97 protein-coding genes, 2 tRNA genes and 1 pseudogene (1 of these 100 only partly in view) are annotated in these 115,343 nt (G+C 43.0%); 37 read left to right on the plus strand and 63 right to left on the minus strand.

Annotated elements, in window-relative coordinates:
* Window positions 1-979, minus strand: partial view of a flexirubin biosynthesis tyrosine ammonia-lyase FlxA gene (gene flxA, locus F597_RS0105805; RefSeq protein WP_019538782.1) — the 5' portion only. Its footprint begins 566 nt before the window's first position; 979 of the gene's 1,545 nt are visible here — the first part of the coding sequence; the start codon lies at window positions 977-979; the stop codon falls past the left edge of the window.
* A gap of 139 nt (window positions 980-1,118) precedes the next feature.
* On the opposite strand from flxA, the gene F597_RS0105810 reads away from it, so the two are divergent.
* Window positions 1,119-3,662 carry a DUF5686 and carboxypeptidase-like regulatory domain-containing protein gene (locus tag F597_RS0105810; protein ID WP_019538783.1) on the plus strand — a complete coding sequence of 848 codons (2,544 nt, stop codon included), beginning with the start codon at window positions 1,119-1,121 and terminating at the stop codon, window positions 3,660-3,662.
* Between the two features lie 39 nt (window positions 3,663-3,701).
* Here F597_RS0105810 and F597_RS0105815 read toward each other — a convergent pair whose 3' ends face one another.
* The 9 genes from F597_RS0105815 to dnaB form a co-directional block, all read right to left on the minus strand.
* A complete protein-coding gene (locus F597_RS0105815) occupies window positions 3,702-4,283 on the minus strand; it encodes a hypothetical protein (RefSeq protein WP_026327167.1) in 582 nt (193 codons plus the stop codon).
* A 120-nt stretch (window positions 4,284-4,403) separates the two neighbouring features.
* A complete protein-coding gene (locus F597_RS0105820; protein ID WP_026327168.1) occupies window positions 4,404-5,672 on the minus strand; it encodes a peptidase U32 family protein in 1,269 nt (422 codons plus the stop codon).
* A gap of 194 nt (window positions 5,673-5,866) precedes the next feature.
* Entirely contained in the window at window positions 5,867-6,265 is a 399-nt protein-coding gene (locus F597_RS0105825) for a DUF302 domain-containing protein (protein WP_139224032.1), read from the minus strand.
* Window positions 6,266-6,276: 11 nt separating this feature from the next.
* A complete protein-coding gene (trxA, locus tag F597_RS0105830) occupies window positions 6,277-6,789 on the minus strand; it encodes a thioredoxin (RefSeq protein ID WP_026327169.1) in 513 nt (170 codons plus the stop codon).
* A gap of 12 nt (window positions 6,790-6,801) precedes the next feature.
* Complete coding sequence (locus tag F597_RS0105835; RefSeq protein WP_221406094.1) at window positions 6,802-7,050, minus strand: DUF6132 family protein; 249 nt, start codon at window positions 7,048-7,050, stop codon at window positions 6,802-6,804.
* Between the two features lie 120 nt (window positions 7,051-7,170).
* Window positions 7,171-7,503: an ArsR/SmtB family transcription factor gene (locus F597_RS0105840; protein ID WP_139224031.1), complete on the minus strand. Its 333-nt coding sequence runs from the start codon at window positions 7,501-7,503 to the stop codon at window positions 7,171-7,173.
* A 286-nt stretch (window positions 7,504-7,789) separates the two neighbouring features.
* Window positions 7,790-8,497, minus strand: a complete 708-nt coding sequence (locus F597_RS0105850) for a porin family protein (RefSeq protein ID WP_019538791.1) — start codon at window positions 8,495-8,497, stop codon at window positions 7,790-7,792.
* Window positions 8,498-8,558: 61 nt separating this feature from the next.
* Entirely contained in the window at window positions 8,559-10,595 is a 2,037-nt protein-coding gene (locus tag F597_RS20240) for a LysM peptidoglycan-binding domain-containing protein (RefSeq protein WP_019538792.1), read from the minus strand.
* Between the two features lie 216 nt (window positions 10,596-10,811).
* On the minus strand, window positions 10,812-12,347 hold the full coding sequence (gene dnaB / locus F597_RS0105860; RefSeq protein ID WP_019538793.1) for a replicative DNA helicase: 1,536 nt from the start codon (window positions 12,345-12,347) through the stop codon (window positions 10,812-10,814).
* Window positions 12,348-12,702: 355 nt separating this feature from the next.
* On the opposite strand from dnaB, the gene F597_RS0105870 reads away from it, so the two are divergent.
* The 4 genes from F597_RS0105870 to mazG all read left to right on the plus strand — a co-directional run bounded on the left by F597_RS0105870 (window position 12,703) and on the right by mazG (window position 18,174).
* Window positions 12,703-14,211: a catalase gene (locus F597_RS0105870; protein WP_019538794.1), complete on the plus strand. Its 1,509-nt coding sequence runs from the start codon at window positions 12,703-12,705 to the stop codon at window positions 14,209-14,211.
* A gap of 177 nt (window positions 14,212-14,388) precedes the next feature.
* On the plus strand, window positions 14,389-15,102 hold the full coding sequence (locus F597_RS20245) for a DUF2461 domain-containing protein (RefSeq protein WP_019538795.1): 714 nt from the start codon (window positions 14,389-14,391) through the stop codon (window positions 15,100-15,102).
* 94 nt (window positions 15,103-15,196) lie between these two features.
* Entirely contained in the window at window positions 15,197-17,227 is a 2,031-nt protein-coding gene (locus F597_RS0105880; RefSeq protein ID WP_019538796.1) for a protein-disulfide reductase DsbD family protein, read from the plus strand.
* 152 nt (window positions 17,228-17,379) lie between these two features.
* Entirely contained in the window at window positions 17,380-18,174 is a 795-nt protein-coding gene (gene mazG / locus F597_RS0105885) for a nucleoside triphosphate pyrophosphohydrolase (protein ID WP_019538797.1), read from the plus strand.
* 18 nt (window positions 18,175-18,192) lie between these two features.
* Here mazG and F597_RS0105890 read toward each other — a convergent pair whose 3' ends face one another.
* From F597_RS0105890 to F597_RS0105930, 9 genes are all read right to left on the minus strand, one after another.
* Window positions 18,193-18,756, minus strand: a complete 564-nt coding sequence (locus F597_RS0105890; RefSeq protein WP_019538798.1) for a DUF2179 domain-containing protein — start codon at window positions 18,754-18,756, stop codon at window positions 18,193-18,195.
* Window positions 18,757-18,862: 106 nt separating this feature from the next.
* Window positions 18,863-19,888: a threonine aldolase family protein gene (locus F597_RS0105895; protein ID WP_019538799.1), complete on the minus strand. Its 1,026-nt coding sequence runs from the start codon at window positions 19,886-19,888 to the stop codon at window positions 18,863-18,865.
* A 46-nt stretch (window positions 19,889-19,934) separates the two neighbouring features.
* A complete protein-coding gene (gene metH, locus F597_RS0105900; protein ID WP_019538800.1) occupies window positions 19,935-23,633 on the minus strand; it encodes a methionine synthase in 3,699 nt (1,232 codons plus the stop codon).
* 64 nt (window positions 23,634-23,697) lie between these two features.
* Entirely contained in the window at window positions 23,698-24,645 is a 948-nt protein-coding gene (locus F597_RS0105905) for a nucleoside recognition domain-containing protein (protein ID WP_019538801.1), read from the minus strand.
* A gap of 50 nt (window positions 24,646-24,695) precedes the next feature.
* The gene (gene smpB / locus F597_RS0105910) at window positions 24,696-25,148 is read right to left on the minus strand and encodes an SsrA-binding protein (RefSeq protein ID WP_019538802.1); all 453 of its coding nucleotides are present in this window, start codon (window positions 25,146-25,148) and stop codon (window positions 24,696-24,698) included.
* The gene (locus F597_RS0105915) at window positions 25,148-25,699 is read right to left on the minus strand and encodes a YIP1 family protein (protein ID WP_019538803.1); all 552 of its coding nucleotides are present in this window, start codon (window positions 25,697-25,699) and stop codon (window positions 25,148-25,150) included. The genes smpB and F597_RS0105915 overlap by 1 nt, the downstream gene beginning before the upstream one ends.
* A gap of 271 nt (window positions 25,700-25,970) precedes the next feature.
* A complete protein-coding gene (locus F597_RS0105920; RefSeq protein WP_019538804.1) occupies window positions 25,971-26,732 on the minus strand; it encodes a hypothetical protein in 762 nt (253 codons plus the stop codon).
* A gap of 24 nt (window positions 26,733-26,756) precedes the next feature.
* Window positions 26,757-28,109 (minus strand): outer membrane beta-barrel protein, encoded by a 1,353-nt coding sequence (locus F597_RS21520; protein WP_139224030.1) that lies wholly within the window; start codon window positions 28,107-28,109, stop codon window positions 26,757-26,759.
* Window positions 28,106-28,672, minus strand: a complete 567-nt coding sequence (locus F597_RS0105930; protein WP_019538806.1) for an RNA polymerase sigma factor — start codon at window positions 28,670-28,672, stop codon at window positions 28,106-28,108. The genes F597_RS21520 and F597_RS0105930 overlap by 4 nt, the downstream gene beginning before the upstream one ends.
* Window positions 28,673-28,922: 250 nt before the next feature.
* Between F597_RS0105930 and sppA the strand changes: the two genes are divergently transcribed.
* From sppA to F597_RS0105960, 6 genes are all read left to right on the plus strand, one after another.
* Entirely contained in the window at window positions 28,923-30,701 is a 1,779-nt protein-coding gene (gene sppA / locus F597_RS0105935; protein ID WP_019538807.1) for a signal peptide peptidase SppA, read from the plus strand.
* A gap of 133 nt (window positions 30,702-30,834) precedes the next feature.
* Window positions 30,835-31,953, plus strand: coding sequence for a tetraacyldisaccharide 4'-kinase (lpxK, locus tag F597_RS0105940; RefSeq protein WP_019538808.1), 1,119 nt, complete (start codon window positions 30,835-30,837; stop codon window positions 31,951-31,953).
* Window positions 31,910-32,722, plus strand: a complete 813-nt coding sequence (locus tag F597_RS0105945; protein ID WP_019538809.1) for a purine-nucleoside phosphorylase — start codon at window positions 31,910-31,912, stop codon at window positions 32,720-32,722. Before lpxK ends, F597_RS0105945 begins: the two co-directional genes overlap by 44 nt.
* Window positions 32,719-33,750, plus strand: a complete 1,032-nt coding sequence (thiL, locus tag F597_RS0105950) for a thiamine-phosphate kinase (RefSeq protein ID WP_019538810.1) — start codon at window positions 32,719-32,721, stop codon at window positions 33,748-33,750. The genes F597_RS0105945 and thiL overlap by 4 nt, the downstream gene beginning before the upstream one ends.
* 80 nt (window positions 33,751-33,830) lie before the next feature.
* Window positions 33,831-33,903: transfer RNA gene (locus F597_RS0105955), tRNA-Phe, on the plus strand.
* A gap of 331 nt (window positions 33,904-34,234) precedes the next feature.
* Window positions 34,235-34,852: a type IV toxin-antitoxin system AbiEi family antitoxin domain-containing protein gene (locus F597_RS0105960; protein WP_019538811.1), complete on the plus strand. Its 618-nt coding sequence runs from the start codon at window positions 34,235-34,237 to the stop codon at window positions 34,850-34,852.
* A gap of 331 nt (window positions 34,853-35,183) precedes the next feature.
* On the opposite strand, the gene F597_RS0105970 is transcribed toward F597_RS0105960, so the two are convergent.
* The 3 genes from F597_RS0105970 to F597_RS0105980 all read right to left on the minus strand — a co-directional run bounded on the left by F597_RS0105970 (window position 35,184) and on the right by F597_RS0105980 (window position 37,712).
* A complete protein-coding gene (locus tag F597_RS0105970) occupies window positions 35,184-35,708 on the minus strand; it encodes a DNA-3-methyladenine glycosylase I (RefSeq protein WP_019538812.1) in 525 nt (174 codons plus the stop codon).
* 31 nt (window positions 35,709-35,739) lie between these two features.
* Window positions 35,740-36,687, minus strand: coding sequence for a helix-turn-helix domain-containing protein (locus F597_RS0105975; RefSeq protein ID WP_221406095.1), 948 nt, complete (start codon window positions 36,685-36,687; stop codon window positions 35,740-35,742).
* Window positions 36,688-36,959: 272 nt separating this feature from the next.
* On the minus strand, window positions 36,960-37,712 hold the full coding sequence (locus tag F597_RS0105980; RefSeq protein WP_019538815.1) for an SDR family oxidoreductase: 753 nt from the start codon (window positions 37,710-37,712) through the stop codon (window positions 36,960-36,962).
* 372 nt (window positions 37,713-38,084) lie between these two features.
* Here F597_RS0105980 and F597_RS0105985 point away from each other — a divergent pair, with 372 nt between their 5' ends.
* Both F597_RS0105985 and F597_RS0105990 read left to right on the plus strand, forming a co-directional pair.
* The gene (locus tag F597_RS0105985) at window positions 38,085-39,311 is read left to right on the plus strand and encodes a sugar transporter (RefSeq protein WP_019538816.1); all 1,227 of its coding nucleotides are present in this window, start codon (window positions 38,085-38,087) and stop codon (window positions 39,309-39,311) included.
* A 149-nt stretch (window positions 39,312-39,460) separates the two neighbouring features.
* The gene (locus tag F597_RS0105990; protein WP_019538817.1) at window positions 39,461-40,198 is read left to right on the plus strand and encodes a lysophospholipid acyltransferase family protein; all 738 of its coding nucleotides are present in this window, start codon (window positions 39,461-39,463) and stop codon (window positions 40,196-40,198) included.
* Window positions 40,199-40,216: 18 nt separating this feature from the next.
* Here the strand turns inward: F597_RS0105990 and F597_RS20255 are convergent, their stop codons facing one another.
* The 7 genes from F597_RS20255 to F597_RS0106025 form a co-directional block, all read right to left on the minus strand.
* Complete coding sequence (locus F597_RS20255; protein WP_019538818.1) at window positions 40,217-40,669, minus strand: sugar phosphate isomerase/epimerase family protein; 453 nt, start codon at window positions 40,667-40,669, stop codon at window positions 40,217-40,219.
* A 20-nt stretch (window positions 40,670-40,689) separates the two neighbouring features.
* On the minus strand, window positions 40,690-42,546 hold the full coding sequence (locus F597_RS0106000; RefSeq protein ID WP_019538819.1) for an endonuclease/exonuclease/phosphatase family protein: 1,857 nt from the start codon (window positions 42,544-42,546) through the stop codon (window positions 40,690-40,692).
* A gap of 44 nt (window positions 42,547-42,590) precedes the next feature.
* Window positions 42,591-43,412 (minus strand): endonuclease/exonuclease/phosphatase family protein, encoded by an 822-nt coding sequence (locus F597_RS0106005; protein WP_026327172.1) that lies wholly within the window; start codon window positions 43,410-43,412, stop codon window positions 42,591-42,593.
* Between the two features lie 62 nt (window positions 43,413-43,474).
* Window positions 43,475-44,446 (minus strand): discoidin domain-containing protein, encoded by a 972-nt coding sequence (locus F597_RS0106010; RefSeq protein WP_157278978.1) that lies wholly within the window; start codon window positions 44,444-44,446, stop codon window positions 43,475-43,477.
* A gap of 20 nt (window positions 44,447-44,466) precedes the next feature.
* Window positions 44,467-46,332 (minus strand): RagB/SusD family nutrient uptake outer membrane protein, encoded by a 1,866-nt coding sequence (locus tag F597_RS0106015; RefSeq protein WP_245541995.1) that lies wholly within the window; start codon window positions 46,330-46,332, stop codon window positions 44,467-44,469.
* A gap of 58 nt (window positions 46,333-46,390) precedes the next feature.
* Window positions 46,391-49,516, minus strand: a complete 3,126-nt coding sequence (locus F597_RS0106020; protein WP_019538823.1) for a SusC/RagA family TonB-linked outer membrane protein — start codon at window positions 49,514-49,516, stop codon at window positions 46,391-46,393.
* A 40-nt stretch (window positions 49,517-49,556) separates the two neighbouring features.
* Entirely contained in the window at window positions 49,557-49,778 is a 222-nt protein-coding gene (locus tag F597_RS0106025) for a hypothetical protein (protein WP_019538824.1), read from the minus strand.
* Between the two features lie 157 nt (window positions 49,779-49,935).
* On the opposite strand from F597_RS0106025, the gene F597_RS21525 reads away from it, so the two are divergent.
* A complete protein-coding gene (locus F597_RS21525) occupies window positions 49,936-50,310 on the plus strand; it encodes a helix-turn-helix domain-containing protein (protein ID WP_019538825.1) in 375 nt (124 codons plus the stop codon).
* Between the two features lie 71 nt (window positions 50,311-50,381).
* Here the strand turns inward: F597_RS21525 and arsB are convergent, their stop codons facing one another.
* The 4 genes and pseudogenes from arsB to F597_RS0106045 all read right to left on the minus strand — a co-directional run bounded on the left by arsB (window position 50,382) and on the right by F597_RS0106045 (window position 52,801).
* Window positions 50,382-51,404, minus strand: a complete 1,023-nt coding sequence (arsB, locus tag F597_RS0106035; protein WP_026327174.1) for an ACR3 family arsenite efflux transporter — start codon at window positions 51,402-51,404, stop codon at window positions 50,382-50,384.
* Window positions 51,405-51,483: 79 nt separating this feature from the next.
* Window positions 51,484-51,915, minus strand: coding sequence for an arsenate reductase ArsC (locus tag F597_RS22840; protein ID WP_281167174.1), 432 nt, complete (start codon window positions 51,913-51,915; stop codon window positions 51,484-51,486).
* A 42-nt stretch (window positions 51,916-51,957) separates the two neighbouring features.
* A pseudogene (locus F597_RS22845) lies at window positions 51,958-52,407 on the minus strand (N-acetyltransferase family protein); the annotation flags it as partial.
* Between the two features lie 67 nt (window positions 52,408-52,474).
* Entirely contained in the window at window positions 52,475-52,801 is a 327-nt protein-coding gene (locus F597_RS0106045; protein WP_019538828.1) for an ArsR/SmtB family transcription factor, read from the minus strand.
* 396 nt (window positions 52,802-53,197) lie between these two features.
* On the opposite strand from F597_RS0106045, the gene F597_RS0106050 reads away from it, so the two are divergent.
* Window positions 53,198-53,521, plus strand: a complete 324-nt coding sequence (locus tag F597_RS0106050) for a nucleoside triphosphate pyrophosphohydrolase family protein (protein WP_026327176.1) — start codon at window positions 53,198-53,200, stop codon at window positions 53,519-53,521.
* 10 nt (window positions 53,522-53,531) lie between these two features.
* Window positions 53,532-54,089 (plus strand): DNA-3-methyladenine glycosylase I, encoded by a 558-nt coding sequence (locus F597_RS0106055; RefSeq protein ID WP_026327177.1) that lies wholly within the window; start codon window positions 53,532-53,534, stop codon window positions 54,087-54,089.
* A 2-nt stretch (window positions 54,090-54,091) separates the two neighbouring features.
* Here F597_RS0106055 and F597_RS0106060 read toward each other — a convergent pair whose 3' ends face one another.
* Entirely contained in the window at window positions 54,092-55,165 is a 1,074-nt protein-coding gene (locus tag F597_RS0106060; RefSeq protein WP_019538831.1) for an NAD(P)H-dependent flavin oxidoreductase, read from the minus strand.
* Between the two features lie 310 nt (window positions 55,166-55,475).
* Here F597_RS0106060 and F597_RS0106065 point away from each other — a divergent pair, with 310 nt between their 5' ends.
* The 11 genes from F597_RS0106065 to F597_RS0106125 all read left to right on the plus strand — a co-directional run bounded on the left by F597_RS0106065 (window position 55,476) and on the right by F597_RS0106125 (window position 64,363).
* Complete coding sequence (locus tag F597_RS0106065) at window positions 55,476-55,994, plus strand: helix-turn-helix domain-containing protein (RefSeq protein ID WP_245541996.1); 519 nt, start codon at window positions 55,476-55,478, stop codon at window positions 55,992-55,994.
* A gap of 387 nt (window positions 55,995-56,381) precedes the next feature.
* Complete coding sequence (locus F597_RS0106080) at window positions 56,382-57,764, plus strand: NAD-dependent succinate-semialdehyde dehydrogenase (RefSeq protein WP_026327179.1); 1,383 nt, start codon at window positions 56,382-56,384, stop codon at window positions 57,762-57,764.
* A gap of 426 nt (window positions 57,765-58,190) precedes the next feature.
* A complete protein-coding gene (locus F597_RS0106085; RefSeq protein WP_019538837.1) occupies window positions 58,191-58,466 on the plus strand; it encodes a GlsB/YeaQ/YmgE family stress response membrane protein in 276 nt (91 codons plus the stop codon).
* Window positions 58,459-58,599: a hypothetical protein gene (locus F597_RS22550; RefSeq protein WP_019538838.1), complete on the plus strand. Its 141-nt coding sequence runs from the start codon at window positions 58,459-58,461 to the stop codon at window positions 58,597-58,599. Before F597_RS0106085 ends, F597_RS22550 begins: the two co-directional genes overlap by 8 nt.
* 69 nt (window positions 58,600-58,668) lie before the next feature.
* Window positions 58,669-59,070, plus strand: coding sequence for a hypothetical protein (locus F597_RS0106095; RefSeq protein WP_019538839.1), 402 nt, complete (start codon window positions 58,669-58,671; stop codon window positions 59,068-59,070).
* A gap of 14 nt (window positions 59,071-59,084) precedes the next feature.
* The gene (locus tag F597_RS0106100; protein WP_019538840.1) at window positions 59,085-60,065 is read left to right on the plus strand and encodes an alpha/beta hydrolase; all 981 of its coding nucleotides are present in this window, start codon (window positions 59,085-59,087) and stop codon (window positions 60,063-60,065) included.
* Between the two features lie 17 nt (window positions 60,066-60,082).
* Window positions 60,083-60,247: a hypothetical protein gene (locus tag F597_RS22555; RefSeq protein WP_019538841.1), complete on the plus strand. Its 165-nt coding sequence runs from the start codon at window positions 60,083-60,085 to the stop codon at window positions 60,245-60,247.
* A 40-nt stretch (window positions 60,248-60,287) separates the two neighbouring features.
* Window positions 60,288-60,437 (plus strand): hypothetical protein, encoded by a 150-nt coding sequence (locus F597_RS22560; protein WP_019538842.1) that lies wholly within the window; start codon window positions 60,288-60,290, stop codon window positions 60,435-60,437.
* Window positions 60,410-61,441 (plus strand): glycoside hydrolase family 130 protein, encoded by a 1,032-nt coding sequence (locus F597_RS0106115; RefSeq protein ID WP_019538843.1) that lies wholly within the window; start codon window positions 60,410-60,412, stop codon window positions 61,439-61,441. Before F597_RS22560 ends, F597_RS0106115 begins: the two co-directional genes overlap by 28 nt.
* 65 nt (window positions 61,442-61,506) lie before the next feature.
* Window positions 61,507-63,744, plus strand: coding sequence for a glycosyltransferase (locus F597_RS20265; RefSeq protein WP_019538844.1), 2,238 nt, complete (start codon window positions 61,507-61,509; stop codon window positions 63,742-63,744).
* A 310-nt stretch (window positions 63,745-64,054) separates the two neighbouring features.
* Window positions 64,055-64,363, plus strand: a complete 309-nt coding sequence (locus F597_RS0106125) for an RNA recognition motif domain-containing protein (protein WP_019538845.1) — start codon at window positions 64,055-64,057, stop codon at window positions 64,361-64,363.
* A gap of 181 nt (window positions 64,364-64,544) precedes the next feature.
* On the opposite strand, the gene F597_RS0106130 is transcribed toward F597_RS0106125, so the two are convergent.
* The gene (locus F597_RS0106130) at window positions 64,545-69,362 is read right to left on the minus strand and encodes a RecQ family ATP-dependent DNA helicase (protein ID WP_019538846.1); all 4,818 of its coding nucleotides are present in this window, start codon (window positions 69,360-69,362) and stop codon (window positions 64,545-64,547) included.
* Window positions 69,363-69,501: 139 nt separating this feature from the next.
* Here F597_RS0106130 and F597_RS0106135 point away from each other — a divergent pair, with 139 nt between their 5' ends.
* Complete coding sequence (locus F597_RS0106135) at window positions 69,502-70,197, plus strand: DNA alkylation repair protein (protein ID WP_026327180.1); 696 nt, start codon at window positions 69,502-69,504, stop codon at window positions 70,195-70,197.
* A gap of 20 nt (window positions 70,198-70,217) precedes the next feature.
* Here F597_RS0106135 and F597_RS0106140 read toward each other — a convergent pair whose 3' ends face one another.
* The 5 genes from F597_RS0106140 to F597_RS0106165 form a co-directional block, all read right to left on the minus strand.
* The gene (locus F597_RS0106140; RefSeq protein ID WP_019538848.1) at window positions 70,218-70,739 is read right to left on the minus strand and encodes an IbrB-like domain-containing protein; all 522 of its coding nucleotides are present in this window, start codon (window positions 70,737-70,739) and stop codon (window positions 70,218-70,220) included.
* Window positions 70,736-72,022 carry a DUF3440 domain-containing protein gene (locus F597_RS0106145; RefSeq protein ID WP_019538849.1) on the minus strand — a complete coding sequence of 429 codons (1,287 nt, stop codon included), beginning with the start codon at window positions 72,020-72,022 and terminating at the stop codon, window positions 70,736-70,738. Before F597_RS0106145 ends, F597_RS0106140 begins: the two co-directional genes overlap by 4 nt.
* Window positions 72,003-72,413 carry a hypothetical protein gene (locus tag F597_RS0106150; protein ID WP_019538850.1) on the minus strand — a complete coding sequence of 137 codons (411 nt, stop codon included), beginning with the start codon at window positions 72,411-72,413 and terminating at the stop codon, window positions 72,003-72,005. The genes F597_RS0106145 and F597_RS0106150 overlap by 20 nt, the downstream gene beginning before the upstream one ends.
* A 189-nt stretch (window positions 72,414-72,602) precedes the next feature.
* Complete coding sequence (locus tag F597_RS0106160; RefSeq protein ID WP_026327181.1) at window positions 72,603-73,253, minus strand: HAD family hydrolase; 651 nt, start codon at window positions 73,251-73,253, stop codon at window positions 72,603-72,605.
* 113 nt (window positions 73,254-73,366) lie between these two features.
* Complete coding sequence (locus F597_RS0106165; protein ID WP_019538852.1) at window positions 73,367-74,053, minus strand: Crp/Fnr family transcriptional regulator; 687 nt, start codon at window positions 74,051-74,053, stop codon at window positions 73,367-73,369.
* A gap of 204 nt (window positions 74,054-74,257) precedes the next feature.
* Between F597_RS0106165 and nrfH the strand changes: the two genes are divergently transcribed.
* The 8 genes from nrfH to asnB all read left to right on the plus strand — a co-directional run bounded on the left by nrfH (window position 74,258) and on the right by asnB (window position 89,335).
* Entirely contained in the window at window positions 74,258-74,854 is a 597-nt protein-coding gene (gene nrfH / locus F597_RS0106170) for a cytochrome c nitrite reductase small subunit (RefSeq protein ID WP_019538853.1), read from the plus strand.
* A 131-nt stretch (window positions 74,855-74,985) separates the two neighbouring features.
* The gene (gene nrfA, locus F597_RS0106175) at window positions 74,986-76,482 is read left to right on the plus strand and encodes an ammonia-forming cytochrome c nitrite reductase (RefSeq protein ID WP_026327182.1); all 1,497 of its coding nucleotides are present in this window, start codon (window positions 74,986-74,988) and stop codon (window positions 76,480-76,482) included.
* A gap of 182 nt (window positions 76,483-76,664) precedes the next feature.
* The gene (locus F597_RS0106180; RefSeq protein WP_019538855.1) at window positions 76,665-77,939 is read left to right on the plus strand and encodes a cytochrome c biogenesis ResB family protein; all 1,275 of its coding nucleotides are present in this window, start codon (window positions 76,665-76,667) and stop codon (window positions 77,937-77,939) included.
* Entirely contained in the window at window positions 77,936-78,724 is a 789-nt protein-coding gene (ccsA, locus tag F597_RS0106185; RefSeq protein ID WP_019538856.1) for a cytochrome c biogenesis protein CcsA, read from the plus strand. Before F597_RS0106180 ends, ccsA begins: the two co-directional genes overlap by 4 nt.
* Before the next feature lie 383 nt (window positions 78,725-79,107).
* Window positions 79,108-81,303 carry a glutamine synthetase III family protein gene (locus F597_RS0106200; RefSeq protein WP_019538860.1) on the plus strand — a complete coding sequence of 732 codons (2,196 nt, stop codon included), beginning with the start codon at window positions 79,108-79,110 and terminating at the stop codon, window positions 81,301-81,303.
* A gap of 108 nt (window positions 81,304-81,411) precedes the next feature.
* A complete protein-coding gene (gltB, locus tag F597_RS0106205) occupies window positions 81,412-85,944 on the plus strand; it encodes a glutamate synthase large subunit (protein WP_019538861.1) in 4,533 nt (1,510 codons plus the stop codon).
* 200 nt (window positions 85,945-86,144) lie between these two features.
* On the plus strand, window positions 86,145-87,617 hold the full coding sequence (locus F597_RS0106210; protein WP_019538862.1) for a glutamate synthase subunit beta: 1,473 nt from the start codon (window positions 86,145-86,147) through the stop codon (window positions 87,615-87,617).
* Window positions 87,618-87,652: 35 nt separating this feature from the next.
* Window positions 87,653-89,335 carry an asparagine synthase B gene (asnB, locus tag F597_RS0106215; RefSeq protein ID WP_019538863.1) on the plus strand — a complete coding sequence of 561 codons (1,683 nt, stop codon included), beginning with the start codon at window positions 87,653-87,655 and terminating at the stop codon, window positions 89,333-89,335.
* A gap of 35 nt (window positions 89,336-89,370) precedes the next feature.
* On the opposite strand, the gene F597_RS0106220 is transcribed toward asnB, so the two are convergent.
* Window positions 89,371-90,453, minus strand: coding sequence for a mannose-1-phosphate guanylyltransferase (locus F597_RS0106220; protein WP_026327184.1), 1,083 nt, complete (start codon window positions 90,451-90,453; stop codon window positions 89,371-89,373).
* Window positions 90,454-90,807: 354 nt separating this feature from the next.
* On the opposite strand from F597_RS0106220, the gene F597_RS0106230 reads away from it, so the two are divergent.
* Window positions 90,808-90,891: transfer RNA gene (locus F597_RS0106230), tRNA-Leu, on the plus strand.
* Between the two features lie 178 nt (window positions 90,892-91,069).
* Here F597_RS0106230 and F597_RS22290 read toward each other — a convergent pair.
* The 22 genes from F597_RS22290 to eno form a co-directional block, all read right to left on the minus strand.
* The gene (locus F597_RS22290; protein ID WP_157278981.1) at window positions 91,070-91,267 is read right to left on the minus strand and encodes a hypothetical protein; all 198 of its coding nucleotides are present in this window, start codon (window positions 91,265-91,267) and stop codon (window positions 91,070-91,072) included.
* 187 nt (window positions 91,268-91,454) lie between these two features.
* Window positions 91,455-93,248 (minus strand): GmrSD restriction endonuclease domain-containing protein, encoded by a 1,794-nt coding sequence (locus F597_RS0106235; RefSeq protein ID WP_019538866.1) that lies wholly within the window; start codon window positions 93,246-93,248, stop codon window positions 91,455-91,457.
* Window positions 93,249-93,253: 5 nt separating this feature from the next.
* Window positions 93,254-95,908: a restriction endonuclease gene (locus tag F597_RS0106240; protein ID WP_019538867.1), complete on the minus strand. Its 2,655-nt coding sequence runs from the start codon at window positions 95,906-95,908 to the stop codon at window positions 93,254-93,256.
* Window positions 95,909-95,924: 16 nt separating this feature from the next.
* A complete protein-coding gene (locus tag F597_RS0106245; protein WP_019538868.1) occupies window positions 95,925-96,596 on the minus strand; it encodes a DUF4276 family protein in 672 nt (223 codons plus the stop codon).
* A 2-nt stretch (window positions 96,597-96,598) separates the two neighbouring features.
* Complete coding sequence (locus F597_RS0106250) at window positions 96,599-97,984, minus strand: AAA family ATPase (protein ID WP_019538869.1); 1,386 nt, start codon at window positions 97,982-97,984, stop codon at window positions 96,599-96,601.
* A gap of 12 nt (window positions 97,985-97,996) precedes the next feature.
* Entirely contained in the window at window positions 97,997-99,883 is a 1,887-nt protein-coding gene (locus F597_RS0106255) for a site-specific DNA-methyltransferase (RefSeq protein WP_019538870.1), read from the minus strand.
* Between the two features lie 140 nt (window positions 99,884-100,023).
* Window positions 100,024-100,584, minus strand: coding sequence for a hypothetical protein (locus F597_RS0106260; protein ID WP_019538871.1), 561 nt, complete (start codon window positions 100,582-100,584; stop codon window positions 100,024-100,026).
* A gap of 102 nt (window positions 100,585-100,686) precedes the next feature.
* Window positions 100,687-101,604, minus strand: coding sequence for a relaxase/mobilization nuclease domain-containing protein (locus F597_RS0106265; RefSeq protein WP_019538872.1), 918 nt, complete (start codon window positions 101,602-101,604; stop codon window positions 100,687-100,689).
* Window positions 101,594-101,947, minus strand: a complete 354-nt coding sequence (locus F597_RS0106270) for a MobC family plasmid mobilization relaxosome protein (RefSeq protein ID WP_019538873.1) — start codon at window positions 101,945-101,947, stop codon at window positions 101,594-101,596. The genes F597_RS0106265 and F597_RS0106270 overlap by 11 nt, the downstream gene beginning before the upstream one ends.
* Window positions 101,948-102,086: 139 nt before the next feature.
* The gene (locus F597_RS0106275; protein ID WP_019538874.1) at window positions 102,087-103,028 is read right to left on the minus strand and encodes a toprim domain-containing protein; all 942 of its coding nucleotides are present in this window, start codon (window positions 103,026-103,028) and stop codon (window positions 102,087-102,089) included.
* 201 nt (window positions 103,029-103,229) lie between these two features.
* Window positions 103,230-104,420, minus strand: coding sequence for a primase-helicase family protein (locus tag F597_RS0106280; protein WP_019538875.1), 1,191 nt, complete (start codon window positions 104,418-104,420; stop codon window positions 103,230-103,232).
* Entirely contained in the window at window positions 104,410-104,715 is a 306-nt protein-coding gene (locus F597_RS0106285) for a helix-turn-helix transcriptional regulator (protein ID WP_052319804.1), read from the minus strand. Before F597_RS0106285 ends, F597_RS0106280 begins: the two co-directional genes overlap by 11 nt.
* A 141-nt stretch (window positions 104,716-104,856) precedes the next feature.
* The gene (locus F597_RS0106290) at window positions 104,857-105,609 is read right to left on the minus strand and encodes a magnesium transporter (protein WP_019538877.1); all 753 of its coding nucleotides are present in this window, start codon (window positions 105,607-105,609) and stop codon (window positions 104,857-104,859) included.
* Between the two features lie 10 nt (window positions 105,610-105,619).
* Window positions 105,620-107,122 (minus strand): RNA-binding domain-containing protein, encoded by a 1,503-nt coding sequence (locus F597_RS20270; RefSeq protein ID WP_281167175.1) that lies wholly within the window; start codon window positions 107,120-107,122, stop codon window positions 105,620-105,622.
* A gap of 447 nt (window positions 107,123-107,569) precedes the next feature.
* Window positions 107,570-108,178 carry a hypothetical protein gene (locus tag F597_RS0106300; RefSeq protein ID WP_019538880.1) on the minus strand — a complete coding sequence of 203 codons (609 nt, stop codon included), beginning with the start codon at window positions 108,176-108,178 and terminating at the stop codon, window positions 107,570-107,572.
* On the minus strand, window positions 108,165-108,650 hold the full coding sequence (locus F597_RS0106305) for an RNA polymerase sigma factor (RefSeq protein WP_019538881.1): 486 nt from the start codon (window positions 108,648-108,650) through the stop codon (window positions 108,165-108,167). The genes F597_RS0106300 and F597_RS0106305 overlap by 14 nt, the downstream gene beginning before the upstream one ends.
* A 266-nt stretch (window positions 108,651-108,916) precedes the next feature.
* Window positions 108,917-109,690, minus strand: a complete 774-nt coding sequence (locus F597_RS0106310; RefSeq protein WP_019538882.1) for a sulfite exporter TauE/SafE family protein — start codon at window positions 109,688-109,690, stop codon at window positions 108,917-108,919.
* 4 nt (window positions 109,691-109,694) lie between these two features.
* The gene (locus tag F597_RS0106315) at window positions 109,695-110,744 is read right to left on the minus strand and encodes a bifunctional transcriptional activator/DNA repair enzyme AdaA (RefSeq protein ID WP_019538883.1); all 1,050 of its coding nucleotides are present in this window, start codon (window positions 110,742-110,744) and stop codon (window positions 109,695-109,697) included.
* A 97-nt stretch (window positions 110,745-110,841) separates the two neighbouring features.
* Window positions 110,842-111,486, minus strand: coding sequence for a DNA-3-methyladenine glycosylase family protein (locus F597_RS0106320; RefSeq protein ID WP_245541999.1), 645 nt, complete (start codon window positions 111,484-111,486; stop codon window positions 110,842-110,844).
* A 231-nt stretch (window positions 111,487-111,717) separates the two neighbouring features.
* Window positions 111,718-111,891 carry a hypothetical protein gene (locus tag F597_RS0106325; RefSeq protein WP_019538885.1) on the minus strand — a complete coding sequence of 58 codons (174 nt, stop codon included), beginning with the start codon at window positions 111,889-111,891 and terminating at the stop codon, window positions 111,718-111,720.
* 296 nt (window positions 111,892-112,187) lie between these two features.
* Entirely contained in the window at window positions 112,188-113,753 is a 1,566-nt protein-coding gene (locus F597_RS0106330; RefSeq protein ID WP_019538886.1) for a sulfatase family protein, read from the minus strand.
* A gap of 271 nt (window positions 113,754-114,024) precedes the next feature.
* Window positions 114,025-115,308, minus strand: coding sequence for a phosphopyruvate hydratase (gene eno / locus F597_RS0106335; protein WP_019538888.1), 1,284 nt, complete (start codon window positions 115,306-115,308; stop codon window positions 114,025-114,027).
* Between the last annotated feature and the right edge of the window lie 35 nt (window positions 115,309-115,343).

Raw genomic sequence — 115,343 nt, forward strand, 5'->3', positions numbered from 1 at the left:
TTGGATTGTCACTCACCGAATTAAGTTCATCTATAATCACTTTCCGGGCAATTTTCACTGTATCCCACACAGGTCCGAGCACTTGCGGCACACACCTGAGCGAATAATAGGGTTGCACTTTCTGTTTGAAATGCGAAGCTTTTGTACCGTTATAGAGTTCTTTCTTACGGTTTCGGAGCAATTTGCTATCCTTAAGCCACTCGCGCATAAACGCTGCCGTCTCGACCTGGCCGTTATGCTGCTTAACACCATTGAGTTCAGGTGCCAGAAAATCGTCGTATGATTGGGCAATTTCATTCATCATGGCTGATGCCACGAGTGCGTGGTGGAGCAGTTTCCTGGCAAGAATGAGATTGACCAGCCCTACACCGGTCATCATAGATGTACCGTTTGTGAGCGCCAATCCTTCACGAATATGCAGTTTGAACGGCTCGATGCCGGTTTGCTTCATCACATCAGCCGTGGATTGCAGTGTACCATTGAAAAATACTTCCCCTTCACCGATCAGTGCAAGTGCAATGTGTGCTAATTGGACCAGATCACCGCTGGCTCCTACACTTCCGTGTGAGGGCACATAAGGGCAGATATCGAAGTTGATAAAATCAATCAGCGTCTGGATCAGTGCGGGATGAATGCCGGAGTAACCCTGGGCAAATGTACACAGTCGGTCTATCATTGCCGATTTCACGTAAATGGGCTCAATGGGTGACCCCACCCCTACAGAATGACTCCGGATGATATTATACTGAAGTTGATTAATTTCCTCATCCTTAATGTGATATTGCGCCATTGGACCAAAACCGGTATTGACACCATAAATCACTTTATCGATGGAAAACTCTTGTAAGAAATGAAAACTTTTTGTAACCTTGTCTTTTAACTTTGATGACACTTCTACTTTTGCACCACCAAAGAGCAATTGCTCAATTTCATCTATATCAACACTTTTCTCACTTATTTCTACAATTTTTAACGGCATACATGAAGAAGTTCTAATTGTCCACAAAAGTACTCAATTTTTTCGGGATGTCAAATAACGATTCCACAAAGGAAATTTGTATTTTTGCACTCAACCGTTTCATACACCGACATCACCTATTTGTAAAACTGATTCAATTTTGAAACTACTTCCTACATATATTTTCTATTTTCTCACTCTTATTTTCTGCTTTTCAGCAGCACCCTTCCTGTCTCAGGCACAGCAATCTGGCTTCATTCACGGGGTTGTGGTGGACAGCATAACCGGGGAGCCGGTCTCGTTTGCCTCGGTACAATTGGAAAACACCACCATCGGTACCGCCACAGATATCGACGGGTATTTTAGCATAAGATACTTACCTGGAAACCGGAAGATTATAATCTCATCGATTGGCTTTGAAACAAAAACCGAGACATTACCGGAGCGAATCGGCACAGGAGAGATTATCCGGATCCGCCTCAATCCGTCTACCATCGGACTGGCCGAGGTAGTGGTAAGACCCGATAAACCGCGTTATTCGCGTAAAAACAATCCGGCGGTGGAACTCATGAAGCAGGTGATTGCAAACAAAGAACAAAACCGGATAAAAAACATCCCTGGGATAGAGTATGAACAATACGAAAAGTTGACGCTTTACTGGGATAATTTCAAACTGGAAAACCGTTTACTGAAGAAGAACTTCGGATTTATCGAGAATCATCTGGATACTTCTATTTTCACCGGTAAACAGGTATTGACCCTCTCAATGCGTGAGATGCTTACAAATGTACGTACCGATAACATCTCCGGCGGTCTGAAAAAAAATATTATTGCCAGACGAAGCGAAGGAGTGGAAGAAACATTTAACGACGGATCGATGGATGTTTTTCTGGAGCAGGTGTTCCGGGAAGTGGACATCTACGATGATAATATCGATGTGCTGCTCAATCAATTCGTCAGCCCTACCTCATCGGCATTGGCTACGCTTTATTACAAATTTTTTATCCAGGACACGTTGACGATTGACAATATCCGGTGTGTGAACGTAGCATTTTTCCCGTTCAATCCTGAGAGTTACAGCTTCAACGGAAATCTCTACATCGCCATCGACAACAATTTTGCCATCAAGCGGGCCGACCTGTCCATACCCCGAAATATGAATATCAATTTCCTCGAAAATTTACGGGTCATACAGCATTTCAACCTGCAGGAAAACGGATTATGGACAAAAGAAAAAGAAAATGTATATACCAATTTCGCCATGAGTGATTTTCTCACCAAAGTGTATGCACATCAGGTTCGTTCGTACCGCTATATTGAAAACGGAAAGATGGATTATCCGGAAAAAACAGATGAAGCGTTCTGGCAAGACCATCGGCATGTAGCGCTGAAAAGGGTCGAATCCGATTTACCCAAACTAATGGATGAACTGCAGGACGTTCCTATGTACAGGAGATTTGAGAAATTCCTTGAAATAATCATTACAGGCTACATCAAAACATCAAACGAACGGCAGTCGAAAAGTAAAATAGACATTGGGCAGGTGTGGACATTTTATGGTAATAACCCCATCGAAGGACAACGCCTTCGGCTCGGTGCCATGACCACAGCACATTTTCATTCCCGCATTTTTCTTTCGGGATATGGTGCCTACGGGTTCAAAGACCAAAAATGGAAATATTCGGCTACCGCCGGCTATTCTTTTGTAAAAAAACAAAACTACTGGCAGGAGTTTCCACGCAACGATTTATCGTTCACAACCGAATACGACCTTTATTCATTGGGTATGCAAATGAACGACGCCCTGAAAGACAACCTGTTCGTGGCGCTTGGCACAGCCGGAATCTCCAACCGGAGTTATCAGAACCGGTATAAACTGGCATACACCGTCGACTGGATGTCGGGACTGGGCGTTTCGGCATGGTGGAAACACACCAAAGACACACCTGCCGGCGCATTGGAATATCGTTTACAGGTTAATGAAAATGAACTGATAGATATTTCCGGTTTCACATTATCGAAAGTGGGAGGCGAGATTTCATTCGCACCAGGGATGCAGGATTATGGTGCAAACAGGGGCGGGCGCAACGCCAAAATAAATTTCATCAACGACAACATCCAATTGAAACTGATGCACGAATATGCCTATCGCGGATTTTCAGGTGGCGATTATGCCTATCATCAATCACAGGCAACTGTTTCAGACAGGTTTTGGCTGTCGTCGTTCGGCCATATCGACGGCTATGTCTCCGCAGGGAAAGTATGGAATCAGGTGCCGTTCCCAATGCTTGCCAGTCCGGAAGTGAACCCATCCGTCTTTATGGAAAAAAACCGGTTTCACTTGATACAACCGTTCGAATTCGTATCGGATGAATATATTGCCTTGCACACAAGTTATTTCCTGAAGGGATGGATCCTGAATCGGATTCCGCTGATCAAAAAGTTGCAGTTGCGTGAAGTGGTGACCTTCAGTGGTTACTACGGTAACCTGACCGATAAAAATAACCCGGCGAAAACTTATGGACTGTTTCTCTTTCCCCGGTCGGCACACCCGATGAATGGCGATATATATATGGAGGGAAGTGTGGGAATAGAGAATATATTCAAAGTCTTCCGGGTGGATTATTACCGGCGGTTCACTCATCTTGACCTGCCCGGAGCAAAAAAACAGGGTATAAAAATAGGCTTTCGGTTTGCCTTTTAGCGTGCCGAAAGCCTCTCTTCTATATTTTTACGATAAAAACTATCTCACATTTTTCATCGCTCCCCGAAGCGCGCCTGCCCAAAAATTGCGAAGGCCGAAGCCACGTGCCTTACCGGTCGCTTCCTGCTGAAAGATAACCTCTTTGGTATCCTGGTCAAAAACCACGAAAGTGAATGTACCGTGATTGCCCGTTTTGTTGAGCAACCCGGCAACAATTACGGCGCCATATTGGCTGTCACCTTGTTTCTCAATCTTTGCTACTACCTGATCAATATCGGCATCAGTTACAGCATACTTGTTATCGTCTGTAAATAATTCACTTCGCGGGATATTGTCCACATCCTGTTTCACCTGCCTGTTAAAAAGTTCGTCGCTTCTGACGCCGAACGCTTTACTCGCACTATATGTTTTAGGTTCCGACTCAAACAGATCATTGATCCTTATAAATGCGTCCAGGAACTGGTGGGCAGTCTCATCTGCGCCGTAAACTTTGGCATAGGTAAAATCAACACCGTAGAAACTCAAATGGTCGATATCTTTTAAATCTCCCTTCTGGGCGCTCGCATTCTGTGATGCTCCCATACAAACCAATACGATTGCGACTAATAGATTTTTTTTCATGATGAATGATGTTTTGTTAGTTACATGAGATACAATATTTATAGGACAAAGGTAAATAAATAATAACTGAATTTTTACAAAAATCAGATAGAACTTATTTATTATGAAAGCCGGAATTCCCTATCTCTCATGAGCCGTCCCTTGCCGGTTGGCAGCTACCATTTTATAAAGTTGATCGTTAGGGCGGATCTTTTCATTGGTTCTGATAGAAAAGTGGTCTCCTTTCACCGCTTCGGGAACGGTGGTAAGATCTACCCTGATATCATCGGCAGTAATAAAGATGGCACCGGTGGTAGGTCCTGTGATTAATAGTTCGTCTCCCGGTTTTACCGATTGGGTTTCCACCAGGAACTCTGTTACGCCGAGTTTTCCGAAATGCTTGACGGCTTTCCCAACGTACACTTTTCGTTTGGTGGCACCCGATCCGTAGCGGTGTGTCCACTCTCCTAACCGCTGCCCGAGGTAATAGCCGTCCCAGAACCCACGATTGAATACGGTGGAGAGACGCTCGTTCCAGTTATTTATCTTCTCTTCCGTATATGTGTCGTTACAGTAAGCCTGTACCGCCTCCTTGTAGCATGAAGTAACCACCCTTACATATTCCGGGCCTCGTGCACGTCCTTCAATTTTGAATACCCGTACGCCGGCATCCATCATTTTGTTCATAAAGTGGATAGTCTTGAGATCTTTAGGCGACATAATATATTCATTATCGATCTCCAGTTCTATCTCGCTGGTTTTATCCTTGACAATATATCCTCGTCGACAAATCTGGTTACAGGCTCCCCGGTTGGCCGAGAGATCCTTTTCATGCAGGCTGAGATAACACTTCCCTGAAACCGCCATACACAGGGCTCCGTGACAAAACATCTCGATACGGATCAACTCACCCGACGGTCCCTTGATTTGCTGGTCGACTATATCCCGATAAATAGAAGCCACCTGATCCATATTCAACTCACGTGCCAGCACCACCACATCGGCAAACTGCGCGTAGAACTTCAACGACTCGGTATTACTAATATTCAATTGGGTGGATAAGTGTACCTCCACTCCAATACTCCGCGCATACATCAACACCGCCACATCGGCGGCAATAACAGCCGACAGATTTGCCTCCTTCGCTGCATCCACCACCTTTCGCATCAGTTCCATGTCGTTGTCGTAGATGATGGTGTTAACTGTAAGATAGCTTCTTATATTATGATCGTAACAAATAGCCGCGATGTTGTGCAAATCGGCAATGGTGAAATTATTGGAAGATTTTGCGCGCATATTCAACCCTTCGATGCCGAAGTAGATGGAATCCGCACCGCCCTGTATAGCCGCCGTCAGCGATTCATAAGATCCTGCCGGTGCCATTATTTCATAATCCTGAATATTCTTCATTCGTAAGCTGTAAACTGAGAGTACAAAGGTACAAAAAATCAGCCAATCAGATAAAACATAAAACGGATGCAACTCATACGAGTACATCCGTTTACCATTATTACTATTGGATCATTTCCCTGAGAACCTTAACCACAAGAAGGAAACATCCGTTCTGTATCCGTCGAGGAGATCTATTAATACCATTATTAGAATTAATTATCCTCTGTTTTCACTATAAAACTCTCTGCATCGCGATATGCCTGAGACATTACATCCTCTACCACACCTCCTATCATCGAACTAAGCATGGCTGAATTCAACCGTGATACGTAGATCTTACCATCCTTTTTTTCATAGACCGAGATACGACAGGGCATCATGTTGGAATAAATGCGAAGAGTATCTTCCGACAAAAGCCGGTAAGCATAATCGGGCTTGCATAGTTCGATCACTTTTACTCGATTCACATCTTTACCGTTCTTTCTCATCGTTTCCTGCAGATCGTGAATGTAAATCACTTTCCATCCACTTTCCGAAATTATTTCGGAGAGCTTGCTTACGGTTTCTTCGAATTCGTATTTACTTTTACTCTCAAAAAACATCTGATCCATCTCTCCCAAATTTATGACTTTTTCAACAGTACCTCTTCGATAGCCTGTTTGAAAGCATCTTTCGGAAGTGCGCCCTGTGCCATCTGCGGGGCTTCATCCATCGGGACAAAGAGTAAGGAGGGAATACTCCGGATACCGAATTCGGCAGCCAACTGCTGTTCAGCTTCGGTATCCACTTTGTAGATATAGATTTCACCATCATATTCACTGGCTAATTCTTCCAAAATGGGAGAGATCATTTTACACGGGCCGCACCAGTCAGCATAAAAATCGATAATACAGGGTTTATCTCCAAGATAAACCCACTTGTCGGGATTTTCTTCGAAATTGGCCACTTTCGTCAAAAATTCGGCTCTTGTTAACTGGATTGTCTTTTTTGTTGTTGTCATACTATTTTCTGTTTTTGTTATATTCGTGTCCAAATTTGTTTCCGCACTCTCCGAAGAGTTTTTCTGCGCGGTGTTGCCGCATGACGACAAGACAAATACCAGGGTTGCTGCCGCCATTAAAAAATTCGTTCTCATTGCTTGATATTTTTAGTCATTTTTTTTGAAGTCATTCTCTGATATTTCCTTTACTCCCCCCAGTTTCTTATCTTTTGAGAAGAGGTCGAAAAGAAGGTAACCAACCAGCGCCCCGTAAATCATCATCCTATAGGGATTGGAAGTGATAGGGCAGGTTCCGCTCAGACATCCCACGTAATGGTAATAAATATAACCAACCATTGCCCCGACTAATATTCCGGCTATCCTCAACCAGTGTTTCTTAAAAAAATCTTTCATCATATTTATATTATTTCCTGCTAAAATCTCCAATCTCTTACTATTTCTTACTTCCGACTCGCACTTCTTCACTTCTCAACTTCTATCCTTTATTGCGCAAAACACACTATCCTACCCATTTTTTCAACATTCCACCTTATTCTCGCCACAGTGCATAATACATTTCAATACATTCGAGAATCGCTTATCGCTAAGCGAATAGAAACTGTTCTTTCCACTTTTACGACACCGGAGTATCCCTTTTGCCCTCATATCTGTCAGATGGTGAGACAGCAGCGATTGCTCACAGTCCATTTGCTCCATCAATTCAGTCACCGACTTTTCATCGGCTTGAGTAAGCTGCATAATCACACACAGGCGGGTTTCATTAGCCAGTGCCTTCAGAATATATGCCGCCTCCTCAAATTGGGAACGATCTATTTTATTTCTTTCCAATACAACTGTTTCTTTTTCCATTTTTATCATACTGAAAATTTAAACAAATATATGAACATATATTCATTCATTTTTGTTCACCAAAAGTACAATACTTTTTCTCATTCACAAAATTTTATCTGATTATTTTATTGAAGGAATAATTACTAATGAAGAGTGAAGAACTAAAAATTAAAAGTGAAACGATTAAACAATTAAATGCTACAAAAGACTTCTCAACTTTTGATTTCCCAGTTCTAAGTTCTCAACTTCTTATTTGACTACGTCGATTTTCAATTTTAACTTCTTTATTAGTCCCACTGGCTCATTAAAACACTTTAATATAGTAGGTCAGTTTCGCCTCGATCACACGGGAGGCCGAACGGGAAAAATAGGCTTCCTCGCTACGACGACTGGTAAAAATATCACCCAGTCCGAAATAGTAGCGTCCCTCCAGGTCAAAATCACCAATACCGGTTTTCAACTCCATCCCTATTCCTCCGACTAAGCCATAATCTATCCGTTTCAGTTCATATATTCCCTCGTACTGCATCCCGATTCTCAGTTCGGGATCTTCAGCTCTCCTTGCCTCCAGATCCTCCGCCAATGCCTGGCTCATTTTCTGGCTATCGCCAACCAGCAGAGATATCTGCGGACCGAGATTCAGGATAAAGCGTGTTTTTTCTCCAGCATAGATGTGCGTCATAAATGGTATTTCAACATAGTTCAGTGTCCTGCTGTAAGAAAAATCAGAAGCCGGATCAAATTCCTCTTTCCACCCCCGTTGTGCATAGTTGACCTCCACAACAAGTCCCAGATTTTTTTCAGAAATATATTTCGCCGAGATACCTCCAAAGACTCCCTGCTTGAAAGCCAATGGTACAGCCGGTACAAAATCCACTTTCGAGAAAAGGGGACCTCCTCCGGCTCCAATATACAATTCGCCTTTGAATGTTTCCTTCTTCTGGGCATACGATGAGGAAACACCGAGAAAGAGTAAAAAACATACAACAACAGGTTTAAGAAAGGATTTCATCGGTTTTGTCTGTTTTGATGATTTGGGAATGTTCCCGGTTTATTACTCAGGCTTCAATATTCTATCGGCTTTTATCTGTCTTGATGATTCGGCCGTCTGTACCATAATTAATCAGATACAATCCGGTATTAATGAAACCGCCCCAATTATTGGGTCGCTCGAAATAGAACGGGAATTGTAATGAATTTACATTCACCCGTTCGATATTTTGCTCGAAATTATTGCCATATCTATGCAGTGCCGTCAGAAAAAACAGCCCCGTATCGTATCCCCACATACCGTAGCTCGGGAATGTTTCCAGAAGATCTCTGCCGTACCATTTGCGGAAATTGGTTTTGAATGCTTCCACATCACGACTTTGCTCATTGGCAAAGAAAGGTGCAAAGATATAAGTATCAAACAGGCTGTAATCCTCTTTCAGGTTAGAATAGGCCTGCCAGTCAGGATAACCGAACAGGCGTATGGCAAAACCGGAATCAGATTCCATAGTCTTCTTTAACTCATCCGTTATCTGACGCAGCAACCCGGAGTCACCGCTGGTAGGCACAATTACATTCTCCTTACTCCTGCTCAGCAACGCAAGGATTGTGCTACCAAGTGTAGTTGTGGCGTTCAGCGTCTCATATCTGACGTTATTCTTGCGAAGATCATTTTGCAACAAGGAAACGAACTCATTCTTATCATTTCCTCCTCCCTGCACAAATATGATATTGGCATTGCGGAACGTCTGTAGGAAAACAGAAGAGGCTTTCGTATAGGTCAGATGCTGCATCGGATTCACCTGGAATATATTCCCGTTGTTTAACACCTCTCCGTTACTCTGCGAGAACGGTACCACATATTTCATATTGTGGGATATTGAAAAATCTGAAAGGATCTTGATTTGTGCATCATTTACACCTCCGATAATCAGATTGAGCGATTGCATCTCCATTGTACCGAGCAAACTCTGCAACTTCTTCGTATCATCCCCCTTACCGATCTCAAAAACATACAACTCTATATTGGCTCCGTCGTTTTTCATTTTTTCCACCGCCAGCAAAAAGCCCTCGTAATACTCCTGGAGTCGCAGGTGCGATCCCCTTGTCTCATCGAGGAATGGCAACAGTAATCCCACTTTCATCACATTGACCCTCTCCGACGGAATAGGTTGGCTAAGTAATCGGTTCGCTTCATTTGCATTCGATCTGGAATCATCTTCGACAAGACTCCTTTTCACAGGAACAAACAACTCCATATTGGTCTTCAGTCCTCCCGAGAGCATTGGATTCAACCGTTGGATCTCCTGAACTTCCACATTATACCGTCTTGCAATACTATAGAGGGTTTCGCCTCTGTTGACTGTATGGATAATATTGGTGGTCTGCTCTTCATAGGGTAAGATCACCTCATACGATTCGAAAAAAGGAATGCGAATGGTCTTCCCAATCTGGAATGTCTCTACCGACAGTCCGGGGTTTGCCCTCATCACATCCTCCGGCTTCAGGGAATAGGTTCTCGATACAGAATAAAGCGTCTCTTTAGGGAGTATGGTATGGTAGCGATAGTTTTCTTCCTTTTCCTGACTGATAACACGGCGTTGCGGGATAATAAGCACCTGGCCTTCGGCAATTCCTTCCCTGGCTCCCGGATTAAGACGGAATATCTCATCTACTGTAGTATGATACATCTTGGCAATACCATACACTGTTTCTCCAATGACTACGGTATGTTGAAATGCCGTATTCTGGTCTGCCGGCGGCGACTGGGGAGAACGGAAAGCCTGGGGGGACGAGGGGGACTGGGGTGAGTTTGAACGCGGGGAAACGGACGTACCCTGGCTTCTGCCCTCTCGGGCGACCGGGATTAATAGTTTCTGACCGTTTTGCAGACCTCTCTCCGCTCCGGGGTTATGACGCAGAATATCGGCTACTGATACCGAAAATGTACGTGAAATAGCATAGAGCCCTTCTCCCGATTGAACGTTGTATTCATAATAAGTCTGCCCGTTCACTTCTACTGTCTTGTACTTTAGATCCTGTGCCTGAAGTGAAAAAAGTGATATGCTTAAGAAAAGAACAACCGAAAATATTTTACTCAGATTAAACCTGTTATGCATCTTTAGTTTCAATTTATATGAGTTGTTATATACAACTTTTAACGCACAAAAATAGAAATATTATTTGGATTTATACTTTATGGTGATGAAATGCAATGAACAGTTTGACAGTAATTATAACAATTTAAACACAATTAGGTTTGTTGTTAGACTTTCGCGAATATAACAAGAAAAATGTATTTCAACTAAAGCGTCGCCTTTTAGATGAATTTGTCATTAAAAAGGCAATGGGTCATTTCCCTGCGGTACAAGACCCGGGGAGGAGAAAGATGAATCCACGGATGAGTCGGCCGGTTTAGACTGTGCATTCATCCTCGAAGGACGTTCTACATAATTCCTGCCTACAGCATAATCATCCAGATTCTGGAAACGGGCATACTCATTATCGAAACGCATACTGGCAATACCGGTAGGTCCGTTACGATGCTTTGCCACAATGATCTCGGCGATACCTACCAACGAATTGCCCCGCTCATCTTCAGTAATCCTGTAATATTCGGGACGGTGAATGAAACATACAATGTCGGCATCCTGCTCAATCGCACCCGACTCACGCAGGTCAGCTAACTGCGGCCTTTTGCCTTCATGCCCCTGGCGTGATTCTACTCCACGGTTCAACTGCGACAGGGCGATAATGGGGATATTCAGCTCTTTGGCTAACCCTTTCAATGACCGGGAGATCATACTTACCTCCTGCTCACGGCTACCAAAACTCATTCCACTTGCATTCATCAACTGCAGGTAGTCGATGATCAGTATTTGCACACCATGTTCGCGGACTAACCGTCGCGCTTTGGTACGCAACTCAAACACCGACAAACTGGGTGTATCGTCGATATAAATAGGCGCATTATAAAGAAACTTATGGTTCTTGTCGAGCCGTTCCCATTCATCTTCCGAAAGGCGACCGCTTTTGATACTCTCTCCCTTTATCTGGCATACATTCACGATTAACCTGTTGACCAACTGCACGTTCGACATCTCAAGCGAAAAAACACCGACTGGCTGCTCGAAATCGAGCGCCATATTTTTCGCCATCGACAATACAAAGGCAGTCTTCCCCATGGCAGGACGTGCAGCAATAATCACCAAATCGGATCTCTGCCATCCCGACGTAAGTTTATCCAATTCCTTGAAACCGGTGGGCAAACCGCTCATCCCGTCTTTCCGGTTAGCCGCCAGCTGAATATTATTCATCGCTTCACGGATAACCGGATTGATCTGGATCACATCCTTTTTCACATTCCGCTGCGAAATTTCAAACAGGCGCCCTTCGGTCTCCTGCATGAGATCATCCACATCCACCGTCTCATCAAAAGCCTGCTGCGACACATCCGAAGAGAAAGCAATCAATTCTCTCGCCATGGATTTCTGCGCAATAATACGGGCATGATATTCTATATGTGCGGCAGAGGCTACTTTTTCCGACAGTTCGGCAATATAGACCGCCCCTCCGGCAGTCTCCAACTCACCCCGACGCTTCAGTTCCTCTACAACCGTCAGCACATCCACCGGCTTTTGTTGCATAGCAAGCCCCTGAATGGAATCATAGATCAACTGGTGAGAAGGGTCATAAAAGCTTTCCGGCTTCAATATCTCACTGACAACTGAATAGGCATCTTTTTCGAGCATCAGCGCCCCCAGCACTGCTTCCTCCAATTCTCTCGCCTGAGGGGGTAACTTGCCGATATCAGGTGCAGCAACCGCTTTTTCAACTACTTTTACCGCGGATTTTCTTTTTTGTCTTTCCATCTCTATAGGTTTTTGCTAAAAGGACTGTAAAGGTAGGGAGTAATTTGTTCCTGCGGGAATTTTTAATCTCTATTCTTTCCTAAAAGTTATAAACACGGTGTTGAAAACTTGTTGAACTATCAAAAGATGGAAAGGTGGAAAGGTGGAATGGGAAAGGTGGGAAGATTGACTTGCCTGTTGATGAAAGACAAGGGGGTTGTAAAGGAGTAAGAAGCAAGGAGAGTAAGAGGTATAAGGAAGAAAATAAATAAAAAATGAAGAATTTTCCAAGGATAATTTTGTATCTTTACGCATCATCATCTGTTCATTCAGGATTATACAATATAGAGGACTACAACACTTTAAAATTAAATTTATGGATGCAGAAGAATTGAAAAAACAGAAAGACAAGACGGATCAACGGAAAATGACCACCGTTGCAGGTGCGCCGGTCGGCAACAACCAGGATTCAATGACGGCAGGCCCGCGGGGGCCAATGATGCTGCAGGATGTATGGTTTTTGGAAAAAATGGCACACTTCGACCGGGAGGTAATTCCCGAAAGGCGTATGCATGCGAAAGGATCGGGTGCATTCGGCACGTTTACCGTAACCCATGACATTACTCAGTACACGAAAGCCAGGATCTTTTCGGAAATAGGCAAAAAGACGGAAATGTTCGTTCGGTTTTCTACTGTTGCTGGTGAGCGTGGCGCGGCAGATGCCGAGAGAGACATCCGCGGTTTCGCAATGAAATTCTATACGGAAGAAGGCAACTGGGATTTGGTAGGCAACAACACACCGGTCTTCTTTTTCCGGGATCCGTTGAAATTTATCGACCTGAACCATGCGGTAAAACGTGATCCGCACACCAATCTGCGCAGTCCCAACAACAACTGGGACTTCTGGACGAACCTCCCCGAAGCGCTCCATCAGGTAACCATCACCATGAGCGACAGGGGCATTCCCCGCAGCTATCGTCACATGCACGGATTCGGAAGCCATACGTTCAGCTTTATCAACGCCGAAAACGTACGCCATTGGGTAAAATTCCATTTTGTCTCGCAGCAGGGAATAGAGAACCTTACTGACGCGGAAGCTGAAATGGTGGTGGGAAAAGACCGGGAAAGTCATCAGCGGGATCTGTTCGAAGCCATCGGCAACGGCAATTTCCCGAAATGGAAACTCTATGTGCAGATCATGACCGAAGAACAGGCTGAAAATATGCCATACAACCCGTTCGATCTTACCAAGGTATGGTATAAAGGAGACTTTCCACTTATTCCGGTAGGGGAATTTGAATTGAACCGTAATCCCGATAATTATTTCCAAGATGTGGAACAGGCTGCCTTTAACCCGGCCAATGTGGTACCGGGTATAGGCTTCTCTCCCGACAGGATGCTGCAGGGACGCCTTTTCTCTTACGGTGACGCTCATCGCTACCGTCTCGGGGTGAACCATCACCAGATTCCGGTAAACTATCCCAAAGGCGTCGATAAAGCAAACTACCATCCCTTCCACCGCGACGGACAAATGCGCGTAGATGGAAACCAGGGCGCTACCCTGCATTATGAGCCGAACAGCTACAATGTATGGCAGGAGCAACCCGAATATGATGAACCAATACAAAAGGTAGACGGTGACATCAAACGGTGGAATTTCCGCGAAGACGATGATAACTACTACGAACAGCCGGGCAAACTGTTCCGACTGATGACGCCCGATGCACAGCAACGTCTTTTTGAAAACACGGCACGGAACATGGGTTCCAGTGACGAGATTATCAAGATCCGGCATATCGGCAACTGCTATAAGGCCGATCCGGCCTACGGAAGAGGGGTGGCAGACGCGCTGGGTATCCCGTACGGAAAAGCAGGTATCGAATAGAAGTAACGTTGACATACCGGGTAAAAGAGGATATATCACTATGTGATTTTATCCTCTTTTTTATTACTAATTTCGATAGACGACATGAATAAAATACAAACGAATTTCAATTCGACATTGGGCAGATACATCCTATGATTTATTTTGCTAATTTTACAAGTAAAAAAGATCACACTCATGAAAGAGATTCCATCCTTTACGGGATTTAAGCCCGAAACCGTACGGTTTTTACAGGAGCTGAAAGAAAACAATTATAAACAATGGTTCGACGAACACAAAACCGTCTATCAGGAAGTGCTGCTGGAACCGTTCCGCGCGCTGGGAGCCATGCTCTCACCCGCCATGTACAATATTGATCCGATGTTCGACCTGAGACCGCAAAAAATGCTTTCACGCATTTACCGCGATATCCGGTTTTCTTCGAACAAAGACCCGTACAAAACCAGTATGTGGCTGAATTTTCAGCGTATGACCACACATTGGGAGAATTTTCCCGGTTATTTTGCCGAATTCAGCGACGAATATTTCATGTACGGAATGGGGCTTTTTATGCCCAAACGGAAAGTAATAGACCATCTGAGAGAGGAGATTGGATATAATCCCGAATCGTTCAAAGAGATGGCACAAACAGCATTGGATACGGGATTCGAGGTAGCCGGAGAAACCTATAAACGTCCGCTGTCCAATGATCTCCCCGAGTTCTATCAGCCCTGGATGCAACGCAAAAACGTATATGTGATCAAAACCCTGCCACTGACGGACAAACGGTTGTTCAACGAAGCTATCGCACTTCAGTTGATAGAGGACTTCACACAAATTGCCGACCTCTACCATTTTATGGCGGAAATCGTACAGGAAACGGTATCTCCAGACCATTACAAAGATATTTAACGCGTCAAAACTCTTTATAACTGATATTAACTTAGGATATCAACCCCGGTATATTAACTTTGTCGCTTAATTTCAAAAGAATATAGTCATCGTTATGAAAAAAATAGCAACCATTCTCTTTGGTTTTCTCTTTCTCTTTACGGCTTTTATATCTGCCCAGGATATAATCACCTGGGATTTCGCCCTTGAAGATGCCGGAAACGGGGAGGTCAACATCATTGCCAAGGTTTCTGTCCAGCAGGGATGGTATATGTACGACACGAAGATACCGGATGGAGGTCCCAACCCCACCATGATCGAATTCGACAAGATAACCGGCGCGGAAGCGGTCGGCGAATTCCAGTCAGTCGATAAGAAAGCGACAGTGAAACATGACGAGATTTTCGGAATGGAGATTGGCACCTTTACCGGTTCCGTCACTTTTGCCCAACGGATGAAAATAACCAACAAGGCCGGCTTTTCCATCGAAGGGAACGTGCGTGCACAGGCATGTAACGACCAGACATGCACACCTCCGTTACCGGTAGATTTCTCATTCGCTGCATCCGACCTGCCCGCTTCGGTAACAGTAGCCGGAAGCACATCCACCGGAGAGAGCACCTTGCCTTCCACTCCTGCGGAAACAGAAGTATCGGCAGATACAACAGAAGAAATAATTGGCCCGGATACCCCGGTCTCTTTAACCAGTGCCGACAGGGAACAGCTCTGGTCGCCGGTCATTGAAGAGCTGAACGCGCTTGGGGCGGACGATCATGCCGACGCCTCCCTGTGGAGCATCTTCCTGAAAGGTCTTTTGTGGGGCTTTGCCGCACTGATTACCCCCTGTGTCTGGCCGATGATCCCCATTACGGTCAGTTTCTTCCTGAACAGGAACAAGAAGAGCCGTAGGAAAGCCATACAGGATGCCACGATATACGGTCTCTCCATCATCATCATCTATGTGACGCTGGGGCTGATCATCACCGCTATCTTCGGTGCCGCCGCACTGAATAATATCGCTACGAGCCCGGTATTCAACCTGATCTTCTTCGCCCTGCTCATCACCTTTGCCTTTTCCTTCATGGGAGCTTTCGAGATCGTGCTTCCCTCGTCATGGACCAATAAGATGGACAGTAAGGTGGACAGCACCACGGGGATTATCAGCCTGTTTTTCATGGCATTTACCCTGGCACTGGTTTCCTTCTCCTGCACAGGTCCGATCATTGGATGGTTGTTGGTGGATGCCGCCACACAGGGCAACTTCCTGGCTCCTGCCCTGGGCATGTTCGGCTTCGCCTTTGCCCTGGCTATACCGTTCACACTGTTTGCCATCTTCCCCTCCTGGCTCAAGACATTACCCAAGTCGGGAAGCTGGCTCAACGCTGTGAAGGTGGTGCTCGGATTCATCGTGCTGGCCGTATCCCTGAAATTTTTATCGGTGGCCGACCTCTCCGGCGGATGGGGTATCCTCAACCGTGATATATTCCTCTCGTTGTGGATCGTCATCTTCGCATTGCTGGGACTCTACCTCCTGGGAAAGATCAAACTGCACGGCGACAGTGACCTGTCTCATGTGCCTCTTTTCAGGCTCTTCCTGGCCATACTCTCCTTTGCCTTTACCATCTATCTGGTGCCCGGTTTATGGGGCGCACCGCTGAAACCTATCAGTTCCATCGTGCCGCCATTGTCGACGCAGGATTTTAAGCTGGCGCACAACCCGATGAACCAGGTCTTCGACGATTATGAAACCGGAATGGCCTATGCCACACAGACGGGCAAGCCGGTACTGCTGGAATTTGGTGGTCACGGCTGTGTGAACTGCCACAAGATGGATGCCACCGTGCTGGCTGACGACCGTGTAAGGGAACTGATCGACGAGGAGTTCGTTTTTATCGTGCTCATGGTGGACGAACGTACACGGCTGCCCGAGACAATCGAAGTCGATGAAAACGGAAGGACGTCAAAGCTGCGTACAGTAGGCGACAAGTGGAGTTACCTGCAGCGCCACAAGTTCGGTACCCAGTCACAACCGTTTTACGTGGTACTCGACCATAAGGGAAAACCGCTCTCCCCTTCACACGCTTATGACGAGAGTGTGGATAACTATGTGGAATTCCTGCAGACAGGATTAAAAAACTTCAAATAATAAACAACCAATAACATCACAGAGGCGGTTCGAAACAATCGCCTCTGATTTTTAATATATAAGACAACCATCAGAGCTGAACTCTCCCACAACTACATAGTCTGAAAAGTCTTGGCTCTTGATTCTTGGTTCTTGTATCTATTCTCAATCATATGAACACGAAAGAACAAAAACTGGAAGCATTCGGCCGTTTGCTTGACATCATGGATGAACTGCGGGTGAAATGCCCCTGGGACAGGGAACAGACCAACGAGAGCCTCCGGGCAAACACCATAGAGGAAACGTATGAACTGGCGGAAGCCATCCTGAGCAACGATAACAGCGAAATCAAAAAAGAACTTGGTGACCTGTTACTGCATGTGGTATTTTATGCAAAAATAGGAGAAGAGAAACAGGCGTTCGACATAGCCGATATCTGTAATTCCCTGTGCGAGAAACTGATCTTTCGCCATCCGCATGTTTTCGGTGATCAACAGGCCGATTCCGCCGGCATGGTGGAGCAGTCGTGGGAGCAACTCAAACTGAAAGAAAAAGGAAGGAAACATTCGGTATTGGAGGGCGTACCTGCTGCCCTTCCCGCACTGGTGAAAGCCTACCGGATCCAGGACAAAGCACGCAATGCCGGATTCGACTGGAACCAACGTCATGATGTGTGGGATAAGGTAAAAGAGGAGTTAGGAGAATTAGAGGTCGAGATTGAAAAAATGAATAGTGACCGGATCGAAGCCGAATTCGGCGACCTGCTTTTCAGTGTCATCAACGCCGCCCGCCTCTACAAGGTAAATCCTGATAATGCGCTGGAACGCACCAACCGGAAATTCATCTACCGTTTCGACTATATGGAGAAGAAGGTAAAAGAACAGGGACGAGCGCTGAAAGATATGACGCTGGACGAGATGGAAGTGATCTGGCAAGAGGCGAAGAGAATGCAGGCGGACGACCTTTAGCGCCACCTTCTTCTTTCTTCATTTCCCGACTCGCCAGCGCGACAGGATCGTCTTCCGTTTCGGGAAAATACCGTTCTTCTTGGTGCGTACATCTTCCACCACATAAAAAATATTGCTGTCGAATTGAGTCAGCATAAGCGCCAGCGTCTTCATCTCCTTCCGGTCCACAACGGTCTCTATGATATCCACTTCATTGGTCGAACCCGTACCGTGAGTCATCGTTGCCCCGAAATTCACCTGATTGAGCATCTGCACCAGTTCTTTTCCGTTTTTCTGTGTATAAATACGGCAGAGCAAAATACCATAAGCGATCCGGTTCTCGATAAGGATACCTACGTAATTTCCCGTGGCATAACCGGCGGCATACGACAAATAGGAAACTATGTCGTTGGCACGGACCAGAATTTGTGAGATAATCACTATCCAGATAAAGACCTCTACAAAGCCGATGATAGGGGCTATATTTTTTGCCCCTTTGGAAACGAAAATAATTCGCAGGGTACCCAGAGTAACATCGATAATACGGCCAAAGAAAATGATAAAAGGCAACAGCCAGGGGTAAACGTCTAAAAATTCGAACATATTTTTTATTTAAGAAATTGGAACTAAGAAATTAGAAATAAAGAAGTTTTAAATTATGAGTTACGAATCTTTGAATCTTGAATCTTGAAATCTTCACTTTTAGTTTTTAACTGATCAATTCTTTCAAATAATCTACAAAATCCCGGATATCTTCATCGGTAGTATCCCATGAACACACAAGGCGGACCTCGTTCCGGGATTCATCCCAATCGTAAAAGAAATACCTCTCCCGCAATTTATCAGTAATCTCCCGGGGAAGGATCAGAAAGAGAGCATTCGACTGTACCGGTTGTGTAATCTCTATCCCTCCAATCCTGTCTATCTCATCATAGAGTTTCTGGGCCGCATCGTTGGATCTTTTCGCGTTCTCCAGCCAGATGTTTTCATTCAGGTAAGGAATAAACTGCGCGGAGATAAACCGCATTTTAGAATAGAGCTGAGTGATCTGCTTCCGGTAATACCTGATGTTTTCAGCCAATTTCTTACGCAGCGGTATAAGCGCCTCACCGAACATCAGTCCGTTTTTCGTACCTCCCAGTGTAAAAATATCCACGCCGGCGTCAATGGTCATCTCCCTCAACGAGACATCCAGAAAAGCACAGGCGTTGGCCACACGTGTTCCATCCATAAAAAGAAACATATCATGACTGTGCGCCAGGTGAGCAAGCGCTTTTATCTCCTGGAGAGTATAGATAGTACCCAGTTCCGTGGTCTGCGAAATGGCAATCACTTTTGGCTGGGAATGGTGTTCGAAGCCAAAGCCATGCAGATAAGGACGCACCAGATCCGGAGTGAGCTTACCATCGGGTGTGGGAATCTCTTTCAACGCTGCACCTGTCATTTTCACGGGTGCGCCGCACTCATCCACTGCTATATGGGCAGTAGCGGCACAAAGGATTGAATGAAACGGTAATGTACAAGCCTGCAAAGCCACTACATTGGCTCCCGTCCCGTTAAAGAGAAAGAAAGATTCCACCCCTTTATCTCCGAGGAGCGCACGAACAGCCTCCTCCGCCTCGCGGGTCCATGGGTCATCGCCATAGGCTATGGTATGGTTGTTGTTGGCACTCATCAGTGCCTGCATGATTCGCGGATCTACACCGGAATTATTGTCGCTTCCGAAACTTCGCATGATATCTCTGAATTATGTGTACAAAGATACAAAACCTTTCTGTCAACTATGCCAAATTAGCCAGCAGGAACTTGCGAATCTCGTCGGGTGTCACATTTCTACGACGGGCATAGTCTTCCATTTGCTTTTCCGATATCTCCCCTATGGCGAAATATTTTGATTGCGGATGGGCAAAGAACAATCCGCTGACCGATGCATTAGGGTACATCACACCGTTCTCGGTGAGAGATATACCAATTTCAGGAGTACCCAGTACACCATGCAACAAAAAGTTCATTGTCTGATCCGGGATAGAGGGGTAACCCACCGCGGGGCGTATCCCTTCATACTTCACAGCGAACATCTCGGCAATCGAGATGTTTTCTTCTGCTGCATGCCCCCAGTATTCACGACGCACTTTGGCATGCAACCACTCTGTAGCTGCCTCCGCAAGCCGGTCGAGCAACGACTTCATCAACAGGGCTGCATATTCGTCTCCTTCCGCCTCATAACGGCCCATCTGCTCTTCCGCTCCCACTCCGGCAGTGACGGCGAAAGCGCCGATATAATCTTTCTTCCCCGTATGGTGTGGCGCAATAAAATCACTCAGGCAGAAGTACTCATTCTTATCGTTCTTCTTCTGCTGGCGCAGGAACGGGAAAGGCGCACCGCCGACGAAAATTGTATCGTTTTCACTGTATGCTTCATATATCCCGAAAACCGCTTTGACATATTCAGCCTTTTCATCGACGAATTTTTGCAGCATGTCTGCGGCATCGTCATACAGTTTTTCAGCTTCCCGCCCTTTTTCACGGTCGTCCTCGCGGTATCCGCCCAACCATGCGTCACGAGCCTCTTTGGTACGTTCCGTTTTGGTGACAGTATGGAATTTGGCCGACATATTCCAGGCATGGAAAAAGAATTTCCAGTCGATATAGGGAGTAATCTCAGCCATATCGATATGTTCCAGCTTCACACGTCCTAATGTGCGGGGAACGACAGCCTCATATCCGCTCCAGTCGATACTGAAAGCATTCTTTCTGGCCTCTTCCAATGAAACCAGTTCGACCACTTTCCGTGTACTGTTCTCCCTCAACACCGTATACTCATCCTTTACTTTCCGGATATAGTCATTCCTGTTACCGGGGCTCATCAGGTTGGCAACCGCCGATGGGCTTTGCGAGGCATCTTTGACATAAACTACGGGACCCAGGCTGTATTTCGGTTCTATCTTTAGTGCCGTATGCAGTTTCGAAGTAGTAGCTCCACCGATCAGCAGGGGGAGACTGAAACCTGCCTTTTCCATCTCAGTGGCGACGATGGCCATCTCTTCGAGCGACGGAGTGATCAATCCGCTTAACCCTACAATATCGGGTTGTTCCCTGATTACCGTTTCGATAATCTTTTCGGGAGGCACCATTACCCCCAGGTCGATAATTTCATAATTATTGCAGGCCAATACGATGGAGACAATATTCTTACCAATATCATGCACATCTCCCTTCACTGTGGCGAGCACTATCTTTCCTGCTTTCCGCTGCGAATCACCGGTCGCTTTCTCGGCTTCAATGGTAGGTTGCAGGATCGCAACTGCTTTTTTCATGGTGCGTGCCGCCTTTACTACCTGCGGAAGGAACATCTTTCCCGCACCGAAGAGGTCGCCCACCCGGTTCATTCCATCCATCAACGGTTTATCGATAATATCCACCGCACGGGGATAGGCTCGCAGCGCTTCGGCAAGATCCTCTTCCATGTAATCCCCTATCCCTTTTACCAATGCGTGACTCAACCGTTCTTCAAGGGGAAGCGTACGCCACTCCTCTGTTTTGCCTTTTTCCGCTTCCGGATTCTTTTCTCCTTTGATCTTTTCGGCATAAGCCATCATCCGCTCGGTAGCGTCATCGCGCCTGTTCAGCACCGCATCTTCGGCCAGTTCTTTCACATCGGCAGGGATATCTTCATAGATCACCGACTGCGCCGGATTCACGATACCCATATCCATCCCGGCACGAATGGCATGATAAAGAAAAACGGAATGCATCACTTCCCGCACATAATCGTTCCCGCGAAATGAGAAAGAAAGGTTGCTCACTCCTCCGCTCACTTTGGCATACGGCAGGTTTTCCTTGATCCATCGTGCGGTATTAATGAAATCCACCGCGTAATTCTTATGTTCATCGATCCCCGTAGCAATAGCCAGCACGTTAGGGTCGAAAATAATATCTTTCGGATCAAAATCATTTTCGGTAAGTAATCTATAAGCACGACCGCATATCTCGATACGGCGTTCGAAGGTGTCGGCCTGTCCCGTCTCATCGAAAGCCATTACCACTACTGCCGCCCCATAGCGCTGCGCCAACCGCGCCTGATGCAGGAACTCCGCCTCTCCGTTCTTCAACGAAATGGAGTTGGCAATTGATTTTCCCTGTACACATTTCAAGCCGGCTTCCAATACCTCCCATTTTGAGGAGTCGATCATGATGGGTACGCGCGACACATCGGGATCAGATGCCAACAGATTCAGGAAGCTGGTCATTTCCTCCACCCCATCGAGCAGCCCGTCATCCATGTTGATATCGAGCACCTGCGCTCCGTCCTCTACCTGCTTACGGGCAATATCGAGCGCTTCCTCATAGTTCTTTTGCTGAATCAATCGCAGAAACCTCTTCGATCCGGCTACGTTACACCGCTCCCCGATATTCATAAAATTAATCTGGGGCGACACCTCCAGCATCTCCAATCCCGAAAGCCGCAGGTATTCCGGAGAAGAAGCCTTTTGATGAGGTACACCGTTTTCTACTATACGTACATATTCGGCGATATGGGCAGGCGTCGTACCGCAACATCCGCCAATGATATTTACCAGACCTTCGTCCACAAACTCTTTGATCTGTGCAGCCATCTTTTCCGGGGTCTCGTCATACTCACCCAGTTGATTGGGTAATCCGGCATTGGGATAAGTGCTGATATAGAAAGGAGCAATGCGCCCCAGTTCCTTCACATAAGGCTTCAGTTCAGCCGCTCCCAGCGAGCAGTTCAACCCGATAGCCAACGGATTGGCATGACTGACGGAAGCGACAAAAGCGCCAAGCGTCTGCCCCGAAAGGGTTCGTCCTGCTCTGTCGGAAATAGTAACAGAAAGGATGACAGGCGTTTTTATACCGGTCTCTTCCGCTACTTCCTCAGCAGCAAAAATAGCAGCTTTTGCGTTGAGCGTATCGAAAATAGTCTCTATCAGAAGGATGTCTACTCCACCTTCTACCAATGCGCTGATCTGTTCTTTATAAGCTGCTTTGAAATCGTCAAAGACTGCCGAGCGGAACATGGGATTCTCTACCTGAGGACTCATCGACGCCGTCTTGTTGGTTGGTCCGATGGATCCCGCCACAAACCGGGGTTTCTCAGGCGTTTTCCGGGTAAACTCATCGGCTGCTTCACGTGCCAGCCGGGCTGCCGCCAGATTGATCTCACGGGCCAGATGGCTCATATGGTAATCCTGCATCGAGATCGACGTGGAATTGAATGTATTGGTCTCTATGATATCGGCACCGGCAGCCAGGTACTCCCGGTGTATCTCCCCGATTACATCGGGACGGGTAAGCGAAAGCAGGTCGTTATTGCCTTTAAGCAACCGATCGAAATCTTTGAACCGCTCACCCCGGAAATCGGCTTCAGCAAGGCCGTAACGTTGTATCATTGTACCCATCGCACCATCCAGGATCAGAATGCGCCCGGGCAAAATATCCTCTATTTTCTTCTTTGTCATATTTTGTTTCAATTAGGCTCAAAATGAACTGTCCTGATGGTCCACCATCAGAAGTCTTCCATTTTCAATTTTCAACTTTCAATTCTGAACTGCCAAACCTCAAATTCAAAATAATTCTTCTCCCCCATACCACAATCCAAGCCGCCAACAATCGTACACCCAGTATCCACCACACGGATACGCCAAGCGCTATGAAAAGGATATTATCTTCCAGTACGGAATGAGACATGGCAAGATGATAGTTCAACAAATTAGCATCGGTTCTGTTCACCTTTCCCTCCTTCATCTGATCCATCATCAGCGCACCCCCGTATGCCAGCCCCACAATATAGCCGATAAGCCAGAGAAATCCGGTACTTGCCGGCAGGCCGAAAAACCTCAGTAACGGCTCAATACCCTTGCTCAGTTTAGGGATCAGTTTGTAAGCATGAAGGAGACTGTAAAGCAGATTCAGTGAGAAAACAATTACGGCAATAAGAAGCATTACGTGCAATGAGCTTTTCAGCCAAAGCAGCAACAGATCGCCCAGTGAGGTTATTACGGCTACATCTGTCTGCACAAAAACAGGATTTCCCATATCCTGCGGCAGGATCAGATTCAACCCAAGACCTACGACAATGCTCATTGTGATCCGCAAAGCAGTGACCGTCCAGAACGGCGTTCCGGTCTTCGCCTGAATAGCGCTTTCTACAGGAAGATTATGCGAGATCTGACACATCAGCGCCAGAATAGTGAGTTCCCTCAGGGTGACCGACATGGAGGTGATAATAGCCAGCGGCGCGTAGAGCGGAAGGAAAATACTGGTGATAAAAACAATGGCGGTACTGCCGGGCAATCCCAGATAGGTAAAAACGGGATCGAGCAAGCCGGCTATAAACACGAGTATGCCGTAATAATCCAGCAATCTCACGATCAGGGATACAGGCAAAATGATCTTAAGCAACCATAATGTAGTGTATCCCGATTTCCTGAACGCCGGAAAAAATATATCGTTACGAAACCGCTTCTCCACTTCTCAACTTCTTCACTTCTTCTGAGTTCTTATTTCTAAGTTCTTATTAATCATTTCTTAAACATCCTGTCCATAGATCTCTTATCCTCTTTCTCTTTCAGGGACTGACGCTTATCGTACTGCTTTTTCCCTCTCGCTACCGCAATCACAATTTTGGCCAATCCTTTTTCGTTAATGAACAGACGGATGGGAATAATAGTAAATCCGGTCTCTTTGGTAAGACGGGAAAGTTTGCGCAGTTCGTTTCTATTGAGGAGCAGTTTACGGTCGCGCCGGGCACTGTGATTATTATAGGTGCCGTAAAAGTATTCGGCAATATGCATATTACGCACCCATAATTCTCCCCGCTCGAAGAAACAATAGGTATCTACCAGGCTCGCCTTTCCCAGCCGGATCGATTTGATCTCGGTACCGGTAAGTACAATACCTGCAGTAAAGGTTTCAACCAGTTCATAATCGAACGTGGCACGCTTGTTCTTTATATTGATAGCTGCTTGCTTCATTACTTTATCAAATAGGAAAAAAGAGTACGGATAAGTACCGGCGACAGAATGATGATGGCAGATGCTACTGCGGTAAAATCAGCGACTCTTGCTTTCGGTACTCTCATAAAATAAAGCGCTCCGCTGTTCACCAGATAAATGGTGTAAAGCGCCAATAGCCAGAGAATAAAGAGCTCGGAGAGAAAGGGCGTGACAATAAATAAAGCATAGATCACTACAGAAGCATACCCTGTGAATTGCTGAAAGCGGGATAAATGCTTACTCAGCCCAAAGCGGGGAGCAATTTCATTCAGCAGATAAGCAGCAATAAAATATCCGCCATAGACCCCTACGACACTGATAATACTGCCCTTCAGCGCATTCTCCACATTCCCCTCCCGCACGAACCACAAACCACCCACAAAAGAGGTGAAAGCAATGATTCCGAATATGGGATGAAGAAAACGGTAAAGAAACTCATGCTGCGTCTTCTTTTCCTTTTCAATATCTTTCCACGCCCTGGGAGACGCGACAATGAGCTGCGCGATAGTGATAAAAATATCCCTCCACATTCCTTTTTGATTTTGGATTGCAAAGGTACATGATTTTTTTGTAACCACACAGACAGATAAAAATAACCGTTCGATTTCATCAGTCGTTTTCTGCACTCGACAAAACAAATAAATTTGTTCTACCCTCGTTTAACGAAAACGTTCAATCACACTAATCGTTTCTGCGGTCGGTATAGCAAAAGCTTCCTTGTTGATACCCAGAAGTCAGAATAAAAGACAACAGCTCCTCTGTGAGAAGGAGCTGCCGTTTTTTATTATATGACAGGAGAAATTACTCTTGTGCGCCAATCTTCCACTGATAAGCGTTTTGCATTTCAACCTGCTCCGGCTCATCGTTACCACTATTATTTTTATAGTATACAAACCTTATCTTTAGACCCTCTCCTCCGGAACTTCCTTCCGACATGGCACGCAACTGAGACATATTCAGCGCTATGGCATCTCCCCGCCTTTCATCGGAAGTACCTTCCGGCGTACCTGTCAAAGTAAGATGGATATCGATTACTATCTCACCGCGATCGTTCAATTCATCTCTTTTATAGAATTCAACATTGGCTGTTTCGCCTTTCTTTGCCTTATAAGAATACTCGACCACCCAGTAATCATTCATAAAATCCTTGTAATCAGAATAAAGAGGCGCCAGTATTTCATCAAAACCGACCGGATCGTCTACCCCAGGAAACTCTGTCATACGCAGAGAAGTGGAAGCTATATCTATAGGTTCATCTAACAACTGCACATTATCAGCCTGAACAACTTGATCGCCGACTGTGATTTGTGTAGTTCCCCTATCCTCGTCCCAGCTATAGACCATAAATTTCACTGTACGGGCATCCATTCCCATCATGGAATTGGAAGTAATGATGCGTGTTGGGGAATAACGGGAAAAAGTCTTTCCATAGACCTGCCCTCTCTCATCGGTATCCAAATATACAAAAGAATTATCAGTGTAGTTACTGGTCGTGTCTCCCAAACAAGAGGTCATCAGAAGGGTAGCTCCGATAACACTCAAAAATAAAATTACTTTTTTCATTTTTACTTCTATTTTATGTTAATATTAAAATTCATACCTCACCCCCACATTCAAATCCATCACGATCTTCCTGTCGGAATATATAGTTTTGTGTTGATTTTTTGCATCAAAATAATAAGCTCCCCCCACTTTTCCATATAACCTCAGCCTGTCATAAATAGGATAGGAAAGCCCTACACCGGCATTAACCGATATCTGGGGGTTACGTTGGGAGATCTTTGTAATTTCCTTTTCTTCTGACCCTTCTGATGCATTTTGCTCTGAGGCCTTATTGAAATTCGCAGTTGCCTGCCGTTCCTCAATTCTCCGGAATTCACCATATACATCTTTCTCTACCATTCCACCTATGGAAGCATACACATTCAATTGTCTAAGAGAGAAGAGATTGTAGTTTACATTCAACGGTATACCCAGATAATGGAGTTTCTGCACTTCATCCACCTGGGAATAATTGTCGGTGTTTCTTGTTTTAGAGTGAAGATAAGAGTAAACAAGACCGGTTTCAATGGAAAGGTCGTCAAGCAGGTATTTGGACACAGTAATGCCGAATGACACCGGTTGATCATGTTCCATTTCGGAAACATTGTTTGTCGCATTACTGGTCTGAACTTGTAAGTTTTTATTGGCTTCCGTCATATATTTATTGTCGGGAGCAACGGACATACTCCGCAAAGTCATGGGCGAATTTACCGTTTGCTGATAGCCGGTCAACCCTCCTCTCCCATTGACGGCAAGCAAAAGAGTTCCTTCACCTCTTTCAGCAGTACCTACCCCGGTGAAAAAAATTTTCTCATCTCCTCTTACCGTAATAGTTTCTTCTTCGAACTCTTCACCTTTTTGCTCCACACCTTTTTCCAGCGGCTCTACCGATAAGCGAAGTGCGTCGTTATCCATTCTCTCTCTCACGCTTTCCCTTTGTAATTTCTCACGCTCCATCCATGCTGCCAACATTCCCGCAGGAGAAGAAGAGCGAACAACCGATTCTTTTCCGGTTCCTGCCTTTCCGGAAGTCCTTGCAGCCAAAAAACGCTCGGCTTCTGCCGGCCGGACAACCGGTTTAGGCACGGATTCCGATGCTGGGGCTATCTTTTTTGTTTCAATATCCTGAGTACTACCTGAAGGCGAAGGAGAAGTCATCTCGGAAACCATCGTCTCCGTCTGCTCCATAGGATTCTGGATAAACAGTATGCTACCGACGAGCAATATCAATACAGCGGCTACCGATCCGGCATACCACCTTCGGCGGAGAGCCGTCCGGGCAGCTGCTGCTGCCATCAGCGACCGTTCCACACTCTGCCATCCATCCGGCGGGACAGGCGCTTCAAAACCGCTGAGTTTTGACTGAAATCCTTTTCTAATATCGTTATCTGACATCATTGTATTTGTCTTTGATTACTATGCAGGATGGCTGAAATTTTCTTCCGGAGCATATTCTTTGCCCTGAAAAATTGTGAACGCGACGCTGCTTCATTAATACCAAGCACCTCGGCAATTTCTTTGTGCGACATCTCTTCGAAAATATACATGTTAAACACTGTCCTGTATCCGGGCGGTAAATTCCTTATCATGTCGAGTACCTCTTCCCTGGGGATATTTTCGATATCGAGTGAATTATCCGCCTGGGTTTCCGACTCATCGGCATTGATATAGCTGTACTCTTCCATAAAGCGATACTTCTGCTTCTCCTTCCTGTAATTCTCCAATGCCAGATTCACGAAAATCCGTCTGAGCCAACCTTCAAAAGAACCCTTGCCCGAAAACGAGCTGATCTGCGTGAAAGCACGGATAAATCCGTCATGCAACAAGTCCCGGGCCGTCTCTGCTTCCCCGCTGTAACGTAAACATACTGCCATCATCATAGGAGCATACCGCTCATACAATAGTTTCTGGGCATTACGGTCCTGTTTCTTACATGCTATGACAAGTTGCGAATCATCCATTCTTAACCGCAGTTCATTTTATTAGATGAATAACAAGAAAAAACGCTGCATGAGCCAGTAAGTTTTTATCTCTATTTATACTTTTTTAAGAAACAATCCACCTTACTATTATGGCGTAATTTTCATGCACCAAAATTACTATCAACGATAAAAACCGACAAATGAAATTAATTAAGAATATGTAAATTAAATTGGGGTATAACTCTTTTTTCTCTATTTTTGTACTTAATAATCAATTAATAATTACTCTATGAAAGATTTTCTGAAAATCATGCTCGCGTCCGCTTTGGGCTTTGTTATCGCGAACATTCTCTTTTCGATAATTGCAATGATCTTTATTTTTGGTGCGATGGGATCTTTTCTCGGATCTATGTCAACCGGTGAAAAATTTATTCTTCAGGACAATACGGTATTGAATCTTCGCCTGAACGGTCCCATCACCGAACGCACTCCCGAAGAGGATCCGTTCACTTCCATGATGGGCTCCAATCGTCCTTTACCTATGGGCTTGAACGATATTGTGAGCGCCATCAGAAAAGCAAAAAATAATGATAAAATAAAAGGAATCTATATTGATTCCCGTTCGCTGTCAGCATCTATGGCCACCCTGGCCGAGATCCGCCATGAACTGGAAAATTTCAAGGAAAGCGGAAAATTCATCGTTGCCTATGCCGACGCCTACACCCAAGGGGGTTATTACCTTGCTTCCATAGCAGATAAAGTAGCCATCAATCCGCAAGGGATGCTCGACCTCCACGGTCTGGCCTCGGTACCGGTCTTTTATAAGGATGCCCTCGATAAGCTGGGAATCGAAATGCAGATATTCAAGGTGGGAACCTACAAATCGGCGGTGGAACCATTTACCCAGAACGAAATGAGTGAGGCCAACAGGGAACAGGTAAGCTCTTTCCTGAACGATGCATGGAGTTTCCTCAGAAGTGATCTGGCAGAATCTCGTTCACTTACAATTGCCGATATTGACTCGCTGGCCAACAACCTGCCTGCCGTACAATCGACCGACTTCCTGCTCTCAGCCAACCTGGTGGATACCCTTCTCTATGAAACGGAGATGAAGGATTACCTGAGGAGCCTGCTCGATATCGACGAAGAGGCAAAAATCCCCTCGGCGACCGTGGCCAATATGAAATCAGTAACCACGAAAACTGTAAAGAAAACCGACAATACGATCGCCATCTTATACGCGCACGGGAATATAATTTCAGGTACCGGATCATCCAACATACAGGATAAATATATGGTGGATCAGATCGAGAAACTGAGAAAAGATGAAGAGATAAAAGCGGTGGTATTCCGCATCAACTCGGGGGGCGGTAGTGCCTATGCCTCCGAACAGATATGGAAAGCCATCACCGACCTGAAAGCGGAAAAACCGGTTGTGGTCTCTATGGGCGATATGGCGGCATCCGGCGGTTATTATATCGCCTGCAATGCCGATAGGATAGTGGCCCAGCCTACTACCCTGACCGGATCGATCGGCATTTTCGGGGCTATCCCTAATTTTGAGGGGACTGCCAGAAAACTCGGGATATCTACTGATGAGGTGAAAACCAATGAGTTTTCCGATTTCGGTAATCTCACACGTCCCTTCAACGAAAGAGAGAAGCAGATGCTCCAGGCCATGATCGAGAGAGGCTATGACCTTTTCCTGACACGCTGCGCAGAAGGACGCGACATGCCAAAAGACTCGATGGCACTTTATGCCGAAGGCCGTGTGTGGACAGGGAACCAGGCTCAAGAGATCGGACTGGTGGATGAACTGGGTGGAATTGAGAGAGCCATCGAAATTGCAGCCGAAATGGCCAATCTGGGTAAGAGCTACGTGGTGTTCGAGTACCCCAGGCTCCGTTCGCGTTTCGACGAACTGTTCAATCCCCGGAAGGATGAGTTGGTTGCCCGGACAATGAAAGAGTACCTGGGTGAAAGTTACGAAATGTTTATGCTGTTGAAAGATATCAAAGAACAGGATTATATCCAGGCAAGAATTCCGTATGAATTGAATATTCAATAGAATTAGGTATTCTGAGTCGCCTTCGCTCCTCGATTTCCAATTCTTGCTATGGTATAGCCCGAATAAGTTCTTAGAAAAATTTATGATTAATCGCAAGTTCCATACACCATAATGTGAAGAATGAATTAATCGTATGAAAATGGACAAACCTTCCGTCGAAATCCGTCGATCATTGTCGCCGTTAGCGTGGCTGTACGGTCTTGGTGTGAATTTCCGGAATACACTGTTCGACAAAAAGATACTCAAACAAACATCATTCGATATTCCGGTTATCTGTGTGGGCAACCTCACCGTAGGCGGCACAGGCAAAACCCCGCACATTGAATACCTCATCAGGTTATTATCGCCAATATACAAGGTGGCGGTGCTCAGCAGGGGGTATAAACGTAAAAGCAACGGCTTTATGATCGTCGACACCGATTCGAAAGCGCACAATGTGGGAGATGAACCCCTGCAGATCAAGCAGAAATTTCCTGAAGCGCTGGTGGTAGTCGATAAAGACCGGGTAAGCGGCATCAGGAAAATCCTCTCTATCGAAAAAGAGGAACGTCCCGATGTGATCCTTCTCGACGACGGATTTCAGCACCGATATGTGCAACCCTCGCTCTCTATCCTGCTGGTGGACAGCAACCGTCCCGTCTTCGAAGACCGGCTGCTGCCCATGGGATCATTACGTGAACCGCTGAAAGGAAAAGAGAGGGCATCTATCGTGATAGTTACCAAATGCGATCCCGATATGCAGCCTATCGATTTCCGGATCTATACGAACGGACTGAATCTCTATGCTTTTCAACAACTCTACTTCACCGGCCTTGATTATGGGATGATAATACCACTTTTCCCCGAGTTGCAGGGTGATCCTCTCCAGACACAGGATATTCGCAAGAAGCACGTTTTTCTGGTGGCGGGCATTGCTTCTCCCCAACCCCTGGTGGATAAGGTGGAACATATCACCTATAACCTCTATACTAAATTTTTCCCCGATCATCACTCTTTTAAAGAGAAAGATATACAATCGATCCGAAAATTTATCAATACGGTGGATGACAACAACAAGATCATTCTCACCACCGAGAAAGATGCTGTCCGACTCAGGGCGCTGCCTTATCTCGATGAAGAGATGAAAAAAATGCTCTATTACATCCCGGTACACGTAACATTCATCGATGAGAAAGAACAAGAACAATTCAACAATAATATTTTAGAACATGTTAGAAACTATCAAACAAACAGCAGATTATCTGAAGAGTAGAATCGAAGAGATTCCCAATACGGCCATTATCCTGGGCACCGGTCTGGGCGAACTGGTACACGAGATCGAGGATAAAAACGAGATCCCCTATACCGAAATACCCAATTTTCCTGTCTCTACAGTGGAAGGCCACAGCGGAAAACTGATCGTCGGCACGCTCGGCGGCAAGAAAGTGCTGGCCATGCAGGGACGTTTCCACTACTACGAAGGATACGACATGAAGCAGGTTACCTTCCCCATCCGTGTATTCCAGGCGTTGGGCATCGAATATCTTTTTGTCTCCAACGCGGCGGGAGGGATGAACTCCAGTTTCGATGTAGGCGATATCATGCTGATTGAAGATCATATCAACCTGTTCCCCGAGCATCCGCTCCACGGAAAGAACTTCAATGAACTGGGTACCCGCTTTCCCGATATGAGCGAGGCATACAACAAATCGCTACGGCTAATGGCCATGGAGATCGCCAAAGAGAAGAACATTAAGTTGCAGCACGGTGTGTATATCGGCCTTCAAGGTCCCACCTTTGAAACGCCGGCTGAATACAATTTCCTGCGTATCATCGGGGGAGATGCTGTGGGTATGTCCACCGTACCGGAGGTGATCGTGGCCAACCATGCCGGAATGAAAGTGCTGGCATTCTCCATCATCACCGACCTGGGTGTGATCGGCAAGATCGTGGAAGTGTCGCACGAAGATGTACAGGAAGCCGCCAAAATTGCTCAGCCGAAGATGGCGGAAATCATGCGTACCATTATTCAGAGGATATGAAACGAACAGAAATAGCTACGTTGGGGGAATTCGGACTGATTGACCACCTCACAAAAGATATCAAACTCACACAGGAGAGTTCCATTAAAGGTGTGGGTGACGATGCTGCTGTGGTGGATAACAGCGGGCAACGGACACTGGTGACGACCGACCTCCTGTTGGAGGGGATACATTTCGATCTCGTCTATACCCCCTTAAAACATCTCGGGTATAAAGCGGCGGCAGTCAACTTTTCCGACATTTACGCCATGAACGGGAAGCCACAGCAGATCACCGTCTCCTTAGGCATATCGAAGCGTTTTTCGGTAGAAGACCTGGAAGAATTTTATAGCGGATTGAAGCTGGCCTGTGAGATTTACGGCGTAGATATTGTAGGCGGAGATACCACCTCATCCCTTACCGGATTCACTATCAGTATTACCTGCATCGGCACGGCACGGGATGAAAAAATAGTTTACAGGAACGGAGCCAAAGATACCGACCTGATCTATGTGTCGGGTGATCTGGGGGCCTCTTATATGGGTTTGCAACTATTGGAAAGGGAAAAGAGCGTATTCGATGGCGACAAGGACTTCCAACCCGATTTTGCCGGGAAGGAGTACCTGTTGGAGCGTCAACTTAAACCCGAAGCCAGAAAAGATATCGTGAACCTGCTGGCGGAAAACGGGATTGTGCCTACTTCGATGATAGATGTGTCCGACGGATTGTCGTCCGACCTGCTTCATATCTGCAATCAGAGTAACGCCGGTTGCCGGCTTTTCGAAGAAAGGATACCTATCGACTATCAGACCGCGGTAATGGCTGAGACCTTTAATATGAACGTAACCACCGTAGCCCTGAATGGAGGGGAAGATTATGAACTGCTCTTTACCGTCCCCCTGCATCTGCACGAAAAGATGAACGAACTGCAGGGAGTCCGCCTGATAGGCCATATTACACCTGTTGAACAGGGTTGTTACCTGGTCACCCGCGACGGTCAGGAAATGCAACTCCGTGCACAGGGATGGAATCCGCTCGCGGATGAATAAATTTTTCGGCATTTTTTATTTACAAATTTTGTAAATCTCAAAAATGCTCTTATCTTTGCACTCGCAATTTAAGCAGTGTTGGTGCCATAGCTCAGTTGGTAGAGCAAAGGACTGAAAATCCTTGTGTCCCCGGTTCGATTCCTGGTGGCACCACGAATAAAACACTTGAATATCAGATATTCGGGTGTTTTTCTTTTTATATAGCCTGTATAAATTGCCGCCTGAATTTTTTTGTTTTTTGTTGGTTTTCAATGTTTCGGTAAACCGGGATGTAAACCGGAAAACCGTATAAACGTAATAGTTAACACACTATGTTACAAGTCAAAAACATTATCCAATGGGGAAATCACCTGCTGATTTGTGTCACTGATTGTCTTAGTACAGAATAAGAAATATGAGTTAAGAATCTCGAAAAACCCTTCTTAAATTTATTTTATTTCCAAAATGCATTATATTTGCAGCATAATAGAAACAAAATAAAGAAATGACCTTTCTGGAATTTAAGACTAAAATGTTCGATTTGGCATGCTTCAATATCTATCAGGTATATGCATGGCAACCCGATTTTGACCGTAATAATCTTACCCGTTGGACTAAGAAAGGGTATCTTATCCGGTTACGACAAGGGTATTTTGCTTTTTCTGAATATAAGAGCAAGCCGGCTTATTCCCTTTATTTTTCCAATCGGATTTACCGTCCGTCCTATATCAGTCTGCATACGGCATTGTCATTCTATGGGATGATACCAGAAGCGGTAGCACAGATTACCAGTGTGACGTCGCTAAAAACGGCCTCATTTAGTAACGACTTTGGCGAATACTCATATAAGAATGTCAAAGAGAATCTGATGTTCGGGTACGAATTGAAGCCAATGGCAGACAACCGCACCATACAGTTTGCCACACCCGAAAAGGCATTACTTGATTTACTGTATCTTTATCCGTTCTACGACAACGAACAGGAATTGGAAGAACTGCGTTTGGATGAAGATTTCCTGCACGATGATTTGAACAAGGACTTCCTAATGGAGTACTGCGCCAAGTTTCAAAGCAAGGCGCTTGATCATCGGATAAAATTGCTTTTAAAGACATATGATTTATGATACAGATTGAACAGATAAGAAATTATTTTCCGGCTCAAATCCGTGGAAATTCAGGTTTTGATAAGCACATCCTGAAAGAGTAGTTGCAGTTGATCCCGATTACAAGACTGTGGAATACGTTAGGGAGATGTTTTATGAATGCCTTGAGAATAATAGGATAAATTTGGACGATTAGATTTTATTTCCGAAATGCACTGTTATTGCTGCATAATAGAAATAGAAAAGATTAATCGGTTTAATTTTTCGACAATACAACATCCTACCAGCCAATTCCGAATTGTGAGATTTTGGTTAACATTCCGAGATAAATGAGATGAAAGTATGATGAGAATTAAAAATGTTTTATCCACATTGGTTTTTGTTTCAGGATTTCTTGGTGTATAGGGCAACTTTCGGAATGTGCCCCATGCAAATAACCAATGCTCATTAAAAATTCGTTCACGATTTCGCCACCTGTAAAGCGAAATGTTTTTTTGAACAGCTTAACCCATTCATTTTTTGTTTTCGGGTGATGATGTTCCAACCATTTTTCAAAAGAGCCGGATTCTTTTTGCAGTTCAAGAATTGTTTTTGCATTTTCTATTGCTGCATTTACTTTCAGCCTGTTGCGGATAATTCCTGCATCTGCTAACAGTCTTTCCCTGTCTGCTTCTGTGTATGCTGCAACTTTTTCGATGTTGAAATTGCTGTATGCTTTACGAAACGAAGTTTCTTTTTTCAAAATCGTTTCCCAACTCAAACCGGCCTGATTAATTTCCAAAATCAAACGCCCGAACAATTCATTGTCATCGTGGATGGGAAAGCCGTAATGATTGTCGTGATAATTTTTGTGCAACTCCTTTTTGTCGCCCGACATACATTCTATGTAACTGCAATAACTCATAATGCTAATTGAATAATTGTTTAAACTCACTCGGTGTCTGGTTGGTTTTTTTCTTAAACAGTTTATTGAATGATTGCGGATATTCAAAACCTAACTGATAGGCGATTTCCGATACGGACAAATTGGTTGATGTCAAATACTCCTTTGCCTTTTCAATCAACTTGTCCTGTATGTGCTGTTGTGTGGTTTGCCCTGTAATACTACGCAGCATATCACTCAAATAATTTGGCGAAATGTTTAACTGCTTTGAAATAAACTTCACAGTTGGCAAACCATTTTTAGAAATATTTTCATCATTAAAACAATCATTCAAAAGATTTTCCAACCGGATTAAAATTTCATCGTTGGCAATTTTTCTTGTAATAAATTGACGATTGTAAAAACGATTGCTGTATTGCAAAAGTAACCCAATCTGTGCAATAATTACATCCTGGCTAAATTGGTCTATATTGCATTGATATTCTCTTTCAATATTCTTTAAAATGTTTTCCATAATTTCTTCTTCCTGTTCTGATAAATGCAACGCTTCATTTACTTCATAAGAAAAGAAGCCGTAATTTTTTATGGTTTTTGCCAATGGATAACCTGACAAAAAATCGGGGTGAAAAAGTAAAGTTACTCCTTCTTTTGGGGTTATATCACCTTGTTTGAAAGATAGTATCTGATTGGGTGAAATAAATGTCATTACTCCCGAATCAAAATCGTAGTATCGTTGTCCGTATTTAAATTTTCCTGCATAATTTTTCTTGATTGAAATAGCATAAAAACCAAAAGTCCGGTGTTCGGGCAATGTGGGTTGTGCCTTGAAATCTTCGCTATACCGGAAAACACTTACTAACGGGTGCCTGGGTTTCGGTAAGCCCCAAAATAATTGTTCTTCCTGTATGCTCTTAATACGATATGGTTTATTTTGCTCTTTCATTGTTACAAATTTAATAATTGTTGCGTTCAATTCTTTTAAAGTTCATAAAAATTAGTCGTTTTGAGTCGCCTTCGCTCCTCGATTTTCAATTCTACGCTCAACATGGTAAAAACAAGTTTTTCCTCTGTGTTCGCTTAGCGAAAACATTCCAGACAAGTTTGCTTTTGGTTTCGGTTTGTCGTCAGTTGGCTTCTGATCGTATTGCTTAACGAACACGTTCATAAAAGAAATTATCAAAGCCCAAGAATAAAGTATGAATAATGATACAGCCAACTGTAACAACCAACACTACCCTGACCGCCTTACTTCTGGTCGGTGGGTCTTACCACGATTTCATTGATTGCCACACGTCTCGGGTTAGTTACAATAAAGGCAACTGCTTCTGCAATATCTGATGCATGCAGGCTTTCCACTTTTCCAAACAAGTCATTAAAAACTTTCCATCCTGCTTCGTCCCAAAGTTCTGTATCTACTGCACCCGGCTCAACAACTGAAAAACGGACTGATTGTCTTGTAAATTCTTGTCGCCATGCTTCTGTTGCTGCGGTTACACCGAATTTTGTTGCATTGTAAACGGCAACCTGTGCTGTGGCAATACGTCCCGCAACTGATGAAATGTTTACCACGTCCACCACCTTACGTGGGCTTGTTGCAACCGCTTCAATAAGGTATGGCAATGCTGCTCTTGTGATATACAATAAACCACGCAAATTGACGGCAATCATTTGTTCCAATTCTTCAAGAGAGCGTTCAAGCGTAGCACCGTTATTCATTACGCCTGCCGCATTTACAAGGGTGTCAAGTCTGCCAAACATTGTAATCGTTTTTGTAATGGCTTCGTTCGCTTCATTTACATTCGTAAGATCTGCTTCAATGGGAAATGCTTCCCCGCCTGCGTTTTTAATTTGCTGTTCTAATTCTTTAAGTCGTTCAATTCTTCGTGCCACAAGAACCACTTTTGCACCCGCCGAAGCAAGCCGAATTGCTGTTGCTCTGCCGATACCGCTTGAAGCACCTGTTACAAGCGCAACTGTTTTGTCTAATTTTTCTGTCATAATTCATTTATTTTTTTTTTACAGTACAAAAATGAGAAATGACAGCCGAAACCAATTATCCAAATCTCAGAAATGAGTGTCCAGAAATCCACCCTACCCAAAATAAGTAACCTCAATATTGTTACCTTGTTTTGCAAATCTTTCCGTCATGGATAGGGACAAAAATGATTTTCGTCTTACACCTGCATATGACTTACTAAACACAAGGATTCATGCGGACGATACGAAACTTTGAATTTAAGAAAAAATGATTAAACAATAACGAGGCAAATACGTTCTTTCCACAATAAATAATTGTTATAGAAAAGAGATTACAACAACAAATCACATGAGTATATATTCGATAATTTTGCAGTCAAAAACTTTTTAGTTGTGGCAAATAATAACAAAACAGATTTCTCCGATCCTCATAATAGCATTACGGTAGCACCTGATCGGCCGGCATTCAAAGAATGGCTGCCCTGTATAGGTATTGCCATAGCTGCATTCGTTTTCAATACTAGCGAGTTTGCGCCGATAGCTCTCCTGAGCGACATCGCGAAAGGTCTTTCCATCAGCGAAGCCAAAGCCGGATTGTTGATTACTATTTATGCATGGGTGGTGGCACTGGCCTCTTTGCCATTGATACTTATTTTTGCAGGGGTAGAGCGTCGCAAACTGATGGCAGTTCTATTGATCCTGTTCATTATAAGCCATCTGCTTTCATGGCAATCCTATAATTACACATTACTGCTTGTTTCACGTATCATGGTGGCTTGTATGCATGCTATCTTCTGGTCTGTCGCTGCCCCTATGGCGGTCCAAATGGCACCGGAAGGGCACCGCTCAACCGGATTAGGCATTCTTGCTACCGGCGGTTCGCTGGCGACTGTACTCGGGCTTCCCTTCGGACGTACTGTGGGGCTGTATATGGGATGGAGGACAACTTTTTTATTTATTGGTATAGTTGCTTTCCTGGTACTGATACTTCTGATATTTGTATTGCCGGTCTTAAAAAGTAACAATTCGGGATCATTTAAAAGTTTACCGCAATTAGTCAAGCGCCCGGCCCTGATGGGGATATACATACTGACTGCGATTATGATCACGGCACATTTTACCGGATACACCTATATCGAACCTTTTATGATCAATATAGCCGGACTTAATGAAAATGCGGCTACTGTAGGATTGCTTATTTTCGGTGTTGCCGGAATTGGCGGAAGTTTTTTATTCTCCCGTTACAATGAGAAACGATCACTGTTTCTTATGGGTGGAAGTGTAATCTGTGTATCGATATCGCTCCTACTAATATATCCGTTAGCGATCAACATCTTTACTGTTTTTTTGTTATTTACATTTTGGGGTATATCAATTATGATCTTTAATCTGGTATTTCAGGATGCCGTGATAAAAATCGCACCCGATGCAACAGCTGTGGCAATGTCTATCTATTCAGGCATATATAATATCGGTATAGGTAGCGGCGCGCTTTTCGGCGGAACTGTGAGCACCCATGCAGGAACTCAGTACGTAGGTATGGCGGGATGTTTTATAGGTTTACTGGCTATATCTTTTTATTTCCTGGTTATAAGGCGTCATTTACAGGGAAGAATATAAAAGAAGATATCACCCCCAATTGATCTGGTGAGTCCAAAAAAGAAAGTGTTCGATTCTCCCCAATTAAAACATCAGAAGCATTATCTTTGTGCAGGAAATGTTCAAATTCCCGTGTCACATTTTTGTGAAGTAAATAAGATAAAATCATTATGCAAAAGTTAATCGCATATCCTCTTTCCGTCATTTATTATCTGTTGTTTGGAACTACATTGGTAATCTTCCATCTGGTCCAATGGATATGCTTTAACCTGTTTGGATATAGTGCCCACAAGAAGAGTGTCGATATGCTCTGTTTCTTCCTCGTATTGAACACCTATGCTCTGGGCACAAGATATAAGATCAGAGGATTGGAAAAACTTCCGGAAGATACTCCCCTCATTATTGCCGCCAACCACCAGAGTTGGTATGACATCACCACTATCGGCTGGTATATGCGAAAAGTTCATCCTAAATTTGTCAGTAAGATTGAATTGGGGAAAGGGATTCCAAGCATTTCGTACAACCTGAGACATGGAGGGTCGGTACTGATCGACAGAAAAGACGCGAAACAGGCCTTATCCGCGATCCGGCAATTGGCCCAATATATAGAGACACACAAACGTTCGGCAGTGATATTCCCCGAAGGGACAAGAAGTAACACAGGCAAACCCAGGCCATTTGCCGAGAACGGGCTGAAAATCCTCTGCAAATATGCCCCTTCCGCTTACATTGTTCCGGTAACGATCAACAACTCGTGGAAAATGACAAGATGGGGTTCTTTCCCTCTGGGAATAGGCAATAAAATAGAAGTCATCATTCATGATCCTATCTCCATAAAAGATATGCCTTTTCCTGCACTTCTTGAAAAAACAGAACAGTTGATAACCGAAGCTATAAATTATTTGTGAAAAATGAAATATCAGAAGTTACCATAAACTTATTATCCGGTCCATTTGTGATGATATCTTTTTCAGGTAATTCCTGTCCCCTCCACTTACTTCAGCCGTCAGCCATCCTCCCCGGTGGTCAATCCCTCGCACAGCCTTCATTACCTCAGGCCAATTGTTGTCCCCCTCCAGTAATTCAACATTAAATCCTTCCCGTACTCCCTTCCTTTTCATCAACTCCCGGCTGTACTCCTTGATATGGAGTCTTATGATACGCCGGTTGAGCGTCCTGATCCACTGGTCCGGCCACCCGTAACGCAATATGTTGCCGATGTCGAAGTACCACCCTACCAGCGGATGGTTGATGTCATCCACAAAACGCCTTGCCTCCACCGGACTCAGCAGGAAATTGTACCACACGTTCTCCAGCGCGATCTGCATCCCCGTCCTTTCCGTATGGGGGACCAATTCCTGGATGAGAACGGTTATCATGTTCGTTTCATACGATTATATTACATATTTAGCTTGAGTTTTTCTTCTCCATTGGTATCAAGAACTTGAAGCATCATTTTCTCACCCGCTTTTTTAAGTATCATCACAGTAGCGCTCTGCAGGTTATTCCCACCTCCTATCACTACCGGAAAATTATTACCGAGAGAACTCTTCGGATGGTAAGCAAACCTATGAGTATGGCCGTTTAAAGCTATATCAAACGGAGCATTCTTCAGGATATCACCCCATTCCTCAAGACATGGGTTATATGTCCCTTTAGGAAGGCCATAGATGGGTATATGATGGATCAGCACTCTTTTCCCCGCTTTTCTAAACGCCTCGCTGTCCAACTCACTCTTCAAAAATCCAGCCTGGTCTTTCCGTAGCCCAGTGAAATCGTTCAAACCGTAATATACCCAGTGGTCATCCGGTTTATCCTCACCACAGTCGAGCATCACGATCCGGGTATCACCCCAGTTGAACGCACCATATGTTTTGTCCCCCACATAATCAAGTAAATCACGAAGCCCGATGGAGTAGGCGTTACGGATCTCATGGTTACCACGAATATAGAAAACCGGAGTGGTTTCGGCACCCACGCTTTCATTCATGTATGACAAAGATGCCACAGCCTGTGCTTCATTCCTCGGATCGTCGATATTATCCCCATTAAAAATGACAAAATCGTAATCGATATCCCTGATCAATTCTGAAAACTTATCTACCAGTCCCATCCTTTGATGCAGGTCGTTGAAAATAATAGCGGTAAAGTCGGTATTTCCTTCCGGAGGCAACCTGAAGGTATAAGTGTCGGAGACAGCCGTTTCTCCAAACCCTTTGCGGTATGCCTCGTAAACCGCAATCTCCCGGGAACATACCCTGTAACTGTAGGTTTCACCCGGGATGAGGCCTTCGAGCCGGAATTTATGGTGATAGTTGTTACAAAGCATCTGTCCATCCACATAGAGTTGATGTTTTTGGTCGAGATTACCATCGGTGCCATACTCTACCCAACTATGGACCGGTACATTTGTAAGCCATGAGATGGTGACCCCATTTCCTGTCGGGTTCTGCAGGTAGGGTTTCGTACGGAAAATTTCATCCTTGGCAGCATGTAACCGAACCTCAACATAAAGTGGACGATGGTCTGATGCCACCTTCTCGGAGATCACTCCCCTGTTTGTAAGCCGCGACCAGTTTTCCATACCTTTATAACCATAAATATAGTCAATACAGATATTAGGATCATCTGCGGGAAAGGTATTTTCTTTGGGAGAGATAAGCGAGGTAAATGACTCATTCATGGCTTTCTGCTCCGGTGAATCGGGAGATCCATTCATATCTCCGGCAAGGAAAAACGGCTTATCCAGCTTCGCGGCCTCCTGCTCTATGATTTTGACTGACTCCATTCGATCTTCTTCGTTCAAAGAGATATGAGTGCAACCAAAATAGTATCCTTCAAGTTCCACGATCAGGAGTATCCTGGCCTCTTCTCTTCCGGGTAAGGCTATTCTCCGCACACTTAACGGCTTTTCCCGCGAGAGTATCCCTAACCCATACTTCCCGCCTTGATAATCGATAGAAGCTGCATAGGTGGAAAACATAAGTGTTTTACGGGACAGCACGTCAAGAACATTTATTCTGTTACTCCTTTCCGTTACACTGTCCAGCTCCTGAACGGCAATAATATCAGGATTGGCACTGTGAATTACATCGGCTATTCTCCGGTAGTCCGTAATGTCATCTAACCCGCGTGCATTGCGCACATTATAAGACATTAGCCTTATGGAGTTCTTCTCCTGTACCGGCATGGAATTGGCAAAGGGTTGTATAAAAACAATAAGCCCTAAGATCAGAAAGATTTTTCTTTTACTCATAATTGATTTAACGTGCTGCTATTACTAATTTATCAGAAATTTGTTCAGTTAATTTTAATGGTTGCTATAACCGGAAAATGATCAGACTCTTGATATGCCTTAGTATCCACGAAATATGATTTGACCGTCATTGCTTCTACAGGAGCATACATAATGTAATCAATTATCCTGTTCGGATTAGATGTTGAAAATGTGTATTGAGTGCAATTATTATTCATACAACCCGATACCAGATGCTCCTGCAGAATCCTTATCGTTTCCGATTCCGGTGTGGCATTGAGATCACCTGCAACAATCACACGTTTATCGTAGCTTTTTAAAATATCGACAAGATCTCTTGCCTGCTTCAATCTGTTAGCTTCGTTCCCTAAATGATCGAAATGGGTAGCAATAAAATAAAATTCCTTGTTTTCTTTTTCTACTGTTACCCTGGCGACGGAACGCGGCTCACCTCCAAGTTCGGGAGTTACTCCCAAATTATAACCCTTTCTCTCTTTAATCGGCAACTTCGATAATACTGCATCTCCGTATTCCCCACCATCATGGTCCATCGCTTTCACAAAATAACGCTCCATCCCGGTTAATTCTCCCAACTTTTTCGCAATATCCCCAAGTTTTGCATTTCTCCTGGTGTTTTTATCTACCTCCTGCAAGGAAACCAGGTCGGGATCATGCCTTTTTATCACATTTGCAATTGGTGCCAGATCGGGGATTCCTCCACTCCTTGCACCCCAGATATTGTATGTCATGACCTTCACAACTACTTCTTCTTCAGGTGGAGGTTGTTTATCCTCTATATTTTCATCTTTCGATGAGCATTGAACTACCAAAAGGATAATAGCAAAGATAAAGTATTTTATTCTCATATTTTGTCGTATGGGATCCATTATTATTTGAAATAGGGGGAGTGATCCCCCTATTTGCACTTTTAAAAGCATTTTATCTCGGTAATGGCAGTTGTATCCCCGCCTGTGGCACTCCTGATCACTGTCAGTTTAAAGAACCGCGCTTCCACACTCTCTTCAAAATATATGGTTGCACTTGCATCTGCTGAGGCAACAATACCGGTAAATATACCTACATCAGTCCAATTCTCCCCATCCATACTTGTTTGAAAAGAGACGATATTGGGGAATAAATAGGCATGGTTTGATGCCGGCCTTCCATGAATTCTAAATCCGTGTAAAAGAAGCTCTTCATCCATGTCGACTACGATATGGTGGGGATGTTGGGGACGCCATCCATCTGCATCACGCCTGTAATTGGAATGCCAATAGGTATCTAGATTATCATCTATGGCATGGAGGCCTAAACCACCTCCGGCTCCGTCGGAAACATCTGAAGAAACTTCAACAACACTCCATTTTGACTGTGAATGGATCTCGTAAGGATTCTCCCCATACGAGCCACTTATAACGAAATAGGTTGTTTTCAATTCCGGATTGACGGTTATATCCTGATTCACTTCTTTTATCGACACAGGAAGCAAAAAGGTGCGGGTTCCTCCGAAATAGAAGGGATTGACTTCAATTTCAATAGAATTGCTACCGGACTTTCCGGCAGGAATTGTTACGGTATTTACATCAAACCGGTAACTCTCTTCCGGCAGAATGGCATGTCTTGTACCATTTGCGGCATTGAATTCAGCCACTAAGTCAGGACGAATCTCAAAAGTCACACTGAGATCCCCGTCTAATTGGTCCACACCTCCATATCCTGCTCCAATGCTCAGGCCATGCCATTTATCTTCAATGATGAAATTCTTTTCTATACTGCCTGAAATTGCCGATTGCATAAAAATTTTGCTATACTGCCCCGAATCTTCAATATGCAATTCCTCAAGATCGCAGGAAGCAAGTATAAAAACGATTAAACTTGTTATGATACTATACTTTTTCATTTCCGATAATTTTTTTAGTATTACCAACCTGGATTTTGTGCCAGATTTTGATTTTTCTCAACTTCCGATTGTGGAATAGGGAATAGATAAAAGTTCTTCCTGAATACCCTCGTTTCGAAGATAGTCCTTTGAAAGAAAGCCGGGTCTGTGTTGGAAGTCCCCGACTCTACATTCATCCCCCAGAAGAGTCCCCCATCAGTCTCTTCTGCTATTTTCCATCTGCGGGTGTCGAAATACCTTAAATGTTCTATCGTGAGTTCAATGCGTCTCTCCTTCCTGATTTCATCCCTCATCTGATCCTGATCCAGGCCGGATTCAAGTGGAGCCAATCCTCCCCGCTCCCTGATCCGGTTCAGGTACTTCAGAATATCGGAATTTCCGGGATCATATTCATTCAATGCTTCCACATAATTCAAAAGGATCTCGGCATAACGCATCATCACATATGTACGAGCAACATTATTTTGTGTCGGATGATACGTTGGTGACACATTCTTCCGCCACAAGTATCCGGTTTCAGAGTAGTCGTGTGATCCACCCTTTCCTGATTCTCCCGTGTAGTATAGTTGTATTTCACGGACCCCCAGACTTGAAGTCGTATTGATCCAATCGCTGCCGCTATAGGCCACTGTTGCATAGAACCGGGGTTCCCTGTTTATATACATCCTGTAAGTGGGTACTGCCCTAGTAGCTCCCGGCGCCTGGTAATTCTCGAATCCTTCTTCAGAATAGCCTACGGCTGCCGGATTTATTATAGGGGTTCCATCGGGTCTGTATCCTGTGACAGGAGCCGTTCCGTCTGCCATCCGGTAAACATCTATCAACTGTTGTGTTGGCCCATGAGAGGCATAACCATTTGCCAGCCGTGGTGTGTTCGATCTCTGCCAGCCATGCATATTGGCAGTATTACGGGCTAAGATCCATTCAATATTCCATGAATCAAGGAATAGATCCCTATAGGAAAGAAACCCGTCAATACTGCCATCGGCTCTGTATCTCGTATATAATCCCAGATTTCCGGTTGACTCGGCATAATCTATGACCTCTTTCGCGGCATTGGCTGCCCGTTCCCACTTACCGGCATCATAGGTGGTATTGACAAGCGGAGTTCCGTCCTTATTTGCGAATCCACTGTATTCACTGTTACCGTTAAACAGGGGACTGGCTGCATACAATAACAGACGACTCTTTACGGCCATACAAAGGATTTTACTGGCACGCCCAAAATCGGAACGCAGAACCTGATCATCTATATAGTGAACCACGGGAATCTCTTCCATGGCCTTATCTAACTCACTGGCAATATAATTTACACACTCATCATAGGGACTCCTGGGTAGTTGCATAAGCGGATTATCCATGGGCAAATCGGGGTTGATCTCTTCATCGCCGATAATAATAACCGGACCGTACTGTTTAAGCAGTTCGGTGTAGAAGAAAGCCCTTAAAAACCGCGCTTCACCTTTACGCTGCCTGATTAAAGCTTCACCTTCCCTCGACTCCAGGATTTGCTCATTTCCATCAATATTGTTTATAAAAGTAGTGGCATCCCGGATTCCCTTATAATAATCAGTCCAGAAATTCCAATAATTGGAAGAGGCATTCCAGTTGCCTAAATTAACCTGAAAAGGATTTCCTCTTTGAGAAACATCGGAATCATCCGAAATATTATCCCACGGTGGGCTATTGGTCCGGTGGGCTTCATCTCTAATATAATTGTAGACATTCGCAAGCCATTCTTCAGACAGGTCCCTTCTGTTGAACACTTCCTCTAATGTCAGGATATCATCAGGGACCTGATTCAAGAAATCATCATTACAGGAAAAAAATGCCATAATGATCATTATTGCAGGTAAACCAAAAAATTTATATCGACTGTTCTTCATATTGTTTTCACTTTATAATACTTAAGCAATTTTCGGAAAATGCCTATAGTTGAGTTTGTTAAAAATTTAAATTGACACCTAAAGAGAGTACGGAGGTTGTCGGATACCGGGTTGCCCTGCCATCTCCTAATTCCACATCCCAGAATTCAAATGGGGTCCATGTGAACAGGTTGGTGCCGGAAAAATATATGGATGCATTACTTATTCCTATCGGGTTAATCCACTGTTTAGGTAAAGTGTAGGTCAATTGCAACTCCCGCAAGCGCAGATACCTTCCATTCTTAAGCCACCATGTACTGGTTTGGTAATTTCCATTAGGACTCCCATCCGAGAGCCTGGGATAAAAGACGTCCTGTCGCGGATTCTCGATCGTCCATCTGTCTTCAATATTGCTTAGGATATTACCTCTACTCATTGATACTGAGAATGGGTGTACTCCCTCTCCACTCATATGGATGTCTACATTACCTACTCCCTGGAATAGGGTTGACAAAGCAACATTCTTGTACCCGAGTGTAAATCCAAGACCATATACCAGCTCGGGGATATTACCGTAACCAATGGGTACCCTGTCGAAATCATCGATTCTTCCATCACCGTTCACATCTTGAAATTTTATATCACCGGGGCGTACCGTACCGGGATGTAATGGTCCGTTATTTATTTCGTCCTCGGATTCAAATAAGCTCAGTGCGACCAGTCCAAATCTCTGGCCTACTTTCCGGCCACGCTGATCTAGCCATGGGTATGTGGGAGTAGGCTGGTCATTTTCGATGATTGTATTCCGGCTATAAGTGAGATTCCCTAATAAATTCACATACCAGTCGTTGGCAAATGATCTGGTATAGTTGAAAGAGCCGTCGATTCCCTTATTTTCAATTATACCCAAATTACCATAGGGTGCGTTTTGTAACCCCAGGTAAGCAGGCACATTTCCCCTGCGTAAGAATATACCTTCCCTGTTTTCTTTGAACAGATCTAATTGCAAGGTAAGAGCATTGTTCAGGATTGTTATGTCAAAACCCAGATTGCTTTTCAGTGCTGTTTCCCATGTTACGTCCACTCCATATTCGCCAACTCCTCGACCTCCAAAACTGTTATTGCGTTCCCGTCCAAAATTATATCCGGTTTTTCCATCGATGGTTGTGATATAGGCAAATCTCCGGTTTCCGTCAATCTGACTGTTCCCAACCTTACCGTAAGAAAAACGAATTTTTAACATCTGAAAAACATCATATATATCTCCCAGGAAATTCTCTTCACTAAGTACCCAGGCGAAGCCTGCCGAGGGGAAAAAACCATACCGCCTTTTTGGTGTGAAGTTCTCGGATCCGTTGTATCCAAAATTGACTTCCAGAAAATAACGATTGGCATACCCGTAAGTCCCCCTTCCCGATAGGCCTAAATAACGGTACGGCAAAGAGTTGATAAAGTTTGAGGCCTGAGAGTCCAGACGGTCGCTCTGATTATAAAGCAACATCCCGGTAACGTTATGCTTCCCAAAATCGCGATTATAATTCAAGGCACTCTCGACATAGATAGTCCTCTCTCCCTGGCTGCTCCGGGCAAAAGAAAGGAATCGGTCCCCTTCATGGGTTTGTTCATACATCATTTCTCCATTCTCGTCCCTTCTGATGGCCAACCAGCTATCGGGCCGTTTTGTCCTGCGCATACTTGTGTAGTTGTATACATCAAAGGAGAACATACCGGTAATTGACAACCCTTTGGTTATGAAAGGGAGCTGCTGGGTAACCCTCAGGTTGGAAAAAAGTTGATTCCTCCATTGATTGGCATAACCGGTCTCGGTAAGCGAGGCATATGGATTTGTTAAAGACCCGGCACGCTGATCCGGCACATAACCGTTCTCATAACGGGTAGGAAATATTACCGGCGTCACCATCCACACATCGGCCCAGATATCACCCTGACCGGCTCCCGGATAGTTTGCATTGGCCAGATATCCCTGTACACCGACCTCCACTTTAGTAGTATTTGTCGCATCTATATCTAAATTGGACGTTAAATTATATCTCCTGTAAAATACCTGGTTATCATAATTTACCAGCGGATCCGTCCTATAAAGCCCTTGCTCATCCAGATAACTAAGGCCTACGTAATATTTAACTTTTTCGTATCCCCCGCTGATATTCATGTTTCCCCTTCTTTGACTTCCCCAGTCACTATAGATCGCCTTTACCCAGTCAACTTTGGGATACAAATATGGGTCACTTCCTTCTTCGGTCAGGCGTATCCTCTCTTCACTGTAAATCGGAGCGGCACCCCGGTTAGTCAATGCTTCATTCGACATTCTCATATATGTGACGCCATCTGCAAATTCAGGTAATGTGGTAAATTTGCTTATACCCTCATAGTATCGAAAATTGATCTTCGGTTTTCCGGCCTTACCGCTTTTTGTCTTTATCAGTACCACTCCATTGGCTCCCCTTACTCCATATACAGCCGTTGCAGATGCATCTTTCAACACCGTAAAACTCTCGATATCCTCGGGATCCACATTTGCCATAGCCCGGGGAGTACCATCCACTAAAACCAGCGGTTTACTCAATCCCGAGCTGAATGTAGAAATACCGCGAATCCACACATCGGAATCATCAAATCCCGGCTCACCGGTCCGCTGCACGCTGACAACTCCGGCGAGTCTTCCTCCCAAAGAGTTCGTGAGATTTGCTACCGGGAGCTGTAACTGGTCGGCCTGTATTGCAGATTGAGAACCCACTGTACTCACTTTTCGTTGTGTTCCGAATCCTACCACTACCACTTCATCCAACGATTGGGCATCCTCTTCCAAAATAACACTTAGTGAGGATTCATTTGAAATAGGCACCTCTTTGGAGTGATAGCCTATAAAGGATATTTGAAGAATGGCATTCTCCTCCACCAACAATGAAAACTTTCCGTCAATATCGGTAACAGTACCGTTTGTAGTTCCCTTTTCGACAATATTAGCCCCTATGACAGGTTCTCCCGAATCATCAAAAACAGTCCCTATAATTGCCCGCTTCTGTTGCAGCATTACATTGACTGCATTTTCACCTGTATTCCATGCGTAACTTGATCCTGCCGGAAAATAAAAGAGACCGGTTAATAACAGAATAATAGTCATCCGCATAGTACACAAAAAACGTTTAATAGGCACCTTTTCAGTTAAATTGTTTTTCTTCATACACCTGTAATTATTTAAATTAATACACGTTGACATTTCCTTATTTCAATCTGGTTACTTGTGTTTCATCTACAAATCCTTGCTCAGTTATAATAAATTGAGCTTTATATGCGCGTTCCAGGCGAGATGCCGCAGCCCTGACAGAGGCAGCCTTGATTGTTTTTGATGGGATTATCACAGTCTCACCAACCTTGATTGCCAACAATGTAGCAGGGATTGATATTTTAGTAACCAGCTTTATAGTATTTACCTGATTATTCATATCTTTACAGGATATTTAGATTTATAGCATTGTAGCAAGCGCTATATTGATAATGCAAATATACTGTATTTTTACAGTAAAAGCAATAGCAATACTGATATTAACAAGTAATTTATATTTATTCTAAATAATATTATTTATATAAAATTGATAATCAATGGAAAATACGGAATTCACGGATAGACTAAAATTATTTATAAAATCCAAAAGACTGGGGCAGACTAAATTTGAAGAGCTTGTTGGACTTTCACGCGGATACATCAGCAGGGTTAAACCTTCAATTGGAGTAGATAAACTATTAGGTATCATTGAGGTTTTCCCCGATCTTAATCTTGATTGGCTTATTACGGGAAAAGGAGAGATGATAGATCCTTCAGCTCTATCAGATCTTACCGAACAAACCATCGGGATGGTGGAAGAAGGCGATATTGAATATAAAAACAAGTACCTTGAAATGCTAGAGGAGAATAGATCGCTCCGGATTGAGATAGAAAAACTTCGTAAGATAATAGAGACAAAAGTACATGAGTAATTATGCATGCAGCCGTTGTTTTACCAATGCTTTCTTTTCCTCGTTTGTTATATATGTACAATGTGTGTTCTTTAAAGTTTATAATATTTGTTTCTTAACCGGAAAGCTATATTTACCAACAGGATAAGTACAGGCACTTCGACTAACGGGCCGACGACGCCTGCAAATGCTTGTCCGCTATGTAAGCCGAAGACGCCTATAGCAACCGCAATAGCCAGTTCAAAGTTGTTGCCTGTGGCGGTAAAAGCGATCGAAGCGTTTTTATCATAAGATGTACCCATGAGCTTACCTGCAAAAAAGCTAAGGAAGAACATCACAAGGAAATAGATCAATAACGGAATGGCAATCCGTACCACATCCAGTGGTATTTGTACGATTAATTCCCCTTTAAGGCTGAACATCAAGATAATGGTAAACAATAAGGCGATCAACGTTACCGGGGATATGGCGGGAATAAACTTTTCCTTGTACCATTGTTCCCCTTTTATCTTTACCAATACCAGACAGCTGAGAATACCCATCAGGAAAGGGATACCCAAATAAACAGCGACTGTTTCCGCAATCGTGCCGATAGATATATTCACTATCGCACCTTCAAACCCAAATAAAGGAGGAAGTTTCGTAACGAATACCCAGGCATAGAAGCTATAAAAGAATACCTGAAAGATACTGTTCAAAGCGACCAATCCTGCGCCATATTCCCTGTTTCCTTCCGCCAGATCGTTCCAGACAAGTACCATGGCAATACAGCGAGCCAGTCCGATAAGGATTACCCCTACCATATATTCGGGATAATCGTGCAAAAAAAGAATGGCAAGAAGAAACATTAAGACAGGTCCTATAACCCAATTCAGAATTAAAGAGACCGTCAATATTTTTACGTTGGAAAATACTTTAGGCAATTGCTTATAATCGACTTTTGCCAATGGCGGGTACATCATCAGGATAAGACCGATGGCAAAAGGAATGTTTGTTGTTCCGCTTGACATGGAATCTATATAGTGGCTGAAAGACGGGATAAAATATCCTAATCCTACACCGATAGCCATTGCAAAGAAAATCCAAAGGGTCAGGTTTTTATCCAGAAAACTCATTTTAGTTGCACCTCTGTCTTCTCTGTGGATTTCGCCGGTGCGCTTGGCACTAAAGAATTTCGCCGGATGTTGTTCCTTTTTACTCATGTCCTTTTATCCTGTTTAGATACAGTTCGTAAAATGCCTTTTTGATTTCATCCCTTACCCTGATGTATTCGGATTGTATAAATTCGGGCGTTCCTGTGGCTTCGGACGGATCTTCAAAGCCGATATGCAAACGGTTCTTTACTTTACCCGGAAATGTCGGGCAACTTTCGTTTGCACCGCCGCAAACGGTAATGACCCAGTCCCATTCATCGTTGACATAATTATCAACGCTATCTGATGTATGGTGCGAAATATTCACCCCTGCATCCTGCATGACCTCTATCGCTTTGGGATTTACCTTTCCGCTTGCCTTTGTTCCTGCGGAATAAACCAGTAGTTTAGGATCGAATGATTGTAAAAATCCATGTGCCATTTGGCTACGGCAGCTATTGCCTGTACAAAGGATAAGAATTTTAGGCGGTATTTGCTTAATGACAAGTAGCCAATGCCCGACATCACGCCACCGGTCGAACTTCCATCCGATTTCTTTCATGTGCGATGCCTGTCTGAACCCGAATTTTTCATGCAGTCGCACACTGCTTTCATTTGGAATACAAATACCTGCAATCAATGCATGTATATCTTCTTTATATATTTCTTTAAAAAGATACTGATAGAGAATCGTACCAAAACCTTTGCCCTGTATATCTTTATCCAAATAAATTGTAACCTCTTTAGTGGATGAATAAGCACAACGGTTATTCCAGTTATGCAGGTAACAATAGCCTGCAATTTTACCGTTAATCTCTCCGACATAATAAGGAAAGCCCTCATCTAAAAAGCCTTTAATACGTTGTTGCATTTCGTCAATGCTTACGACAGCCGTTTCAAAGGTGACGGCTGTATTTTCCACATAATAATTGTAAATATCACAGATGCCTTTTGCATCTTCTAATGTCACTTTCCTTATTTTCATACAGAGTAATATTATTCGTACTTATACAATATAATTCGTAAATCAACGAACTTTGGGGCAAAAATTTTTACTCGGAGTTACAACTTTCTTCGTTATTGATATCGACAAAAAATACAGAAAACAAACTTTTTGCCTTTTCCCAATTTTCTTCATTGATACAGTATTTGACTGTCGGCAACGTGATTGCGCCCTGTACCAGTCCTGCATCCTTAAGTTCGTTCAGATGCTGGGATAACGTACTTTTGGCAATGGGCAGTATTTCCGACATATCACCATGATAACAACACGATTTGCTTGCAAGCATTTCCAGTATAGCGATACGAATAGGATGCCCCAATGCTTTGGCGAACCGTGCAAGTTGTTCTTGTTCGACGGTCAGTTCTTTCTTTGACATATCTCATATAATTTATTGTTCAATTACTTTAGACATTTTGAGTCGCCTTCACGCCTCGAATGTTAATTGAGTCGCCTTCACGCCTCGAATGTTAATTGAGTCGCCTTCACGCCTCGATTTTCAATTCTGCACTCGGCAAAACCAAAGCAAGTTTGACTCCGTCTTCTTCCTGCGCACCTCACCAAAATTCGAACTAATTCACTTTTGGGTTCGGGTTTTCGTCAGTTGTTTCTGCTCTCACTTAATGAAATAGTTCGCAAATATACGAACTATTTTTTAATTCGTAATATTACGAATATATTTTCTAAGAACATTGATTCTGATAACAAGAATAGTATCTTTGCATTGAAATATCAATGGTATGGCTGTAAAAATAGAAAAATGGAGATTGCCCAAATGAATAAAACAGATTTCAACGAGATAATCCGACGCTCCAAAAAGATACGGGAGTTGTATCATGAGGCGGAAAAACAACATCACGGAAATGAATGGACAATAGAAGAAGATGCATTGGCTTTTCTGACCGATGCAGGATTGGTCGGACGGTACACGATGTCGCAACAGGGACGTTGGCCGAAAGAAAACACCCATGCCGAGTTGGAACATAAACTGGGTGAATGTATCTGGTGGCTAGTTGTTTTAGCCGACAGGATGAACATTGATATGGAAGAAGCGTTAGAAAAATTCCTTTCCAAAACAGAGAAATTATTCGGAAAATAAATCATTGATTATGTCCTATTGCTTTTACATAGACACCATGCAACCCGAAGAGAGAAAAGCGTTACACAAGAATTACCACGACAATCATTACGGTTTTCCTATCCACGATGATAACGAATTGTTCGGTCGACTGATCATGGAGATCAATCAGGCGGGATTAAGTTGGGAAACCATTTTAAAGAAAGAATCCTCATTCAGGGAAGCTTACGATAGTTTTAATATTAAAAAAGTAGCATCTTACACTGAAAAAGACCGTGAACGTTTGCTGAATGATGCGGGTATTATCCGTAACCGATTGAAAATCAATGCTGCAATAGAAAACGCCAACACTATTCTCGCATTACAACAAGAGTTCGGTTCTTTTGAAAAATGGCTCGAGCATCACCACCCTAAAACAAAAGACGAGTGGGTAAAGCTGTTCAAAAAAACCTTTCGTTTTACCGGTGGTGAAATTGTGAACGAGTTTTTGATGAGTATTGGTTATTTACCCGGATCACATTCCGAAAACTGCCCTGTTTATAAAGAAATTCTGAAACAAAACCCTATGTGGAACGCAGGAAGAAAATGAATTTATATCATTTTCAACTCTGCCATTTCATATTCAGCCTTTAATGCGGAAATAATTTCTTTTACTGTGGAGATCTTCTTTGCCAGATAAGCGTTACTTCCGGCAAAGGCGTATCCCCTCTTCATATTTCCTTTGGATGAATTATACAGCGCTTTCATGATGCAATACGGACTTTTCTGATAGTCGCATGTTTTTATACAATGTAACGGACAACTTCCAGGTACTTCCGTACCGGACTCGATCTTATTGATATATTCGTTGCGGATAGCCCGTCCCGGCATTCCTACAGGGCTTTGTATGATTATGATATCTTCCTGCTTTGAATCGATATATGTTTTCTTAAAAGCATAAGGGGCATCACATTCTTCTGAAGTAACAAAGATGGTTCCCATTTGTACACCGGATGCCCCCAGCTGAATAAACCGGTATATATCCTGGCCGGAATAAATACCCCCGGCGGCAATAACAGGTATTGATTTAATATCTTTATATTGTACCATTATCTGGACAACTTCCGGAAGTATATGTTCCAGCGCGAAATTCTCATCTTCAATCTGGTCCTTCTTAAAACCCAGATGCCCTCCGGCCTTTGGGCCTTCCACCACAATGGCATCAGGCAAATAATTATAGTTTGTCTTCCATTTCTCACAAATGATTTTTGCTGCGCGCGATGACGAAACAATAGGCACTAACTTTGTTTTACTATCGGGAGTAAGGTAAGAGGGTAAGTCGAGAGGAAGTCCTGCCCCGACAAAAAGAAAATCAACATTCTCCTGAATAGCAGTCCGTACCATGTCGGAGAAATTAGTAAGTGCTGCCATTATATTGATACCAATCAACCCATTACTCTTTGCCCTGGCTTTCCGTAATTCTTCCTTTAAGCCCCATATACAGTCTTTCAAAAAATCAGCCGGTTTTTGATGATACAAAAGCCCTATCCCGGCACAGGAGATAACCCCGATACCCCCTTCATTGGCAACGGCAGAAGCTAACCCGGAAAGAGATATTCCCACTCCCATTCCTCCCTGAACGATCGGGAGTTTAATATGTAAAGACCCTATATAAAATGATTTCATCAATGATTCTTTTTTGAATGATAATTAACCTTTAAAGGTGAGAATTATTTCTTGTATAATTATTACATAATAATAAAAATAAGTTACATGTTTCACAGGATTATAGAATCCGCCAATCAAATCCATTGTTGATAAATATGCAATACACATCGTCCTTTTATAAGTATGCAATTTTTATCAGCATCAGATGAAATGACATGTTAGTATGTGAAATTCAGGCTGTTTTAAAACAATAGGAGATCATTATTTGTTTATTATATGGCAAGTTATGAAAATTTATATTAGACATATGGTAAGCCAACGATGCAAAATGGCAGTAATGCAAGAGCTAAAGAAAATAGGGCTCAATTACATTACCGTGGACTTAGGGGTCGTTACTCTTCCGGAGGATATAACGAAAGAACAAAAAAACCAATTGAAACAGGCTTTGCATAGTTCCGGATTAGAACTGATAGAAGATAAAAAAGATATACTGGTCGAACAGATAAAAACAGCAGTCATAGAATCGATACATTATTCAGATACTCAATTAAAAGTGCCCTTTTCAGCCTATCTGAGTAATAAATTAAACCTCAACTACACTTACTTATCCAATATGTTTACAGAGTCAGAAGGTATTACCATTGCTCATTTCATTATCACACATAAAATCGAACGTGTGAAAGAACTCATTCAATACGATGAACTGACTTTCTCTGAAATCGCCTACAAAATGCATTACAGTAGTATTGCACACTTGTCGAATCAGTTCAAGAAGATGACAGGCATCACTTTGTCATTTTATAAAACACACGGACAGAGAAGGGAAATTAATATTGAAAACCTGTGAATTGTGTAATTTTCCTTTATTTATTTGTTTTTCAAATCATCTGATTCCTCCTTGTTCTTATCTGCCCGTTTATGGGCTTTTTCCGCTCGCTTTTCTTTCAAATTCTTTTGAGGAGCCTTTTTATCGGCCCGCCCTTTTCCCTTACTTTCCTTTGACATAACTATTCAAAATATTAATGAACCACAAAGATGGGAATTATTAAACCCGATAGTATTACACAAGAAGCAAAACAAGTTGCATCTTTTACATATTTACAGGAATACCGGTTAAAATCCAATATCAAAAACCTGTTAAACATGCAATTAATAACCGGTTAATTGTAACATATCATTTAAAATGAAAGCCTACCTTTACAAATCAACACCTAAAAGTGTTGAACAAATATATATGTCAATAAAAACTGTAAATCCGACGACAAATGAAAAGCTGCAATCATTTGATGAAATGTCCAAAGATGAAATTGAAGCCGCAATCAACCAATCAGAAATAACCTACCAGAGCTGGAGAAAAACCACTTATAAACAAAGAGCGGTACTGTTGCACAAAGTGGCAGAAATACTCCGGATAAGAAAAGAGGAACTCGCCGGGTTAATTACGCTCGAAATGGGTAAATTAATTGGAGAAAGCAGGGCTGAAATAGATCTTAGTGCAGATATTTTCGATTATTATGCAGATAATGGAGAGAAATTCCTGGCAGATAAAACCCTGAAACCTGAATTTGGAGAAGCTTTTATACGCCACAGTCCGATAGGCGTTTTGCTGGGTGTTGAACCCTGGAATTTTCCATTTTACCAGGTAGCGCGCTTTGCTGCTCCCAATATTATGATAGGAAATACGATTCTTCTGAAACATGCTTCCAATGTACCTCAGTGCGGAATAGCAATGGGAGAGATATTTAAAGAAGCCGGCGCTCCCGAAGGATTGTATACCAATCTGTTGATTCCCGGAGATAAAATATCGAAGCTCCTTTCCGATGATCGAATTAAGGGAGCATCCCTGACAGGCAGTGAAAAGGCCGGCGCGAGCCTGGCTGAAGCGGCAGGAAAAAATATAAAAAAATCAGTGCTGGAACTTGGCGGCAGTGATCCTTTTATTGTACTGGATGATGCCGATATTGAAAAAGCGGTGTACTGGGCGGTGATAGGGCGTATGAATAATACCGGCCAATGCTGCGTCGCCGCAAAGCGTTTTATCGTTATGGAATCCGTTTATACCGAGTTTCTGACCAAATTAAAAGCCGCTTTCCAGTCGCTAAAGGTGGGTAATCCGATGGATGATGATACACAATTAGGCCCGTTATCCAGTCAGGATGCCTTATCCGATTTATCGGATCAGATAAATAAATCGGTGAAAGCCGGAGCCAAAGTAGAACTGGGCGGAGGTCGAATAGATCGTTTGGGAGCTTATATGGAACCAACGATCCTGTCGGATATAAATAAAAATAATCCGGCTTATTTCCAGGAGCTGTTTGGTCCTGTGGCTTTGTTGTTTAGAGCCAAAACAATAGAAGAGGCTATTAACCTTGCCAATGATACCAGCTATGGGTTAGGTGCTTCAATTTTCACCAGTAACATAAAACAAGGGAAATTATTAGCTGATCAAATAGACGCAGGAATGATTTTCATAAATCATCCTGCATGGACCCAACCCGATCTGCCATTTGGAGGAACAAAAAGGTCGGGGTACGGACGGGAATTATCGGAATCAGGCCTTGAGGAGTTTATCAATAAGAAATTAATACGGACAAGTCTATTGACTGATCCGTTTTGAGGAAAGACCTTTTATGCTAATGGATTAACAATTTTTAAAATCACAGCTAACGAAGGAGTACCAATGGTCCTCTTTCGTTTTTATGATCAGCTAACTTTTCAACCATAAAATGAAAAACAATCCGTATAATTAGAATAAAATACTCCGCTTACAGTTGATCAAACAAGAGCTTCACAGCGATAACACGGTGTTGTATAATTCACATTATTAATTACATAATTCACAGATTGAGAGGCCAGATCTGTTTTCAGATTGTTCTAATGATATAAAGACAGTTATCTGTCAGAAACAATTTAAAACATAATCAACGGATTATGGATAAAAGAAATAACGCAATCGGACGGGCAGCAGGTCCTCCTTTTTGCATCTCTAGTAGTTGATGAAAGTAAGAAAAGAAGAAACAAAACAAATAAAAAAACAAACAAAATGGATGTAGGAATAATTGGTTCAATAGTTATTGGTATTATCGCCGGTCTTATTTCCGGCCGGAGTACAAAGGGCCGGGGATTCAGTTTACTGGTAAATTTAATAGTCGGCCTAATCGGAGCTGTATTGGGTGGCCTGATCTTCAGCCTGCTGGGGATAACCTTCGGCGGGGTCATAGGAGTACTCATCGTATCAGTCATAGGAGCTGTTTTCTTCCTATGGATACTGTCTTTATTCAGCACGCGTAATAGGCAAACCGGAATTTACAATGGATAAACCGATAGGGCTTATCAAAAAAATAAGGAAAAATGAAAAAGATTCATGGAATGACACAAGAAATACGACCGATAAAAAAGCGGACACAATCAAAACCGATATAAAAAGGGATGTTAAGAGAAAATTGAATTAATATCCGTACGATGTGAGAATACCAGCCAATCACAATAAATAAAACGGCTGGCTTATCTAAAAAAATGTTATGAATAAATTACTGTTTTTAAGTATAATGATATTAACCTCGCTTGGTTTTATATCTTGCGGAGACGATGATGCTCCGGTATTAGGAGCCAAAGTACAGGTTACGGTAAAGAATATGGCAGGGACTGCCCAAACCAATACGACTGTTTACTTATATAAAAATACGGAAATAGATGGCTCTACGAAAAGTACTGATGCCGACAAATATGTTGTAACAGATGAGAATGGTATTGCCACATTCAACTTAAATTTTACCGAATTAAATATTCTTGAATTTGAAACGACTTTGTCTTTTGCTGTCTTTTATGAAGTCGGTGAGGTTGAATTTGTTGCCCCGGGCAGTACAAGCGTGACGGTAAAAAGGAATGACGAGAAAGAAGTTGACATTACAATTCCATTCTAAGAAACAAGAAGTATATGCAACAACAAACGGAAAATTCACCGGATTATCTGGAAGACAAGCATCTGAGTCCTGAAGTAAAAAACTATTTAAAGGTACTGAATGTGGGAGAGCCTGTTGAAACATTGTCGAAAGAGGGTGCCCGCAAAGTGCTTATAGCGGTTCAGGAAGAAGTAAAAGTCGATCTGTCGGGTATTGAAGAATCTGAAAAAACAATTCCTGATAAAGACTATCCGGTGAAATTAACCGTTGTTCGTCCTGCAGGCGTCACAAAAAAACTACCCGCATTTATTTTCATACACGGGGGAGGCTGGATACTGGGAGACTATCTCACTCATAAACGGTTGGTACGTGATCTGGTCGTAGAATCGGGATATACCGCAGTTTTTGTCCATTACACGCCTTCGCCCGAAGCTAAATATCCGCAGGCAATCCATGAGATTTATGCGGCCACAAAGTGGGTTGCAACCCATGGAGACGAATTAAATATAGATGGTAGTCGTCTGGCTCTGGCCGGAAACAGCGTGGGAGGTAATATGGCGATTGCAACCGGTTTATTCGCGAAGAAAGACCATGCATCGTTTATCAAAGTCCAGCTTTTATTATGGCCTGTGACAAATGCCCGTTTCGATACGGATTCGTATAAGATGTATGCCGAACAACGATTTTTAACGACATCGATGATGAAATGGATGTTCGATCAGTATACAACAGACAGGAAACAGCGTGAAGAAATTTTTCTTTCACCGCTTTTGGCTTCTGTTGATGAGCTGAAAGGGTTACCTCCCACAATCATACAAGTGGCCGAAAATGATATCCTGCGGGATGAAGGCGAAGCGTTTGGGCGGAAGCTGGGCGATGCCGGGGTCGAGAACACGACGATCCGTTACAACGGTGTCATTCACGACTTTGGATTATTAAACGGATTAGCAACTTTACCCCAGACACGTTCGATGCTCATCTATTCGGCAGCAATGTTAAGATATTATCTCAAATAAATTTAATAAAAATAATTATGAATAAAGTAGTAGTAGGTATCGTGATTGGTTTTTTCACAGGATATTTAATTCGCAAGATGCAAGATGATGGACAATTTGACTGCACTTACGATAATGCCTGCAAATTTTTCAGGAAATCAGAGAAAGATTTAAAGAACATACAAATGAAGCCGAATATTTGAAAGATTAAGTGGAAGACAAAAAAGAAAAGAATCGTATGATATGAAAGGAAAAGAAAGCAAAAAGGAAAAGAAAAAAGAGAAGGCAACGGGTGGAAAGACGAAAGATCTTTCAGAATACCAGAAAGCCAAGCAATCCAGACAAGACACTAAGCTAAATATAAAATGGCAAATATCAGACGGGAAGGTATAATCCTCGAAAAAACGGATTTAAGTTTTGAAAATGAAGGAGTACTGAACCCGGCTGTCATTGCCGAAGGCCGTACTGTGCATCTTTTTTATCGTGCGGTGCGCGAAGGGAACCATTCCACCATAGGTTATTGTCGTTTGGAAGGGCCATTAAATGTAGTCAGGCGCGATAAGGAATCTTTCATGCATCCTGAGTTCGAATACGAGAGTCAGGGCGTTGAAGACCCCCGGATCGTAAAGATCGGCGATATCTATTATATGACTTATACAGCCTATAACGGGATTAATGCAATAGGGGCGTTAGCGATATCTTCCGATCTGAAACATTTTACAAAAAAGGGGATAATAACTTCCGGGTTCACCTATACCCAATTCAAGGACTTGCTGGGCTCGGAAGTTGAGCATACGAGTAAGTATTTCAGGAGTTATAATAAAAGGGAATCCCTGACAGAATCGGGAAAACCGGTTTACCTGACGGATAAAAACCTTATATTTTTCCCGCGCAGGATAAACGGGAAACTATGTTTTATGCACCGGATTAAACCGGATATCCAGCTTGTGAGGATCAATAACCTTGAAGAACTGACGTATGACTTCTGGATAAACTATTTTCTGGACTTTACCAGCCATATTATGTTTGAACCGCGGTACGACCATGAGTCGAGTTATATCGGCGGCGGATGCCCCCCGGTAGAAGTACCCGAAGGCTGGCTGATGATATACCACAGTGTGTGCGATACACCGGAAGGGTATATTTATACGGCATCGGCGGCACTATTGGATCTGGAAGACCCCCAAACAGAAATAGCAAGGCTTCCCTATCCTTTATTCAGCCCCGAAACCGATTATGAATTGAACGGTGTTGTAAATAGAGTATGTTTTCCCACGGGTACGGCTGTATTCAACGGCAGGCTGTACATCTATTACGGGGCCGCGGATAGGTGCATAGCCTGTGTCTCGGTTCAGCTACGTGAGTTGGTAGACGAATTAATGTCATATAAAAAATGAAACGAGCAGGAGAAATGCTCCATATACTTCCACACACAATTGATGTAGACAAATAAAACAATCGTATGAAAGAAATAATATGCGTAACAACATATCCGCCCCGGGAATGTGGCATCGCCACTTTCTCGGATGATCTGATACGTGCCATTGAAGTGAAATTCGGCTCTTCTTTTACCGTAAAAGTTTGTGCTTTAGCATCGCAAAGCGAACAGCATACGTATGGTGATAAAGTGAAGTATGTATTAAACACCTCGGAAGCTGCCGATTTCCCGGACATGGCTCGGAGAATAAATGAAGATCCGGATACGGAGATGGTACTTATCCAGCACGAATTCGGCTTGTTTGCCGAACACGAAACAGCATTTTTGAAGTTCGCAGGCTTGATTAGAAAACCGCTTATTATTGTTTTTCATACCGTACTGCCCAATCCGTCGCCGGAGCAAAAAAAATACCTCAGACAACTTGCCCGCCGCTGTTCTGCGGTAATCGCAATGACACAGACATCGGCTGAGATACTTGAAAAAGATTATGATATAGAACCCAATAAAATAAATATCATTCCACACGGGACCCATTTAGTATCGCACAAAGACAAAAAGAAACTGAAAGAAAAATATAAAGTTACCGGACGCCGCATTCTTACTACTTTTGGATTGTTAAGTCCGGGCAAAAGCCTTGAAACTACCCTCGAAGCATTGCCGGACATTATAAAGGAAAACCCGACTGTGTTGTTCCTGATTATAGGAAAGACACATCCTACCATACTCAAAACAGTCGGGGAAGCTTATCGGGACATGCTGAAAGCGCGGGTCGTTGAGTTGGGACTGACGGATTATGTAAGATTTGTCAATCTCTATTTAGACCTTCCTGTTTTGTTGGAATATTTACAACTGACCGATGTTTACTTATTTACTTCGGCCGACCCGAACCAGGCCGTAAGCGGCACTTTCGTGTATGCTTTAAGCTGCGGGTGTCCTATTATCGCTACGCCTATACCGCATGCGCTGGAACTGCTGAAAGATAATTCGGGGTTGATTTTTGATTTTAAAAATTCTGGTCAACTGGCTAAAGCGACCAATAGATTACTGAAAAGTAAAAAATTGCGATCCGGGATGAGGATCGCCGGATTGCAGAAGACAGCCGAAACAGCATGGGAAAATACGGCTATTGCTTATACGCGGTTGTTTAATAAGGAACTCAAAAATGAGGAGACACTTATTTATTCGTTGCCTCCCGTCAACCCCGACCATATTAAAAGAATGAGCAGTTCTTTTGCAATGATCCAGTTCTCAAAGGGAAACCGTCCGGATATCCGTTCGGGTTATACCCTGGATGATAACGCACGTGCATTGGTAGCCTTGTGCCGGTTATATGTTGAAACGAAAGACGTGTCGTGCGAAAAATACATTAAGAAATACCTTGATTTCATCCGGTTTTGCCAGCAAGCGGATGGTACTTTTTTGAATTATGTAGATAAAGACCTTGCATTTACTGCTCAAAATGATGAAGATAAATTGGAAGACAGTAATGCCCGCGCCATTTATGCATTGGGTTATTTTATTTCACAGAGGGGGAAATTCCCGGATAGATGGACTGAAGATGCGATAGAGACCTTCGAACAAACATTTGATATGATTATGGGGATGAGATCCCCCAGAAGTATAGGGTTCGCTATAAAAGGTTTGTTTTATTTCCAGCGTACCTTTCCCGGTAGTGAAGTCATCAAACTTATTACTGTATTAGCTGAAAGGCTGACCAGCTGTTACCGGCAGAACCGTGAAGATAAATGGAAATGGTTTGAAGCTTACCTGACGTATGATAACAGCATCCTTCCGGAGAGCCTGCTCTACGCATACCAGATAACCAAAAATAACATATACAGGAAAATAGCCGAGGAGTCTTTCCATTTTTTATTGGATAATATACTTATTACACAGCAGATAAAAGTTGTCTCCAATCAGGGATGGCTTCAAAAAGCGGTCAAAGGTAAAAGATATGGCGAACAGCCTATCGATATAGCCGGTACCGTGATTGCACTGTCCGCATTTTATTCCGTATCCGGCCAGGAAGAATACCGGGAAAAGCAAAAAGTCGCTTTCAGCTGGTTTCTGGGAAATAATCACCTTCACCAGATTATTTACAATCCGGTGACCGGAGGATGTTATGACGGACTGGAAGAACATAATGTTAATTTAAACCAGGGCGCGGAGTCGGCCGTATCTTATCTGATGGCAAGGCTTTGCATGAACGATAATCCGATCAATGAGACTGTAAAAAACACGCCTGGAATACGATCGCTATAAAACAATAGTCTACTTCTGCAAAATAAAATATTATAATACAGCAAATAAGTCAAATTCTTTCCGTACCTTTGTATCTTAAGCAATTAAGTTCGTTATTGTATCTTTCTTTTCAATGTTTTGCTCCGCCCCGGTTTGCGGATCTTTCCATCGTCAAAATCGACAACAAAATCAAATTTCTTGTTTATAACATTCACCTGTCGCGAGGGTGTACAGTGTATAGAGACTTACAAACGCTCGACGGTGATATTTCCTAAAGGAACAAAATAATAAATATGACATTTAAAGAATTAACTAATTAACAAAGAAAAGAATGAACATTTACGTATCAAATTTAAATTTCAGCACAACAAGCGAGAGTCTACAGGAACTATTTACGGCGTACGGTGAAGTAACCTCCGCTAAAATTATCACAGACAGAGATACAGACAGATCGCGAGGTTTCGGTTTTGTTGAAATGTCTAACGACACAGAAGGTCAAAAAGCCATTGCCGAATTGAATGACACCGATTTTGAAGGAAAGACAATTACCGTAAACGTGGCACGCCCCAAGACCGAAAGAAACCAGGGTGGCTATAACAATCGTGGAGGTGGCGGTGGTTATAATAGAAATCGCTATTAATCAAAATGATAAAGACCTCAAACGGGCAGTATAAAAGATTATATTGCTCGTTTTTTTCAGAACTCGCATATCTGACCTAACACGGTTTGTTAACCGTATAAATTCAGGTGTCACCCAGGTTTCCTATTAAAAGGTTTTCTCCGTTTTAATTACTGATATCTGATGTTTGAACGAACAGGTACTACCGGCTTTTCACAAATTTCAGTTCTGGGAGAATTATCTTCACCTCCGTATCCATATCCTGGTTTTTCCAATATACAATAAAGTTAACGTTAGCGGATTGGAGATTATATCCTTTTTGTAACAAAGGTTCCAATCGACTAGAACAAAAATGTTGTGAAAACTTTAATACCGGTCGATTCTGGAGGTTAAAGCAAGTATCCCCTTCAACCCTCAATTCATCCCCACTGACCAACTTCTCCAGACTCCACTGCCTATTCATAAAATACCCCAGCCATACATCTTTGTGACTTAAATGGAGGCGCAGTTCATCAGGTTGCCCATACATATCAAAATCCACCATTCTCTCTATCGATTCCATATTTATATTATTGAGACACGAACCGTTGAGATGAAGATAAAGATTTTGCTTTGCCCGGGTCATTGCCACATACAGTAATCGTTTTTCTTCATCGCCAGAAAGAACGAAATTTTCCAAAAGTAAAAAGATATTGTCAAATTCCTGTCCTTTCGCCTTATGCATGGTCGATATAAATATCGTTTCACCATCTTGCGGAAGGAAATCTTCGAGCTTCGATTCTTTTATAAACAGAGCTAAATCAGATTTGTATTTTCCATATTTATTGGTCTCCTCAAATTCTTTTATAAGTCTATTTACAATTTCAATCTTTGTACTATTACCAAACTTTTTTTGTAACTCCTGTTTGGATTTTTCCCAGATATGATCACCTATTTTTGGTGAAGAAATATCTGAATTTATCTGCTCAACAAAATATCGCATTTCGAGCAAATCATATAAATTAAAGCTGTCATTAGATTGTATAAGACTGGCTTTCAATCCTCTTTTCAATAAAAGTCCGGCCACCAAGGAAGCCTCATCATTAGTCCTTGTAAGCACACAGGTAGTTCCTCTCAGTCCTGTTTCACAGATATTATTCACCAATGGAACAATAAGGTTATCCGTATTATTATAATATACAATCCTTACTTTTCCATTATTGTTATCAACAGCGATGATCGGGCCTTTTTTAAGCCTGTGAGTGAGTTTTCGTGCAAATTTATTCGAGAATTGCACGAGATTATTTTTACTTCTGTAGTTCTCTATCAGCTCGTATTTCACCGACTCTTTTTCATCTATCAACGATTTCATATACTTTGAATCGGATCCCCTGAAGGCATAGATATTTTGATCGTCGTCACCAACAGCTATCACACGCATATCTTCATTGAATTCCATCAAGGCTCTTATCAAAGAAAATTCATCAGCGCTCATATCTTGCGCTTCATCGATCACTAAAACCGTTTTCGTTATCTTGCTTAATTCTATATCACGGCTTTTTATTTTTTCGGTTGCTATGCGGACTATATCCTCTGATTTCTCCACATTTCCGACAAATCCCAATAAATCAAAGCAAAAAGAATGAAAAGTTTTTATTTCCACAAAATATGCGGCATTACCGATCAGTTTTATCAGTCGTTTCTTAAACTCGGTGGCGGCCGCCCGTGAGAACGTAAGCATCAACAACTGCTCATGTTTCACATCTTCCATCAACAGCAACGAGGCAAGTTTATGCACCAACACTTTTGTCTTCCCGCTTCCCGGGCCCGCAGCAACAACGATATATTTCGACTTGCTGTCTTTTATGATTTTCAATTGCTCCGTGGATAATTCACCGAAAATCTGTCTGAACTTAGTAGGAGTAATATTTCTTTTCAACTCATTTTGCCTGCTGTTACTGAAATATTTATTCAGAAAAGAGGCATGGTTCAGTTGGAAGTAATCCTCCACAAATAATAGCGCTTCCTTATACCCCCTTATCATCTTCTTGGCATACTCGCCAACAATATGTATCTGCTCTATTTTATTTTTGTAGAATCGATCGAGTTTCTCATAATCGTCAGTCGTATAACGCTTGGAATTATTTTTCTCTAACCTTTCAACCGTAAGCTTGTTATAGACGACAAGAAAACCACCTTCAATTTTGATAGATTCAATACGGGAAAGATAAAAGAGGGCATCCTCTATATCATCAAAGGTAATTTCCAGTTTAAAAAGCATCTGCGCTTTTTCGTATTCGCTTTTCAATTCCAGCACCGAAAACTCGACCAACATTTCATCTCCTGCAGTATCCTGAATTGCCTTTTTATTTTTCTCAAAAATATATTCCAGAATGAATTTCGAAAGTTCCTGTCTTTTTTCAAGCAGTTCCTTTATTTTATCCTTCGGCTCCTTAAAAGCTATCAAGACATGGTTTGGGGAATTATTGTAATTCTCGTACCGTTCCCGTTTGATCCATTTCTTTATATCCCAAAAGTTGATGATCGTTTTTATCTTATCGGTAGAGACATTCCTACATCCCTCCTGTCCCGCACCCTCGTTCAGTACCTTCAGATTGTACGTTGCCCCCTGTTCATCCAATGCCGACAACAAAAAATTCTCTATCTTGCTGTATGTTTCCAGTATGAAAAGTGATTGGTTCTGTTTTTCATTTTTCCGGATAAAAGCGGTGAGATCTTTTGCATCCGCCAATATCTCTTCTTCACGCATCAAGTTTATGATGCGTATGACATCCTCCCGGACAATACCCAAATGATCGGAAATATAATCGACACGTGACTCGGCCACTTCATCTGAAGCATGTCTATGACTTTTATTTGAAAACAGTTTTTTGATTATCCTTGTCGCCTGTACCTCCTGCTTGTCGTCGAAATGTGGAGAATTCCGGATCTTTATAATCGCATCCTCCGCATTTTTCGTGAGAATACTGTTGGCAAAAATCCGGGGCATATTTTGACCTCGTTTTAAATATCCTACATCTTCGAGTGCTGCTATTGCCGACTTGACCCGTGTTTCTATCTCGGCCAGGTTATCATCCCATCCTGCTTTCCGGGCAATCTCCAAAGCTGAATTGGATATTGTCGATCTGAAACCGGTAAGTTCTTTGATCGCTTTCCAGATTTGTTGCACCTCTTTAATGTTGAGTTTTGTCTGGTTGAGCAAGGTGAAATGTTTGTCCAGATCCTGCTCGTTGAATAAGACGTAACAATCGGCGGTAATATTCTCATCTCGACCCGCGCGGCCGGCTTCCTGCACATAATTCTCCAGAGAATCAGAAATCTCATAATGGATCACCATCCCCACATCTTTCTTGTCGACTCCCATCCCAAAAGCAGAGGTAGCCACAATTACCCTGACTTCCCCCGACATAAAAGCATCCTGATTCTCCTTTTTCTGCTTCACATCCATTTTTCCATGGTAAACCCTTGCGCTGAAACCATCGTCGCATAATCTTTCGGCTAATTTAGTGGCTCGATAGGTTCTGGAAGTATATACAATAATCGGACAATCTTTCGAGTCGATAAGATTTCGTAGAGTATTGTATTTTTCATCGTCATTTTCATTATTGAATACCATATAATGAAGATTCGACCTTGAAGTACCGGAGACAAAAAGATCAAGATCAAGCGAAAGTTTTTTGCTGAAATAATCCCTTATGTCTTCTATTACTTTTTGCTTTGCAGTAGCTGTAAAACAGGAGACAGGTATCGGTTCATCGAGTTGTTTATTATCCTGGATCAAGTGTATAAAATCAGCGATATACATGTAATCCGGCCTGAAATCCTGTCCCCAGATAGAGAAACAATGTGCTTCATCAATCACGAAGCGGGCGATTTTCCTGCCCAGTAATAAGCGTTCTATCGTTCTTGACCGCAATGATTCGGGTGAGAGATACAAAATCGATGCAGAGCCATCTTCCACTCTTTCTATCGATTTCGCCCTTTGAATCGGATCCAGCAACCCGTTAATGGTAACAGCATCAATGATACCGTTCTTCTCGAGATTATCCACTTGGTCCTTCATTAAGGATTGTAATGGAGAGATCACAACAGTCAGCGCTTTTGCACTTTCACCCGCCATAAGTGCCGGAACCTGGAAGGCCAGCGATTTCCCTCCTCCCGTTGGGAATATTGCAAGCAGAGATTTACTGGCAACTGCCGCCTTTACGGCATTTTCCTGCAAAGCCTCGCCATCATATTCACGATAAGAGTCGAAACCGAAATATTTTTTCAACGCCTTATGAACGTCTAAAAAACTGTTGCAATAAGCACAACCTGTAATGCAGGGACTATTCCGTAGCAGAAACATCACATTTTCTGCTACAGGATAATTTTTAAGAACCCATGGAGGTGTGATCGAATAACGGTTTCTCGCATTGATAAGTGCAAGGCAATAAGCAAGTTCTACCGGATATGCGTTAACAAGATATTCAATATCTGCATTACTACATATCTCCGCTTCAAATTTTCTTCGTATCTCTATTGCTACATTTATTTGATTGGAAGAGAAATCGATATACTGAAAAAAGCCGGCAAATTCTTTCACATTGGCTAAGAGCAAATAATAAATTCGCTTCAGTTCCTCGTCCAATTTTGCAAATTCGTTTATCTCATCATACAATAGATTTTTGGCTTTTATTGAATCATTAAGCGGATTATTATAGTTTTCAGGATCGAGCTTATCGTCTTTTACCAGGTTATGGTATGGTTGTGCAGGAAATAATAAAGGTGAAAGGTAAAGTGTATCTATTATATTCAGGTTATTCAAACCCGGTATCTCTTTTGCGATGTATTTTAAATCGTGTGTAAGTATATTATGTCCGCATATATACGCCGTTCCGGCTATAAAATCAGCAAACTCCTTAACCGAAGCAATATGGAGTCTTTCTCCATTGCCCTTTATACTCCCAATGTCTAGTATTCTATGATTATTAGGATCAATTTCGGTATCAAAAAAAGTAATGATTTTACTTTGTTCCATTTTTTACGAATCGCATTATCCCACAATACATTTACAGGTTCGACTGCAAATATAAAGAAAAATTCAATTAAAAATTGCTGACATAGGGTTCTCACAAACTCTTGCTATCTTTGCAGATATAAAGTTATTTACCGAACGTATGATTCGAAATGCAGAAATAAACCAACAGTTTCAGCTATTGGCGGAAACCGATTACAAGGTTTTCAATGAAAAACTGATCCCGACGAATTATGAAATACGGGGAATCCGTATGCCGGCACTGAAAAAACTGGCAAAGGAACTATCCAGAGAACCTGAGATTGAGACCTATCTGGAAAATGCGGAGTTCACCACCTACGAACATGTGCTGCTTTACGGTTTAGTATTAGGCAATTTGAACAAATTTCGGCTGGAAACCGTGTTCAGGTATATGGATCCGTTGATCCTTCGATTCGACCATTGGGCACATGTAGATACGCTCACCTCGGCCTTCAGGGTCTTCAAAAAATATCCGGAAGAAGTATTGGAACATTTCCTGCCACTGAAAAACGACGAAGGGGAATTCACCAAGCGTTTTTTCGTGATCCTGCTGATGTGTCACTATATGGATGAGAAATATATAGACAGGACATTGCAACAGCTGTCGGAAGTTCCGCAAGGACAGTATTATGTGGATATGGCTATTGCCTGGACACTCAGCGTGGGACTGGTCAAGTTTTATGATAAAACCCTGTCCTATCTCGAACAAAAGACTTTCTCCAAATTTGTGCATAACAAGGCCATCCGGAAAGCACGTGAAAGCTATCGGATAACTCCTGAAATCAAAGAGTTGTTGAATGGGATGAAGATAAAGTGAGTATTGGGATTTTGTTCAGTTCAGGTATGTTCAGGTATACTGAAATCTTTATCGGAAAATAATGCTGCCAAACCCGAGATTTGCTTGAAACGAAGTAATTCGTCTTTGTCCATCCCTATGTTTTTCATGATCCAGGCATCACTCATACCCGCTTTCTTGAGCTCCGCCACAATATTGGTCATCAGTTCAATACTATGGGTTCCCCGGGCACGGTTATGCCTGATGGTCGAAGCCATACGATTTGAGAGGTTTTTGTCTATCACTGTTACCGGCAAACATCCCTTTTCCCGCTCATAGATACGTTTTGATGTTTTCATCACCAGATACCGGTGGAACCCGTCCACCAGTTCATATTTGTCCTCTTCCGGAAGATAGTAACATACGCATGGCATGGTATAACCATCTTCCCATATCGATAATTCGAGGAGCTCCATTTCAGGCGGGGCAACAACATTGGGATTGTATGCATTCGCTTCTACCTTCTCTACCGGCACAGCCTTTACGGCATACACCGGGCTTGTATATTTCTGTTTGTCATTCATGTATTATAAATACCTTGATAAAAATCCATTACTTTATTACGGAGTGCAAGTTCTTTCTTCGTCATGGCAAATCCCATGTATTTACACAAGTGGTCGTTCCGGAGGATACATATACACATCCGCTTGAAGGTGGGTAGATACTTGAACCCTGATATATCGAGATCATCTTGGTATTCCATCCTGACCGGACGCTTGTCCGTCTTATAATTGGTATGATCCAATACCTCTATATCGATACCAACTTCCTGTAATTGTTTTATCGTCGTTTCCGGAAGACATCCGCCTCGTTTTCGCCAAAAATTAATGCTCACTGAAAGTTTATCCAAATAATTCTGCCGTATATCTTCCGGTAAGGTAGACAAAAGAAAATGCATGTAACTTTCCCATGTATGCCCTGCGGGGAGATTGATCTTTCTCTGTGCAACGGCGGTGGTATGTCCATAAATAGATGTGAAATTGATACCGTTCACACGGCATATCATTTTACCCCACATATCGGGATCGATAGCACGGTAAAGATGCAGGCTCTCCTGTGCCGCCAGAAGGAAAGGGCTGGCTACACGTTGTTTGTCCAACGGAACACCGGCCTGATAATAGAGATCATACAAACGGTTGTAGTCCCAACCGAAACGACCATTGGCTGTCCATATATCCGTCATCTGCCAGTCATGTATCACATAGGCATTATAAATATCCTTCGATAACTGTTTTGTCCACTTCAGGTTACGGAACATATGGTGTTTCCGCTTACCATAGATAGTTCTCCATCGATGGGAACTCTCCTGAGTACGTATACCGACCAAACAGCAGGTTTTCTTTGCATTCTTCTGCAAATGATACCATTGGGCAAAAAGTATATAGAATTCCGAATCCCATATGGCAGGATGATAGAACGGAAAAGCTTCTTTCTTATAACTACCTTCCGGCATATCCCTTACCCAGAAATTTTTGCAATCTTCATCCCATGGACGCCAGTAAGCCTGATGCATCGATGTACAAGTAGTCACTTTGAAAGGTACACATACACGGTATACTTCCAAAATATCGGTATTTGCTTTCAATACCCTGTCGACATACGCAATCGTTTCACTATATTGTATTTCATAGTCCATAAAGAAGACTCCGATCTTCCTCTTCAGATTGTTTTCCCTTATATATTGTATACAAAGGTTCAACATCACACCACTATCCTTCCCGCCGGAAAAAGACACATAGATATTATCGAATTCATTGAATAATATCTTTATCCGCAGCATGGCCAGTTCATACACGTTCTTCTTCATCCCAGAATACCTTCATTTTCACATACCTTTTCCAATAGAGAACAACCGCAAATCCGTTCTTTTCAAATTCGGGAATATGTCGTATCTGTACGACCGATTCAATCTCAAAATCAGATGAAAGCACCTTGATAATTTCTTTCAGTAATGCAGAGAAAACCGCACTGTTATCGTCAGCCACGTAATAGTTATTTATCTTGGCTTTACCCTCTTCCAATTTAACCGGAATAAAACCAAGGGTGATGCCATTCTCCGTAGCCACGAACCATACATAATCGGACGACGTCTTATAGGGATAGTTCAGATTGTAACCGATCACCTCCTCATCCATTACAAGGTGTGCCACCAAAGAATAAAGCTGCTTGTCTTTCCCTTTTAATTGAACAATATCCATATTAAATATTATGATTGCTGTATACAAATTTACTAAAAATCAGCAAATAGTATTTTCCACTGCAATTGTTTCGAAGATGAAAAAATATATATGCCGGGAGAAACTTAAACAAGAACAATAAAAATTACATTTTGATTGAACAGACATTATATTGACTAAGGCAAAAACAGGTAATCAACAACGGATAGTTTATAATCGTAATCCAATCAAATCCAGAGGATGGCTCAATATGGCTTCAGCCCCGGCAGAGACCAGTTCCTCTTTTGTCCTGAACCCCCAAAGCACCCCTATTCCATACATTTCCGCATTGCGAGCTGTCTGCATATCGATCCCGGTATCTCCCAGATAAACGATGTTTTCAGGGCGCACTCCGAAATGTTCGCTTATTTCCAACGCACATGCAGGATTTGGTTTTTTGAGATCTTCTGTTGTCATTCCAACTACGATATCGAAGTAACCGGGCATCAACGTCTGCACGATCTTTTTGGTGAATTTATCCGCTTTGTTCGAAAAAACAGCGAGTTTCAGTTCACGTGATTTCAGTTCATCCAGCAATGGTATGATCCCCTCGTAGGGTTTTGTCTTTTCAGTACAATAATCATTATATACTTCCAGCATCCGGTTATAACACGCTACGACTGTTTTTTCGTCTTGTACGGTCTCAGGCAGTGATACACGGGTAAGATTCAAGAGCCCCCTTCCCACAAAAGTTTTATATGCAGCCAACGAATGCACGGGAAAATGGTTCTCGGACAATACCCTGTTCATCGACTCAGCGATATCTTCGATAGAATCCACCAATGTACCGTCAAGATCAAAAATTACAGCTTCAAAATTCATTTTCATCAGTTATCAGTGAGTATAATTATTCCGTTTTGTTTTATTTTTTTGCAGCCTTCCATCCGATGATGGCCGTTTTCCGGGCAAATCCCCAAGGGTAACCGCCCAATTCTTTAAAACATTTTTTGCAGCGCTATCCTGTCTTTGATAAGGATATCCCTCCGATCCACTTCAATAATACCTTCCGCAGCCATCTCCATCATCACTTTTACCAATGCGGGACGTGAAACACTGAAAAGGCGGGCAATCTCCTCCTTGGAGGCTTTCAACCGGAATGATGGTTCACCGGCCGACTCTTTCAGCAGATAATAGGCCAGCTTTGCACGGATGGTACGCAATGAGACAAGCCTCAATTTTTCAGAAAGGGACGAGACCCTGTTGGAAATATAGGATAGAAAAGCCAGCATAAACGATTCATACTTCCTCATCAGGAAATAGACATTCTCTTTGGGAATGACTACTGCCGTGCAAGGCATTTTACATATTGCGGAGACGGGCGACCGGTTGTTGGTAGCAAACAGGAAACCCGTAGCCAACGGATTGGGTGCGCTGATATGCGCCACCTTCATGAAATCGCCCTTTTCATCAGCCATCTCCGTCACGATCTCTCCCCTGATCAGGATATAGAGCGACTCATAAAGGGTCCCTTGAGTAACGATCACATCGCCTTTCTGATAGTTTTTTACAGAAAAGCGTACGTCCCGCATAAAATCTTCACGCTGATCTTCCGGCACAGAATTGCACAACGGGCATTGAAAGATCATTCCGGTATGATGGTTATCAAAGTGTCGTCCTTCCATATTGTATAAATAGTCTAATGTAATTGAACTATTTCGTTAAGCGAGAGCAGAGGTAAAACTTGTTTTATCTATGCCGAGTATAGAAATAGTCTAATGTAATTGAATCCCGAATATAGTTTATTTTTCCCAATTGTCATAATTATTACACTTTTTTGGGAATATTATCTCTTTCTTTGTTAGTGAATATCTTTAATAAGTGCGACCATGGGCAAACTTAGAAACTTCTGGAACGAAATTCGGCCGCGCGGAGGATGGAGATATCCGGCCTTCATCATTAGTGGTGCCTTCGTGGGTCTGTTTATCTATACCTTCTTCACGTCACGGGCATACAGCTATCTTTCCGATGACCCCGCCACCTGCGTGAACTGCCATATCATGGGTCCCTACTACGCCACCTGGATGCACAGTTCTCACGGACGAAACGCTACTTGCAACGATTGCCACGTACCGCAGGACAACAAGCTGAAAGGATACTATTTCAAGGCGGTCGACGGATTACGCCATTCAGCCATTTTCACAATACGTGGTGAGGACCAGGCTATCCAGGCCATCGAGGCAAGTTCTCAGGTAATCATGGATAACTGCATCCGTTGCCACACGCAACTCAATACCGAGTTTATAAAAACAGGGCGTATGGGTTTCAAGGACACCAAGGAAATGGGTGGGAGTACCTGCTGGGACTGCCACAGGGATGTTCCCCACACACGCAGCCGATCGCTCTCATCAACACCCAATGCACGGGTACCGATGCCGAAAAGCAATGTCCCGGATTGGCTGCACAATATGATGAAGAAGGATTGACGATGTGTTGATTTATTGATGTGATGATGTGCCAATGTGAATAGTTAAAAGTGAAGAAGTCAAGAATAATGAATCTTGAATTTCTATAAAATTGGTAATTAGTAATTGATAATTGGTAATTTCATATAAGTATGAAGAGCAAAAACGATAACAAGATGAAACCGTGGGTAGGGTGGTTACTATTTTTCTCTACCCTGGGAGTGGTATTCCTGCTGGGAATGCTGGCGGCTTCCATCACACAGCGAAGAGCCGAGATAGCAAGCGTGATGAACAACAGAAAAGTGGAGATCACAGGCATTGAGTCGAGAAGTGAAATATTCGCGGTGAATTATCCGCGTCAATATGAAACCTGGGCTGAAACTGCCGATACCACTTTCCAGAGTGAGTTTAACGGAAGCAGTGCGGTGGATGTACTTGCAGAACGCCCTGAAATGGTGATCCTTTGGGCCGGTTATGCTTTTGCAAAAGACTATAGTACACCGAGAGGCCACAAGCACGCAGTCGCAGATGTACATCACACACTGCGCACCGGCGCACCCATGACACCCGACGAAGGACCGCAACCTGCTACCTGCTGGACTTGTAAAAGTCCCGATGTACCACGCCTGATGGACTCGGTAGGAATTGCCGAATTCTACAAAGAGAGTTGGGCACACTGGGGACACGAGGTGGTCAATCCTATAGGTTGTGCCGATTGCCATGATGCGGAAACCATGGATCTGAAAATCAGCCGCCCTGCACTGATAGAAGGTTTCGAGAACATGGGTATGGATATCAGGGAAGCCACCCATCAGGATATGCGCTCACTGGCTTGTGCACAATGCCATGTGGAATATTATTTCACGCCCGAAGGCAAATACCTCATCTTCCCTTGGCACAATGGCACCAGCATGGAAGGAGCAGAACAGTATTATGACAGTATAGGGTTCGCCGATTACACGCACGCGCTGAGTAAAGCCCCCATCATCAAGGCACAACATCCCGATTACGAAATCTATAAGACAGGAATACACGCCCAGCGCGGCGTATCATGTGCTGATTGCCATATGCCCTATATTTCCGAGGGCGGCATAAAATACAGCGACCACCATGTAATCAGCCCCCTTGCCAATATCAGCAATACCTGCCAGGTGTGCCACAGGGAGTCGGAAGAAGATCTCAGGAATGCCGTCTATGAAAGGCAGCGTAGCGCAAACCAGATCCGGAACTTAGTGGAGGAGGAACTCTCAAAAGCACACTTGGAAGCCCAATTCGCATGGGAGAAAGGTGCTTCTGAAACACAAATGCATAATGCCCTTCAACTGATCCGTCAGGCGCAATGGCGCTGGGATTACGCAGTTGCTTCTCACGGCGGATCATTCCACTCCCCGGTGGAATTCCAGCGTATTCTCTCCATGGGGTTGGACCGTGCACACAAAGCCCGGTTCGAAATCTCCAAAGTACTGGCTGAACTCGGCTTCACGGGTAATGTACCCCTGCCTGACATCTCCACGAAAGAGAAGGCACAAGCCTATATAGGACTCGATATGGACAAGGAAAGAGCCAACAAGCAGAAATTCCAGGAGACTATCGTTCCCCAATGGCTTGAGACGGCAAGAGCAAACAACCGCCTGGTGAGTTTGAACTGAGGCTCTTTTGCAACTAAAGCAGAGGCCTATAGATGTTTTGTGGGGACCCATATCTCGCGATGAGCATAAAAAGAGTAGTTAGCGAAGCGACTTCTACTCTTTTAGCTCATAAGTGATGAAATGGGTCACAAAATATCGTCAGCCAATTGATTTAGTTGCAATTAATACGACTTATAAATATAATGAATAAAAATACTTCCCGTAAGATTTGGGAGCACCCATGGGGGTATGCGGAAGGTTTTATCGTGGCGGCAGGTGTCCTGTTATCAGGAATACTCCTGCAATTTGCCGCCGGAAATATCGAGACCGCCCTTTTTGCTTCCCCCGTTAACACTATTGTCGGAGCCCTGTTCGTTGCAGGGCTTCTCGCTGTTCATTTCCTGTCCGGGAAAAGCCGGGTGGTCAGATGGCTGTCAAGTGTATATGCCACCATCCCGGCATTAGTCATCCTACTCATACTTGCCATGATCTTGGGGATTCTCCCCCAGTTTGCTGCCGGTACGGAAAAAGGACAATTACCTCCCCACCCTTTCACTTCTCTCGGTTGGTATCAGATGACTACTTCATGGCCGTTCGTATTGCTCTGTTTTTACAATCTGAGCATCCTCGGGCTTACCACATTAAGAAGGACAACCCGGAAACAGACCTGGCGTGAAATCGGCTTTTATCTGAACCATCTCGGGCTGTTTATCGCCCTTTTAGGTGGAATATTGGGTAGCGCCGATATGGAACGGCTTACAATGACCATCCGGGAAGGACAGGTAGAATGGCGCGGAAACCTGAAAACGGGTGAAATAAAGGAACTGCCTTTAGCCATCCAGTTGGATACCTTTATGATAGAGGAGTACGAACCGAAACTGGTCATTATCGAAAACGAAACGGGAAAGATGTTGCCCGCCTCCCGCCCCGAAAGTTACATGTTTGAAGGGATAGGTAAAACTACCCAATTGGCAGGTGTCACTCTCGAAATAACGGACTATCTGCCGCACGCAGCCATCTTCAGGGATTCCACCTTCATGAATGTGGTTCCCATGATGATGGAAGGAGCCACCACTGCCATCAAGGTAAAAGCGGACAAACCCGGCCTGGCACAACCGGTAGAGGGATGGGTCAGTAACGGCAGCTACCTCTTTCCCCACATCTTTTTACAAATCGATGAAGAAACAAGTGTAGCTATGCCGGTACAGGAGGTAAAAAAATACAGTTCGCATGTGACCGCCTTTACCGAAAGCGGAATTACAAAAGAAGCGGTGATCGAAGTCAACAAACCGTTACAGGTTGAAGACTGGATGATCTATCAGTACAGTTACGACGACACGAAAGGTAAATATTCCGACACATCCGTCTTTGAACTGGTACGTGACCCCTGGTTAAAAGTGGTCTACACAGGCATTTTTATGCTTTTGGCCGGAGCGCTCTTCCTGTTTATTGCCGGACCTAAAAAGAAAGCATCATGACCTGGGATTCATTTATATATTTTGCAGTAAGCGCCGTGGTGCTTTGGGGCAGCGGTGCGGCCCTTGCCTACGGAAGTAAGCGTAAGTTGTGGCCGGCATTGCTAACCACATTAGGCTTGATTGTATTCTCAATCTTCATCGCCGGATTGTGGATGTCGCTTGAACGTCCGCCCCTACGCACCATGGGTGAAACACGGCTCTGGTATTCCTTTTTCCTGCCCGTAGCCGGATTGCTCACCTATCTTCGGTGGAACTACAAATGGATACTCTCTTTCACCACTGTACTCTCCACGGTTTTTATCATTGTGAATATCGTAAAGCCCGATATCCATAACAAAGTACTTATGCCGGCGCTGCAAAGCCCCTGGTTCGCACCACACGTCATTATCTATATGTTCTCTTATGCCATCCTGGGTGCCGCAACACTGGTCGCCATCTACTATCTGGTCAGGGAAAAGAAGATCAAGAATAAAGCTCACCTGATGGAAATGACCGACAGTCTGGTCTACGCCGGTATCGCCTGTATTACGCTGGGCATGCTGATAGGGGCCATCTGGGCAAAAATAGCCTGGGGACATTACTGGAGCTGGGATCCGAAAGAGACCTGGGCAGCCGCCACATGGATGGGATACCTGCTTTATATCCATTACCGTTTGAAGAAAAGTTCATCGGATAAAACCTCGATGATCTTACTGATCATTGCATTTATCCTGTTGCAGGTTTGCTGGTACGGTGTCAACTACCTCCCGTCAGCACAGCAAAGTATTCACACCTATTCATCATAGAACAGGCGGTTTAAAAACCTATTACAATACCCGTTTCCGTTGTTAATCTTCGGGAAACGGGTATTTTTGTTGGAATATTTTATTTTCATTGTTCCTATAAGAGAATTTCCTTAAAAACAGCTATTTCATTTTCAAAATGGTTACTTTTGCAATGAATTTCCATCATTCAATATGAAAGTGGAATTCAAAACAGCATCATTTGTGTATTTTTGATACAGAAATATCAACAAAACAATCATAAAGTTAATTTTTATCGAAAAATATAACTTTTTTATCGTTTTTATTTGGATTGTCAAACAAATTGATTATTTTTGCAGCAGATTGTTTACTCAAATATAAAATTACGGGCGTAAAAGCCTCCATTTATCAAATTTAGTTCTATTATGTCAACATTACGTTTTAAAGCAGTAGAAGAAGCATCGAAGAGAACGCCTATAGAAGTGACGCCCCCGACACAACTTCCTTCCGAGTATTACGGTAAATATGTATTCAACCGGACACAGATGTCCAAATATCTCTCCAAAGAGACAATGAATATAGTACTGGAAGCGATCGACCGGGGCACTACGTTACACCGGGGGATTGCCGATCACGTGGCGGCCGGCATGAAAATGTGGGCCATGGAGATGGGTGCCACCCATTATACTCACTGGTTCCAGCCGCTTACCGAAGGTACTGCCGAGAAACATGACTCTTTTATTGACTATATAAACGGCCCTGACGGAGGTATCATTGAGAGATTTTCCGGCAAACTGCTGGCACAACAGGAACCCGATGCGTCAAGTTTCCCCAGCGGCGGTATCCGCAATACTTTCGAGGCAAGGGGATATACCGCATGGGATCCTTCTTCGCCCGCTTTTATTATTGACGATACATTGTGTATCCCGACCGTTTTTATCTCCTATACAGGAGAAGCACTGGACTACAAGACTCCGTTGCTGAAATCGCTTTCGGCAGTCGACAAGGCGGCAGTGGAGGTGTGTAGGCTATTCTATCCCGATGTAAAAAAGGTATACTCATACCTCGGATGGGAACAGGAGTATTTCCTGGTGGACCAGGCACTGTATGCCGCCCGGCCCGACCTCAGCCTCACCGAACGTACACTTATGGGGCATGAGAGCGCCAAAAACCAGCAGTTGGAAGACCACTACTTCGGAGCAATCCCTCCGCGTGTAGCTGCTTTCATGCGTGAGGTGGAACTGGAGGCCTATAAGTACGGCATTCCGTTAAAAACCCGCCACAATGAGGTAGCACCCAACCAGTTCGAACTGGCACCTATCTATGGTGAAACCAATCTGGCAGTCGACCAGAACCTGCTGGTCATGACGCTGATGCACAGGATTGCCGCCAAACATCATTTTAAACTGCTGTTGCACGAAAAGCCGTTCGCCGGTATAAACGGGTCGGGCAAGCACAATAACTGGTCATTAGGCACAGATACTGGTATCGGCCTTTTCACCCCCGGCAAGACCGCCAATGAGAACCTGCTGTTCGTCACTTTCTTAGTGAACACGCTGATGGCAGTATATAAACACAATGGCCTGCTGAAAGCCTCCATCATGTCCGCCAGCAATGCGCACCGACTGGGAGCCAACGAAGCACCGCCTGCCATCATCTCCATCTTCCTCGGGACAGAGATTTCAGCCGTACTCGATAAACTCGAACAGAGTTCCGAAGATGACGACATCACCGTGGACGAGCTTAAACAGATGAAATTAGGAATTGCCCACATTCCTGAAGTGCTGATCGACAATACCGACAGGAACCGTACATCACCGTTCGCCTTTACCGGCAACCGGTTCGAATACAGGGCCGTCGGATCATTAGCCAACTGCTCATCGGCGATGACTGCGCTGAACGCGGCAATGGCCGCCCAGTTGATCGACTTCAAGAAAGAGATCGATGCAAAAATGAAAAATGGGATGAAGAAAGAACAGGCTATCTTCGACACGCTCCGCCTCTATATCAAGGAGTCCAAACCCATTCGCTTCAACGGTAACAACTACAGCGAAGAGTGGAAAGAAGAGGCCAAAAAGCGCGGACTCGACTGTGAAACCAGCGTTCCCGTGATCTTTGACAGATATACCTCGAATGCATCGGTAGAAATGTTCGAAAGCATCGGCGTGCTGAATGAAAAGGAACTGCATGCCCGTAACGAGGTGAAATGGGAAACCTACACCAAGAAGATACAGATAGAAGCACGCGTGCTGGGCGACCTCAGTATGAACCACATCATCCCGGTCGCCACGGAGTACCAATCGATGTTGCTCGACAATATATATAAAATGTATGCCGTCTTCGACAAGGAAAAAGCCGACAGGCTGTCGAAGGAAGATGCTGCGCTCATTGAGGAGATCGCAGACCATATCTCGGCGATAAAAACGAATGTAGACGATATGGTGGAAGCCCGGAAAGCGGCCAATAAACTGGAGGATGCCCGCGAGAAAGCCGTAGCTTACCACGACAAGGTGGAGGTCTATTTCAATGTGATCCGCTATCATGTAGATAAACTGGAACTGATCGTGGATAATCAGATGTGGACACTGCCGAAATATAGAGAACTGTTATTCATAAGTTAAGCCTCACAACTTCAAATGTAATTTTCACATTTATTTGAATAGCAGGTAAGTGATTATCTGCTATTTTTTTGGCTCAAAACTTTGGCTCAAAATTAAAAAAGACGCAAAATGGGACAGAAAGATATATTCAAAAACCTCCGGCAATTCGAAAAAGAGTCGCTCTACTCGTTTCAGAACGAGCATGATGCCTGCGGCGTCGGCCTCGCAATGACATTGACGGGAGAGAAATCTCACGACATTGTGGAGAAAGGGCTGCAGGTGCTGGAAAATATGGTGCACCGGGGTGCCGAAAGTGCCGACAACATCACCGGTGACGGTGCGGGAATACTGGTACAGATCCCGCATGAGTTCATCCTTCTTCAGGGAATTGCAGTTCCGCCGGAAGGGCGGTACGGCACAGGACTCGTCTTCCTGCCACGGGAAGAAGAAAAGAGAGAATATTGCCTCTACGTTATTAAAGAGAAAGCCTATGAAGAAGATCTTTCACTTTTCTTTATCCGAGATGTACCGGTCAACAGCGGTTGCCTGGGAGAGATCGCCCTTGCCAACGAACCGGTGATCAAACAGCTGTTCGTTTCCGGCCATTTCACGCCCGAGGAGTTGGAAAGAAAGCTCTATATCCTGAGAAAAAGAGTGGAGAAAGTCATCTATGCCTCGGCTATAGCGGAAGAGCGAAGTTTTTATATAGTAAGCCTTTCCACCCGGCAGATGATCTATAAAGGGATGTTGTCGTCGATACAACTTCGTCAGTACTTCCCGGATCTCACCAACCCCAATTTCACGAGCCGGATCGCACTGGTACATTCCCGGTTCAGCACCAACACATTCCCCACCTGGGATCTGGCGCAACCGTTCCGAATGCTGGCGCATAACGGCGAGATCAACACCATCCGCGGCAACCGGCAATGGATGCAGAGCCGTGAGAGCGTCTTGCAGTCTGAAGTGTTCCCCGATATGGAAGAGCTCTATCCCGTAGTACAGCCCAATATGAGCGACAGCGCCTCTGTCGACAACGTGCTGGAGTTCCTTGTGATGTCCGGAAAATCGCTTCCGCACGCTATGGCAATGCTGGTTCCGGAAAGCTTTAACGAGAAGAATCCTATCCCCGACGGGGTAAAAGCGTTCTATGAATACCACAGCATGCTGATGGAGCCGTGGGACGGACCGGCCACGCTTATTTTCAGCGACGGGCGTTACGCAGGCGGAATGCTTGATCGCAACGGATTACGGCCGGCACGATATACCATTACCCACAGCGGTATCATGATCATGGCATCCGAGACAGGTACCCTCACTTTCGAGCCATCCGATATCAAACAGATGGGACGGTTGAAGCCGGGAAAGATGATGATGATCGATACGCTGACCGGTACCATCTATTCCGATGCAGAGTTAAAAGAGACATTGGCAAACGCATTTCCCTACCGTGAATGGTTGAGCAGGAACTGCCTCAAGCTGGATGATATCTCTTCGGGACGAAGCGTGAACAACAATGTCAGGAACTACGAAGCCCTGCTGAAAGCATTCGGCTATTCGGTGGAGGATCTCGACGTACTGATCAAACCCATGGCATTGGAAGGGAAGGAACCCGTTTCCTCCATGGGCAACGATGTGACGCTGGCGGCACTGTCCGATAAGCCGCAACGCCTGTTCAACTACTTCCGACAGCAGTTCGCACAGGTGACTAATCCCCCTATCGACCCGATCCGGGAAGAACTGGTGATGTCGCTGACCGGCTACCTGGGCGCTGTACACCAAAATCTCCTCAAAGATATACCCGCACTATCGAGTATCGTGAAGGTAAAAAGCCCGATCCTGACCAATACCCAGTTCGATATCCTGTTGAACCTGCGGTACAAGGGATTCTCCTCTGCCATTATCCCTATGCTGTTCGATCCGAAAAGTGGTGCAGAAGGCATGCGCAGAGCACTGGAACAGATGTGTCTCTCCGTCGAAAAGGCGATTGATGAAGGCAAAAATTATATCGTACTGAGCGACAGAGGCGTGGATACGGAACACGCACCTATCCCTTCCCTGCTCGCCACATCCGCCGTACACCATTACCTGGTGGAGAAACGCAAACGGATGCAGATCGATATTGTGGTGGAGAGCGCCGAACCACGCGAAGTAATGCATTTCGCCCTGTTATTCGGGTTTGGCGCCAATGCCATCAACCCCTATATGGTCTTTGCCATCCTTGCGGAAAAAATAAAAGCGGGCGAGATCGCGCTCGACCTGCCCACAGCAAAGAAAAACTATATCAAATCGGTCAATAAGGGATTGCTGAAAGTGCTTTCCAAAATGGGTAATTCCACCCTGCGGAGCTATCGGGGTGCGCATATCTTCGAAGCCATCGGCATCTCTTCTTCCCTTTTGGACAGCTATTTTAAAGGAACCTCATCAAAGATCGAAGGGATCGACATGGAGGATGTGGCCCAGGAAGTACTGCAACCGTTCCTCGAAGCGTTTTACAACGACGACAGCGAGCCATTCCATCTTCCAAACTTAGGGAATTATGCCTACAGGAATGACGGAGTATTTCATGCCTGGAATCCGGAAACCATCGCCCGTCTGCAGATAGCCACCCGGACGAACAATTACGCTGTGTTCAAGGAGTATACCGCGCTGGTAGACAATAAAGAGAAGCCGGCTTTTATCCGCGACCTGCTTGATTATACACGCAATCCTATCGATATTTCCGAAGTAGAACCTGCAGAGAACGTTATGAAGCGATTCTGCACCGGTGCCATGTCGTATGGCTCCATCAGTAAGGAAGCGCATGAAGCGATGGCGATAGCGATGAATATTATCGGTGGACGCAGCAATACCGGTGAAGGGGGTGAAGATCCCGAACGGTTCCACCCGCAGGCCGATGGCCTGTCACGCCGGAGCGCCATCAAACAGATCGCTTCCGGCCGGTTCGGAGTTACCACAGAATACCTCGTCAATGCCGATGAGCTGCAGATCAAGATCGCCCAGGGGGCAAAACCGGGTGAAGGGGGACAGTTACCAGGATTCAAGGTGGACGAGATTATTGCCCGGACGCGGCACTCCATTCCCGGTATCACCCTGATCTCTCCCCCGCCCCATCACGATATTTACTCTATTGAGGATCTGGCGCAACTTATCTTCGACCTCAAGAACGTGAACCCGAACGCGAAGATCAGTGTGAAGCTGGTATCGGAAAGCGGTGTCGGTACCATTGCCGCCGGCGTGGCGAAAGCCAAAGCGGATCTGATCGTGATCAGCGGTGCGGAAGGAGGCACCGGCGCGAGTCCCGCCAGTTCCATCAAACACGCGGGATTACCGTTAGAGATCGGCCTGGCGGAAACGCAACAGACATTGGTTGCGAATAATTTACGCGGAGTGGTCACATTGCAGACCGACGGACAACTGAAAACCGGACGCGATATTATAATGGCTGCACTGCTCGGTGCCGAAGAGTTCGGTTTTGCCACCAGCGCGCTGATCGTACTGGGATGCGTAATGATGCGCAAATGCCATCTCAATACCTGTCCGGTGGGTGTTGCCACCCAAAACGAAGAACTGCGGCGACGATTCGTGGGACGACATGAGTACCTCGTCAACTTCTTCCGCTTCCTGGCAGAGGATACCCGGGAACAACTGGCAGAAATGGGATTCAGGTCACTCGATGAAGTGATCGGCCGGTCCGACCTGCTCCAACGCAAAAATTTTCCGGAACTACCCAAGACTGAAAAGATCGACCTGGCAAGGATCATCTACTTCCCGAAAGAAGCTGACCTTCTCCCTATCAGAAGAACGACTATCCAGCATCACAAGATCGATGATGTATTGGATCGCATGCTGATCTCCGAAGCGCTTCCGGCTATTGAGCGACAACAGTCCGTCGGCATCAAGGCGGCCATAAAAAATACCGACAGGGCGGTGGGCGCCATGCTGTCGGGCACCATTGCAGCGCGCTACGGACAAAAAGGGTTGCCGGAACACACTATTTCAGCCTATTTTGAAGGATCAGCCGGCCAGAGCTTCGGCGCATTCCTGGCAGGCGGGGTTACTTTCTACCTTCATGGCGACTGTAACGATTACCTGGGTAAAGGTTTATCCGGGGGACGTATTATCGTAGCACCGGCCAAAGGCAGCAACTTCAAATCGGAGGAGAACATCATCTGTGGTAACACATCACTCTACGGAGCTACTTCAGGTGAAGTATTTATCAGCGGTATAGCCGGTGAGCGTTTTTGCGTAAGGAACTCAGGGGCCACCGCCGTGGTGGAGGGAGCCGGTGACCATTGCTGCGAATATATGACCGGCGGATGTACGGTCGTGCTCGGCAGCACCGGGAGGAATTTCGCGGCCGGCATGAGCGGCGGTATTGCCTATGTCCTGGACGAAAAAGGTGATTTCGACTTTTACTGCAATATGGAAATGGTGGAGTTGACGCTGCTGGAAGAGATGTCCGACATCAGGGAATTGAAAAACCTGATCTCCAAACACGCTCAATATACCAATAGCGAGATAGCCAGACGAATCCTCGATAATTGGGAATTTTACGTGACTAAATTTATCAAAGTAGTACCTATTGAATATAAGAAAGTGCTACAGGAAAAGAAGATGGCGGCATTGAACGAAAAGATCGCCGTGGTCGAAAGAGACTATTAACAGGATATTCGACAAAATGTATGCAATTAAACCGGAGACCTTTAGATGTTGTGCGGGGCACCCATAACTCGCATGGAGCGTTAAAAGAGGAGCTGTTTGAAGCGAAGCGAGTTCTACTCTTTTAGCTCATGTGAGTTAAAATGGGTCACACAACATCGGTAGTCGGATGATTTAATTGCATTATCAAACAAAAAAAGAACATGGGAAATCCAAAAGCATTTATGACGATACCCAGGAAAGATGCCGGTTATCGTCCCGTAAGCGACAGAATATATGACTACAGCGAGGTAGAACAGACCCTCAACAGGGAAGACCGTAAGTTGCAGGCAGCACGCTGTATGGACTGCGGTATCCCGTTCTGCCACTGGTCTTGTCCTCTTGGCAACAAAATGCCCGAATGGCAGGATCACATCTACAAAGGCGAGTGGAAAAAGGGTGTCGAAGTATTAATGGAAACCAATAATTTCCCCGAATTTACCGGGCGGGTTTGTCCCGCACCCTGCGAAAAATCATGCGTACTGGCGCTGCACGAGGCGCCGGTCACCATCCGTGAGAATGAAGCTTCTGTCACCGAAGTAGCGTTCAGGGAAGGGATGATCAAAGCCCATCCGCCGAAGCGGAGGACTGGTAAGAAAGTAGCTGTTATCGGCTCCGGTCCGGCTGGGCTGGCTGCCGCCCAGCAACTAAACCGAAAAGGACATTCTGTCACCGTCTTCGAGAAAGATCACAGCCCGGGCGGACTGCTCAGATATGGCATCCCTAACTTCAAACTGGCCAAACAGGTGATCGACCGCCGACTGGCGCTGCTGATGGAAGAAGGTATTGAATTCAGAACCGATACGGAGGTAGGGAAAGATATCTCCGGGGCAGAGATCATGGAGGAGTACGATGCCATTTGTCTGGCTGTAGGCGCCGGAAAACCGAGGGATATCACACCGGAGGGGCGTGATCTGAAAGGGATCCATTTCGCCATGGATTTCCTTTCACAACAGATCCGTATCCTGCAGAAAGAAGAGCCCGATACTGCCGAACAAATATCGGCAAAAGGGAAGCATGTGCTGGTGATCGGTGGGGGCGATACCGGCTCCGACTGCGTGGGCACATCGATACGGCAGGGCGCTTTAAGCGTGACGCAGATCGAGATCATGCCCAAACCACCCGCGGGACATAATCCAGCGACTCCGTGGCCAAGTCCCTATCCACAGGTATTAAAGACCTCGTCATCGCATGAGGAGGGTTGTGAGCGGCGTTGGCAATTGAACACATTGAAGTTCAGCGGGGAAAACGGACAAGTAAAAGAGGCATTGGTAGAAGAGGTGAGTTGGGAAAAAGACGGGAACGGCCGTTTCAGTATGGTTCCCACTGGAAAACAAGAGGTCTTGAAAGCCGATCTGGTATTGCTGGCACTCGGTTTTGTCCACCCGGTACAGGAAGGCTTACTGAATGAATTAGGCGTCAATTACGATGTCCGGGGAAATGTGGCAGTCGACAAGCAACACCTTAGCTCTGTTGATAAAGTTTTCGCCACCGGCGATGCCGTGATGGGCGCCAGCCTTGTAGTGAAAGCCATCGCATTGGGCAGAAAAACGGCGGAGAATATTCATAAAATGCTTATGCCGCAAGAGAACAGTCTGTTTTCCATATCACCGGCAGCCTCCCTTTTATCGCGATAATATCCATTATTCAATCACCAAAAACAAGAAATAACATGTGTGGAATAGTTTGCACATTTAATATAAAAAAATCCGAAGAAGAGTTACGTCCGCAATTACTGAAAATGTCACGGAAATTACGCCACCGCGGGCCCGACTGGTCGGGTATCTTCTCCTCCGACAAAGCGGTCATGGCGCACGAACGCCTCTCGATCATCGATCCCGCATCGGGCAATCAGCCTCTTTACAGCAAGGACGGTAAATTAGTGCTGGCTGTAAACGGTGAGATATACAACCACCGTGAGATCCGGAAGCAATATGAGGGCAAGTATGATTTCCTTACCCAATCCGATTGTGAAGTGATCCTTGCGCTGTACCGGGACAAGGGAACCGGTTTTCTGGATGACCTGAACGGCATCTTTGCCTTTGCCTTGTACGACATCGAAAAGGATGCTTTCCTTATTGGAAGGGATCACATCGGTATCATCCCTCTTTATCAGGGATGGGATCAGGAGGGAGCCTACTATGTGGCATCGGAACTAAAAGCACTGGAAGGGTACTGCAATAGTATTGAAGAATTTCCTCCCGGACATTACTTTTATAGTAGTGATAACCAGCTCCGGCAATGGTACTCCCGTGAGTGGACGGAATATGATAATGTGAAAGAGAATGTTTCCGATGTACAACTTCTTAAACAGGCGTTGGAAGATGCAGTACAACGCCAGATGATGAGCGATGTGCCTTACGGGGTATTGCTTTCAGGCGGACTGGACTCCTCCATCATTTCCGCCATCGCCAAAAAATTTGCCGCTAAACGGGTGGAAACTGACAATAGCGAGGATGCCTGGTGGCCGCAACTACACTCTTTTGCCATCGGACTGGAAGGATCACCCGATCTGGCAGCTGCGAGAAAGGTGGCAAATCATATCGGGTCGGTACACCACGAAATCCATTACACTATTCAGGAGGGGATTGATGCTATTCGCGATGTGATCTACCATATCGAGACCTATGACGTGACGACAGTCCGCGCGAGTACACCGATGTACCTCATTGCCCGCTTTATTAAATCAATGGGAGTAAAGATGGTGCTTTCCGGCGAGGGTGCGGATGAGATCTTCGGAGGATATCTTTATTTCCACAAAGCCCCCAATGCTGAAGAATTCCATAAGGAGACTGTCCGGAAATTGAGTAAACTGCACCAGTACGACTGCCTGCGGGCCAATAAATCGCTGGCATCGTGGGGAGTGGAAGGGCGTGTACCCTTCCTCGACAAGGAATTTATAGATATAGCCATGCGCCTCAATCCGAAAGACAAAATGGCAGGGAACGGTAAGATTGAAAAACATATCCTTCGTCAGGCATTTCAGGATTATCTGCCCGAAGAAGTGGCCTGGCGGCAGAAAGAGCAGTTCTCCGATGGTGTTGGATATGGCTGGATCGATACTTTAAAAGAGATAGCAGCACATGAGGTAACGGACGAACAGATGGCCAATGTACATCATCGCTTTCCCATCAATCCGCCATTGACAAAAGAAGAATATATGTACCGCTGCATCTACTCCGAACTGTTCCCGTCGGATAGTGCTGCCCGGTGCGTACCGTCGGTCCCCTCGGTAGCATGCAGCACACCGGTTGCTCTGGAATGGGACGAACAATTCAGGAAAAATGCCGACCCCTCAGGAAGAGCGGTCGGCAAGATACATGAGCACGGGTATCAGCAGGTGCAGGTGCACTGATCCTTACTAAATACCCGGTTTATACTCCCGGCGGGTTAAACGTATTCGTCTCCGTAGCGGAATTTCACATCCGTCACGAAGTGTTTGATCCGCTGTTCCTCGCTTTTCTTACAAATCATCAGGACGTTGTCCGACTCAGCCACGACATATCCGTCAAGCCCCTGTAAGACGACCAGTTTGTCTTCACTCATCGCGACGACATTATCGGTGCTCTCTACAAACAACGTTTTACAGTGCAGGCTGGCATTATCTTCCCCATCCTTATCCGAGATCTCATGCAGGGCGCCCCAGGTTCCCAGGTCGCTCCACCCGAAGTTGGAGATGTTCACATATACGTTATCCGCTTTCTCCAGAATACCATAATCGATGGATATATTAGGACAGAACGGGAAACTGGCATCGACAAACTTTTTCTCGTCGGGCGTGTTAAACACCTCTTTTCCCTCGCTGAACTTCTGGTTGATATCCGGAAGGTATTTTTTAAAAGCATCCAGAATAGTGTTTACATTCCACAGGAAAATACCCGAGTTCCATACAAATTCACCGCTGTCAACAAATTTCTTAGCCAGTTCCAAATTAGGTTTTTCGGTAAACGCCTTCACCTTATGTATTCCACCCGTCTCCTCCTCATTCACCTGAATGTAGCCATAGCCTGTTTCGGGACGACTGGGTTTAATTCCGAGCGTAAGTAAGACCGGATTGGTGTTTACAAAATCCAGCCCCTTTTGAATATCGGCCACGAACTCGTCAGTATTCACGATCAGGTGATCCGACGGAGCGACGACTATATTCGCGTTGGGATCGATCGCATTTATCCTGAAAGAAGCGTAAGCAATGGCAGGAGCGGTATTTCGTCTGATCGGCTCCAGCAAAAGCTGGTTATCTTTCAGTTCGGGTAACTGCTTTTTCGTCATTTCAGCGTATGCATCGTTCGTCACAATGTATATGTTCTCTGCCGGAACTATTTGTTTGAACCGGTCAAAAGTGCTTTGCAGCAACGACCGTCCTGTTCCGAAGAAATCAAGAAACTGTTTGGGTTTTCCCTCTTTACTGAAGGGCCAGAAGCGGCTTCCCACACCGCCGCTCATGATTACACAATAATTATGATTGTTTCTCATTCCTAAGATTATATATGTTTTTAAAAATGAAATTCACGTTTATCTACTTTTTTCTTTGTACGGGTTCCTATTTAGTTAAATAACATCCTTCCGCAACAATTTGTTTATGGTCTCCTCAAATTTGCCTTTAAAGATACAAAACAAAAAGGAAACAGCATCGGGAAGCAGCCGGAAACATAACATAAAAATGATAAGAAGTGATCCAAAAAACAGATCCGAAAGATATCAGAACATAAAACAGGCGATCAAAACTTCAATTAAAAACACGAATTGATCGAATATCTGTAAAAAAGAGTACCAACCTGTTTCAAAATATCAAAAATATGCGTACTTTTGCATTCACTTTTTGGTAATGCCCAGATGGCGGAATTGGTAGACGCGCTGGTCTCAAACACCAGTGGATTCACTTCCATGCCGGTTCGATCCCGGCTCTGGGTACGATTTTAAAACGCTAAATATTTAATAATAAAATATTTAGCGTTTTTGTTTTGCTCTCCGTGTCCGCAATTTGTCCGCATTTTTTGGGAAGTTTAAAAATTTATTCTCATTTAGCAATATTTCATATTGATTCAATGCGGGAAATTTAGCGGAAGATTTTGGCGGAAAGATTTAAAGTTTAAACAAGATTAGTTTGCGAGGTTGGATAAGTGAAACTAACAGCCTTCCAAAAATTTGGAAGGTAATTATCATTTTTCTCTACAGTAATAAAGCGTTCTTTCCGGTTATAAGAAATTCGATATTCTGGAGAAAAATTAAACTCGCAATCTTTTATATTTTTCCCGTCATCTTCAATATATAAATAGATTAATTCCATACTTATCTCTCCATCTATCCCTTAATGATTACTCTCACTCCTCTATTTCGGGTGCGTCCCAAAAAGGCCTCATATCCGTCCATATTTAGTTGAGTAAAGCAAATACCCATACTGTTAATTTTTGCTTTCTCATTACCTCACAAATCAGTTTTTCTTTCTATGTCTTTTATTTAGAGAGATAATATTATCATAATCCATAATAATATTCTTTCATCTTAAGAGCCATAAGTTTGCGCCTTTCAAACAAAAAGTCATTGTAGTCCTGCACTGTCATTTCTCCGATATTTTCCGGGATACAATTCATTCTAAGATTTTCTCTTATCTCATCTAATGAATTTATGCCTGTTAAGGCAGAATCGCCATTCTCCATTTTAGTACGAATAATCTCAAAATATTCCTGAGGGGATTTATTTCCTACTTTAATATTTATCTCGGACTGCATATACACATAGTTGGCGATCTGATTATATTTACCCTTAGCAAGTCCATTTTTCTTTAGGTAGTCTTTGGGGAATAAATGGTGAATATCGCCTTTAAATGTTATTAAGTCATTAACCGTAATATCTTTTGACAAAAAGCCTTTGTCATTTAGTCTAACTTGTGCGGCTAAATATACGTGAAAATAGGGGCTACTTGCTACAGAGGTATCCATGCTCTGCGGTAAAGCTGCATTCCAGAAAGCATTAGAAAGTTCTCCTTCTTCTTTTTCTGCCATATAATCTCGTATTGGGCGTTGTGATATCTGTTTAATATCATAATCAAATACAGATTCCGGCGAACCGGAGTAACGTCCTGTTAATATAGAATAGACTAACCAACGTTTGACATATTTCTCTATTTCAGAATCAGATAGACTTTTTTGAGATTTCAATTTAAGATAAACAATATAAGCAAAGTTTACGGCGTTTTGAGAACGAAGAAGTTTCGGAGAAACAAACCCCGCAGAACGCACTATCATTAAGAACCGTTTGTAATTTGTTTCATTGATAAATTCTAACACACCTTTTTTCAAGGTAGAGAAAGAACTTTCCACAATTTCATTTTCAAAGGTGCGTGTCTCAAAATTTCTACCAGAGAGTAAACTTACTAAATCAGAAAGTCTGCCTCGTTCAAACTGAGAAGTAAAAGCAACCCTTAACAAATCGACATAACTTGGATCATAAAGATCATCGTTTTCGTTCTTCAACCATTGCATCTTTTGAAAGAAGTCTGTCTTTGCAAACTCTTTGTCATTATCCACAATATGTTGATAAAATTCGGGTGCAACAGCTAAATGGCAAAAATAATCAATCGCTTTTCGGAGAATATTACCCTGTTGTTCTTCATTAGCGGTAATTTTACTCATGGCAAAATCAGCCTGACTTAAAACGACACCAGCGGAGTTGATACGAATAAATATTTCTGTTACTGTTTCAATATCCAAATCAGAAGATAGCTCTATAAGGCCAACGGGTTTTTTAGATAAATCTATCAAACGAGAAAATGAATTCTCGATAATATCTTCATCTAATTCCGGGTTTAATGTCAAATAATCACGTACTAATTTTATCAGGCTTTTTTCTCCTGAGAACACTTCTGCAATATCTCTCACCCAAAGTTTATCTTTCAAGATTGCAGGATTCTGCACTTCGAACCTCTCTTCTACAGGGTTAAACGCAATTTTGATTCTTATCCGGCTATAATTTTTGTCAATAACATAGTTCCCTAAAATTGCAGCGGAAAGAGCGGTTATACGCTGTTGTCCATCAATAAGGACTTTCTTCCCCTCGCTAAAAGAACCATCTTTCAGCCTTACATTTGGATTCTTCCAAGCAATGATATAACCTATCGGATAGCCTTGATACAAGCTATCCATCAGATTTCGCACCTTGGAACTATCCCAAACAAACGGTCGTTGAATTTCAGGAATTGCAATTTCGCCTGTTTTTACAAACGCCAATAATGATGCTATTTCGTATTGATTAACAGAATATTTTTGCATGATATTTATTCGACTAATTCTCCGAGTTTATTCACCACTTTATATTTTACATCATCAAACTGCTTAAAATGCGCTTTACCGCATTTTATCTTTTGCTGTTCGCTTCTATGCAGCTTCGACAAGTCGACTGATTTTGTTCCCGTATCTTTTGTTTCGGCTACAAAATAGATTTTCTTGTCATCCTCAAAAACAATTGCCCAATCAGGATTATAACTGCCAATAGGGGTAGGTATGGTAAACCATCCCGGCAACTTGAAATAGAACTTTATCTGTTCGCTGCTCTCGCAATCTTTCGCAAACCGGCTTTCAACTGCCGAGTCTAAAGGAACATATTCCTCGTAAAGCGTTTTGGATTTGTCCGATACTTTAAAAGAGAAATCATTCAGATAAATTTCCAATTCCTGTTCGTCAAACAATCGCATTTCATATTCGGAATTTCCTATTTTCTGATATTGTATGCCGTCAATCATTAAATCGGATAGAGCGCGTTGAATGGCTTGTGAACACAAATCCATGAATAATTGAGGATTGATAAGGATATCGTCTATCCTTTCCGATTTTTCGAGTATTTGCAATAATGTGTGTCGTGTAAGGTTGGTTTTACTTTGGATATATCCCAACACATCGGGAATTACCCATTTAAAATTTCCGTAATGTTCCACTTTGTCCCCAACATAAGAGGTTTCTATACCGGAATCCGTCATCAGTACATTTACCTTGGTGGAGCGGATGGAAGGCGGGGCGATAGCCGGCAATTCTTTTACAGCTTTAGAAGCCACAGTAATCAGTTCCACCGTATCGTAATATACCCGGTAAGTTGTTTTCTTATTAATACGTTCCCATATTTCCAAAAATTTGGGATCGGCTTCAAAACCTTTACGGTATCTTACCGCCGTACGCTCACGCTTATTCTTAATACGACCTTCAAATGCCACTCCGCAATCTTCTTCAATTTCCTGCTGCAATGCCTTTGCAAAATCACCGTAAGCCTCATTAGCAATTACGGTAAGGCGATTGATATTCGAGTCATAAATACGTCGTCCTTCAGCATCGACAGCTAAGCGTAGTCCACGACCTATTTCCTGCCGTTTTTTCATTTCTGACTTTGTTTCGTTGAGCGTACATATTTGAAAGACATTCGGATTGTCCCATCCCTCACGCAAGGCAGAGTGTGAAAAGATAAAACGGAGCGGATTATGGATATTCAAGAGCTTTTCCTTATCCTTCATAATAAGGTTATACGTATCGTCGTCAGCTTGTGTTTCTCCGGAAGTATCTTTCAATCTCCCTTTTTTATCTTGTGAAAAATAAGCGTTGTGAATTTCCTGAAGCGGGTATTTATCAAGGGATTTAAAAACGGGTTTAGCAATCAACTCCGTATAAATTTCTTCAAACCATCGAGCAAATTTTCCTTGCAGGGGATTGCCGTTTTGGTCGTATTCCCGATAATTCGCGACGCGGTCGATAAAAAACAGCGACAGTACTTTTATACCTTTTAATTTTAGTTTTAATTCTTTCTTCAAATGCTCTTCTATAGTTTTTCGCATTTGGAATTTCATCACTTCATCAGTCAATCCCCCCTGTATTGCACCTTTGTAGAGAATATTCCCGTTCGATAGTGTGATACAACCGTTCGCAGCATCAATTTCTTCGATAATATAGCCGTTTCGGTAGATTTCCCTCTCATTGGACAGACGGTACAAATCGTCACCCGCTCTCACATTGACCGTTTTCCTTGATACACCATTTTTGTCGTTTACGTTTATCATTACTTTCGCTGTAACCTTAGTTTTAGCTGCTGTAATGGATTCGACCGATATGAAGGCATCGTTCGAAGAGTTTTCTTCGATGACCGAATCTACTTCAATTTGTTTTACCAAGCCTAAATCATAAGCCTTTACCGGATTCAGACTGTAAACTAAATTATACAGATTGCGATGGGTGGCAGAATAACGTAATGTAAAAAGCGGATTCAGATTCTCAACCGCTTTTTTGCGCTTGTCGGTTTCCATGTTTTGCGGCTCGTCCACAATCACGATGGGATTGGCGGCACGGATAAATTCGACGGGGAGTTGTCCGTTCAGGCGGTCGTTGGGCTTATTGATAATATTTTCGTCTTTTGCAAAGGAATCGATATTGATAATCAAAATCTCAATATTATTACCGGTTGCGAATCCGCGCAACGAAGATATTTTAGCACTGTCGTACACACGAAAATGCACCGGAACATTATCATATAGATTTTGGAAATGCTCGTGGGTGATTTCCAAGTTTTTCAGTACACCTTCGCGTATGGCAACCGACGGAACAACAATAACATACTTCTTAAACTCGTATTGTTTGTATAACTCGTAAATGGTGCGAAGATATACATAGGTTTTTCCCGTTCCAGTTTCCATCTCAACCGAGAAGTTCATTCCGTCCAAAAATTTCACAACCGAAACTTGATTATCTTCCTGCACTGTTTGCAGATTCTTTAAAATTTGCTCCTCTGAGAGTATTAGACGGTTAGCAATTCCATCGATAAAATTTAACGTACTTTCTTCTTCTACCCCAAATTCCAGAGTAGAATCATTCATTGGCTGTCCCTCAAAAAGTCGGATAATCGAATTTATCGCATCAAGTTGATACTGAAGATTAGGCTCAAAGTGGAGTTTCATTGGAATTTAGAGTATATTATTGATTCTCTGAAAGAAGATTAAGTTTAATCAACTCTCGTCTCACATTGTTATTGAAATCACAATAAGATTTGAATGTGCCAAGATTTTCAATCTTCATAGCTTGACCTAAATAAGAATATAAATCTATAATTTTTAAAGAATTTCTCAACTTTTTAGGTAGATTCTGGCGTCCTATACGTATTGCATTTTCTATTCTTTCTTTAGGATTATTGAACGTTTCAGGATGCCCATTTAGATTTAATTCATTTTCATTCTTTTTTGTTCCAATAGTTTTTATGAATAAATTTTTATCGGCTAACATCCAAGATTCTGTTTCCTGTATTGGAACTAAAGCAATCAAATTTTTACAATAACCACTATCTTCTTTCTGTTCTAGTAAAGTTTTTGCAGGATTAATTTTATGCGTATAAGTATGGCAAGCAGAATCCGCATCCGCATCTGTATGTACAATAAACATAGATATATAGTTTTCTTTTCCTTTTTGAGCTGCATTTAAAACATAATCTGTGAAACCCCTGCCTTTATCGCATTCGATTTTTTTCACATCAACATCTACCTGTCCTCTACAATCATATGCAATATCAAGCAATACCTTTTCTATGATTGGTTCAAGAAAAAGATAATCAGTCGTTCCTTCAGCTATTAATCCTACAAATAATTGAATCATGATTATTGTAAATTTTCTTTCGTTTCCAAATATTCTTTTACAGTCGTAAGAGTCATCTTCTTTTGTATTTCAGTCCAAGGTAGACTCAATTGAAAATCTTGTTCTTTTACTACCGGTAATATGCTGGTTATACTTATATTCATTCTTTCTCTATTAATATCTGCTATTCTATTAATTAGTTCTGCATACCATATACTTACGTTATTATCTGTCTCCCATTTATATGCATTGCTCACTAAAATAGGAGAATGGGTATTTACTATTACCTGTCTAAGTGGCAATTCGTCATCTGTAAAGTCATTTGTTAAGTCCTTTAAAAGAGCGGCCATTGTATTTACTCTGAAAGGATGAATTCCATTTTCAGGTTCTTCAAAACACAACAAACCTGTAAATTGCTCGTCTTGTTCCAAAATGCAAAGAGCTAATATACGTAGAGTGCCTTCTGAAAGGACTCTTGAACTATATTCTTTGTTATCCTTGTCTATAAGCTTAATAATAAATTGCTTATTTTCCTTATCGTCTATTACTTTTACTTCAATGAAATTTGGAACAAATGATTGAAGTTTTCTTGAAATTTCTCCAAGACTATATTCGTTTTTGAGCGTAATTCTGTTGAGTGCAGCTGCAAGATTTTTTCCACTTTGTGTTATAAAATCCTCTCCATTAGATTTATCTGTAGGTTTTCGTAGATCCTCCGGATTCAATTGAAGGAATCTCCAACTTTTCATTTCCTCTTTGGCGGCTAGAACATGGGGAAAATCAATTGTATCAAAACTACTTAAAACAGTACGAGTTGCATTTTTGAGAGGAAATCTTCGTTTATTCCCTGTTGTACCGTCCTGAGGTACTATTACTGTTGGTATATTATTTTCAACAGTAGTATCAATATAAGGAATACCTCTTTTCCCTGTAATTACTTTGGGACGCCATAACTCCCTGTATTCCGAAGGAATAATCTTAATCCATTTATCATTCTGGTGCTTCAAATTAACAAGATGTTCATGAGATACTTCAATATCTTCCATACCTACCTCATTAGTGAATCGCCTTACACTCAATTCGTAACGAAGTCTTGTATATTTTAACATTTTTTTATTTCCCCATGCATCCGTGATATTTTTATTCACTAACATCTCAACACTGAAATTCATTTCTTGAGCATAATTGTTCTCCCCATACTGTGAAAACAATTCTATAAATTCTCCCCTTTGTTCTCTGAAAGCTTTTTTTATATTATCGGTCTCAGCTAAACTTGATAACAACATCAAAGCGTCAAAAAGATTACTTTTCCCTGACGCATTAGTTCCCGCAATGATAGTCAAAGGAGTAAACTCCATTTCAAAGTTATGAAATGATTTAAACCCATTTATTTCAATATAAGTTATCATGATTATTAAAAATTATATCGTTTTAAACTCCACTCCGGCATCTTTCATTTGTAGGGCGGTGTTGGTTTTAAGTTGATCGTTTTCATTGAAAATACGGTCAAGAGCAATAACTTTTTTAGGGTATTCGCTCAACACCTCCAAGATTATCTGTTCATTCACCTTTTCCAGAATAAATGCCAGTTCGTTGCTGTCAATTAAATAATAACCATCGTTATTTTCTACCCGACTGTTCAAGTCTTTCCCACTTTTCAGCAAAAGTTCATACACCATATCTTCAATTATCGCATTCTCTGCAATAGGGTCGATAAATAATTTTAGTTGGTCTGTTAATTCTTCGGAATTATGAAGTGGGGATTGTCTCCATTGCTTGAAGTTGCTCACGGATAGCTTGAATACTTTAAAACCAGTATCCAATTTTATCTCTTCATTTGATTTGTCGAAATCAAGTTTTTCTTTATTTTTCCGGTTTTCTTCGGCAATTTCACTCTGTATTTTTTTCCCGGCACGGCGGATACGTTCTTTGGCAATATCGGCTATTGTATTATAACCAGCTTTATATGCTTCACTTTTCTCTTCACAAGGTTCAGGCATTTGAACACAAATATACTTACGGTTACCGCCATCTTTATTGAGTTGCATTACGGCATGGGCCGTAGTAGCACTACCAGCGAAGAAATCAAGAATAATATCGTTTCCCCGACAATCTGTACCCTGTTTAATTAACTCTCCAATTAATGTCGTAGGTTTTGGAAAATCAAAGTATTTTGAATTAAATAACTCATCGATTTCCTTTGTCCCATCTCTTGTGTAAGTCTTTTCTCCAATTATTGAAGTAAAATTTGGCAGTTCAGAGTTCAACTCATTAAGGAAAACTTTCCTTCTCGGACGACCGTCCTTACTATCAGGCCATATAATCCTTTTTTCTTCAATCAATCTTGACATTGTTTTTTTATCGTATCTCCAACCTAACTTGGGTTTACCATAATTAATTCCAGTTTCAGGATTAATTAAATCATAATGACAGTTTGGTCTTAAATCCTCACCTAATAAACCAACCATATTACCACTTACCCAATCACCCCTCGAATCATTGTCAGGGTTTGCATATTGCTCTGTTTTTCTTTCAGATCCATTAAGTTTTCTTCCGTCATTATATTTTGAATAGCATAGTACATATTCATGATCAATAGATAATCCTGTAATATTTCTATTGTCTTTATTTTGCCTACTTTTCCAAATCAACTCTCCAACAAAATTTTCCTCTCCGAAAATCTCATTCATCAACAATCGGAGGTTATGGACTTCATTGTCGTCAATGGAAATGAAAATCACCCCATCTTCTTGCAACAAGTTTTTCGCTAAATAAAGGCGTGGCATCATCATATTGAGCCAATTACTATGGTATTGCCCATTCTCTCGACTGTTGCGTCGGAACATCCCTTCACTTGTCATATATCCTTCATCATCTTTATCTCCTACACGTTTTTGGTACTCTTCTTTAGTTTCCGAGAAACGGTCAGGATAAATAAAACTATCATTACCCGTATTGTATGGAGGATCAATGTATATCATTTTCACTTTGCCGAAATAACTTTTTTGCAATACTTTCAGCACCTCCAAATTTTCACCTTCGATAAAGATATTTTCAGTTCCATAGAAATCAACAGAGTCCTCTTCAACCGGAATGAGCGTTTGATAACTGGGTTCTTGCATTACACGGAATGCATCACTTTTACCAGCCCAGTTCAGCACATAGCGTTCATTGGAGAAATTAATATTCTCTCCGAGTGTTACCTTTAATTTTTCCCAATCAATTTTCCCTTCTGTAAAGACTTCGGGTAGTTGTTGCTTTAATTGGGTAATTATCACGTTATGAGGCGTTAGCGATTCTCCGTTCATTTCTAAAAAAATATAACAAGTCTATTCTACAAAATTAAGAATTATTTTCCAATTAAAAAGTATGAATCAAATCTTATAATAAAACATACATTTCAGAAAATCAGTAATATAAAACACAAAACAAATTTATTGCATAGTTACTATTTCATTTTGACATCCGATAAGTTCGATTTTCCCTCCAATCTTTCTCTCGCCTCCTGCAAACGCTCTTCCTGTTCAATAATTTTCGCTCGTTGTTTTATATTTTCCTCAAATGTTTCCACACTCTCACATAATTCTTGGATTTTCTTACTATTTCGATTGAAATGGAATATGCTATCTAAGAAAGCAAAATCTTCAGTGGTCACATATCCCTGCATTTGGATGTATCGGTATTTTAAATCGTTGTCTTTATAGGTAGCGATTTCTTTCCGCTGGCAGAATGCGGTGAAAAGAAGAAACAGGCACATGATGCACAATCCGATCACCCCGTAAAATATCTTATTGGAAGCAATACTGAAAATATGGTGATGCTCCGTTTTTACCGGTTTGCGGATTTCTTTAATGGTTTCATCCAGTTTGTAAGATAACTCGTTTATGGCGGATAAGTTCGTGATTTCGATTTTGGTCGGAACAGCTGTGTTTTTTTCGTTCCTGCTCTTTATAAGCTCTTTAATTTCTTCAAAAAGTGTATACACTTCATTTACATCTATATTTTTCATTTTCCTGTAATATTATAATGATGTTTTGTTGCATTATTGCATTGGTGCATTGAAGTATGGATTCATGACTTAATGAAGTATTGACTTACTGCACCGTGCAGGCTACATCTGCCGTCCATACCTGCGTTTCTTCTTTTTCTTCGGTTGCCGGTACAGGTATTCCTGATCGTCATTGTTTCCGCTTGCAGGCCGGATGTCAAACAGTCCTCCCAATGCCGATGTAACGGATTCGATGCCTGCCTGTAGCGTTGCCGATTGGGATTGTGCCTGATTCTGCTGCATGGATTGTCGGGCGTTCTGTTTCAGTTGGTAGTCGATTTTCGAGTAGCTGCACATCCTGTCCACTTTCGAGCCGTTGAACGTGTACTCTCCCTTTCTAAACTTTACTCCCTCTACGGTGCTGGTATCCCCTTTGGTTTTGAATTCCGTCTTAATTCCTGCCTTGTCAAGTTCCCGCATCAACTGTTTCCAGTCCTTGCATCTCGGAACGGATGCTTTAAGGGCATCGTATATCTCATATCTGGTCTTGTCCGGCTCACGCAGGCGATGCAGCTTCACATTTTCCTTGCCCGTGGAATAGTACAATCCGTACTTATGCGTCAATTCCTTGCAGATCTTCTCGCTCCGGTACCGGTCGTTACTGTCGGAAATGGTCTTGCCGTTATTGTCAACTCTGTTGAACACTAAATGGATATGCGGGTGTTCCCTGTCGAAATGCCTGGCAATGATATATTGCGTGTCGGTGATACCCATGCGTTTCATATAATCATGTGCAATCTTTACCATGAGCTGGTTGGTTAGTTTCTCCCTATCCTCTGCGGAAAAATCAAGGGAGATATGCCCGACCGGTTTCGATACCCTGCCGTTCATCCCTGCCTGCGTTACAAAACTGTCGATGACGGAAGACAGGTTTTTCAACCGTAACCCGTCGGCATCGAGTATTTGGGTTTCTTTCTTTTCATCGGTAATGTATTTCACCACACCTTTGAAAGAACTGCCCTTTGTGATCTTAGCCATCATTCCGTATATCTTCTATCACGTTATCGATCATGCCGGCCAGATTGAGGTATTCGCTCCTTGCCTTGGTATATCCCGCTTCATTTGCCCTGCGTGCAATCTGGTTCAGGTTGTTCCCCATGCCGGACAGTTTGCGGATATGAGTGTTCAGTTCGGGGGTTAACCGGGAACGGATTACGCTCCGGGATATGGACTGCCGGATAAATTCGCTGCGGGTAATTCCCGCCGAATTGGCTTTTGTTTTGAGCGAAAGGTATTCCCTCGTGTCCAGTTTCACGCTGACCGTGTACCTGCGTTTTTCTCCCAATTTCTTGGCAGGGCGGCCTCCTTTTTTTATAGCATTCATACTTTTAATTTTTATCATGATTTTCAATTCCAGACCAGCGGGATTATTTCTCCCTTTTAGGGGAGCAAGTGGGTTTTGGTACTACCAAAACATAAACTTGCTACTCCAAAAAACATGATACATCCCATTTTTTGCAGCATTAAATTCCCAGTCCTTTTTTTCGTTTTTGGATTGGCTTTTTTAGGGCTTGGCGGAGTTTCAAATGCTTCCCTGCGCACAAATATTCATTCAAATCCTTGTACCCTGAATAGTGGTGTGAGGAATCACGCACACGGTAACCCAGTTCCTTTTGCAGTTCCCTGAAAACGGTCATCCCTGCCTTGTCATTGTCAAGGAAACAATACGTTTGTCCGTAGTCCGCTAATAATGGCAATGCTTTTTGCAGGTTGGCCGTGGAGTTGAGTATGATATTGTCGTGCCAGTTGGAACTTGTATATTCCGGATTGAGTTGGTGCCGTATAGTGAGCAGGGAGAGATAGTCCATAAAGCCTTCGAAAAGAAAACAGGTTTCCTTTCTATCGTCCTGCCGGATGTGGGTGACGTCCTTGGGCGCTATGCAGCCTTTAAAAGAGGGGTTGCGTATTTCATACCCTCCGGCATCGTTGCCAAAACCGATGGCAAAGTACTCCCGTCCCTCGGTTTGATAATGTACCTCACGGCAATGTTCCCGTGCGATGGTTAAATCAATCTTTCGGCTTTGCAGGTACTCCAACAGTCCGGGGTGTTCCACCGGTTTTTCTTCTATCAGGGTAATCCCGTTGGTCTTTTCAGGATTACGGTGAAAGGAAAAAGATTGTTGTTCTTCTTTCCCGGGGATGGATGAAAAGTTTTTCAATTTCTCAATTGCTTCAATGAACGGGCATTTGTTCATTTTCATGACCAAATCAATAATACTGCCACCTTCACCACTTCCGAAATCGCACCATAGGTTCCGGTTGTAATCGACTTTGAAACTCGGCATGCGTTCGTCACGCAACGGGCTTCTGTACATCCCGTAACCGGAATATTCCTTTGCGGGATAGATTCCATGACTGCTCAGGTAATCCCAGATGGATATGGTTTTTATATTGTCTGCTTGCATATTTCTATTTTTTGTTGATTTGTTGTAGGGTTGGGATATTCTACAGTATTCCACTAAATTATAGGCTCAACATATACACAACAAACGACGTTTTCGTTGTTGATGGTTACCGACAATTTCGATTTTGTTGTATGATTGTTGCGGTTTTGTTGCTATTATGTTCTTTTTGATTGTTAGCTAATTAGCGATAAGAAGAAAACATTACAACAGGATTTTATCCACCAAATTTTTCTCTATCTCCAAATACCGTCCTTTTCTTTTCATTGGATGTATCTCCCCGTCAAAACCAACCCAATAAAAAGTATAGTCGCTGTTACGGTCAGAACGAAGTCCCCAACTATCTTTCAAAATGCTTCGGATTTGAGGAATATCCGTTTTCAGTCCGGCATTCCGCATAATATCCAAAAAGTCTTTCGGACAACAATGAAATGTGTTTAGTTCGAGGCGTTCCATAACTTCGGCACAATAGGAAGCCATTTCAATCTCAACTTTACTCGAATTATACTTCTTGATTTTATTCAAGGCGGGGGTTTCCAGTAATGACGGGTTGAACCACATGCGGGATTCGTTTTGTGTAGATAGTCTCCGGTTCATAAGAAAATGCAGGAAACAGGGAATTTCTTTTGTCATCAACTCTCTTAAAGAAGTTATATCTTTTTCAACCGGTTTGACTTTGCGAACCCAAAAACGAATTTCTTCTTTCGGAATAATAATCGGATTCTTTTCGTTATTGGAACAAAGAACGAATTTGGCAAAGAATTCAATCTCCCGTCGGTCTTTTCCCTTGGCCTCGATTTTATAGTCACCTGCGGTTGATAAGTTTTTTATCTTTTCGGTATCTTCCATCTTATTCAGAAGGAGTTCATCGACCAGAACCAACAAGCGGTTTGCCCAATCGGCATTGAACTGACTTTTAAAATCCTCATTCGTATTGAATGTGGCATTCTTTCCGAAAATTATTTTCAAAAATCGCAGGAACGTTGTTTTGCCTGTTTCCCTTTCATTGGAAACCAGTAAAAGAATGGGAAGCATCTGTGTTGGCCGGGTATACAAAAGTTGAATATAGTCCAGCCCCAACTCTATCTGTTCCTCAAAAATATGTTCCAGAAATAGCCGGATATAAGGAAAATCACCCTCGCAAGGTGTATGATTGACAGGCTCGTATTGGTTAAGAAAAGTTCCATAAACCTGTTGGTAGTTTATATGGCTCGGAATAATGCAAAAGCCATCATATTTTTCAATCTCGGGAAGATTATTCTTTCCATAATCTTGCCTAAGGGCCTCATAACTCCAGAGGATTTTCTCTTCAATAAAATCGCCACTGATCAGCGGACGACCAACAATTTTATACAAGGTTGTCCCGACACGGATATATTTTTCTTTATTTTCCATGACGTACTCCTTTCCTGCCGGTGCGTATTGCTTCGACATCTACAGATTTATACCGCTTTCGTCCTCCAAATGGGAATGATTTGATGTAACCTGTTTTCTCCCAACTCCACAAAGTAGAAGAATCAATTTTAAGAATAGATAAAACCTCTTTACGGCTTAGGAATTCTTCGGGTGGCGGGTCTTTGGGTACAGACTTAAGGCTGCCCGCCATCTCTCTAAAGATTTCCCGCAGGTCTTCCAGTTTGAGTGTTACATTTACATTCGCCCCGGAATTCAATAAATCACGATAGTTCATAATCGGAAATTTTATAGTTATACAATAATTTACTCGCGGATTCCTTTGAATCCGGGGCAAATAAAAAGAGAGATATTTCAGAGATTCAAATCACTTGAAATCTCTCGAAAATCTCTCCATTATCTCCGAAAATGAATACTTTTACTTATTCTGTTCTGCTAAATACTTGGGAATATCGTCAATATTGGGTATGATATGTTTTTTGGTTTGATAGTCGTGAAGTTTGCCTTTTACATAGGAATACTCAAGATATTGCAAATCGACGAAAACTTGCTGAAGCCACGGAACCACATCTTGTTTCTTATGGTCGAAATAATGCGCCATGTTCCAACCGAAATGAAACATATCGGGATTTTTTAACTTATTGGGTTTGATCGGGATGAGATTATCGGGTAAAGGCTCTTCTCTTGCATAATACTCGATGTACTTGTCGAGCCGGAATAATTCATCGTCCGTTATGTATGGCGCCATCGTCACATGCGAATACTCAATAAAAAGATTGATTTTGGCATTCTGCTTTTCTGTATGGTGCTTTTCAGCGTCTTTTCTTATTTCTTCTATGGATTGCTCCGGCATTTTTCCTTTTTGACTACACCTTGTTCCGTCAAACGTTGTTTCATTGGAAACATTATCATCTGTGATTGTTGAAGCCGTGTTCTTTTTATTCGGCAGTTTTTTCATAATCCACGGGACAATGACATGAGACAATGTTGCCAGGATAATCAGATACGCAATAACGCACACGCCAAGGATAATCACAAAGGTCAAATTTGCCGTACCTGTATCAACTCCTTTTTCAAGTACGATCAATCTTCCTATCATAGCTATTATCAAACCGACAATAGAAACGATCAGGAGTAGGATGATATGGCTATTGATTTTACGATAATCCATCACTGTAGAATTACTTTATTTTCCAGTACCCCCCTTTGTTTCCTCCAATACGTTCAAGTTTCCCAATCTTTTTTAATTTCTCAATATCACGATATACAGACGAATCGCTCACCTCTAATTGTTTAGATATGGCTTCTCTTGACAAACTATTATCTTCTCTAATTAGTTGAAGAATCTTCACTTGCCTCGAGGTTATTTTTATTGCTTCATTTTCTGCTTCACTTATTGCTTCATTTTCTGCTTCACCCATACTCTTTTCTGCTTCATTGTCTTCTCCGACATTTCTCCGACGCTTCTCCGACACATCTCCGACACGTTCATGCCTATTATCTGTACCACTTTCTATACCATCTGCACCATTTTCTGCACCACTTTTTGCTTTATCTGCACCACTTACTTCTCCTTCCGGTTTAGGGTCGGCACTCATCACCGTTACCTTGAATGTGGTAATATCTTTAAAATCAAATATGGCCAAGCCGTTTTTGTTTGCGTCAAGCTGTTCCTGTACCATACTTATTCCCCTGTTGAAACGGTTTACATATCCAAGAACTTTCATCGCTTCAGCAATAACAGGATTGCGATAATCATTTACATGCGGGAAATTTTCCGGTTGTACTTTACCATAAAGTCCACCCGGATTATCCATCACAATCCGGTCGGAATATTCATAAAATCGAGCCGGGGCATTCGTCTCATACGTACGGTGCATGATGAGATTCATAGCCAGCTCTCTTATTGCTTCATACGGGTAGTTGATTTTCATTTCTTCCCGTAAAACCGTAACAAATACCGGTCGTTGCTTCTGAATGGTATATTTGATGAAGTAATCTATTTCTTTCAACATTGTGATAAGGTTCCCTGAAAATTGTCTTTCGTTCAGCACCTTGGATGTGATGCTTTTTCCGGCAAATTCAACATATTGTATATACGACCCAAAAAGAATATGCGAGGGATCTTTTCCTATAAGTAAGATTCCGGCAACTGTCGGGCAGTCTTGCACCGGATCAAACAATTTTAAGGATGCCAATTGTTCCTTAATCTGCCGTTTATCTCCTTTTAAAATGTTGGCATTTACCATTTTTGGGAGATATTCAGATTTGAAGAGGTCTAAATCCAAATCATCAATAATAGTATGCAAACATGGAGAGGTATCGAATGTTTGTGATTTTACTTCGCTTTTTTCACGAAGAATTCTTAATTCTTCGTCATTTGCTTCTCCTCGTCTCGGCCCGATACGGATATACACCGTTCCTTTATATTTCACGGGAGTATTCTTGCTCGGTTTTACTTCGACAACGGCGATATCGCCATCGGGAAATGAAAACTTTTCGACCATCAGCGCCGGTTGAGGTAATATGTTTCCATCAGAACGTAATCCTGCCAAATTTCTTAACAGCTCATCCGTCACCTTTAACCCGTTCAATGAACCGTCATCGTAAGCTCCTATAATGAGATAACCCGGAAGTTTTTTATTGGGCAGGTCATTTGCAAAGGCACAAACAGCCTTGCAAATTTATCGGTATCTTTTGTTGATATTGTTCTTTCTACACGTTCGTTTTCAATATCTTTCAACAGGGCTCTTATTTCATCTTTTGTAATCATGTTACGTTCTGAAGTTTAACACAAATATAGTGAAAGCTGAGAGATAAGCCAAGCTCGCTTGAACTTGCCCGAGGCGCATCCTATATTCTACAAATGTACTGATTTATTCCAACATCCCGATTAATTCTTTTTTCATATCGTCATCAATCGTCCGGTATCGTGCAAAGGCTTTACTTCCTTCTTTATGTCCGCTTAATGCTCCAGTCAGATTGGGGTCTTTTACTTTTTAGATTAAAAATATAGCTGATAGATGGTATTAAGGCCTACACCTACAACAAGGCTGAATATCGACATATTGAAAAACAACACCCGATTTCACATCAAAAAAGTGTTAGTCGGGTGTTTCGTTTTAACCAACTTAAAAATAGTTGTTGAAAAAATCAGTTGATTGATTCAGGTTAGTATACATATCTTTGTACCTCCTGTTGTGCTGGTATCTAATCAGCCAGGGGATCAAAAGGAGTAACAGGATAAGAATCACTACAAAAACTGATAATCCTTTTAGTCCTTCATAATCCCGGATCAAAATCCGGATAATGGCTATTGCCCAACCATAACAATAAACAAGTGCTAACAGAAAATCAATCATCTTGATCCGCTCCAATCTTTGCAGGAACAGCCGGGAGGACTCTTTCAAAGGTTGGTCATCCCATCTACCCACCAGTATCCATAATCGACTACATTCTAAAATGGTTTTGATAAAAAGAAACAAGCCAGCCAGCGCAAGCGGAGCAATAGAGCTAAAGGACAAATGTAATCCCAGATAACCGAAAGCATAGGTCATCAATGCTGCAAAAATAACGAGGACACAGGCATACACCCCACACTTTAATTTTTGGCCATATAATGTTTCTGCAATGGCCTTAGAATGTTTCTTGCGAATAATTTCCTCAATATTCTTTTTTTCATCGAAACTGTTTCCGGCATTGATTGCCTTCCACATCAATTTCAAATTATTCTTTTCCATTTTTCAAGATTTTATTCAGTTTACTTTTTATTCGATTGATTTTAACACCGACATTGATTTCGGAAATACCGGTAATGGCTGCAATTTCTTTATACTCGTATTCCTCCAAATATAGCAGTATGACAGCCTTTTCTGCTTCCGGCAGGGTGCTGATGGCACAATAAAGCTTATCATAATTCCCCGACCTTGTTTCTGCATTGTCTGCTTTGTCATACTCTTTCCCCGACAGCCCGACACATTCCGGCTGAACGTTTAGCTTGCGAAGAATATCAATGGCAGCATTCAAGGCGACACGGTACATCCATGTGGAAAAAGCCGATTGCCCTTTAAAATTCGGAAAGGCTTTCCATAACCGGATGAGTATTTCCTGATAATAATCTTCTTTGTAGGAACTACCGTAAAAATAGACATTACAGATTTTCCATAATATTCCATGATGTGTATTAATCAATTCGATAAACTCTTTTTCCATGTCCTGACTCTTTTTGAATAGTTAGTCGGATAACTTGGCTAAAATATTACAAGGCACTTCTGAAATTTATAGATTATTTAACTATAATATACCTCTATACCATATTGTTGCATGTTTAGACTGATGTTTCTTTCCGGTATACGCCATTTTGCATCATTTCTAATTCGTCACCAGTTTGGTGATGAATCATAGAGTCCTGATTTCATGATATTTGTGAATCTCCACTAGCTTGATGGAAATTTCGTCATAGAAAATAATGTCTTTTATTAAATCAGTCCGGCTCCCAAAGCCAATGATACAATGATCAGCATGATCGCAATAGTTCCCTGCAAAAACTTCAATGTGACTTTTTTCAAAAGCTTGTTTCCGATATATGCCCCGGCGATTCCCGCAAGTGTGGCGCTAATAACCAAAGGCAGATTATCAACCAATCCCGATTGGGTAAATCGTGTAGCATATACACTCAGGCGGGTAAAATCGACAAAAGTCGACACAACAACGGCAGTCGCAACAAATGCTTCTTTGGAGAGGCCCGCTTTAATAAGGAAAGCGCTGCGCAAAGCTCCTTGATTCCCCGATAGTCCGCCAAAGAATCCGCTCAAAGCCCCGCCGATGGGAAGTTTGTTTTTCCCAAACTGTAATTTTCCGAAATAAGGTATTAAATCAAGACTTGCAAAAATAATAAGCAAACCGGAAATGATGAATTTTACAGGATAGACCTCGATTATCTTTCCAAAAGCTTCGTAAATGAAAAGAGGTTCCAGACCGGAAATATTCAACAGCAGCCATGCTCCTATAAAAGCACCTATTATGGCGGGAATACCAAAACGGAGCAATACTTCCTTATTGGCATGCTTGCCGACAAGTAACAACTTAAAGATATTATTGAAGAAATGGACTATTCCTGTAAGGGCTATAGCCAGATCGACAGGAAAAAAAACCATAAAAACGGGTGTAAGGATTGTTCCAAGCCCGAAACCCGAAAAAAAAGTAAGGATGGCGACAAGAAATGCGCATAATGAGATAATAATAATTTCCATGATTTTAATGGGAAGTTGTCATATTCTCTTTTTCAAACTCCAATAACTTCTTTTTTCTCCACATTCCTCCGCCATATCCCGTGAGTGTACCATCAGCTCCGATAACCCTATGGCAAGGCAGAATGATAGAGATTTTATTTTTGCCGTTGGCATTGGCAACAGCCCTTACAGCAGAAGGTTTCCCTAAAGCTTCTGCTTGTTTTCCATAGGTGGTCGTACAACCATACGGTATCTGTAACAGGCTAAGCCACACTTTCTTTTGAAATTCCGTACCTGCCAAGTCCAGCGGGATATTGAAATCTTTTCGCTCTCCCCTGAAATACTCATTTAATTGCTCTCGAAGCGTGTCAAAATGAGGATTGTCGCCCTGTATAAGCGGAGCATTGAATTCCTCTCCCAATTGTCTTAATTCCAAATCTATCAATTTATAGTCGGCAAACTCAAACATGCAGATACCTTTCTCAGTCGCGGCGGCAATCATCAGTCCCAAATCGGTTTCAACATATGTTACGTTGATTACACGCTTGTCTTTACTTTTTTGCGGAGAAGTACCTATAATATTTTTGAACATGCTGTTGAACCCGCTCAAAGAATCATAACCCGAATCAAAGGCAACGTCCGTTACATTCTGATCGGATTGGATACGTTGGAAGGCACTGTTCGCCCGATACATTCTTTGGTAAGCATGGAATGTCTGTTTGTAGTTTTTTAAAAACCACCGGCGCACCTGATTTGGCTCTAATCCCATTTCCTGCAAATCGGCATCCTTTATTTTAACCGTAGGATTTTCTTCCATGTATTTCAATAATTGTTTAATGCCGTCAGGCGGATTTCCCAATTTTTCCAACGGTTTACAGACTTTACACGGTCGGTAACCGTTAAGCATGGCTTCTTTCGCAGAAGGGAAGAACTCTACGTTTTCTATTTTGGGCCTGGCAGGACAAGTGGGTCGACAGAATATACGTGTTGTTTTTACTCCGACAATGAATACGCCCTCGAAAGAACTATCCCTTTCAAGGAATGCTTTATAGAATACTTCTTTTTCCGTTTCCATCTTTTATATCAAATAATCGTTTGAATCCCGGGGAGCTTCCTTTCTGTCCTTATTCATATATTCCCGAACAACGGAAGCTACTGTAACATGATATTTCTCAAACAGGAATCGTATCCTGCTTTCTGACTACTTTTTCTTTATTCATGATTTTTTTCTTTTTAGGCGCATAATCTTTCATTCCCTCAACCGCTCCGCCTGCCACAGCCCATAAATACAGGCTTGCGACAGAAGCATAAGGCGTATAGCGTTTCCAGTACCTGTTGAATTTTACTTTGTCAATTATTCGATGTCGATACACCATCCGTAATCCACGAAGAATAGCCAAATCGCCATAGCTTAACACATTGGGACGCTGCATGGAAAAGAGCATCAACATTTCAGCAGTCCATATGCCAATACCGTTCAATTCGGAAAGTTTGGCGCAGACTTCTTCGTCCGGCATGGAATGAAGCGAGTCTATATCAAATTCGTCCGCTGTAATTTTTCGTGCAACAGATTTCATATAATCTGCTTTTTTGAATGTAATACCGAATTTCTGCAATTTTTCCAACGGAAGACTGTCGATAACAGAAGGAGTAATTTCTCCCAATTCTTTTAGCATCCGTTCCCAAACGGTTTGGTGTGCTTTGGTCGAAATTTGTTGTCCGATAATAGAATGTACAAGCGCGGAAAAAAGGTCGGGATTGACTGTCCTCTCTATCATGCCAACCTGATCGATAACCGCCGCTAATCGTTTATCCACCTTTTTTAAGTGTTCAATTTCTTTTTCCCCATATTGGAAATGAGTAGCCATATTTTGTTTAATTGCAAATTCGAACTGCAAAGTTACGATTCTACTATTCCAAACACAACCGAAAAATTGACAACCTCATTTATTTAGTTTTTTTGAAAGGAGGATAATTGTTCTACAATAAATAAAAAAAGATTGCCCGGAGATGGACAATCTACAAAACTTTATTGAACTTAATCAATCTTACTTGGAAGCTTCGATCGACGCTTTACGAAAAGCTTTCAATTGTTTTTCCAGTTCTAACGAAGCCTTGCGTGCACGAGCACCAGCAGCTTTGTTATTGTTCTCTGCTTGTTGAGCAGCGTTTTCCTGAAACAACTTGATTTGTTCATTGATGTTTGTTAATAATGCTTGCATAATTCTTTATTTATTTTGGTAAAATTCCCCGCAAAGGTAATTGATTGAACCATTTCCCAAAAATTATTAGGATTTTTTATTTGACTTATTTTTCAACATCTCCTCTTATTGCTACTTCAGGTCATTGGTAAACAATAAGATAATAAATCGGAATGGTCGGAATGATCGAAGAGATTTAATATGGTGTGGCTCTATATAAATTCCACTCACAGAAAAAAACTAAATAAGGAACAATATTTTGGTGATATGGACTCGGCACAGAATCCTTTCCTATATTGCATACCTTTAGGGATTTTTCAATGAGCGAATAAATAATTGTGTTCGTTTCTTTTAAATCGGTATCGTTGCCTCGGAACCGGAATAGGATCCTGCGCCGATATTTCCCATCTTAATAAATTCTCGATCATTTCGTTTTTAATACTTTCAGAAGACCGGTTTTCAAAGAGATTATCCAGTTCAGAAGGGTCGTCTTTCAAATTATAGAGCTGTCCGTTTCCATCCATATCATACACCAACTTCCAGTGGCCTTTACGAAGCATACGCATGGTACCGCTTTGTGTCCATGTATTCAATTCGTCAAAGAATAAACCTTTTCCGACAGCTCCTTCTTCCTTATAATCCGTAGCGTCATTCCGGGTATAGTACATTCCTCCAAATCCATCCTGAACCATCACACTCTCAAACTCTTTTTCAGGATATTCTTTCCCTTGCAACAAGGGCAATAAACTACGGCCCTGTACTCCGGTCGGAATATCGGCACCCATTATTTCACATATTGTAGGGAAAATATCGATAATACTTACATGGGCTTCGTGAGGATCTGCGGAAGATTTTATTCCGGGTCCGGTCCATTGCATGGGGATACGGGCCAGGACATCATCCAGCCCCACTCCTTTTTTCATCAAACCGTATTCTCCTACATAATCACCATGGTCTGCAATAAATAGGATAATAGTATTATCATATACACCTTTTTTCTTCAATTCATCCACAAGTCGGGCCACTTGATCATCGATCATCCGTAACATTCCATGATAAATTGAACGCAGACGTTGCAAATTTTCCTGATAACCGACATGGCCCTGCTCCATCATCTCCGAAAGTAAGAGGTATTCTTCACCCTTTATTTTCATATCCTCAGCACTACTCTTCATCTGAGGCAATGATTCGGGAGGAAACATAGAATAATAAGGCTCACATGTCTGGTATGGATTATGTGGTTCTGCGATAGAAAACCACATCAAAAAAGGTTTGTCCGACAAGGAACCGATCCAATGTGAAGCGTCATCTACCATGCGATACGGCAATTGAGCTTCTACACCATATGGAGAAGGATTCATATCGGCATACATATCCAGCGTTTTTAAATATTTATCAAACACCTTACCTATCTCACTTTTATTTTCTGAATCCTGTCCGTCATGATTATAAGGACTCCAATAATCTACCCGGTCGGAAGAAAGATGAGAATGATTTTTCCCGATAAGAGCAGTTGCATATCCTTGCTCCCCGGCCACATCAAAAAGATCTTTCGTATAGAAAGCATCCCTAATATTGTGATTGGAGCGCACATGGGTTGCATTGGGAAATCTTCCCGTTAACATGGATACCCTGGCCGGGCCACTCACCGGAGCGGCCGTATATGCCCGGTTAAACCACGTCCCTTTCTCTGCCAAACTATCGGCAAAAGGCATTGTGTTTAAACGATATCCTTCACGCTGCATTAAGTCGGCACGTAGCTGATCTGCCATGATAATGATGACGTTGGGACTGCTTTGGTTCTCTTGACCAAACGCAGAAGAAAACACAGAGATAGAGACTGATATTCCTGCAAATACTTTTTTGTTGAAACTATTCGTCATAATTTATTTCCATTTAGTAGAACTTTGAGAAACTCTGTCCTGCGACTCTTTTGATATCCGCCGTATTGAATTACCCGTAATATACCAGAAACAAAGATATATAATAATTTAAACTGATCTATGATGTGTCCCTGCATTAATTCTAACTAATCAGTCAATTAACACCGACTATTATCTCTCAGATATCCATGTCCATTACTCAGTTTAAGTACAGATATAAAAAAGCCATCCCGAAGGATGGCTCACATTGTAGTATGTATCAAGAAAATTATTATCTGATCTTCTTATATCCGTAAACGGCACGGTCGCCCAGTTCTTCTTCAATACGGAGTAACTGGTTGTACTTGGCCATACGGTCTGAACGGCTTAAAGAACCGGTCTTGATCTGTCCGGCGTTGGTAGCCACAGAGATATCGGCGATAGTAGCGTCTTCGGTTTCACCTGAACGGTGTGAAGTTACACTGGTATATCCGTTTCTGTGTGCCATTTCAATAGCGTTCAGCGTTTCGGTAAGTGTTCCGATCTGGTTCACCTTGATCAGGATAGAATTTCCGCAACCCTCTTTGATACCTCTCTCAAGGAATTCAACATTCGTCACGAACAGGTCGTCACCGACCAACTGGCATCTGTCACCAATCTTATCGGTCAGTTGCTTCCATCCTTCCCAGTCGTTTTCACTCATACCATCTTCAATAGAGTCGATAGGATATTTTGTGATCAGCTCTTCCAGATAAGCCACCTGTTCTTCACGTGAACGTTTTTTACCGTTTGCACCTTCAAATTTAGCATAGTCGTATACGCCATCTTTGTAGAATTCTGAAGAAGCACAGTCGAGTCCGATCATCACATCTTTACCCGGTTCGTAACCGGCATTTCTGATAGCGGTCAGGATAGATTCCAGAGCTTCTTCAGTTCCACCTGCAAGGTTGGGAGCAAAACCACCTTCATCACCAACAGCAGTACTGAGGCCTTTGTCATGAAGTACTTTTTTCAACGCGTGGAATACTTCGGCACCCATACGCAATCCCTCTTTGAAGGAATTGGCGCCTACAGGGCGAATCATAAATTCCTGGAATGCAATGGGAGCGTCAGAGTGGGATCCACCATTGATGATATTCATCATAGGAACAGGCAATACATAGGTATTGGTACCACCAATATAACGATAAAGCGGCAGGCCGAGATAATTGGCTGCAGCTTTAGCTACTGCAAGAGATACACCCAGAAGTGCATTTGCACCAAGGTTCGACTTTGTTTTTGTACCATCCAGTTCAAGTAATCTGGCGTCGATCTGGGTTTGCTCCAACACATTCATCCCCAGCAGAGCCGGCGCTATAGTATCATTGATATTTGCTACGGCTTTCAACACACCTTTTCCCAGGTAACGGCTTTTGTCTCCGTCACGGAGTTCCAAAGCTTCGTTCTCTCCTGTGGAAGCACCAGATGGAACGGCGGCACGTCCAAACGCACCCGATTCTGTCAACACATCCACTTCAACGGTCGGATTACCTCTTGAATCCAAAACTTCCCGTCCTAAAACACTTACAATTCTCATGTTGTTGAATTTTATAAATAGATTAATTTGAAAAT

The organism is Proteiniphilum acetatigenes DSM 18083 (assembly GCF_000380985.1).
Classification (GTDB): domain Bacteria; phylum Bacteroidota; class Bacteroidia; order Bacteroidales; family Dysgonomonadaceae; genus Proteiniphilum; species Proteiniphilum acetatigenes.

What these genes read in the sequence shown, in the direction of transcription:
- F597_RS0105915 (WP_019538803.1), bottom strand. Translation starts at nt 25,699, where the DNA reads ATGTGGAGGGATATTTTTATCACTATCGCGCAGCTCATTGTCGCGTCT.
- lpxK (WP_019538808.1), top strand. Translation starts at nt 30,835, where the DNA reads ATGAAAATGGACAAACCTTCCGTCGAAATCCGTCGATCATTGTCGCCG.
- F597_RS0106325 (WP_019538885.1), bottom strand. Translation starts at nt 111,891, where the DNA reads ATGCAAGCATTATTAACAAACATCAATGAACAAATCAAGTTGTTTCAG.
- F597_RS0105825 (WP_139224032.1), bottom strand. Translation starts at nt 6,265, where the DNA reads ATGGATCAGATGTTTTTTGAGAGTAAAAGTAAATACGAATTCGAAGAA.
- F597_RS0106010 (WP_157278978.1), bottom strand. Translation starts at nt 44,446, where the DNA reads ATGAAAAAGTATAGTATCATAACAAGTTTAATCGTTTTTATACTTGCT.
- F597_RS0106220 (WP_026327184.1), bottom strand. Translation starts at nt 90,453, where the DNA reads ATGAGAAACAATCATAATTATTGTGTAATCATGAGCGGCGGTGTGGGA.
- F597_RS0106085 (WP_019538837.1), top strand. Translation starts at nt 58,191, where the DNA reads ATGGATGTAGGAATAATTGGTTCAATAGTTATTGGTATTATCGCCGGT.
- F597_RS0106115 (WP_019538843.1), top strand. Translation starts at nt 60,410, where the DNA reads ATGGCAAATATCAGACGGGAAGGTATAATCCTCGAAAAAACGGATTTA.
- F597_RS0106235 (WP_019538866.1), bottom strand. Translation starts at nt 93,248, where the DNA reads ATGCAAAAATATTCTGTTAATCAATACGAAATAGCATCATTATTGGCG.
- F597_RS0106100 (WP_019538840.1), top strand. Translation starts at nt 59,085, where the DNA reads ATGCAACAACAAACGGAAAATTCACCGGATTATCTGGAAGACAAGCAT.
- gltB (WP_019538861.1), top strand. Translation starts at nt 81,412, where the DNA reads ATGGGACAGAAAGATATATTCAAAAACCTCCGGCAATTCGAAAAAGAG.
- trxA (WP_026327169.1), bottom strand. Translation starts at nt 6,789, where the DNA reads ATGAGAACGAATTTTTTAATGGCGGCAGCAACCCTGGTATTTGTCTTG.
- F597_RS0105835 (WP_221406094.1), bottom strand. Translation starts at nt 7,050, where the DNA reads ATGATGAAAGATTTTTTTAAGAAACACTGGTTGAGGATAGCCGGAATA.
- mazG (WP_019538797.1), top strand. Translation starts at nt 17,380, where the DNA reads ATGAACACGAAAGAACAAAAACTGGAAGCATTCGGCCGTTTGCTTGAC.
- F597_RS0106300 (WP_019538880.1), bottom strand. Translation starts at nt 108,178, where the DNA reads ATGGAAAAGAATAATTTGAAATTGATGTGGAAGGCAATCAATGCCGGA.
- F597_RS0106275 (WP_019538874.1), bottom strand. Translation starts at nt 103,028, where the DNA reads ATGCAAGCAGACAATATAAAAACCATATCCATCTGGGATTACCTGAGC.
- F597_RS0106000 (WP_019538819.1), bottom strand. Translation starts at nt 42,546, where the DNA reads ATGAGTAAAAGAAAAATCTTTCTGATCTTAGGGCTTATTGTTTTTATA.
- F597_RS0105945 (WP_019538809.1), top strand. Translation starts at nt 31,910, where the DNA reads ATGTTAGAAACTATCAAACAAACAGCAGATTATCTGAAGAGTAGAATC.
- F597_RS0106005 (WP_026327172.1), bottom strand. Translation starts at nt 43,412, where the DNA reads ATGAGAATAAAATACTTTATCTTTGCTATTATCCTTTTGGTAGTTCAA.
- F597_RS0105930 (WP_019538806.1), bottom strand. Translation starts at nt 28,672, where the DNA reads ATGGATGATTCGCAACTTGTCATAGCATGTAAGAAACAGGACCGTAAT.
- F597_RS0106310 (WP_019538882.1), bottom strand. Translation starts at nt 109,690, where the DNA reads ATGGAAATTATTATTATCTCATTATGCGCATTTCTTGTCGCCATCCTT.
- metH (WP_019538800.1), bottom strand. Translation starts at nt 23,633, where the DNA reads ATGACAAAGAAGAAAATAGAGGATATTTTGCCCGGGCGCATTCTGATC.
- F597_RS0105890 (WP_019538798.1), bottom strand. Translation starts at nt 18,756, where the DNA reads ATGTTCGAATTTTTAGACGTTTACCCCTGGCTGTTGCCTTTTATCATT.
- F597_RS0105870 (WP_019538794.1), top strand. Translation starts at nt 12,703, where the DNA reads ATGGATGCAGAAGAATTGAAAAAACAGAAAGACAAGACGGATCAACGG.
- F597_RS0106080 (WP_026327179.1), top strand. Translation starts at nt 56,382, where the DNA reads ATGTCAATAAAAACTGTAAATCCGACGACAAATGAAAAGCTGCAATCA.
- F597_RS0106180 (WP_019538855.1), top strand. Translation starts at nt 76,665, where the DNA reads ATGAATAAAAATACTTCCCGTAAGATTTGGGAGCACCCATGGGGGTAT.
- F597_RS0105840 (WP_139224031.1), bottom strand. Translation starts at nt 7,503, where the DNA reads ATGGAAAAAGAAACAGTTGTATTGGAAAGAAATAAAATAGATCGTTCC.
- F597_RS0106245 (WP_019538868.1), bottom strand. Translation starts at nt 96,596, where the DNA reads ATGATTCAATTATTTGTAGGATTAATAGCTGAAGGAACGACTGATTAT.
- F597_RS0106285 (WP_052319804.1), bottom strand. Translation starts at nt 104,715, where the DNA reads ATGAACTATCGTGATTTATTGAATTCCGGGGCGAATGTAAATGTAACA.
- F597_RS0106250 (WP_019538869.1), bottom strand. Translation starts at nt 97,984, where the DNA reads ATGATAACTTATATTGAAATAAATGGGTTTAAATCATTTCATAACTTT.
- F597_RS0106305 (WP_019538881.1), bottom strand. Translation starts at nt 108,650, where the DNA reads ATGGAAAAAGAGTTTATCGAATTGATTAATACACATCATGGAATATTA.
- F597_RS0106290 (WP_019538877.1), bottom strand. Translation starts at nt 105,609, where the DNA reads ATGGATTATCGTAAAATCAATAGCCATATCATCCTACTCCTGATCGTT.
- F597_RS0106045 (WP_019538828.1), bottom strand. Translation starts at nt 52,801, where the DNA reads ATGTCAAAGAAAGAACTGACCGTCGAACAAGAACAACTTGCACGGTTC.
- F597_RS0106240 (WP_019538867.1), bottom strand. Translation starts at nt 95,908, where the DNA reads ATGAAACTCCACTTTGAGCCTAATCTTCAGTATCAACTTGATGCGATA.
- F597_RS0106050 (WP_026327176.1), top strand. Translation starts at nt 53,198, where the DNA reads ATGAATAAAACAGATTTCAACGAGATAATCCGACGCTCCAAAAAGATA.
- F597_RS0105990 (WP_019538817.1), top strand. Translation starts at nt 39,461, where the DNA reads ATGCAAAAGTTAATCGCATATCCTCTTTCCGTCATTTATTATCTGTTG.
- F597_RS0106125 (WP_019538845.1), top strand. Translation starts at nt 64,055, where the DNA reads ATGAACATTTACGTATCAAATTTAAATTTCAGCACAACAAGCGAGAGT.
- F597_RS0105960 (WP_019538811.1), top strand. Translation starts at nt 34,235, where the DNA reads ATGACCTTTCTGGAATTTAAGACTAAAATGTTCGATTTGGCATGCTTC.
- F597_RS0106095 (WP_019538839.1), top strand. Translation starts at nt 58,669, where the DNA reads ATGAATAAATTACTGTTTTTAAGTATAATGATATTAACCTCGCTTGGT.
- F597_RS0106210 (WP_019538862.1), top strand. Translation starts at nt 86,145, where the DNA reads ATGGGAAATCCAAAAGCATTTATGACGATACCCAGGAAAGATGCCGGT.
- F597_RS0105815 (WP_026327167.1), bottom strand. Translation starts at nt 4,283, where the DNA reads ATGAAAAAAAATCTATTAGTCGCAATCGTATTGGTTTGTATGGGAGCA.
- F597_RS0106140 (WP_019538848.1), bottom strand. Translation starts at nt 70,739, where the DNA reads ATGAATGACAAACAGAAATATACAAGCCCGGTGTATGCCGTAAAGGCT.
- F597_RS0106060 (WP_019538831.1), bottom strand. Translation starts at nt 55,165, where the DNA reads ATGAAATCATTTTATATAGGGTCTTTACATATTAAACTCCCGATCGTT.
- sppA (WP_019538807.1), top strand. Translation starts at nt 28,923, where the DNA reads ATGAAAGATTTTCTGAAAATCATGCTCGCGTCCGCTTTGGGCTTTGTT.
- F597_RS0105970 (WP_019538812.1), bottom strand. Translation starts at nt 35,708, where the DNA reads ATGTCGGGCGACAAAAAGGAGTTGCACAAAAATTATCACGACAATCAT.
- F597_RS20240 (WP_019538792.1), bottom strand. Translation starts at nt 10,595, where the DNA reads ATGCATAACAGGTTTAATCTGAGTAAAATATTTTCGGTTGTTCTTTTC.
- F597_RS21520 (WP_139224030.1), bottom strand. Translation starts at nt 28,109, where the DNA reads ATGATGTCAGATAACGATATTAGAAAAGGATTTCAGTCAAAACTCAGC.
- F597_RS0106055 (WP_026327177.1), top strand. Translation starts at nt 53,532, where the DNA reads ATGTCCTATTGCTTTTACATAGACACCATGCAACCCGAAGAGAGAAAA.
- F597_RS0106315 (WP_019538883.1), bottom strand. Translation starts at nt 110,744, where the DNA reads ATGGAAACGGAAAAAGAAGTATTCTATAAAGCATTCCTTGAAAGGGAT.
- eno (WP_019538888.1), bottom strand. Translation starts at nt 115,308, where the DNA reads ATGAGAATTGTAAGTGTTTTAGGACGGGAAGTTTTGGATTCAAGAGGT.
- F597_RS22560 (WP_019538842.1), top strand. Translation starts at nt 60,288, where the DNA reads ATGAAAGGAAAAGAAAGCAAAAAGGAAAAGAAAAAAGAGAAGGCAACG.
- F597_RS0106025 (WP_019538824.1), bottom strand. Translation starts at nt 49,778, where the DNA reads ATGAATAATCAGGTAAATACTATAAAGCTGGTTACTAAAATATCAATC.
- F597_RS22290 (WP_157278981.1), bottom strand. Translation starts at nt 91,267, where the DNA reads ATGGAATTAATCTATTTATATATTGAAGATGACGGGAAAAATATAAAA.
- F597_RS0106135 (WP_026327180.1), top strand. Translation starts at nt 69,502, where the DNA reads ATGATTCGAAATGCAGAAATAAACCAACAGTTTCAGCTATTGGCGGAA.
- nrfA (WP_026327182.1), top strand. Translation starts at nt 74,986, where the DNA reads ATGAAGAGCAAAAACGATAACAAGATGAAACCGTGGGTAGGGTGGTTA.
- F597_RS0105850 (WP_019538791.1), bottom strand. Translation starts at nt 8,497, where the DNA reads ATGAAATCCTTTCTTAAACCTGTTGTTGTATGTTTTTTACTCTTTCTC.
- F597_RS0106200 (WP_019538860.1), top strand. Translation starts at nt 79,108, where the DNA reads ATGTCAACATTACGTTTTAAAGCAGTAGAAGAAGCATCGAAGAGAACG.
- F597_RS0105980 (WP_019538815.1), bottom strand. Translation starts at nt 37,712, where the DNA reads ATGACAGAAAAATTAGACAAAACAGTTGCGCTTGTAACAGGTGCTTCA.
- F597_RS0106165 (WP_019538852.1), bottom strand. Translation starts at nt 74,053, where the DNA reads ATGGAAGGACGACACTTTGATAACCATCATACCGGAATGATCTTTCAA.
- arsB (WP_026327174.1), bottom strand. Translation starts at nt 51,404, where the DNA reads ATGAGTTTTCTGGATAAAAACCTGACCCTTTGGATTTTCTTTGCAATG.
- F597_RS0106265 (WP_019538872.1), bottom strand. Translation starts at nt 101,604, where the DNA reads ATGATGGCTAAGATCACAAAGGGCAGTTCTTTCAAAGGTGTGGTGAAA.
- dnaB (WP_019538793.1), bottom strand. Translation starts at nt 12,347, where the DNA reads ATGGAAAGACAAAAAAGAAAATCCGCGGTAAAAGTAGTTGAAAAAGCG.
- F597_RS0106160 (WP_026327181.1), bottom strand. Translation starts at nt 73,253, where the DNA reads ATGAATTTTGAAGCTGTAATTTTTGATCTTGACGGTACATTGGTGGAT.
- F597_RS0106015 (WP_245541995.1), bottom strand. Translation starts at nt 46,332, where the DNA reads ATGAAGAACAGTCGATATAAATTTTTTGGTTTACCTGCAATAATGATC.
- F597_RS21525 (WP_019538825.1), top strand. Translation starts at nt 49,936, where the DNA reads ATGGAAAATACGGAATTCACGGATAGACTAAAATTATTTATAAAATCC.
- F597_RS20265 (WP_019538844.1), top strand. Translation starts at nt 61,507, where the DNA reads ATGAAAGAAATAATATGCGTAACAACATATCCGCCCCGGGAATGTGGC.
- F597_RS0106150 (WP_019538850.1), bottom strand. Translation starts at nt 72,413, where the DNA reads ATGGATATTGTTCAATTAAAAGGGAAAGACAAGCAGCTTTATTCTTTG.
- F597_RS0106255 (WP_019538870.1), bottom strand. Translation starts at nt 99,883, where the DNA reads ATGAACGGAGAATCGCTAACGCCTCATAACGTGATAATTACCCAATTA.
- F597_RS0106270 (WP_019538873.1), bottom strand. Translation starts at nt 101,947, where the DNA reads ATGAATGCTATAAAAAAAGGAGGCCGCCCTGCCAAGAAATTGGGAGAA.
- F597_RS22550 (WP_019538838.1), top strand. Translation starts at nt 58,459, where the DNA reads ATGGATAAACCGATAGGGCTTATCAAAAAAATAAGGAAAAATGAAAAA.
- F597_RS0105820 (WP_026327168.1), bottom strand. Translation starts at nt 5,672, where the DNA reads ATGAAGAATATTCAGGATTATGAAATAATGGCACCGGCAGGATCTTAT.
- F597_RS0106145 (WP_019538849.1), bottom strand. Translation starts at nt 72,022, where the DNA reads ATGAAGAAGAACGTGTATGAACTGGCCATGCTGCGGATAAAGATATTA.
- F597_RS0106330 (WP_019538886.1), bottom strand. Translation starts at nt 113,753, where the DNA reads ATGACGAATAGTTTCAACAAAAAAGTATTTGCAGGAATATCAGTCTCT.
- smpB (WP_019538802.1), bottom strand. Translation starts at nt 25,148, where the DNA reads ATGAAGCAAGCAGCTATCAATATAAAGAACAAGCGTGCCACGTTCGAT.
- F597_RS0105920 (WP_019538804.1), bottom strand. Translation starts at nt 26,732, where the DNA reads ATGAAAAAAGTAATTTTATTTTTGAGTGTTATCGGAGCTACCCTTCTG.
- nrfH (WP_019538853.1), top strand. Translation starts at nt 74,258, where the DNA reads ATGGGCAAACTTAGAAACTTCTGGAACGAAATTCGGCCGCGCGGAGGA.
- F597_RS0106260 (WP_019538871.1), bottom strand. Translation starts at nt 100,584, where the DNA reads ATGAAAAATATAGATGTAAATGAAGTGTATACACTTTTTGAAGAAATT.
- F597_RS0106130 (WP_019538846.1), bottom strand. Translation starts at nt 69,362, where the DNA reads ATGGAACAAAGTAAAATCATTACTTTTTTTGATACCGAAATTGATCCT.
- F597_RS0105880 (WP_019538796.1), top strand. Translation starts at nt 15,197, where the DNA reads ATGAAAAAAATAGCAACCATTCTCTTTGGTTTTCTCTTTCTCTTTACG.
- F597_RS20255 (WP_019538818.1), bottom strand. Translation starts at nt 40,669, where the DNA reads ATGATAACCGTTCTCATCCAGGAATTGGTCCCCCATACGGAAAGGACG.
- F597_RS0106280 (WP_019538875.1), bottom strand. Translation starts at nt 104,420, where the DNA reads ATGGAAAATAAAGAAAAATATATCCGTGTCGGGACAACCTTGTATAAA.
- ccsA (WP_019538856.1), top strand. Translation starts at nt 77,936, where the DNA reads ATGACCTGGGATTCATTTATATATTTTGCAGTAAGCGCCGTGGTGCTT.
- asnB (WP_019538863.1), top strand. Translation starts at nt 87,653, where the DNA reads ATGTGTGGAATAGTTTGCACATTTAATATAAAAAAATCCGAAGAAGAG.
- F597_RS0105895 (WP_019538799.1), bottom strand. Translation starts at nt 19,888, where the DNA reads ATGCGAAGTTTCGGAAGCGACAATAATTCCGGTGTAGATCCGCGAATC.
- thiL (WP_019538810.1), top strand. Translation starts at nt 32,719, where the DNA reads ATGAAACGAACAGAAATAGCTACGTTGGGGGAATTCGGACTGATTGAC.
- F597_RS0106065 (WP_245541996.1), top strand. Translation starts at nt 55,476, where the DNA reads ATGGCAGTAATGCAAGAGCTAAAGAAAATAGGGCTCAATTACATTACC.
- F597_RS20245 (WP_019538795.1), top strand. Translation starts at nt 14,389, where the DNA reads ATGAAAGAGATTCCATCCTTTACGGGATTTAAGCCCGAAACCGTACGG.
- F597_RS0106020 (WP_019538823.1), bottom strand. Translation starts at nt 49,516, where the DNA reads ATGAAGAAAAACAATTTAACTGAAAAGGTGCCTATTAAACGTTTTTTG.
- F597_RS22555 (WP_019538841.1), top strand. Translation starts at nt 60,083, where the DNA reads ATGAATAAAGTAGTAGTAGGTATCGTGATTGGTTTTTTCACAGGATAT.